Source organism: Candidatus Paceibacterota bacterium (genome assembly GCA_041660505.1).
Classification (GTDB): domain Bacteria; phylum Patescibacteriota; class Minisyncoccia; order Phycocordibacterales; family JACRKE01; genus JBAZWG01.
Window position 1 is genome coordinate 517,096 of record JBAZWG010000001.1, and the last position, 113,469, is coordinate 630,564.

Sequence of the window (113,469 nt, forward strand, 5' to 3'; positions counted from 1 at the left end):
AAACGCAACACTCACCGTGCGGGCGCATCAGGCTGGCAGTCATCAGCATAAGGGCTGGGAGGAATTTACCGACGCGGTTATGCGGACACTGTCACAAAAGCGCGAGCACCTCGTCTTTATATTATGGGGCAGATATGCAAGGGAAAAGGGAAGCGTCGTAGATGTTGCCAAACATCTGGTTATCGAGTCGGCACACCCATCGCCCTTCGCCGCGTACGCGGGATTCTTCGGCTCCAAGCCATTCAGTAAAACAAACGCCTATTTAGTAAGGCATGGACAACCGCCCATTGAGTGGTAAGATACTTATATGACATCTCTTGCACGATCAGACATATTCTTTATTATCACCGGTGTCGCTGTGGTAGCGCTATCACTGATTTTTCTGGTAATTCTGATTTACGTCGCATATATCATGAAAGAGCTTCATCATATTATGCGCGTTGTTCACCGCGAGAGCGAGCTTATTTCTGAAGATATTGCCGAACTACGCACCAAAGTCGCAACCCAAGGATTCAAGTGGTCGTCTATATTTATATTTCTACGCAAACTCTGGAGATTCAAGTCTTCGAAAAAGAAACGGGACGATTTCTAAAAACTAAGAACTATCAACTAAAAACTAACTAAAAAGTATGGCAAATACAAAAAGTAAAGTAGAAACCGGGGCGGTAGTGGCGACAGCGATTCTTGCCGCGGTGGCAGGGTCGTACTATCTCTACAGCAAGTTTGACAAGACGCAAAAGCGTAAAGTAAAGAGCTGGGCGCTTCGTCTTAAGGCTGATGTGTTGGATGAGCTCGAAAATCTACAGGAGATAAGCAAAGATGCGTACGAGCAGGTTGTCGATGTTGCCAGCGCAAAATACGCGAAGCTCAAGAATGTCGATACCGATGAACTGCACTTGCTTGCCAAAGATATGAAAAAACATTGGAGTGCCATACAAAAAACCGTTGCGTCACGGACCAAAAAAGCCTTCAAGAAATAGCCGAGACCCAAGTTGAACAATAACCCTGTTTGCAAAAGTGTCAAAAACGGCTAGAATGGGGGAATGGAAAATAAAGCGGAAAAGAAACAAGTTCTAGTCACCGGCTTGCGCCCATCGGCCAATTTGCATATTGGCAACTACCTTGGCGCTGTTAAGCCAATGATTGAAGCTATTGCGGCCAATCCAGGAGCCGAGGTTTTTATGTTTGTAGCCGATATCCACGGCCTGACCGATAGCTCGCCCGACACCATCAAACAATATCGCCACGAAGTGGTGAAGGATTATCTTGCCCTTGGTTTGAACCCCAAGCGCGTATCTCTATATATACAGTCTGCAATTGCCGGCGAACTTTCTTATCTTACGCTTTTGCTTGCACGATACACAACATTCAATGACCTGATGCGCGTGCCAACGCTTAAAGATAAATTGAAAGTCAATCAAGAGGCGGGGCAGGCGAATGCTTTACTCGGATTTTATCCGATTCTGATGGCGGCCGACGTGCTCATACACAAAGGGACACTCGTGCCGATTGGAGAGGACCAGATTTCTCACCTCGAGAAGATGCGCGAGTTCGGCGAGAAGTTTAATAACGAGTTCGGCAAGATATTTCCCATGCCGCAGCCGCACAGTATGAAGTTGTTGCGCATAATGGCATTGAAGGGTGACGGCAAGATGAGCAAGTCGCATCCCGAGGGCGCACTCTTCCTGACCGATAGTGCCGAAGAGATCAAGAAAAAGATTTCGCGCGCCGAGACGGCGACGGAGGGCGTAATGACCCCGAGCTTCGAGAGTTTGCTCACGGTGGCATGCGAATTCGGTGTCGAGACAGAGCAATTCGTTGCCGATCATTTGGCAGGTAAGCAGATTATGGGCGACTTTAAGAAAGCTTTGAGCGATGCGCTCGTCGAGTTTGTTACAGAATTCCAGACCAAGCGGGCGCGCATAACAAATGAACAAGTTGCACATATTGTCGAAGAAGGTGCGAAGGCCGCAAGGGCGAGCGCCGAGCGCACAATGCAAGAAGTATTACAAGTAATGAAATTTAATTAATTATTTTATGGAAGATAAGAACTATACGCTGTGGGGCGGAGTCACTCTGGGTGTTGTCGTAATCGTTCTCGGTATTATGTGGTTCGTCGGGAATACGCCGGCGCCCAAGCCGGGTGGGAATATTGTCGCACCACCGGTGACAGAAGCCGACTGGCAAGAGGGCGCCAGCACCTTACCCCTTACGCTCGTAGAATATAGTGACTTCCAATGTCCGGCTTGCGGAGCTTATTATCCGGTCGTTCAGAAGTTGAAGGCAGAGTACGCCACATCCACTCGCTTCGTTTATCGCCACTTTCCGTTGCCGCAACACTTGGATGCTAAGTACGGTGCTTACGCGGCCGAGGCGGCTGGTAAGCAAGGCAAATTCTTCGAGATGCATGATATGCTCTTCGAGAAGCAAACAGAATGGGGAATAGATACGAAGGTTTTGCTCGGCGACCCAGAAGAATTAACTCCAGCAATGGAAGCGGTCCTCATGCCGAAACTACTTTCATACGCGCAAAAGCTAGGACTGGACATTGATAAATTCAAAGCAGATATAGTCTCGAAAGAAATCAAAGACAAGATCGATACCGCAATCGCCGACGGCCGTACGCTCGACATTCCGGCGACTCCGACCTTCTTCCTGAACGGCAAACAACTAGAGCCTAACCCGAATGGTTTTGACGAGTTTAAAAAATTAATCGATGCCGCTCTCCCGAAATCATAAACTTATTATTGGACTCCTCTTGGGTCTGGCGATTGCCGGCTTCGTTGACGCAACCTATTTGACTATCGAGCATTACATGGGCGTGATACCGCCGTGCGTGCTGACGACCGGATGTGACACGGTGACGACCAGTTCCTACTCCACACTCTTCGGCATCTACGTCGCGCTCTATGGTGCGTTCTACTATCTGGCGCTCATGGTGTTTTGTATCCATATAATGAGCACAAGCAGACACCACCTCTTCAGGCATGTTGCCCAGCTGTCGTGGATCGGCCTCGCCGCGGCAATCTACTTCACCTCGCTCCAAGTGTTCGTCATCCGCGCCTACTGCATCTACTGTCTAACTTCGGCAACTATCTCGACTGCGCTATTCATCTTCGCCCACTACATGTGGCGCGAACATAATAGACACATAAAAAGTTTTTCATCTAATGCCTAAAAAATACATCGTCACTATCGACGGGGCGGCGGGGACGGGGAAGAGCACCTCGGCCGGGATGCTGGCTGAACGATTGGGTTGGCTCTATGTGAACTCCGGATATATTTATCGCGCCGCGACCCTGCTCGGCTTGCGGGCGAAGCTTTTCGATAGGGAGGATTTAAAAGACCACGAGATAGAATCGGAACTGGTAAAACTTATGCGTGATACGCAGTTCGATTTCAAAAGAGCCGACGGCGGTGCGGCGCATATGTATTTGAACGACGAGGATGTTACGCCGCTCCTGAAATCTCATGAAGTGGAGATACGAGTCTCGCCGGTCGCGCAATACATGAAGGTGCGCGAGGAGGCGGTGATAATCCAGCGCCGTGAAGCCGAGAAGAATTCATTGGTCGTCGAAGGGCGTGATACGGGGACAGTAGTGTTCCCAGACGCCGATGTTAAATTTTACCTGACCGCCTCGCTTGATGTGCAAGCAGACAGGCAGATGAAGGAGCGTAATGCGCGCGGAGAGCCGCAACTTACCATGGATGAGCTCAAGCGCCAGATTGCGGTCCGCGACGCACGGGACTTAGAGCGTCACTTGCGCAAGCCCGAAGGCGCCATTGAAGTTAATACCGATAAAATAAACGCCGAAGAGGTTGTCAATTTATTAGAGCGCCAAGTTCGAGCATCACTAAATTTATGAAAAAATTATTAGGTCTCATTATTCTTATTATTTTTGCCGCGCTTATTTGGTTTGGCAAGCAATCTTCGCAGCCGGATTATACTGTCGTTACGAGTAAGATAGGCGAAGAGAATGTCGCAGAGAAATATTCGCTAGATCTAGAGTACCCCTCGTTTCTTTCGGACAGCCAGAAATTTCAATTTATAAACGCCGACATCCACGAACTCATTGCGACGACCAGTTTACAATTTCACGAGAATGCTAAAGACTACGCGCAATACATCAAAGATAATAATCTCGAAGCGGAAGGATTAACTCAAGGGAGCTCTCTTGTTATTGGGTATGAGGTGGCTACCGGTACGACAGGAGTGTTACCGGTGAAGATAGTAATAGAAGAGTACAATGCCGGTGCGGCGCATCCGAACCATATCACGGTGACGCGTAATTATGACATATCAATGCAGAAGATCTTGAGTCTTGCGGATTTGTTCGCACAGAACGTGGACTATCTGGCCGTGATTGCGAAATATAGCAAGAGAGCCCTAGAGAAAAAATTCGAAGCGGACCAAGTACCGACAGATCCAGAATGGCTTGCAACTGGGACGGAGCCGAAGGCAGAGAACTATGAAGCCTGGCTCGCAGAAGCAGATGGCCTACACATAATCTTCAACGAATATCAGGTGGTCGCGTATGCCTACGGCGTACCAGAAATAGTTATCCCATGGAACGAACTTCAGAAGATCAAAAAATAAAGCAAGAGAAGACTTTTGTTTCGCGCGGTGGGCTCAAGCTTGAACATGCGCTCAATGAATTTAAGGTAGATGTGGCTGGCCTCACTGTTCTTGATGTCGGCTCGTCAACAGGAGGCTTCGTCGACTGCTTACTCCAACGCGGTGCGGCCAAGGTCTTTGCTGTCGATACCGCCTATGGCGAGTTCGCATGGACTCTGCGCAACGACCCGCGCGTGGTCGTGATGGAGCGGACGAATATTTTACATCTTAAAGAGCTTTCAAGTTCCACCAACCTCACCCCTGCACCCCTCTCCGAAGGAGAGGGGGAATTTGGATACCAAAAAACGGACCCGAAAACATGGCATTTATTACAAGAAGCCACATTGGAAATGCGAAAGAATCCCACTCAAGCGGAAAAAATTTTGTGGGAAGCATTAAGAGACCTTGCCCCCTCTCCCTCTGGGATGGCGGGGATAAGGTTTCGAAGGCAACATATCATCGGCCGATTTATTTCAGATTTCGTATGTTTACCAAAGAGACTCGTAGTTGAAGTAGACGGAGATATTCACGATTATCAAAAAGCCGCTGATGAAATTCGCACAGAATATCTTACGAATCTTGGCTATACTGTTATCAGATTTAACAATGATAGAGTCTTAAATGATCTACAAAATGTAATCAGAGAAATTGAATCTCGTATTCATCCCCCCTCTCCTTCGGAGAGGGGGACGGGGGGTGAGGTTGTCGACTTCATCACAATAGACGCGAGCTGGACCAAGCTTACGCTAATCTTACCGGTAGTGCAGAAGTTTTTGAAACCCAGTGGGAGAGTCATTGCGCTACTCAAGCCACATTATGAAGCTTCGCAATCGATCTTGCGTAAGGGCGTCTTGAAGGACGATAAAGTGGCAGAGATTGTGACGAAAGTGTCCGCCACTATCGAAGCTCAGGGCTGGAAAATAAACGGCCAAACAGAGTCACCGATACTCGGCGGAGGAGGTAATAGAGAGTTCTTGATACTACTTACTCTTAAACAGCCATAGAATAAAGAGTGTGAAAATTCCCGCAGACATTGCTAAAAAGTTTCTCGAGTGGATCAAAGTAAAGATTTTCACTGAAATTTCTGGTCGCCACTTGATTTTCAGTGAAGGTGAGATCTGGTGGACAAGTATCGGGCACAATATTGGTATGGAATCAAACGGTAAGAATGAAAACTTTGAACGCCCGGTGCTGATACTTCGTAAATTCGGCAAAGACTCATTCTGGGGAATTTCTGTTTCGAGTAATATTAGAATAGACCATTTCTACTATAGATTTAAGTTAAAAGGAGAAGAGTATTGTCTTAATCTCTCTCAACTTCGGCTATTAAGCTCAAAAAGATTACTGAGGCGCGTCGGTTATTTTAACGCGGAAGATTTTACTAAGGTCAGATCTCTCATTAAAGATTTGGTATAAAAAACGGAACCCCCTTGCGGGGGTTCCTCGGGTCTCCATGGCTGGAGCATAATGAGGATAGTATACCCCGCCACCCCAGCTTTTCCTACTTGACAGATAGCCGTAAAGTATGCTAAATTATATGGCAGTTTTGACAACTAAATACTTGCGAACATAAAGCTGGTTTCAGCCCCTAGAATATAGCCACTTGGACATTCCGTGTCCAAGTGAAGTGAAGGCTGTATTTTGAGGGCTGAATACCAGCATACTGGCAAACCTGAATCGCTGGCATACTGCTAGCGCGTGAGGTGAGCCATCCCGCCGAGGCGGGAGAAAGGAGCCAGAAATGGCTAAGAAATCAGAGTCCAAGGTCTGAGCGATCGTGTCGGCGATGGGGGTTCTCCTCACCGTACTCACCGCCATCGTCACCGGCCTCCGCAGGAGGAAAGTGACGGAGGCCATGGTCTACGAGCTCGGGACGCCGGAAGGTGTGCCAACGCTCGAGAGGATCATGGATGCCGTCGCGGGGATTTTGGTCCCCATGACAGAGGCAGCCAAAGTGGCCGTCGAAACCGTCCGCGACTTCATTTCCCTCCGGGCCACGGTCGAATGCGATTTCGACAAAGGCCTTAAGGCGGTCGTTGAACTGGTCAAGAAGGCATTGGGGCTGACCTACGTCAACCCCGACGTCTTCAAAATCGAGTGGTCATGGAAGGGGTTGCAAAACCTCGACATGGCCCTGTTCCATTTCAACAGGAACATGTCGACCGACGCCGCGGAGAAGGAGATGGACGATGCGGGCTATCGGCCCGCAAACATTGCGGAGTTGCTTTTCTTCGCACTGTTCCACCCCGAGCTCTTCTTGAGCTATCCGCTGGTTGCTCTAGGCTCGCAGTTCGGCGACTACTCGCCGTGCCTGTACGGTTGGTGCGGCGGCCACCGCAGCCTGAGCCTCCACCTTCGGGGCGGCGCTTGGTACGGCTTCTCTCGGTCCCTCGGTGTCCGCAAGTAACTTCGAAAACTGGTCACCGGAGACCCTGGGCATTTCCTTGCCCTTGGTCTCCTTGACCCCTGGACCCCGCGTTCTATCACAGAACGCGGGGTTTGCATTTATAAACCACTTTGATATGCTCAACCTCGGATAGTAGGCGAATCTGCTCGCGGTTACGACTTCGAGCGGCCGAACTCTGAAAATTAGATTGCCGGAGTTGTGTCGGTTGCGGCTTGCACAAGTGTGCGCTCTAATCTTTCTAAAAACTGAAGATACTTGGTGCGGTGTGCTACGGGATTATAGATCTCGAAGACGTTACAACCCCGAGAGTACTCGAGGGGCCGTGATCGGACGGCATATCGCGCAACGTGGCAGGCTCACAGTTCGACGACTACTCGCCGTACCTGAACGATTGGAACGACGACAACCGCAACCTGAACCTCAACCATCGGAGCAACGATTGGAACGACAACTATCGGTTCCTCGGTGTCCGCAAATCTCTTCACTTCTCATCCTCGCCTTGGCGGGGATTGAGTTTCTTTAAGCAAGTTATTCCGCCAGCCACCCAGCATTTTCCCTATTTCATCAAGCTGTGTCGATAGTGTAATGTACTTTTTGTTATCAAGTATTTTTGTCTCCCACAATATGCGCATCAGAAACTTCAAAAGATCAAAACGAGCAGAAGCTTTTTCAATATACAGAAGCTTTTTCGTCCTATCTTGGAAACTTGCAGTGAAGATCAAATCTATGCATTCTAGGAATACCACGTCAATTTTCCCTCCCAGAGAGTATTTTGACTTCTTGGGTAGGTGGTCTAGGTATTCTGTCCATAGTTTATACACAGTAACCAGCCTGTCGAGTATCGTCAGGCTGTTTCGGGGGGGGGGGTACTTTTAAAGTTTTGGTTTTCCATAATTTGAGAACCCTACCATATGAGGAAACAACTTACAACAAGTTATGAAGAAATCATCAGCGTCGAGAACTTACTGCTTGCATGGCAAGAATTCGTTTCTGATAAGAGGAGCAATCCTAACGTGCAACTATTCCAGCTCCGCCTGATGGATCATATAATGTTGCTCCACTGGGAGCCTGCGAATTTTACCCATGTGCATAGTGGCTATACGCTTTCGAAAATCTTTGAGCCGAAAGAGCGCGACATTCATAAAGCCGGCGTCCGTGATCGACTGCCCTGCCACGCGATTCATCGCAAGTTGTATCCATTCTTTGATACAACGTTTATTTCGCATTCGTACTCGTGCAGACTAAAAAAGGGCACACACCGGGCTTGTAACTGTTTCAGAAAATTTTATATAAAAGCGAGTAGGAGTAAAAGTCGCACCTGTTGGGTATTGAAATGCGATATACGCAAATTCTTCGCCAACATCGACCACCAAATCTTGTTCGATATTCTCGCTCAATATATTCCTGACGAAAATGTGGCATGGTTACTCGAGAAAGTAATTTCCAGCTTTGAGCCCGGCCTTCCACTCGGTAATCTCACTTCACAACTATTTGTAAACATATATATGAACGAGTTCGATCAGTATGTTAAACATAAACTCAAGGCAAAGTATTATATCAGATATGCAGATGATTTCGTATTTCTTTCAGAAGACAAAGCTTGGCTTGAGCAACTCGTTCCTGTAATTTCTGATTTTCTTAAAACTCGACTCAAACTTTCTTTACATCCCAAGAAGATTTCTATTAATACGCTCGCCTCCGGTGTCGATTTTCTTGGCTGGGTGCACTTTCCTAATTATCGCGTGCTACGGACAATGACCAAAAAGAGGATGTTCAGGAATATCAGGCGCAAATTGCGTAATCTGGCCACTCTACAATCGTATCTGGGGTTGCTGCAACATGGCAATACGCAGAAATTACGAAATATGCTATACTCTCACACATAGCAATTAGTTAATATAAATATTATGAGCAAAAAATGGTGGATTTTACTTGTCGTTGTTGTTGTGGCCCTCGGCTATTGGATGATGACTTATAACCGATTTATTAAGCTTGACCAGGGTATCCAGGGTCAATGGGCGCAGGTAGAGACGCAGTATCAGCGCCGCTTTGACCTCATTCCTAACCTTGTAAATTCTGTGAAGGGCGCAATGACCCAAGAGCAGGCGGTATTCGATGCGATTGCAGAGGCGCGCACGCAGTATGGTGGCGCAAGAACACTGGATGAAAAGGTGGCCGCGACAAACCAAGTCGAATCATCGTTGTCTCGTTTGCTTGCGGTGATAGAGAATTATCCGCAACTAAAGTCGATCGACACTGTTCAAACGCTCATGGCACAGCTTGAGGGCACAGAGAATCGCATCAGCGTGGAGCGCGGAAGATTCAATGATGCAATCAAATCTTACAACACCTCCGTCCAACTTTTCCCTTCAAGTATTATTGCTAGAATCTCCGGCTTCAGTGTTAAAGCCTTCTTCGAATCTGCACCGGGCGCCGAGAAAGCTCCGGAAGTGCAGCTCTAATTCTTGATGAAAAAATTAGCACTACTTTTTCTCCTGCTCGCACCGGCAGTTTCGTCGGCATATTATCAGCTTTCACGGCCCACTGGCTTTGTGAATGATACTGCGAATATGCTTGCGCCTGCAGATGCTACAACGCTTGAGGCGAAGATTTCGGCTTTCGAGAAAAAGTCAGGCAATGAAATTGCTATAGTCACGATACCTTCTCTCGATGGCGACACAGTCGAGAACTTTGCCGTTAAGCTTTTTGCAGATTGGGGGATAGGGAAGAAAGATAAAGATAACGGCGTCCTGCTCCTCGTTGCCCGTGATGACAGAAAGATGAAAATAGAAGTGGGCTATGGCCTCGAGGGTGCCTTAACCGATGCGCAGAGTTATTGGATTACTCGTGATATTCTGACGCCTGCGTTCAAGGCTGGCAATTACGCGCAGGGTATTAATGACGCGACCGACAAAATTATTTCAGCGACACAAGGCGAAGTTTTACCTACTGCTGAACCCACAACAAATGCTGGAGATATAGACTATTTTTGGGTATTTTTCATTGCTGTGATGTTGATTGAATGGCTCGGGGCTATTCTCGCGCGCTCCAAATCGTGGTGGGCGGGTGGAGTTATTGGAGGCGCTGTTGCTGGTTTGGCCGGTTTCTTTATGGCTTCGGCCGGGATATTTATTATCTCGGCAATTGTACTTATACCCGCAGGGCTTTTGTTCGATTACATCGTTTCGAAAAATTATACGAAAGGTAAGGCGAATGGCCACTTCCCATGGTGGATTGGCGGTGGGGGCAGCGGCTGGGGCGGAGGATCCGGAGGTGGAGGGGGATTTGGCGGCTTCGGCGGAGGATCGTCCGGCGGCGGTGGAAGCTCCGGAAGCTGGTGAACTGAACAAGTTATAAAGTTTGTAAAGTTCATAAAGTTTGAAAGTTGAAAGTTACAAAGTAGATCCAGAAGATGGAAAAGAAAATAAAGTCTCGATGCACTTGGCCGAAAGATGATGCGCAAATGATTAAGTATCATGATACGGAATGGGGAGTGCCACAGCATGATGATAAAATATTGTTCGAATACATCGTACTCGACACGTTCCAGGCCGGGCTGTCATGGCAAATAATTTTGCGAAAGCGCGCGGGATTTAAAAAGGCGTTCAAAACTTCGACGTTAAGAAAGTGGCGAAGATGACGAGCGCGGATGTAGCGAGGCTTATGAAAGACACTAGCATTATCCGTAATAGGTTAAAAATAGCTGGCACGATTAAAAATGCACAAGCCTTTCTGAATGTCCAAAAAGAGTTCGGCTCATTTGAAAAATATTTGTGGCAATGGGTAAGGAATAAGCCAATAATTCATTCACATAAACAATCAAGTGATATCGGGGCGACCTCTAAAGAATCAGATGCCTTGAGTAAAGACTTGAAAAAGCGCGGTATGACCTTCGTTGGCAGCACTATTATATATGCGTTCATGCAAGGCGCTGGCCTGGTTAATGATCATCTGATATCATGCTTTAGATACAGAGAAATTCAAAAACTAAAATGAAAATAACTAAGTTCGGGCATTCTTGTTTGCTTGTCGAGGAGGAGGGAGTTCGGCTTTTGTTCGACCCGGGGAATTATTCGACCATTCCGGAAAATCTGGCGAACATTGACGCGATAATAATTACGCACGAACATCAGGATCATTACACGCCGGAAATTCTTAAGAAAATTTTAGATACCAATAAAGACGCGCAAGTTATTACGAACTCCGGTGTCGGCGCGCAGTTAGACAAAGCCGGCATTGCCTACCAGATTATAGAAGATGGGCAGGGGATTAAGATCGGCACAGTGGAGATTGAGGGCACTGGCACGCAACACGCGCTTATCTATCCGACGCTTCCGCGCACGGCTAACACGGGTTATCTTGTCGCCGGCAAATTTTTTCATCCTGGTGATTCGTTCGAGACTATTCCTGCTCGGCAGGTCGAAATTCTCGCCTTGCCGGTTATTGCGCCATGGTGCAGGGTAGCCGAGGCTGTTGACTTCGCCAAGGCCATAAAACCCAAATACGCCTTCGCAATTCACGATGCGAACTTAAAATGGCCCGGTATGGCACATGGACTCTCACAGCAGATTCTCCCGAAAGAAGGTATTGATTTCCGGATTCTCGAAGACGGCAAAGAATACGAATTTTAAAAACTAATCTATGCGTATCTACATTTCACACGCGACCGACAAAAATTATGATTTTCGCGAATTTCTTTACGAACCTTTGCAGGCGTCGCCTTTGGCGAAAGAGCATATATTTATCTTCCCACATGAACGGGACTATGGCAGTGAGCCCCACAACATGAAAGACGAGATAATAAGATCAAGCTTCGTCTTGGCAGAAGTCTCGTATCCTTCAACGGGTTCAGGAATAGAGCTTGGCTGGGCGAGCGAACACGGCAAGCAAATATTCTGTTTGTATCAATACGGCCGTGACTATTCCCGCAGTTTACTCGTCCTGACCAAGCATATCGACCACTACTCCGGCGCGACTGAGTTGGTCCAGAAAATAACGGATTTTATCAAAGATAATCCGCAGTTGCGATAAGCGGTATTGACAACGAATAATGGTACGTTTATACTATGTTTATACATGAGTAATCAAGATTATGACTACGAAATTACGCGAATGGGGAAATAGTTATGCGTTGGGCTTGCCAAAAGCCGCTCTTGGAAAGTTGAACCTTAAGCCTGGCGACGAACTTACACTAGAGATTAGGAACGGAGCTTATGTATATAAACCAGTCAAAAAAGGTCCGAGAATTCCGACCCTCGACGAGATGATTGCCAGCATTCCAGAAGGTGGCATCAAAAACGAGTGGGAAGATGTTATTGACGTCGGACGTGAAATTGTCGAATGGAATGAAAAGATATTACCCAAAAAGAGGCGACGTCGTTTGGGTTAGTCTCGACCCTGCGCTCGGACATGAACAAAATGGGAGACGGCCCGTCGTTGTTTTGTCGCCAGAAGAGTACAACTGCCGCACGGGGATTTTTGTCTGTTGTCCAATATCAACCAAAGTTAAAGGATATCAGTTCGAAGTTGCAATATCATCAAATGGTATTGTTGGTGTAGTGCAAGCTGACCAAATCAGAACGCTTGACTGGATAACTCGCCAAATTAAATACCACGGTGTCATCAATTCAGAAACGCTTTTACAAGTTCAAGCGAGAATTGTCGCACTTATAACAAAGTAACTGCATGCGGGCGAAGAAAATTTCACTCACACACGCTAAACCGGAGAAGCTTTTTTACTTCGTCGCTAATGTGGTTATTTACAGGGCAAAAGATAGAAGATGTCTGATATTAAAGCGCGATGAACGGGAAAAGGTTCATCCGGGCAAGTGGGCGGTGCCGGGAGGGAAGCTGGAATGGAAGGATCTGCCAGTGAAGCATCCGACCCGTGTGAACGGCGACGTACTAGATTATGAAAACAAAGTCGAAGATTTGCTCGCGCGCGAAGCGCTCGAGGAGGCCAATGTAAAAATAAAAGGCCCGCTTAAATATATAAACAGCGTCGCGTTTATTAGGCCGGACGAGACACCGGTTATACTGGTGAAGTTTGCGGCGCAGTATTTAAGTGGTAATGTTGTACCAGAGAAAGGCGGCTTCACCGACCTCGCTTGGGTTAATGCGAAAGAGGTTAAAGAGTATCGTTGCATAAAGGGAGTTGACAAAGAAGTTAAACAAACAATAAAATTATTCAGCTAATTTAATTTTTTAAAATGATATTTATCATTGCCATCGCCACGTCTATCTTCACTCTCCTCGGCGGACTTTTTGCTTTGAAGTACAGCGACAAGTTGCATCTTATTCTCGGCTTCAGTGCCGGGGCGGTGCTCGGTGTGGCCTTCTTCGACCTTATGCCGGAGGCCATGGCGCTCATTGGAGGAACAGAAGATCATCTCACTGTAACGACTGTCTTGGCTTTCGGCTTCGGGCTATTTATGATACTGGACCGTACTATCTCCGGTTTGAGTCATAATGGTGAAGAAGCAGTCAATGAGACGCATCATCACGATGGCAAACTTGGCGCTTTAGCACTTATTACACACAGCTTTCTTGATGGGCTTGGTATCGGCCTGGCCTTTCAGGTCTCCGTTGCGGTCGGCGCCGTTGTTGCGGTGGCAGTACTCGTACACGACTTCTCCGATGGTATCAATACGGTTAATATGATACTCAAGGGCACAAGAGAAAAAGTTCGCGCTCTAAAGTGGCTTGCGGCCGATGCAGTAGCGCCCTTACTGGGCGTATTGGTAGGCTCGCAGTTTATACTTACTGACAACCAACTCGGCATGGTGCTCGCCTTGTTTGCTGGCTTCTTCTTCTATATAGGAGCCTCCGATTTGCTCCCCGAGAGCCACCATAGGCATCCCAAGCCTTGGACGACGATCTCGACCGTCCTCGGTATGCTCATTATCTATTTTGCTATCACCCTTGCAATGAAGGGGTAGGCGGGGTCTAATTAATAAAACCCTTCAGTTTTGGCCTGAAATAAGGTATAATCGCGCCAAATGCCCGAAATATCCCTAAAGGCCGAAGAACTGTTCCATATAGGCAGTTTGCCGATAACTAACACGTATCTGGTCTCATTTTTAGCTCTTTTTGGGTTGGTTGTCGTTGGCATGATACTGAACGAGAAGATTAAGCTTTCTGTCGGCTGGTTGCAAAATATCGTCGAGGTTGTTCTCGAAGCTTTGCTCGAACTCATGGAGTCGGTGCTTGGCTCGCGCGAAGCGGCAGAGAAATATTTGCCGCTTATTGCGACTATCTTTCTCTTTGTCATTACTTCGAACTGGCTCGGACTATTGCCAGGGATGGGCTCGATACTTTTTCATACAGAAGAAGGTATCGTCCCCCTCTTGCGTTCACCGGCAAGCGATTTGAACTTTACACTTGCGATCGCAATATCATCCGTTGTGGCGGCGAACCTGCTCGGTATGATTAAACTCGGATTCTTCGGGCATCTTGGTAAATTCTTCAACTTCAGCGACCCAATCAATTTCTTCGTCGGTATTCTCGAGCTGGTCTCAGAATTCGCAAAAGTTGTTTCGTTCTCATTCCGTCTCTTTGGCAATGTCTTCGCCGGGGAGGTGCTCCTTACCATCGTTGCTTTTCTTGTCGGCTATATTGTCCCATTGCCGTTCATGTTTCTTGAGATATTTGTCGGATTTATCCAGGCTTTCGTCTTCGCTATGCTTACCCTGGTCTTCCTCGGGTTGCATACCACCTCTCACGATGCTCACGCAGAAGCCGGAGCACACAGCCAAGGTTCAACCTTAAGCACCCAAAAGGTTGAACCTTAAGAATTCAATTGTCGAATTAATTAATAATTAGTAATTAGTAAAACAACATGGATATAGAATCAGTAAGACTTTGGGCGACTTGTGCGGCAATCGCCTTCGGTACAATCGTGCCGGCAATCGCAATCGGTATGATCGGATCTAAGGGTGCAGAGGCTATCGGGCGCAACCCGGAGGCGGCATCCAAGATCCAGACAGCAATGATTTTGGCTATTGCGTTCGCAGAAGCTATTGCAATTTACGCGCTCGTTGTTGCGTTGATTATCAAATTCGTTAAGTAAGGGCGCCAAGGAGAGACCTCCCTCTGGAGGACTCACCTTAGCGGCTAAATTATGGAAGATTTCGTCTTAAAATTCGGGGTGGATTGGAAGCTCTTGCTCTCGCAAGTGGTGAACTTCTTGATCCTGCTTGTGATACTCCGCTTGGTCGCGTACAAGCCGATAATCGAGATTCTGAAGAAGCGTAAGGCGCATATTGATGAAGGTCTCGCCAATGCCGATGCGGCCGATAAACGCTTGAGTGAGATAGAGATACTTAAGCGCGGCCAGATGGCTAAGGCCGAAGCCGAGGCGCAAGCTCTAATGAAGGCGACCGAGGATAGAGCTAAGGATCGCGAGGCAGAACTTATGACGGCAGCGAATAAGAAAGTCGAAACCGCTCTTGCTGAAGCAAAGAAGCTTATATTGGCCAAGCGAGCAGAGTCAGAAGCGGAGATCGGCAAAGAAGCGGTGGCAATGGTCAAAGAAGCCTTGCTCAAAACAGTCGCACTGGACCCAAGTGCCGTGCACGAGGCTCTGGTTAAAGAAGCACTGGCCAAGGTTTCAGAAGGCGAAACCTTCTAGATGCCCAAGGTTTCGCCTTCTGAAACTAAACATTATGAAATTCACCCCTCAACAATTCGCCAACGCATTCGTCGAAGCAATCCAAGAAGCTCGGCTTCTCAAAACAGAGCCCGGAAGCCGAGCTTCTGAAGCAGAAATCATTGCCCGAGCGGCAGATATTCTTAAGAAAGCGGGTAAAGAAAATAAACTTCCGCAAATCATTCTCGCTATCGAATCGGCTTGGGCCAAGAAGACCGGCGCCAGAAAGTTTACACTTCGTTCGACTTTACCGCTTAAAGATAATGCGATAAAAAGTTTGACCAAAGCGCTACAGCTCACAGACCGAGATTCTGTAGAGACGCATCTTGATCCGCACCTTGTCGCCGGCGTGATCGTTTCTGAAAATGAAAGTCGCGTCCTAGATTTATCGTTCCGTTCCCGCGTTAATAAATTATTCGCTACTGCATGAATTACTTTTTAAAATCCCTTAGCCCCATTCCGCCAACTTCTTGGAACTTGCAAACAGATGGCGGAACGGCACGCCCCCGCCTAGGATTTTAAAAAGTAATTCATTCCATATTATGTCATACGAAATCGTAGAAAAATTAAAGAAAGAGATTGCAGGGTTCAAGGCCGACCCCCGCTGGGAGGAGATTGGCGAGGTGATAGAGGTGGGGGATGGTATCGTGAAGATAAAAGGGCTGAAGAAGATCGGCAGTCAGGAGACGCTCGAGGTGACGACCGCAACCGGCGTCGTATCAGCCTTAGCACTTAACCTGGAAGAAGATTCTGTCGGCGCACTTGTTCTCGGTGATTACACAATGGTGAAGGTGGGCGACACTGTCCGCGGTACCGGGGCGACTATTCGTATCGGTGTTGGTGATGAACTCATCGGCCGAGTCGTAGACCCGCTTGGCAATGCCGTTGACGGCAAAGGCGCTTTATTTGCGAAAAAAGATTTTAACACTTACCCCTTGGAAGCGGCGGCACCATCGGTGCTTGATCGCGAAATGGTCAAGGTCCCGCTCCATACCGGCCTCAAATCTATCGACGCTATGATCCCGATCGGCCGCGGCCAGCGCGAGCTTATAATCGGTGATCGCGGTGTGGGTAAGACGGCGATTGCTTTAGACGCGATAATCAACCAGCAATTTGATACGGGTCGCAAACGACCAATTTGTATTTATGTCGCAATTGGCCAGAAAGAGGCAAAGGTGGCCAAGCTGATGGAAACTTTAAAGACTCAAGGTGCCGATAAGTACACTATAATAGTATCGGCACCGGCATCGAGCCCGGCCGCCCAGTGGTACTTGGCTCCTTATGCCGGCTGTGCTATCGGAGAATATTTCCGCGATCGAGGTGATGACGCGCTCGTTATTTACGACGACCTTTCGAAACATGCTTGGGCGTATCGCCAGGTATCACTCTTGCTTCGTCGTCCGCCCGGCCGCGAAGCTTACCCGGGTGATATTTTCTATTTGCATTCACGCCTGCTTGAGCGAGCCGCTAAACTCTCGAAAGAAAAAGGCGGAGGCTCGCTCACTGCACTGCCGATTGTGGAAACCCAGCTCGGCGACATTACCGCCTACGTGCCAACGAACATCATCTCCATCACCGATGGGCAGATATTCCTCGAGTCAGGCTTGTTCAACAAAGGCGAGCGCCCGGCTATTAACGTCGGCCTCTCGGTGTCACGCGTGGGTTCTGCCGCACAGACCAAAGCGATGAAGAAAGTTGCCGGCAAGCTCCGCCTCCAACTCGCCCAGTTCCGCGAGCTCCAAGCGTTCGTGCAGTTTGCATCCGACGTCGACGCCGCCACTAAAGCCCGCATCCAGCAAGGCCAGCTCATTACCGAAGTATTAAAGCAGGATGATCAGAATCCGCGCCCATTCGAGGAGCAGGTGGTAGTCTTTTATGCTGTCCTCGGCGGGCATTTTAACGATTACAAAGTCGAAGAAGTGCGCGATGTTGAGACAAGATACTTAACTTATCTAAAAGAGCTGCATGAGAAAGATATCTTAGAACCAATGCGCACAAGTGGCGAACTATCCGAATCTGTCGAAGCTAAGTTGAAGGAAGCCCTCGAACACTTTAAGCTGCAGGTGAAATAAAAAATATGTCAGACCCAGTAATTGACCCAGAACAGGAAAAACTCGATCGAGAGAAAGAAGTTGAAGCTCAAATCGAAAGTGAGCTAGATAAATATTATCCTAGCTGGCGGAGTAGTGAAGAAAGAAAGAATTTAGATATCACAAGCTTCATGAATAATTTCTGGGCATATTTTCCTGGAAAAGAAAAGCAAACTTATAAGTCTAGTCATCATGATCAGCTTAAAGACTGGGATATCCCTAATCGCCAGCCTATCGAAGGTATTAAAAACGAATCGAGACGGCAAGAGGAATTAACTTCACACTCTCAAAAGTGGCTCGATCAGACCTCACGACAATTTCAAGAGGAATTATTAAAATCAGCAGAAGAAGTCGGTATCTCGCAAGAAGAGATTGAGGGATTGATTGACGCGCATGTTATGTCTCTAACGAGCGAACTGGGCAAAGAGTCGGGATTTGGAAAGAAATTAGATCCTGCCACAGTCGTCAAATATTTTTTCCCAATTTACAAAAAGATGCGAGTAAAGGGCTACGTTCACGATTCAGAACTAAGAAGATAATTATATGGAATCCCTCCAAGCAACAAAGCGCAGAATAAAAGGCACGAATAACATTCGCCAGATAACGAAGGCGATGGAACTCGTGGCTGCTACTCGAATGAGAAAAAGTCAAGAAGTGGCTTTGAATTCTCGCCCATACAGCTTCACTGCGCTCGACTTGCTCGCAAACATTGTGAGTATGCCGAACGTAATTTTGCCGCCATTGCTCACACAACGAGAAGTAAAGCACACGCTTGTCGTCGTCGTCGCTTCTGACAAAGGCTTGGCCGGATCATTTAACAGCTCAGTATTCCGCGAGCTCGATAAGTTTCTGGAAGAGAAGGATCTCGCGCCGGCCTCATTCATTGCCGTCGGTATCAAATCGGCAAAATATCTTGAGCGCAAGGGTATCACGCCAATTCAGACTTTTATAAAAGTAGGGGATATGACAGAGTTGGATGAGGTTACACCGCTGGCTACTTTAGTGACTGACGGTTATTTAAGCGAGAAGTGGGACAAAGTCACGGTATTTTCTACACATTTTAGAACGGCACTGCGACAAGAAGTTTTACAACGTGATATTCTGCCGGTCGACACGACGACGTTAAAGAATACAGTTCGCGAAATTGTCCCAGAGCACGGGCGATTTGCAAATTTACGCAAAGAACTCGAATCTTTTATGTTGCCAGCCAAGGTCTCTCCTCAAGGAGCGGAGCGGGGAGAGGTGAGTCCTTGGCTGTCTACCGAATATATTATAGAACCCTCACCGACAGAATTACTTACCGCACTTGTTCCGCACCTAGTACTGATGCAATTTTACTTCCTCGTGCTCGAGGCCAACGCTTCCGAGCATGCCGCAAGGCGAATGGCGATGGAGTCCGCCTCGAGCAATGCCGAAGACTTGGTCAATTCATTAACCCAATCATTTAACAAATCCCGCCAAGCAGCAATTACCAGAGAAATTATCGAAGTAACATCTAACATTTAAACATATGAAAAACACAGGAACAGTTGCACAAGTGGTCGGGCCGGTCGTCGATGTTACTTTCGATGAGGGTGTATCTCTGCCGCCGATTTATGGCGAGATGCGAGTTAAATTGGGAGAAGGGGAGCTCACACTTGAAGTCATGAAGCACGTCGAGCCGGGCAAGGTGCGCGCCATCTCGATGCAATCGACCGATGGCCTCACGCGCGGGGCCGAGGTGACGGACATGGGCCACCAGATTGAGGTACCGGTCGGCGAGGGTGTGCTCGGCAATATCTTTAATGTCATTGGTACGCCGCTGACGAAGACAGACAATAAGTTCGAAAAGCGCTGGCCTATTCACCGCTCGGCTCCGCCACTGACAGAACAGTCGACCAAGACCGAGATTTTCGTTACAGGCATCAAGGCCATTGACCTCATCGCGCCGTTCGTGAAGGGTGGTAAAGTCGGACTCTTCGGCGGTGCGGGTGTGGGCAAGACGGTGCTCCTCCAAGAGCTGATGCGCAACGTGGCCGAAGTTCATGGCGGCTCGTCGGTTTTCGGCGGCGTCGGCGAACGCACACGTGAAGGTAACGACTTATATGTAGAGATGAAGGATTCCGGCGTTATCGGCAAGACGGCAATGGTCTTTGGCCAGATGAATGAGGTGCCGGGCGCTCGCGCGCGCGTAGCACTGACTGCCTTAACCATGGCGGAATACTTCCGCGACGAGCAGGGTAAGGACGTGCTCTTTTTCTTGGACAACATCTTCAGATTCTCACAAGCGGGCTCCGAAGTTTCGACTCTCCTAGGCCGTTTACCATCAGCTGTGGGTTATCAGCCGACATTGGCATCAGAAATGGCAGAGCTACAAGAGCGCATTACGACGACCAAGAAAGGTTCGATTACTTCAGTGCAGGCTATTTATGTGCCGGCAGACGACATCACCGATCCGGCACCGGCGACAGCCTTTGCTCACCTCGATTCTACAATAGTACTTTCTCGTGCGCTGACCGAAATCGGTATCTATCCGGCCATTGACCCATTAGCCTCGACTTCTACGGCGCTCGACCCCAAGATTGTCGGACGCGAACATTATGAAGTGGCTCGCGGTGTGCAGAAGATGCTCCAGCGTTACAATGAGCTCCAAGACATTATTGCTATTCTCGGTATCGAAGAACTCTCTGTCGAAGACCGCACCACCGTCGATCGCGCGCGCAAGGTCCAGCGCTTCCTCTCACAGCCGTTCTTCGTGGCCGAGACATTCACCGGTCGCTCTGGCAAGTTCGTGAAGCTCCCGGACACCGTGCGTTCATTCAAAGAAATCCTCGAAGGCAAGTACGACCACCTGCCGGAAGACGCCTTCTATATGAAGGGTTCGATAGAGGAGGTAGCGGACGCTGGTAGGAGTTAGGAGATAGGAGTTGGGAGTTAGAAATACAAAATATGAAACTCGGTATATATTCATTAAAAAAGATTTTGTTCCAAGGAGAGGCTAAAGAGCTGAATTGTAAAACTACGTCCGGCGAAATTACCGTGCTAGACCATCACCGCCCGCTCATCACTATGCTCGCCAAAGGCAAGCTGAAGGTGATTGATCATAAAGACAAACAACACGAATTCGAAGTAGTATCAGGCTTCCTCGAAGTCCAGCCTGGGAATTCCGCACGAGTGATTGTGGAAGAATAAAACAAAAAACACCACGCTCGGTGATGTTCTTTGTTGCTGACTGGGTGATGAAGCGCGGGCCCAGTCTCCCGTTAACGATTGAGGTGGTCAGCTCTTCCAGCGATAGATCTTCCTCTGGAAGCCTGGTGGTCCGACGACTTCGATCGCGTCTCCTGATGTGAGACGGTCTTCGGCGATCGGGCCCGAGTAATAGTGCTTCACATCGAACTTCTCCTTCTCCTCGAGCAACCTCTCCTTGTCGTTGGTTGTTACCACGGCGCTCGAGCGGCGAAAGGTTTCGATACGCTCCATCTCTGGCGGAATCGAGAGTTTTGTTATGTCATCACTCTCAATTTCCTGCGGCTTGCCGGGGAAGGCAGAATTCGTCATGCAGAACACGACGAACCACCGCTCGCGCCACGTTATACGTGGTTTCTTTGCTTGTACCACCTTAACCTCCTCATTATAGGCGCTTGTTCGAACGACGAGCGCGACAAAATCAATATGTATACTATGTTTTATTGAGAATAAGTCAACCGGTGTTTACAAATCGTTGCCGGTGTACGAGAGATTGAAGGACTTGTTGATGAGGGGGAAGTCGGGGACCATGTTGCCTCGGCCGGCGTAGCCTACGGCTGTCCAGTTCAAGAATGACGGGTCACGAACGTCGACACGGGTAATGTGGCCGGCGGAATCGGTGGCAACGAAGTGTACCAAGTCACCGCGCCAACCTTCTACAATGCTGACAACGTAAGAATTCGGCTTGAAAATAATTTCAGAAAGTTTCTTGTGGGGGAGAGCGGTGATGGTGCTGGAACTTCCAATAACTATCTTGGGCATTTTTTCTATGGCTTCGCGAATGATGGTGATGCTGTTGCGCACCTCCTGCACTCTTATCGAATAGCGCGCCAACACATCGCAGGTATTAGCCTTGGCCACAGTCATCTGTAGGTACGGGTAAGCCGCGTAGGGGAAGTCGCGGCGTGTGTCGCGGTCTATACCGCAAGCGCGCCCGGCGATACCGGTGACGCCATGATCTTTTGCAATTGTCCGGTCAAGAATGCCCGTACCTTCTAAACGGTTCAAGACCGAGCTACTGTTGCCGGCTACGCCTATGACTTCATTAAAGTCCTTTTCAAAACCAGTTAAGAATGTTTTGAGCTCGGCGAGCAATGAATCTGCAACGTCTTTTTGTATTCCTCCTATGGTATTTACACCGCGAAGGAATCTGCTACCAGAGAGCTTCTCGTTCCAGCGCATGATACTCTCGCGAAGTCTTGCGCCATGCATCCCGCCGAAGCTGAAGCCGGTGTCCATGAGGATCATCCCGATATCGCCAGAGTGGCAGGCAATACGCTCGAGCTCGCTAAAGATAGTGCGCAGGTAGCGCGTACGCTCCGAGACATGGGTATCGGAGAGCTTCTCCAGTGCGCGGATAAAGGCATGCGAATGACTGAATGAAGTATCGCCGGAAATCCTTTCTGATAATTTAATTTTCTCCGCGAGCGGCAAGGTTTCGAATAATTTCTCACTGCCTTTGTGCGAATAGCCGAGTCTGCCTTCGAGGTTCAAGATCTCTTCACCGGCGACATTGAAGCGGAAGTGCCCGGGCTCGATGATGCCGGCGTGGACCGGACCTACGGGAATTTCATAAATGCCTTCGCCTTGGATATGAGTGAATTCATAGTGCCCTGTCGTGCGGTCCGGTCGCGTTGTAACATTAAAATCTTTGCGTAACGGGTGGACGTTTGCCGGCCAATTCTCATGGAGAATCATCGGGCGCGGGTCAGGATGGCCGAGGGCCGTAATGCCGAAGAACGACATGATTTTGCGCTCATAAGCGTTTGCTTCATGAATGGTCGGCGTGAGAGAAGGGAATTCTTTATCGGTCAAAATATACGGCGCGATGAACTCATTCTCGCTGGGGACGCCGAAGATGTACATCACTTTTAACTTGCCGTGTTCTTTGCGCTCGTCAAGCGCGGTGATCAGTTTAAGCGGGAGATTGTGCTCATGATACAAATTGCCGGCTACTGCGATGATATCTGCCGGTGCGACTTCGAACGTGGTGAGATTGCCATATGTGTTCGTAACGAAGCCGGCGGCAAGATATTTTGTTTTGAGTTCTTCAGTCATAATAGTTTTATATAGATGTGTCGACGGCATTAAGTAAAAGTCTTAATGGCAAAGGCAAATACAAAGAAAGGATAATGAGAAGAACCAAGAGAACAAGCGGAGGAATCGTCGTCCAGAGACTGAATTCGCCCGTCGAAGTGCCCTCATCTGTCTTACTGAACGATAAGCTGACGATATGACGCAATAGCCCGACGAAGACCAGTGCGAGTGCGGCAAGTGCGATGGTGACGAGTACCGGATGAGCTGTGATACCGGAAGAGAGAATGTAAAATTCTGTTATAAAGATACCGAAAGGCGGTACGCCGGCAATAGCCAAGAAGCCGATGATTAGCATAACGCCCGTAATCGGAAGCGCGGTCAGAACACCCTTTACCTTTGCTATTTTCGTCGAGCTGTATTTAAGGAAGATATTGCCGGAGGTGAAGAAGAGCATGGATTTGGCAATCGAGTGGTAAACCATATGGAGAATGGCGGCCGGCGCGGCGATACCGCCGAAGCCGAGGCCGAGCGCCATTATGCCAGCGTGCTCGATAGACGAGTAGGCGAAGAGGCGCTTATAATTCTTCTGAACGAGCATGATGAAGGCCGCGATGATTATCGAGAATAGCCCGAAGAAAATAAGCAGATTTTGCGAGAATGCGACGCCGAGTGCTGTGTCGGTAACCACCTTAAACCTTATGATAGCGAGCAAGGCGACGTTCAAGAGCGAGCCGGAAAATAGCGCGGTGACTGGTGTTGGAGTCTTGGTGTAAGCATCCGGCTTCCAGGTGTGCATTGGGGCGAAGCCGACCTTGGTGCCGAAGCCAACAAGAATGAAGATGAAGGCGATCTTGGCGATGAGAGGCTCCAAGTTGCCGGCGTTCGCGAGGAGCGTTTGCCAATCGAGGAATCCTACGTTGCTCGTATGCGAGACGGCGGTCAAGAATAAAAGAGTGCCGAAGAAGGAGATGAGAAGGCCGACCGAGTTAATCAAGAGATACTTCCATGCGGCCTCGATAGTCGACTGTTTATTATAGAAGGAGACGAGGAAGGCGGTCGATAGTGTCGTCGCCTCGATTGCGATCCACATGAGTATCGGGCTTACTGTCGTGATGGCGAAGAACATGGCGAGCAAGAATAGATTGACGAGAATGTAATATTCCTGCACACGGGTCTTTATTATCCCTTTCTCCACCTCTGCGCGGATATAGCCGACGGAGTAGCAAGCGGCGGCGGCACCAATAAGAGCGACAGTAAAGAGAACAATGAGTCCGAGCGCATCGACAGAGAAGAAGGGAAGGTAACTGTATCTGCCCGCGGCCAATACTTCCTTTGCGATGAGTGCCCAAATGATAAAGCCAAGGACAGCGCTTGTGACGGTTATCGCCTCGAGCGCGCGCGGTTTATTGGTCGCACACGAGCTAAGTGCGGCGATGAGCGGGATCAGGATAAGTAAAATTAAAAGCATATTTGTTTTTTGTCGGGGAGGTTCAACCTTTTAGATGCTCAAGGTTGAACCTCCCCGACTTATTTTATTCTGTAAGATGAGTCATTTCGCTCACGTCGAGCGAACCGTATTCTCTGTAGATCATAGAGGCGAAGACGGTGGCGACGAGTATCCAAATAAGGAGGTCGAACATGATGCCGAGCTGGAGGCTCGGGCTCTGTTCCAACCCGGCAAAGAGTGCGAACGAGACTATGGCATTCTCGGCCGAAAGGATGCCAATCATCTGCGACAAAGCTCCTCTACGATTGACGATAAGCAAGAACGAACAGAATATTGCCGAGACTGCGATAATAAGCAAGGTGGTATCGACAGACGTGAACAAAGTAAGCGGCTGGCGCAAGAACGATTCGGTGAAGGCAACAAGCGCGGCAATACAAAAGAGAGTGAGGGGAGTATTGAGGTATGTTGTCGCAGAGAATACCAATTGATGGCGTTTAATTAGATTAAAGAAGAATGTCGGCGCAATGAAAAGTTTAATAACAATTGTTGATATCAAGGCAAGTGCCAAAAGAAGAGACAGCTCCGTGATAGATGACATTATAAGGAGGAACACCACTACTGCCGACTGCAAGACATAGAGCCAGACTACGGTCGAGTTCTTCTTCACCAAATGCATGAGGACTATAGAGACAAAGACTATCGCAATGGCGGTAAACACAAATTGGGGAGAGAGTAGATCCATGTTTAGATTATAAGCGCAATCGCGATGATGTTGATAATGAATGAGGTGAACAAGAGGTCAGGCAGGCGGAAGATACGGTACTTCGCCATTGTCGATTCGATAAAGGCGATACCGAAGCAGAAGGCGAGAACCTTAAGGATAAAGATTACTAGGGCCGGTATTACAGAAAAGAGCGAGAGCGATGCGCTGATGCCCATCGGGAAGAAGAGGTTGGCACCAAGCGCGATGAAGATCAGATATTTGCCCCAGGCCGCCCACTCGATCAAGGCCAGGCGCTTGCCGGAGTATTCCAGTATCATCGCCTCGTGGATCATAGTGAGTTCCAGGTGAGTCGCAGGATTGTCGAAGGGGAAGCGCTTGGTCTCGGCCAAGAGCGAAATAATAAAGCTCATGAAGGCGAGAAGGAGCGGGGTCGAATGTAAGAACGGCAGTGCCGCTATGCGCGCCGAGATGCCGAAAAGGTTGGAGGTGCCGGCGATGAGAGCGAGCGAAAGTAACGAGAGGATGAGCCCGCCCTCCGTGAGTGATGCCACCATCATCTCGCGAGAAGAGCCGAAGCCGCCGAAGCCGGCGCCCGTGTCGATACCGGCCAAGGCCAAGAAGAACGTTGCCAAGGCAAGCAGATAAATAATAAGCAAGAAGTCGCTCGTCAGTATATTGGGGAAGGCGCTTGAGACGAGCGGGATGCCGGCGCCGATAACTATCATTACCGCAAATATAATATAAGGCGCCACTAGGAATATCCACGAGGCATCGTGGCTCACAACTTCGTCTTTATGAAAGAGTTTCCACAGATCACGATAGGGCTGGAAGATAGAAGCACCTTCACGATTCTGGAAGAGGGCCTTAAATTTGCGAGTCATGCCGATGACGAACGGTGCCATGACCGGTATGAGCAGGAGTTGCAGTATCCAAAAAATCAAGATATTTATATTGAAAGATAAAGTCATGATATTTTAATGCGCAAGAATTACGAGCAGTGCTATTAGTGTTATCAGCATGTAAACAATATAGAGGTTGGTGTTGCCGGACTGAATGCGCTTGAACTGGTTGGAAAGTCTCGTGATAAAAGATTGAACTGGCGCGTAGAAGTTGTCGAGATAAATATCTTTGAGCTCGAGATGAACGACGCTTTTCTTCGGGAAGTAGCGGAGCTCCGCATCGTGATACTCGATGTGTGTCTGGCGTGTCGGGCGGAGCAGACCTTTAAAGATAACGATGAGCGAGCGTGAGAATCCGGTCGCGGTTATCTCCATGCGAGGCAAGAGTTCCGTCCCGCAGTCCCAAGTGCGATCGCGTCTTAACTTTCGATTTTTTGTTACTAACCCGACAATGATTCCGATGAGTGCGAGCGCAATTACCAGCCCGACGAAGAGAAGCCCTAGCGACATATTGGCAAAGTTATTGGAAAGATGAACGGCGCTCACGCTAGGCAGAACATTTAGTGTTTCTGCCGACATACCCATGTTCTGGAGCGCTTGTGCCAAGACAGTAAGGATACCGGTTACCTTGCCGGCAAATACACCGAAGATGAGCGTAAGGGTGGCGAGGAAATACATTCCGACAAGAAGCGGAGCGGAAGATTCATGAGCATGCTTGGCCTCATCACTGCGAGGGCGAGCGAGGAAGGTGATGCCGAAGGCTTTGACGAAGCAAGCGGCGGCGAGACCGGAGGTGAAGGCCAAAGCGCCGATAGCGAGCACGAATATCATTCCCATTGTCGAGCCGAGCGAAGACACTGCGCTGAACATCGCTTGGAAGGTGAGCCATTCGGAGGCGAAGCCGTTAAGAGGAGGCAAGGCGCTAATGGCCATTGCGCCAATGAGGAAGAGGAAGGCCGTCTGGGGCATATATCGGATGAGCCCGCCGTACTTCTCGATATTGCGCGTATGTGTTGCGTGGATGACTGAGCCGGCGCCGAGGAAGAGCAGGCCCTTGAACACCGCATGGTTCATAGTGTGGAAGAGGGCGGCGATGAGGCCGATAAGAGCCAGCGCCTTCATTCCGAAAGAGAGGAATACAAGCGAACTGCCGAGGCCGAGCATGATGATGCCGATGTTCTCGATAGAGTGATAGGCGAGCAAGCGCTTAAGATCATGTTCGGACAATGCATACAAAACGCCAAGCAAGGCCGAGATCGCACCGAGTATAAGAATCGTGACACCCCACCAGACTTGCGCCGGGCCGAGCAAGTCGAAGAAGATGCGGATGAACATATAGATACCGGTCTTAATCATGACGCCGGACATGAGGGCCGAGACGTGCGAGGGTGCGGCCGGGTGCGCTGAAGGGAGCCAGATATGGAAGGGGATGATACCGGCTTTGGTGCCGAAGCCGATGAGGGCGAGGACGAATATCATATTCTGGATCCAGAGCGGTGCCGTCATGAGCGAGAGTTTGATAGTTCCGAAATCCAACGAACCGGTTACCTTGAACATAAGGAGAAAGGCGAGCGTGATGAACGCGGTGCCCACGTGCGTCATGACGAAGTAGAGCGTACCGGCCTTGATGTTAGCCTGCTCATGGCGCTCGTAAATTACGAGGAAGTATGAGGCGACCGACATTACTTCCCAAGCGATAAGGAAGAAAAGAATGTTAGATGATGTAACAACTAAGAGCATTCCGAGTATAAAGCTATTGTAGAAAAAACCGAGCGTCCCCAGATTATATTTGCCGATATATTGCTTGGCATACCCATAGCCGTAGACAGATGCGGCGAGCGCAATGAGCGAAATGACGAAGACGAAAAACACCGATAAATGGTCGAGCGTAAAGGAGAATGTAAGTGCGGGAAAGGTTGAATATCCGGCGAACGAGAAGCCAATGCCTTGCATAAGTAATGAGAGCGAGAAGACAAGAGTCGATAGTGAGCCGACGATAGAAAATATCGATGACCAAGCATGTGCCGCCTCGTCGTCGTAGCGGAAGATAAGAGAGCCGATAGCGCCGATAGTAAAAAGGCCGAGAATAGTGGGGAAGAGTTGTTGGAGGTAAACGGCGGACATAATTATTTTGACTTAGAAGGTTCAACTTTAGGCACCTTAAAGGTTGAACCTTCTAAGTCGCCCAAAATTTGAAGCAGTGCCGTCATGATAGTCATGGGTGATGGCGGGTCGCCCGGGATTTCATAATCTACCGGTATGGCACCGCGCGCACCGTCGAGTACGGCGTAGGAGCCTTTGAATATTCCGCCATTAATAGCGTCATCGCCGACCGCGACAACAATCTTCGGAGTCGGTGTTGCTTCATAAGAATGCATAAGCCCGTCATACATATTGCGAGAGACCGGGCCTGTCACCATCAGCATATCGGCATGGCGCGGGGAGGCGACGAAGTGAATGCCGAAACGTTCAACGTCATAATAAGGATTGCCCAGAGCCACGAGCTCCTGCTCCTCTGCGTTGGTCCCGCCGGCGGTCACGACGCGGATGGCCAAGGAGCCATTAAAGATTTTTTTGACCTTAGCGCTTAGTTCCGCGCCGGCAGTGTGATATTCAGGAGGTAAGCCCATATCAACCGATTCTATCAGTCTGGGGGTTTTTATGATTTTGGAAATTAAATTAAGCATGACTACAACAAAGCGTTATCCTACCCCAAACCTATATTTTTTTCAATAGTCTGGTATAATCGTAAACGTGAAATATGCATGGTTAATTCTGGTTATAATTGTGGCGCTATTCGCTTTCGGCTTCTGGGTCGCGAGTAAAAGCGGCAGCCGCTTGGCGCCAGACCCGATAAATAACATTGCTGTTATCGGTTGACATTCTGGCCACATCGCGGTACTATACGGGTACTAAATGCCCCGCGGGGCTTTTTTAAAATAAACTATAATTTAGACTATATTTATGAGTAAAGCAGGAGATTATCTTAAGGACACAGCCGCCGAGATGAAGCATGTGAGCTGGCCGACCCAGTCGCAGTCGATTAACTACACGCTTCTCGTTATTGGCATTTCTGTTTTCGTCGCACTCTTCCTCTACGCTTTCGACGAGGTCTTCGTTGTGCTCTTACAGAAATTTATTTTGAAGATCTAAAACCATGGCCAAACAAGAATTACAAGTTGGTCGCAATTGGTACGCTATCCATACCTACTCCGGGTATGAGAATGCCGTCGTGCGCAACTTGAAACAACGCATTGAGTCGCTCGGAATGGAGAATTTGATTTTCAACGTATTGGTTCCTAAAGAAAAGAAAGTAAAAGTTCGTGGCGGCAAGCGCGTGGAGTATGAAGACAAGATTTATCCCGGATACGTTTTAGTAGACATGATCGTGACGGATGCGTCATGGTATGTAGTCCGCAATACGCCCCGCGTGACCGGCTTCGTCGGCTCGGGCGTCAATCCTATACCTTTGGACAAGAAAGAGGTTGATGAGCTCTTCCGCCGAATGGGCGAGACGTCTGTCAAACACTCCATCGAGCTCGATGTTGGTGAGACCGTGCGTATTAACGACGGACCGTTCAAAGACTTCGAAGGCAAGGTGAGCGAGAAGGATGAGGCCAGGGGCAAGGTCAAGGTGCTCGTCTCGATGTTTGGTCGCGAGACACCCGTGGAGTTAGATTTTCTCCAAGTAGCGAAGATTTAATTATTAACAGAATTTAAGAATTACAGAATTACAGAATAATAAAGCTTCTTTCTATAATTCCCAAATTCCTAAATTCTAAAATTCTGTTCAAATAACATGACAAAAGTAGTAAAAACAATTAAATTGCAAATCCCGGCCGGTAAGGCCACCCCGACGCCTCCGGTCGGTCCAGCGCTCGGCCAAGCCGGTGTTAACATCGGCGAGTTCATCACCAAGTTCAACGCCGCCACGGCCAAAATGGCGGGGGATATCATCCCTGTTATTATCTCGGTCAAGGATGACCGTTCCTTTAGTTTCGAGCTCAAGACTCCGCCGGCATCAAACCTCCTCCTCAAGGCCGCCGGTGCCGAGAAAGGCTCCGGTACGCCGAACACAAAGAAAGTCGGCAAGATAACGAAAGCCCAGCTCAAAGAAATTGCTGAGAAGAAGATGCCAGACTTGAATGCAAAAGACTTGGAAGGCGCCATGAACATCATTGCCGGCACCGCCCGCAACATGGGAATTGATATCGTATAAGGTTTCAAAGGTTCAACCTTATGCATCCAAAAGGTTGAACCTTAAAAAACAAAATTATGTTTCTTTCAGATCGAGATATTAAAGCCGCAGTGAAGTCTGGCGCTATTCGTATCGATGATTTCGATCCAGAGCGGCTCCAGCCGGTCTCCTACGATATTCTCCTTGGCAACAAGTTCATCACCACCGAGTCGCAGGACACACCTTTTATCGACCCGGTAAAAAAGATTTTCCCCAGTACGCGCGAGATTACGATTGAGGACAACGAGAGTTATGTGCTCCATCCTGGCGTGAGTATCCTCGGTACTTCATTCGATTACTTCGGCTCGAAGGAATATCTCATTCAGCTCTCGGGCAAGAGTTCGCTCGCGCGCATTGGGCTCATTGTCCACAACACCGCGGGCATCATCAACCCGGGCCATTTCTTGCATATTACGCTCGAGTTATGCAATTTGAATGTCGTGCCAATCGTTCTCCGCCCCAAGATGCATATCGCGCAGTTACTATTCTCGAAAATTTCCAATCCTGTCATTCATGACTACAGCAAGACCGGCCGATACTTCGAGAAGAATTGGCAAGGCATCACCCACGCCAAGAACCGGCGCGTGACCGATAAAAAAGTTAATAAAAAGAAGCATGTCAAATTTTCAGATGAAGGTTAAGAGGCTCAATCCTAAGGCGATACTGCCGGATTATAAGCACGATGGGGATGCCGGTCTCAATCTATATTCGATCGTTCGGGCCAAACTCGAGCCCGGTGCGCGCGCAACAGTCCCGACAGGTATCGCAACAGAAATACCGGCAGGACATGTGGGCCTGATTTGGGACAGAAGCGGTCTGTCGCACAAATCGGGGCTTAAGGTTATGGGCGGGGTGATTGATGCGGGATACCGCGGTGAAATCGGCGTAGGGCTGGTAAACACTTCTCATGAAGCTTATACAATCGAAGCGGGAGACAAGATAGCTCAGATGCTTATTCAAGAAGTCGAGCACGTTCTTATTTCAGAAGTCGCAGAACTTTCCGACACGTCTCGCGGTTCAGCCGGCTTCGGCAGTACGGGGCGCTGAAGAAATAGTCCAGTGCAATTCAATTATTCCAAAACTCTGCTATCGCGTGATTCTGGAATAGAAAAGATAATTCAAGTTTTTTATTTCAAACCGAATTTTTCTTTGAGCTTATTGTCTGGTTGAATGCGGGATTCGAGCAGATAGACATATTCAGAAATTTCGTGGTAGTTCAGAACGAAGTTCACCTCTTCTTCGCAGGGGTAGGGGAATACAAAAACGCTTTTCTGGAATTCTTTGAAACCGAGTTTTTTGAGTTTGGTACGCAAGGCATCTCGTGCCGGTTTGAGCGGCTCGGGAATGTCGAAGAGAACCATGCGCCATTTTTTGTCCCACTTCTTTTCTTGATTCAAGGTTAGCGCGTTGTACATTCGTTTCAGGCGATAACTGGCACCATCGCGCGTCATCGCCATTTTATATGAATCCTTACCCTTCACAACTTCGACGTAGCCGCGTAGTTTCAGTTTGTCTAATGTCGCAAACAGCACCTTGCGGTTCATTTCGAACCAAACTTTGTCACAATGCTCATGAATTGCGCGTCGCCGAGTTTTCCCGCGTGTGAAAATAAGAACAGTCTGCGAGGCCAGAAGATCAAGAATCTGCGTCGCGAGGATTTCTCGTTTTGTCATATCGTAATAATACACTATTCCAAAACTCCGCGATAGCGTGATTTTGGGATAATCGCGAAAAAGAAATTCTTATACTGCAATCGGGGCTTTGATCGGTGGGTGGGGGTCGTAGCCTATGACTTCGACATCTTCGAATTTGAAATCGAAGATGTCTTTGACGGCGGGATTAATTTTCATCGTCGGGAGCTTGCGCGGTTCGCGGGAGAGTTGTTCTTCTACTTGGGCAAAATGATTTTTATAAATATGGACATCGCCAAAGGTGTGGATGAACTCGCCCGGCTGCAGTCCGGCCACTTGCGCCATCATCATGGTAAAGAGGGAATAGGACGCGACATTAAAGGGTACACCCAGAAAGACGTCGGCCGAGCGCTGGTAGAGCTGGCAAGAGAGTTTGCCGTTAATGACCATAAAATGAAAGAGCGTGTGACAAGGTGGTGGGGCAGAGTGGTGCGCCTTGACTAAGCTCTCGATCTCGCCGATGTTCCAGCCGGAGACAATGAGTCGGCGCGAAGTCGGGTCGTTCTTTATCAAATCCAAAACAAGTTTGACTTGATTGATGCTCCTGCCGTCCTTCGTCTCCCAGTTGACCCACTGCTTACCGTAGATTGGGCCAAGCTCGCCGTATTTCTTGGCAAACTCGTCATCATTCACTATTTTCTCAACGAACTCCGCCATATGATTGGTCCAACTCTCTGAATAGCGCGGATATTTTTCTTCCAGATTATTTTTCTTCAAATAGTCGGCATAGGCCCATTCGTTCCAAATCTTCACGCCATTCTTTGCGAGATACTGAATATTAGTGTCTCCCCGCAAGAACCAGAGAAGTTCGTAAATTATCGATTTTAAATAAACTTTCTTGGTCGTGAGCAGAGGGAAGCCGTCGGCCAAATTCACTCTATATTGATAACCGAAGAGGCTGCGTGTGCCGACGCCGGTGCGATCCGCCTTATCGGTACCATCATCGCGAATCTTCTTGAGCAAGTCTAAATATTGCCGCATAAGATTTATTATTTTGATAAGTTAATAACTTCTTTATGTATCTCTTCGACGCTTCGCTCGCCATCTATGAGATATACATTTGGGTACCACTCCGGCATCTTGGCGTATATCTCGCCGGCTTTGCGTAATTTCTCGGTTTTCTCGAAGAGTTCCAGCTCGCGCCCATTTTTTGTAATACGTTGCAAACAGACTTCTGGTCGTGCGATAAAGATAAAAGTCAGATCAGGGATGGGGAATGGCTCGTTGATTTGTTTAAGCCATTCAACATCCAGATTAAGCGAACCGAAGGCGACGGTCGAAAATAAATAACGGTCAGAAACTACCGTTTTGCCGGCATCAAGCGCCGGAATAATAACTTGCTCTACGTGCCACTTGCGATCTTTAACAAAGAGTTCTTGTAATTCTTTCGGCGTTAGAGATTTCTTGTGTTTCAACACATCGTCAATCTCATCAGAAAAAGGACTTTCGCCACGCGATGTTGGCTCCTCTGTCTGCAGGACGTCGTGTCTGTGTTCGGTAAGATATTTAATAAAAAGTTCGATTTGGGCGCTCTTGCCGGAGCCGTCGAGACCCTCGAAGACGATAAATTTCCCTTTTCTTGCACTCATAATTTTGATTGTAACAGAAAGATGTGATATCGTCTAAGCATATGATAGTCTCGCTCATCGTTGCAATGGACAAGAACCGTGTTATCGGGCAGTCGGGGACTTTGCCCTGGAATATCCAGGCCGATATGAACTTCTTCAAGACTATCACGATGCATCACCCGGTCATCATGGGGAGGAAGACCCACGAGTCCATCGGCCGAGCCTTGCCTCATCGCTTGAATATTATCGTAACGCGCCAAGCGGGCTATCAGCCTAAAGGGAAAGCGGGGGATTCTGTGATTGTGCCGAATTTGGAAGCCGCCTTCGATTGGGCGCTCAAGGTAGAGAAGCAGGAGATATTCGTCATCGGCGGGGCAGAAATTTTCGAACAAGCAATGCCAGTCGCCGACAAAATTTATATCACAGAAATAGATTCAGAATTCAAAGGTGACACATTTTTTCCTGAGATTAGCTCGAAAGAATGGGAGCTAAAATCGTCATCAGCTCTAAATAACGAATCCACCGGCGGGCATACGCTCCACTTCAAGACTTACGAACGAAGAAAGTAAGTTAAAACAATCACAGACTGCCGGATGACAGTCTGTGATGATGCTGGGGGGGGCGAATCAGCTACATTACAGCCTGCGAAGGGCGCGGTTGAGGCTTTTCATTGCCTCGACGAGCTCTTTCGAGAGGCGGTACTCTTTTGCCGCCTGGTACTGCTTGATCGGGACATCCAGCGCCGTTGCGATGTCCTCGACCGTAGTCAAACCTTTCGCCTTGTGGGCGTACCGAGTTGCTTCGAAGGCGATGTCCTCGCCGGCGACGCGGAGTTTGACGAGCTCGTCCCGGGCTGCGAGCATCTGCTTGAAGGTGCCGAGGTCGTTGTTCTTTGTCCCCGGCCCAGCAGCGCCGCTTTCGCAGGAGTACACGAAGTCCTTGACGGACTCCTTGAGAATCTTTGTGTCGAACAATCCGGCCTCCTTAGACTAGAGCCCTGTCGAGGCACTTGATGGCCTCGACAAGCGCGTTCGTGACAGAGAAATTGCCCTTCTTCGAATATTGGACCATCACGACACCGACGGCCTCGGCGATCTCGTCGAGATTCTTCAAGGGCATCTTGATGCCCTTGGCCGTCTCGAACGGGATGTTCTCGCCGACGAATCGGATCTTGATGATCTCGATCCGGATCTCGGCGATCCTGCCATAGGTCAGTATGTTGCGACTCCTGTCGCCGGGGATGATGGCCCCATCGGCCACCGCCTCGGTGACCCATGCCGTCAGCTCCTTGAGTTTCCTCGTGTCCACTCCTCCTCCTTCAGGCAGAGACAATCCGCCCGCATCTGCTTAATCAAGATCAGCCTATAGGATTATAAGCTCCATGTCCATGGCCAACAGAACCCTTTTCGTGCTATAAATATGTTCTATGGAATCAACTAAATCTGACGTCGCCAAGCGCGAGGAAGAGATACTGCAGTTTTGGCAAGAGGATAAAACCTTTGAAAAGTCTTTAAAGAAGAAGTCGCCTAAGGGTAACTACGTTTTTTACGATGGCCCGCCTTTTGCCACCGGCACACCGCACTATGGGCATATTTTAGGAAGCACAGCTAAAGATGTTATCGGGCGGTATAAGACTATGCAAGGCTACCATGTGCCGAGGCGTTGGGGCTGGGATTGCCATGGTCTGCCTATTGAGAATATCGTCGAGAAAGATTTGAAGATTTCCGGCCGTAAGGCTATTGAAGAATACGGTATTGAGAAATTTACGGAGTATGCTCGCAGTAAAGTATTGACCTACGTGCACGAATGGAAGAAGACAATCGATCGTATCGGACGCTGGGTGGACTTCGACAATTCCTACAAGACGATGGATAACAGCTTTATCGAGTCTGTCTGGTGGGCCTTGGGCGAACTGAATAAAAAAGGTTTGATCTATGAAGGTGTTCGCGTCTTGGCGTACTGCCCGCGCTGTGAGACGCCGATTGCCAACTCCGAGATCGCAATGGACAATAGTTATAAAGACATCACTGATATCTCTGTCTACGCAAAGTTTGAACTAAAGGATGAGCCAAAAACATATTTCTTAGCGTGGACAACAACACCGTGGACGTTGCCGGGCAACATCGCACTCGCGGTCAATCCGGAGGTGGCTTATGTAAAAATTAAGCACGAGGGACAGTATTTGATACTCGCGAAGGAACGTCTGGTGAATACGATGAAAGATAAGCCCTATGAATTAATCGAAGAGTTTGAGGGCAAAACTTTTATAGGGAAAAAATATACGCCACTGTTCGATTATTATACACACACAAAAGGCATTGCCGATAATGAGAAGTCGTGGACGGTGCGCGGGGCGGAATTTGTGACCACGACCGATGGCACAGGAATAGTACATATCGCGCCAGCCTTCGGCGAGGACGATATGAATATGGCGAAGGCAGAAGGTTTGCCCTGGATCATCCATGTGACGCCGACCGGTAAATTTACCGACGAGGTCACTCATTTTGCGGGCCAGCAAGTAAAACCCAAAGAGAATCATCAAGCCGCCGATGTCGAGATAATTAAGTATCTTGCGCATAATCATCTGCTGTTTGAAAAAGAAAAAATCATTCACTCTTACCCGCATTGCTATCGCTGTGAGACGCCTCTTTACTATTACGCGTTGCCGTCGTGGTTCGTTAATATCCAGAAAGAAAAATCTCACATTCTGAGTCGTGCTGAAGAGATGGCCTGGATACCTGCGCACCTGAAAGAGGGGAGGTTCAAGGGTGGCGTCGAGAGTGCGCCAGATTGGACGATATCACGCAACCGTTACTGGGCATCGCCTTTGCCGATCTGGAAATCGAAGTCGGGAAAGGTTATGTTCGTAAACTCTCTCGAAGATTTAAAAAATAAGACAAAAAAGTCCGGGAATACGTACCACGTGATGCGCCACGGCGAGGCGGAAAATAATGTAAAAAAAATAGTCAGTTACGCTGACCAGAAAAATTCGCACCTCACGCCTAAGGGTAAAGAAGAGACTATGAGTACAGCAAAGACTGTTGCCGTAAATAAAATTACAAAAATCTTTTGTTCACCATTCACACGTACGCTCGAGACTGCTTACATCGTGGCAGACGAGCTAGGAATTTCGCGAGACAACATCGTCACCGATGTTCGTCTCTGGGAACTAAACGCAGGGACATTCGACGGTAAAAAATGGGCAGAGTGGGAAGTGTGGGCAAAATCACAGGAAAATTATTATAACGCAAGACCCGAAGGTGGCGAGAGCCATTTCGACGCTAAGAAACGTTTCGGAGATTTTATCTACGATATCGATAGCCAGTTTCATAATGAAAGTATTCTTGTTGTAACGCACGGCATTGGGCTCGAGGTACTACCGGCAGTCGTCGAATGCGCCGACGGTGTGCGGTCTAAGCAGATTTACGAAAACACAAGTGAAAAAACAGGGGCAATGATTGAATTAGAATTCACTCCGCTTCCGCACACTGCCAACTATGAGCTTGATTTTCACCGGCCTTATATTGATGCGATAAAATTGGTTGATGAAGCAGGGGAAGAGTACACAAGAATTACAGAAGTCATTGACTGTTGGTTCGAGTCCGGCTCGATGCCATTCGCGCAAGACCATTATCCATTCGAACGCAAGAATTGGCAGAAAGAGAATTTTCCCGCAGGGTTCGTGGCAGAATATATCGCCCAGACACGCACATGGTTCTATTATACGCACGCGCTTTCTACTATCTTCTTCGACCACGCACCATTCCAGAATGTCATCACGACCGGTAATATTTTGGCCGAGGATGGCCAGAAGATGAGTAAGTCGAAAGGGAACTTTCCTGATCCGGCTCTGCTCTTCGACAAATACAGTGTCGACGCATTGCGCCTCTACTTGATGTCCAGCACGCTCATGAAGGGCGAGGATATGAACTTCTTCGAAAAAGGCGTAGATGAAGTAAATAAAAAGGTGATAATGCGCCTCGGTAATGTGTTGTCTTTTTATAAACTGTATTCTGACTTTAGCTCTAACTCCCAACTCCTAACTCCCAACTCCTCCCATGTGTTAGATCAATGGATGTTTTCTAGACTTGGTCAGCTTGTGACAGAAGTTACCACGTATATGGAATTATACGAGCTTGATAAGGCGACGCGACCACTCTTCGACTTCGTTGATGATTTATCGACATGGTATCTGCGCCGTTCGCGCGACAGGTTTAAATCCGATGATGTTGAAGATAGGGAGGCCGCATTGCAAACTACTCGCTACGTATTAGAAACTACGGCAAAACTTGTCGCGCCACTTATGCCGTTCATCGCAGAATATATATATAAAGAGTTAGGGAACAGTGAGAGTGTGCACCTCGCCGATTGGCCAGGAATGGGAGATGGGAGTTTGGAGATAGGAGATAGGGTAATTCAAGATATGGTTCTGGTGCGGAAAGTAGCTTCACTTGGTCTCGAAGCGCGAGCAAAAGAAAAGATTGCGGTCCGTCAGCCATTAGCGAAGCTCGAGTTGAAAGATGCGACACTTGAGGGGAAGACGGAATTACTCGAACTGATTAAAGATGAAGTCAATGTAAAACAGATCTTGTTCAATAAAGAGCTGGAATCGGAAGTGAAGCTCGACACCGTGCTTACCGATGAGCTCAAACAGGAAGGCGAACTCCGCGAGCTGATGCGCGCTGTCCAAGATTTGCGAAAAACTAAAGGGCTTGAGCCGGGGCAAGTAATACGCCTGACTTTGTCAAAATCATATGAAACTCTCGCAAAAAAGTTCGAGACCGAACTCAAGAAAGGCGTTCGGGCAGAAAAGATAGTTGTGGCTGAAACGGCAGAAATGTCGCTCGAAGTAGTCTAGCCTATGTACCGCGTCTACACGACGAAGGCAATTGTGCTTGGCAGCAAGAACGCGGGGGAGGCGAATAAATATTACTTTCTGCTCACCCGCGAGCTCGGGCTCATCACTGCATTTGCGCAGGGAGTGCGAGAATTAAAGTCGAAATTGCGGCATGGGCTCGAGCAGTATTCTTACGTACAAGTCTCGCTTATTCGCGGTAAAGAAAAGTGGCGGCTTACCAATGTTGCGCACATGGTCGGCATAGAAGGTATAAAAAATTCTAAAGAAAAGGCTAAACTTGAGGCGAAGTTGTGCGCTCTGGTGCAACGCTTGGTGCACGGTGAGGAGGCAGACATTGAATTGTTCGACGAGCTTGTTGACTCACTCAAATTTTTAGCGCGATGCGATTCCGATTTGCACGATTATGAACTGCTCGCGGTGCTTCGTGTGCTCGACCGGCTTGGCTATATCGCACCGCGCGAGGCTTGGCTCGCGTATCTCGATAATGAATTGTGGAAAGGTGAGGCGCTACCCGATATCGCCAAAGAGCGTAAGTCCTTGCTTCAGACTATCAATGAGTCTTTGTACCATAGTCAACTTTAGTCCGGCGCGGTATAATGTATCTATATGACTCCGGATGAAGAAAAGAGCAAACTTGAGCAAGTCGAGCAGACGCTTAATAAAAAAGACGACCGTTACTTCTTTCGCCGGCGCAAAGGTTTGGCCGCAGTGAAGCCCGTGGCGCATGAAGACTGGCATGATGCATTACCCGAACAGGACATTCCTATGAAAAAACACACATTCGCAACACGCTTTTTTCTCGTTTCCCTTATCTTTTTTGCGAGTGCTATCGCGTTCGCATTTTATAAGATGCAAGGCGGTGGCAATCTGGTTTCTAATCAAAATATCGATATTACCGTAACCGGGCCTTTGAGTATAAAGGGCGGAGATGAAGTTCAGCTCCAGCTTCAAATCGTTAATAATAATAACGTACCGCTCGAAGTTTCTGAGCTCGTTATCGAATATCCTGCGGGTACGCGACTCTCTGATAACCAGACGAAGGAGACAACAAGAGTGACGAAAAACCTCGGCGACATCGCGCCGCACCAGGTCATTAACGACACTTTCCGCGCGATACTCTTCGGAGAAGAGAAAAGCGATAAAGAAATAAAGATACAGCTAGAGTATCATCTGCCTGGATCCGGAGCTGTTTATACAAGGGATGTGTCTTATCATATTGTCATCGATTCCGCGCCGGTCACTCTTCGCATCTCGAGTCCAGATGCGGTGAACTCTGGCGACGAAACGACACTTAACGTCACAATAGATTCCAATACCGGCAAGCTAATACCTAATCTCAAACTCAAGATGAATTATCCACCCGGCTTTATTTTTACCAAAGCAACACCCGCGCCAATTTCCGGAACGACGAACGTTTGGACGCTCGGTGATGTCTCGGCAAGCTCTTCGCGCGATATCGTCATAACTGGCACGATGACCGGGCAAGAGAACGACACCAAGGCATTCCAAGCTATTGCCGGCATCTCCACAGGAGCGAACATAAAGAACGTTGATCTCGTTTATAATTCTTTGTTCCAAAAGATCGCTATCAAGAAGCCATTCCTTGGGCTCGCTATCGCGCTCAATGATTCTGTCGAAGATCCTTCCGTCGTAGAGGGCGAGACGCCAATGCAAGCGACTTTTTCTTGGGCCAACAACACGGATATTACCTTGACAGATTGCGCGCTCACGGTGCAGACCGGCGGCGCCATCGATAGGCGCAGTGTCAGAGTAGATACTGCCGGCTCATACTTTTCTTCCAAAAATACTTTAGTCTGGACCGCGAACGGTTTGGATAAATTCCAAGTGGTCAACCCGGGAGATTCCGGCACGCAAAATGTTACATTCGCTTCGTCGCCACTTCTCACGGATGGAGTGCCACTTAGACTGCCGATGATAACCTTGCAAGGGACGTTCGTCTGTACGAAAGTCGGCGACAGCACAACGAAGGATTATCAACTTACAACGCAGGTCTTCCGAACAATAAAGATAAATTCGAACGCACAATTCAGTGCCTCGGCGCGTTATTACACCGGCCCGTTTACCAACACCGGCCCATTCCCGCCTAAAGGTGACAGTGATACCACCTTCACGATAATCTGGTCTCTTACCAATACGTCGAACGATATAGATAATGCGACGGTGACCGCCACGTTGCCTGCATACGCGAGCTGGGTTGATAAAACAGCGGGAGACGGAACGATGGCATACGATCAAGGCAGTAAGCAAGTGACATGGACGATCGGCACGCTTAAAGCGGGTGTCGGATACGAGAGCCCGGTAAAACAAACATCGTTCCAGGTGAGTGTAAAACCGTCCGTAAATGCCGCCGGCTCGTTCGTTGATATTATCGGGCCGTCGACATTCGCCGGCATCGATGATTTTACAAAAGCGGAAAGGAAGAGTATAAAGGAGACTATGACCTCGGAACTTAAGTTCGATCCGGGCTTACCCAGAGACATGAGTGGCAAGGTGCAATAGTCTAACAGAATTAAAGAATTTAGGAATTGACGATTATGACTGATACAAATATGGATGATATTATTTCGTTCGCGAAGCGCAAAGGTTTTGTCTATCCCGGCTCGGAAATTTACGGCGGAGCAGCCGGCTTGTATGACTTCGGGCCGTACGGCGTCGAACTTTTAAATAATCTAAAGGCGTCATGGTGGAAGGAGAATGTGCAAAAGAAAGAGAACTACTTCGGCCTCGACTCGGCGATGTTCAAAGACCCTCGTGTCTGGGAGGCGTCTGGCCACGTCGGCGGGTTTTCCGACCCTTTGACCGAATGCAAGAAGTGCAACACGCGTCTGCGCGTAGACAAAGAGCTTGCCAAAATCGGTGTGTCTGCCGATGAGAAAATGTCCGAGGCCGAATTGAACGCGCTTTTTGACGAACATAAGAAAAAAATCAAGTGTCCCAAGTGTGGCGGACAAGACTTCTCGCCAGTGCGCGCCTTCAATCTGCTCGTGAAGTCGAACTTGGGGGATTTTACCAATACCGGCGAGCATCCGGTGTATCTTCCAGGCGAAGCCTGCCAGGGTATTTATTTGAATTACAAAAATATTCTAGATACAGTGCGCGCCAAAGTACCCTTTGGCATCGCGCAAATCGGCAAAGCATTCCGCAACGAGATATCGCCGCGCAACTTCCTCTTCCGCACGCGCGAGTTCGAGCAGGCCGACACGCAGTATTTCATCCGACCAAACGAGAATAAGGCAGATTATGAAAGAATCAAACAAGAACGCTGGAGTTGGTACTTGAGTTTAGGTATTCCGGCAGAACAGCTGCGCTGGAAGCAGCACGAACGCCTGGTCTTCTATGCCAAAGATGCTTGGGATATTGAATACAACTTCCCATCATACGGCTTCGACGAAGTCGAGGGTATTCATGACCGTACCGATTATGACTTGACCCAGCATATGAAGTTCTCCGGCGTTGACCTCTCGTATCTCGATCCAGAAACGAACGAGAAATATATTCCGTGGATACTGGAGACGTCGATGGGGATGGGCCGGCTCTTTCTCGCTGTCCTTTCAGAAGCTTATACAGAAGATGAACTTGGGGGCGAGAAGCGCACATTGCTTAAACTCAAGCCGAGTTTGGCGCCTATTAAAGTTGCAGTCTTTCCTTTGCTTCGCAACAAGCCGGAACTGGTCGCCAAAGCGCGCGAAGTCTTTATGATGCTTAAGCAAGAATTCCGCACCGAGTGGGACGACAACGGCAATATCGGCAAGCGTTATCGCCGGCAAGATGAGATCGGCACGCCGTGGTGCGTCACAGTAGACTTCGATACGCTCGGCGAAACCCCCGAGAATAAAGACACCGTAACAGTTAGAGACCGCGACACGGGCAAACAAGAAAGAATGAAAATCAGCGAACTTGCGTCGCATATACAAAAGAGTATACTTTCGACATGAAAAAAACTTCAAAAAATAAACAGCCGGTTACGATCGACATATTCGAGAAAAGCATGGCGAGCATTGCTAAGTCGTTTGTGCGTGTGGACGAACGATTTGAAAAGCACGATCAGATGTTCGAGTCCATTCTCGGAGAAATCAAGAATTTGCATGAAGACAATAAATACATCAGAAACACTTTGAATGATCTTGTGCGACAGGGTGCAAAAGATGATCGCAAAATGGACGATATGCTTGTTCGAATCGAACGACTCGAGGCGAAAGTCTTGGTCTAAACGGAATGGAAACTAAGTCCTGCCAGAATTGCAAAGAAAATTTCGTCATCGAACCGGAAGATTTCGTTTTTTACGAAAAAATCAAAGTCCCCCCGCCGACTTTCTGTCCGGAGTGCCGTATGATCAGGCGATTCCTCTGGAGGAACGAGAGAACACTATATAAGCGTAAGTGTGATTTGTGTAGTAAAGACATAATTGCTATGTATTCGGCAGATTCCGATTTTACAGTGTATTGTTCCGACTGCTGGTACTCCGACCAATGGGACCCAATGGAATACGGCAGCGATTATGATTTTTCCGTGCCATTTTTTTCTCAATTCGGGCTGTTGGTAAAGAAAGTTCCTCGGATAGCACTTGAGGGATATCAAAATTTAAATTCTCCATTCACTAATTACACATGGTTTTCGAAAGATGTTTATTTGTCTGCTTCCACGTTGTATTCGGAGAATGTTTTTAACTCCCAGGCAACATCTAACGGAGCAGATATATTCGATTGTGATAATACTTCGAGATCTAATACTTGTCTTGATGTTGTGACGGCCGATAAATGTTCTCGCTGTTATTCTTGCATACAAGTTCAAGAAAGTCTGGATTCTCGTTTCCTTTACGATTGCAAAAATTGTACGAGTTGTATGTTAAGTCACAACCTGAGACACAAATCATACGTCCTAAGAAATAAACAGCTTACGAAAGAAGAGTATGAAAAAGAAAAGCCTGATATAGGGAGTTTTAAAATTCAGTGCGAATGCGAGGCAGAATTTGCCCACCTGCGAAGCGGAGCGGTAACCAGATTCGCCTCTGTGACAAAGTCAGAAAATACCACCGGCGACTACATTACTAATTCCAAGAATATTTATCGTTCATTCGGTGTTGATAACGCCGAGAATATACGCTATGGATCCCGTGCCACATATATTAAAGATAGTATGGATGTCCACGGCGTCGGAAGCAGCGATGGGGCAGTTGAGTTATTGTATGAATTCATTAACGGCGGATACAAAGATTCACGAATGTTTTTTTCAGCAAATTCGTATGAAGGAATGCTGAACGCGTACTACTGTGATTATTGCAGAGGGTCAGAAAACGTATTCGGTTGTGTCGGTTTAAAAAAGAAGCAATATTGCATTCTTAATAAACAGTATTTAAAAGAGGAATATTTAGAGTTGGTGTCGAAAATAATCGAACACATGAACAAGATGCCATACGTAGATGCTAGCGGCATCGAATATAAATACGGAGAATTTTTTCCATCGGAAATTGCACCATTTACCTATAACGAAAGTTTAGCACAAGAATATTTTCCGATAAGGCAAGATGTTGCCGAGACGGCTGGATATCGCTGGCGCAAACAAGAAGAAAAAAGTTATAGGATTACCATTTTGTCCAGTGCTCTGCCAGACCACATCAACGACACCCCTGATTCTATCTTAAAAGAGGTTATAGGATGTGAACATCGTGCAGAATGTTCTGAACAGTGTACTGGTGCGTATAAAATAACACCGGCAGAATTGAATTTTCATCGCGCCAACGGAGTTGCCCTGTCTCGTTTATGTATGAACTGTCGGCATTCCGCTCAATTTAAAAAGAGAACACCAATGCAGTTATGGCATAGACATTGTATGAAAAAGGGTTGCCCAAACGAATTCGAAACCTCCTACGCCCCAGATCGCCCCGAGATCATCTATTGCGAGTCTTGCTATCAGCAGGAAGTCGTGTAGTCTACGTTGTTGGTTGACGCCTTTCGTGATATGCTACGCACATGAGCGATATCGCATTATTACAGCAGAATAAAGATATTTTCGAGAAATACGGCACGGCCTATGCCGGGCTTTTTGGGTCGCGTGCGCGAGGGAATGCTCATGAAGACAGTGATTACGATATTGTCGTCAAACTAAAAAAACCGATCGGGCTTTTTACATTTACCGGCTTTCAGCTCGAATTGGAAGATCGTCTACAAAAGAAAGTTGATCTCATGACTGAGGCTTCGATAACTCCTAGGATTAAGTTACAAGCATTAAATGACCTCAAGATTTTCTATGGACAGCGAGAATAAGTTGTATCTCGGGCACATTCTTGATGCGATTACCAAGCTCGAGAAATATGCGGGATTGACTTCGCGGACTGATTTGGAGACAAACGATCTTGTGTATGACGCCATAGTTCGCGAAATAGAAATTTTAGGTGAGGCAACGAAACACCTGACGGACGACTTCCGTTGTCTGGAACAGGGAATTCCCTGGAATCTGATTATTGCAACCAGAAACAAGCTTATACACGAGTATTCCGAAGTTGATCTTGATTCTATCTGGAAAACTATCCAAGAAGATTTACCTAAGCTCAAAGCGGTGGTCAATAAGTATTTGAATTGATGGAAACCAGAACTTGCCAAAACTGTAAGCAAAATTTCGTCATCGAACCGGAAGATTTTGAGTTTTACGAAAAAATAAAAGTCCCTCCGCCGACCTTCTGTCCGGAATGCAGAAATATCCAGCGTCTTGCGACACGCAATATGAAGTCTTTGTATCGGCGCGCCTGCGACAAATGCGGAGAGAATGTTGTTTCTCGATTTTCTTCGTCCAACCGCGCAAGAATGTTTTGTCATAAATGCTGGTGGGCAGAAGACTGGGACGGCATTTCATTCGGTAAGGATTACGACTTTTCGCGCCCATTTTTCGAACAGTTCAATGAATTACTTTTTAACGTTCCTCATGTTTCTATTCTTAATTCAAACATGGTTGAGAGCGATTATTCCAACATGGAAACAGATTGCAAAAAATGCTATCTGACTTTCGGCGGCCACTATAACGAAAATTGCGCCTTTACTGTCTACAGTTTGTATGGGAAGGAAGTTTACGATTCGTACTGGTCCCTTCACTGTGAACAATGTTTAGGCAACACGAGTGTTAATCATTGTTACCGTACGTTTTTTTCGGAACAATGCGGAAATTGTATCGACACCTTTGTCTCACGCGACTGCCGCGGGTGCACAAATATCATAGGCTGTGCAGGTTTGCGCAATAAGCAATATTGCATTTACAACAGACAATTCAGCAAAGACGACTATCTGAAAGAAAAGTCCAGGCTCAATTTCGGATCCCATGCAGAGCTCGAGAGTATCATCAGTAAGTCGCATGAAGTTTGGCTGAAGACGCCTCATCAATATGCAGCAATGATTAAGACAGTAAACTGCTCCGGCAACGATATTTTTAACTCTAAAAATGTCATTAACGGATGGAACGTAGAAGAGAGCGAGAATTGCAAGAACGCATATATAGCAGCCTCGATAAAAGATTGCTATGACGAAACCTCCGTAGGCAATGACGAGCTTGGCTACATGAATGCGAACGGCGGGGGATTATATAACTGTAAAGCAACGCTATACTCCTTTTCCAGCGACCCGATGAATCGAAAAAGCGGATTTAATTGCGAATACTCCTATTCGCTTGTTAATTGCAATGACTGCTTCGGTTGTGCCGGTTTGCGCGGCAAGCGATACTGTATTCTTAATAAACAGTACACAGAGGCCGAATACAAAAATTTATTGCCGAAAGTAATCGAACATATGAGGAAGGCACCTTTTGTATCTTCTGCCAACCGATACATTTATTCGTATGGCGATTTTTTCCCGGCAGAGCACTCGCTTTTTGCATATAACGAATCAGCCGCCCAAGATTTTTACCCGACACAAGGCGATAAGGCGCTAATGGCCGGATTTAATTGGCGAGAAGAACCGCCGACAGAATACAAGTTTACCGACTATATAATTCCGGATGATATTAGGGATGTTAAAGACGATATTTTAAATGCCGTGTTAAAGTGCGAGAAAAGTGGCAAGGCATATCGAATCATAAAGCAAGAACTCGAATTTTACAGAAGCATTGGACTGCCAATACCACGAATCGCCCCGCTCGAAAGAATAAATCAAAGAATTAATAATTTACTGCCGTTCAAACTTTGGGAGAGAACCTGCGGTAAATGCTCCAAACCCATTCAGACACCGTACGCTCCCGACCGGCCGGAGATCGTCTATTGCGAGTCTTGCTACCAGCAGGAAGTAGTGTAATATAGGGGGTAATGCATGATACCAAATTCAGCATCACCAATGACAGCATTGTCAGAGTAATTTTCTGGGTAGTTTTGGCTGTTCTGATATTCCTTCTGCGCGACCTTATTATCGCCATTGTCGCTTCTGTTGTTATCGCTTCGGCTATCGAGCCGGCCATCCGCTGGCTGGGTAATTATCGCATGCCGCGGATACCTTCTGTCATTAGTATTTATCTCGGTACGGCAATATTATTGCTTTCTATTTTCTATTTCTTCGTTCCGCCACTATTCAACGACATGATGGTCGTAAGCCGTCAACTGCCACAGATGATCGCCAAGGCGGAGATATTCGCACCTATTACAGACAACTTCCCGCAGATTGTGGACGGGTTAAGACAGCAGTTCTCGCTGGTTGACGCATTCGTTCCTGGCGGAGCGGTCTCGACTGTCGGTGGCAACGTAGTGCACACGGCCGGTGTGCTCGTCGGCAGTCTCTTTATGCTTATCTTGATACTCGTACTCTCATTCTACCTGGCAGTGCAGGAGCATGGCATCGACAATTTCATCAGACTTGTCGCCTCCGATCAATACGAAGAATATTTGATAGATCTCTGGAAGCGTTCACGTAAGAAAATTGGCTACTGGATGCAGGGGCAAGTTCTCCTCGGTTTACTTATCGGAGTTTTCGTCTACCTCGGCCTCGCGGTCTTCGGTATTAAGTACGCTCTGCTCCTCGCGGTCTTGGCGGCAATATTCGAGATCATTCCGGTCTTCGGGCCGATACTCTCGGCCGTGCCGGGTGTGCTCCTGGGCTTCTCGCAAGGGTACGGCATGGGACTTTTTATCCTCGGCTTTTATATAATCATCCAACAGTTTGAGAATCATCTTATTTACCCATTAGTTGTACGAAAAATTGTCGGCATTCCGCCCATTCTGGTAATCTTGTCGTTAATCGTCGGCGGGCAACTCTTCGGCTTTCTCGGCATTCTTATCGCCGTGCCCATTGCGACGATACTCATGGAGGTGCTGGGCGATCACGAACGCCGCAAGCTCGCCGGTAGGCAAATAGCACAAAATAAACAGTAAACTAGCATGCAAAAAATATACATAACAACAACTCTACCGTATGTAAATGCATCGCCGCATATCGGCTTCGCGATGGAAATTATCCGTGCCGATATTCTTGCTCGTCATTATCGCAAGGCCGGATACGAAGTTTTTTTTAATTTCGGTACAGATGAACACGGAAAGAAAATATACGAGAAGGCCGTAGAGGCAGGGAAAGATCCGAAAGCATATTGTGATGAATTCGCCGCGAAATTCGACGCCCTTAAATCGGTCCTGAATGTGACTTATAATAATTTCATCCGGACGACCGATGAACACCACATAATGGCCGCCGGGGAATTTTGGAAGATTTGTCATGCCAAAGGCGATATCTACAAGAAAAAGTATCAAGTCAAATATTGCGTAGGGTGCGAGCTGGAGAAGCAAGATTCGGACTTGGTTAATGGGCAATGTCCGGAGCACCCGAACCGCAAACTGGAACTCTTGGACGAAGAAAACTACTTCTTTAGATTTTCCAAATACGAAAAGCAGCTGCTCGATTTATACGAGAAGAATCCAGAACTCGTCTCTCCTCCATGGAGGATGAACGAGATAAAGGCATTCGTCGAGAGAGGATTGCAAGACTTCTCAATTTCACGATTAAAGGCAAAGATGCCATGGGGGATAGATGTACCGGGCGACAATGACCATGTTATGTATGTCTGGTTCGACGCTCTGGTGAACTATATTTCAGCTATCGGCTGGCCTGATGATATGAATAGATTCGGTGCTTGGTGGCCGGCCGTTCAGGTCTGCGGGAAGGATAACTTGCGCCAGCAGACGGCGATGTGGCAGGCGATGCTTATGTCGGCCGGACTGCCTCACTCGAAGAAGATCTACGTTAACGGCTTTATAATCTCCGGCGGACAGAAGATGAGCAAGTCGCTTGGAAACGGTATCAACCCTATTGAAATAGTAGCCGAATATGGTACAGACGCCCTCCGCTTCTTTCTGGCCAGGGAAGTTACACCCTTCGAAGATTCCGATGTTACATCCGAGAGAATCAAAGAATCGTATAACGCATATCTTGCCAACGGTATTGGCAATCTGGCTTCCCGCATCCTAAAAATGAGTGAGAGCTATCTTGCCGGCGAAAAGATCGAGGTTATTATCTCAGATAATCCCGAGTTTGATAGTTTTATAGAAAACTATCAGTTCGATTCTGCTATGAAATTTGTTATGGACGAAGTAACCAAACTTAACGAAAAGATTCAGACGACACAACCTTTCTCTCTCTATAAGACCGATCCGGAAAAGGCGAAAGTCATTATTCGGGAACTTATGAAAGGACTCGCCGGAGTGGCCAGGCTCCTTGAGTCGGTGATGCCAGCAACTGCCGAGAAAATTTCAGAGTGCATCAAAGCCAACAAAAAACCGGAGACACCGTTATTCCTAAGAAAAGAGTAATGTCGCTCAAGCTCGTAGATATTCATACCCACCCGCAATTCGCGGCTTATACGGAAGACCGTGACGCTATTATGCAACGTGCCGAAGAGGCAGCGGTGGGGCAGATCGTTGTGGGGACGCAAAAGGACACTTCACAGGCCGCCATAGATCTTGCGCATAAATATCCGCATACTTGGGCAACGGTCGGTCTGCACCCGATACACACCACCAAGTCTTATCATGACGCATATGAACTAGAAAATTCCAACCTCACCCCTGCACCCCTCTCCGACGGAGAGGGGAAACTCTCGGAAAATTCCCCCTCCCTTTCGGGGAGGGGGTTAGGGGGTGAGGTGGTGAAGCCCTTCACTTCTCGCGGAGAGGTTTTCGATTATGACTATTACAGAAAATTGGCTACAGACGAGAAGGTGGTCGCTATTGGTGAATGCGGCTTGGATTATTTCAGACTCGATGAAGACACCAAACAGATACAGATGAATGTCTTCGATGCACAGATTGCGCTGGCGAACGAAGTGGAGAAGCCTATTATGCTTCATATTCGTGCGGGCAAGCATGCCGGCAGTGGCACGGCCTATCAAGACGCTTTCCATATGCTGCACTCAAAATCAAAAGTTTCGGCCAACGTGCATTTCTTTGCCGGCGATATCGAAACTGCTAAAAGATTTTTGTCTATAGGCTGCACGCTATCATTCACCGGCGTCATTACTTTTACCCACGACTATGACGAAGTGGTAAAGTATGTGCCGATAGAGTCTATGATGGTCGAAACCGACGCGCCTTACATTACGCCAGCGCCATATCGGGGCAAACGCAACGAATCTTCTTATGCCAGGCTTATCGCTGCCAGGGTTGCCCTCATAAAAGGTATAAGCATAGAACAGGCAGAAGCCAAGCTCCTAGATAACGCCATACGACAGTTCAGGTTGAAATTTTAGGGATACTCTGGTATTATAGCCGGATTATGGATAGCGACACTAATAAGAAAGTCAAATACGACCTCCTGTTCGTTTTAAGCCCCGTTTTGGCCGAAGACAAGGCCAACGAGGAAACAACGCGCATATCGAAGATAATCGAGAGCCATGGCGGTACTATTTTCGGCTCAGACGCGCCCAAGCTCCGACCGCTATCATACCCAGTCGCAAAGACATGGGAAGGCAAGAAGACGGTTTATGAGCAAGGTCTCTTCGGCTGGACAAAGTTCGAAATCGACTCGATAGAGATTCCGGCAATTCAAAAAGAATTCCAAGCAATTCAACACCTGTTGAGGTCGGCAATTACTTATGCTTATCTCGATGTTCGTCCTGTGCGTCGCATTCCGACCGAGGATAAGCCAGAAGAAGTTGTTGTTTCGAGTCTTCCGCCAGAACTCGTTTCGGTACCCACGGCAACACCCGTTGCTCGCGTTGAAGCCGAACCAATCAAAAAGCTTTCCGAGGCCGAAATAGATAAGCAAATAGAGAGTTTGCTCTCGTAAAAAAAATGTACCTAAACAAAGTATTACTTATCGGTAATCTGACACGCGACCCGGAGAAGCGAGCTTTGCCGAATGGTACGAACGTTACGTCATTCAGCCTCGCGACTAATCGTATTTATAAAGACAAGAACGGTGCCAAGCAAGAATCGGTAGAATACCACAATGTCGTTACCTTCAGTAAACTCGCGGAATTGTGCGCACAATACTTAAAGAGAGGCCAGTCGGCATATGTGGAAGGCAGACTGCAGACGAGAAGTTGGGACGATAAAGCAACCAATCAGAAGAAGTACCGAACGGAGATAGTTGCAGACACGGTCCAGTTCGGGCAAAAGGCCGGTGGGAGTCCATCTACTCCGATGCCCGGAGGGGCCGGAGTTCCGACTTCGCCACAGGCGAACGTCGGAAAAGAAGCACTCGACACGATAGAGTACCCCGAAGAAGAAAGTAACGTCGAAGATATCCCATTTTAACAGAATTAAAGAATTATAGAATTAAAGAATATGATCTCATCCGCCAAACAATGTTATTTCTGCAATAATAACTTCAAGACGATAGACTACAAAGAGACCGAGCTCTTGAAGCGCTTCTTGTCACCGCACGCCCGCATTATGTCTCGCCGCAAGACCAGTACCTGCGCCAAGCATCAGCGCAAGTTAGACTCGGCTATCAAGCGCGCCAGACACTTGTCGCTCTTGCCATTCATCTCGCGTTAGAGCCATATTTTCACTGGAGTTGATAACTCGGTGGATAAACAGTGTACAAACTGTGGATTAAGTATAGACTTTATAGCTGATAGTGTCTCCTGGCACTAGTTCATGGCTGGAAGGAGGTCCAGTATGAACGTCGAACAGAGGGTCGAGGCTCGAAGGAAACTGCTGGATGTTATCCACGAACGGGAGAAGCATCCCGAAGACTCCTCTCTCGAGGAGGCCCAGAATAAAGCGGAACGCGAATTCAAGATCGCGTACGCAAATCGCTAGCCAGGCAACGGCGCCCCGAGGAATTTTTCCCGGGGCGCAGGACTTTTTACTTGAAAAAGCTATTATTTACTCACTCGTTCGACGTATTCGCCGGTCTCGGTGTTGATGACAAGCGTATCGCCTTCGTTCACGAAGAGCGGGGCGTCGATGGAAGCGCCGGTCTCGATCTTCACTATTTTCATCCCGCCTTTAGCGGTGTCGCCCTTAATACCCGGGGCGGCCTCTGTCACTTTAACTTCAAGTTTGATGGGTAACTTCACGCCGATTATCTTTTCATCAAAGACAAGCGCATCAACCAGCATGTTGGTCTTGAGGAACTTGGCTGGCGTACCGAGGACATCGGCAGGGAGCTCAAAGCGCTTGCTGGGATCATTCGCCTCGCAGAACCAGAACTCGCCTTTGTTGGTAAAAAGATATTTGACCTGCTTGCGCGAGAGCTCGGCTTCTTCGGCTTTCTCGCTTACATGGAATGAATATTCAACAATGCGCCCGGAGATAAGGTTGCGGAGCTTGGTAGCATTGACCGGCTTGCGCTGTTGCTTACGGAAGACGTGAGATGTAAGCACCTCATAAGGTTCGCCTTCGTATATGATGACCTTCTTCTCCTTGATATCGCTGTATTCGAGCATTGACATAGGCAAGCATCATAGCATATATATAACTACTTGAGCAACCTTAAAATATGCTATGCTGTTATATATGGAGATGAAACCAGATGAAGAGATATTAGCCCTTTCGGTCGCCAACCCGCGGCTTTTTTCTATTATCTTCGACCGTCACGAAGAGAAGTTCCGCCGCAAGGTCAAGCGCATTTTGGGCGATAGGCCGGAGGTGGAAGATGTCTTACAAGAGACTTTTGTGAAGATTTACCTTAATGCCGGTAAGTTCAAGAAGATTCCCGGCGCCTCGTTTACGTCATGGGCATATAAAATCCTGATTAATGTCACCTTTACCCAGTACAAGAAGTTAGATAAGAGGAAGGGGGACGTAGATATTTTAAAAGATGAATTACGTGAGGTGCTTCCGGACAAGTCGATGCCGGACCTGGCCTCGAAGGAGCTCAAGGACTACGTCGAATCAATCGTGGCGACCCTGCCGGACAACCTTGGTCATGCGCTGACCGAGCACTTCATCAACGATAAACCGCAGGAGCAGATCGCGCGGGAGGAAGGTGTATCTGTCGGAGCGATCAAGACTCGCATTCACAGAGCCAAAGAAGCCTTCCGCGAACAAGCATCAAAAGTCTAACGACTTTTGAAAATTTAAAGATTTAAATAGTAAAAATTTAAAAATTATGAATAACGTACAACAATTAAAGAGGCGAGTCATGCGACGGGTGTATGCATTTTGGGTTTTGCGTACCGCATATCACTCCCTGTTGCTTAAAGGCGTTGCAATTTCGCTATTGTTTATTGAGTTAAGAGAATTGGTATCACTTAGAAACGTGATCACAAACACTCTACAGTCCGGAGGCATAGATCGCATGGTGTCTTATCTCGAATACTCTTTCGCTCACACTCAAGCGTCAGTACAAGTAACTCTAGCGCTTGTCGGTGTTCTGGCTGTTTGGTTCGTGGTTGACGCGATACGAAAAGATTTTGTCGTGCCGGTTCAGCAATTCGCGCTCCGCTAGACGCCCAGAGGTTCGACCTTAAGCACCAAAAAGGTCGAACCTCAAAGGTGATTATTCTTCGTCAGTCGGTTCCTTATCGTCATCAGCCGATTCTGACGCGGGGGATTTCATATCTAGGGCGCCTTTTTCTACGTTCTCTATAATCTTTTTCTTTAATTCGTCACGGACTTTGTGATTTTCTTTAAGGAATGTTCTGGTGGCGTCATAACCGCGGCCTAGCTTGAGATCGCCGTACGCATATGAGGAACCACTCTTCTGGATTAAGCCTTGCTTCTCGGCAAGGGCGATGATCTCGCCTTCGGGGGAAATACCTTCGTTGTAGATAATGTCGAACTCGGCGAATTTGAAGGGGGCGGCCACTTTGTTCTTGACCACCTTGGCGCGGGTGCGCGAGCCCACAACCTCTTCGCCTTTCTTGATCTGGGCAATGCGGCGAATGTCGATACGAACCGATGAATAGAACTTGAGCGCCTTACCGCCCGGGGTCGTCTCGGGGTTACCGAACATGACACCGATCTGCATTCTGATCTGATTTATAAATATGACGACAGTCTTGCTCTTGGCGACGATGGCAGTCATTTTGCGCAAAGCTTGCGACATTAGACGCGCCTGCTTGCCGACGTGGAAGGCGCCCATATCGCCCTCAATCTCGTCTTTTGGCGTAAGCGCCGCGACGGAGTCTATAACGAGCACATCAATCTGTCCGGAGCGAATGAGGCTGTCGGCAATCTCGAGCGCTTGCTCGCCGTTGTCCGGCTGGGAAATGAGGAGGTCGTTAATTTTCACACCAAGCTTCTTGGAGTATTCCGGGTCCATGGCGTGTTCGGCGTCGATGAAGGCACAGACCCCGCCTTTCTTCTGCGCTTCGGCAATCACGTGCAGAGACAGAGTAGTCTTGCCTGATGATTCTGGACCGTATATCTCGATGATACGACCACGGGGGAGTCCGCCGACTCCGAGTGCCAGGTCGAGGCCTAGTGAACCGGTCGGAACGGCGTCAACGTCCACATGTGGCTTCTCACCTAGACGCATAATAGAGCCCTCGCCGAACTTGGTCTGAATAGCTTTGATCGCATTCTCAACTCCCGCCGAAGGTCGTTCGGTTACTTTTTTTGCCATAGTGACATATTATTATAGTCTAATAACTGCGTATTGATGTCGGGAGTCCGGCAACCGGAGCATGCGGTGAATTCGCTTCTGCTACGAGTTCGAGCTTGCGCTCGATTTGTCGGCCAAATTTGTCCCGTGCTCGTACTTCTATCACATTATAGCCGGGAGACAAGAGGATATCTTTTTTAAAATGTCCGAGCGTATCAGTAAAGAGGTCTCCGCCATTAACTTGGATTGACGATACGTGGTCGGCCGTTCCTTTGATCGATATAAGACCAGCGTTTACGGTCGCTCCATTGGCCGGGTAATCTATTACAATTTGCGGACCTCGCGCAAAATCTTTCATCTCGAATGCAGTATAAGACAAAATCACAAACGCAAGCATTATGCCTATGTATCTCCCTATCTTTTTCTTTGTCTGATAATGCATGTCTTTAATAATCAGTATAACACAAGACCGATGTCTTTTAGCTACTCAAATTGTCCCCACCTGTGGATTGCCCGGGGCTGCTAATGAGCGCATCGGCAGAAGCAGTGTCTTTATCTAGACCGAAGCTTGAACCGCTTGCTCCATACACTTCGCGCGGCTTTGCGCCCTCGCCAGGGCCAACAACTCCTCTTTCTTCCAGCAGATCGATAAGACGAGCCGCTCTGGCATAGCCGACCTTAAGCTTGCGCTGGAGATAAGAAGTAGAAGCCTTGCCGGCTTGCATTACCGCCTCTCTTGCTGATTCATAAAGCTCATCGTCATCACCGGAGCTCTCGCTGTCGAAGCCGGCAACAGACTTCTCTGTGAACATGTCGCCTGAAGAGGTCGGTTCGCTCATGTGAATTTCGTTCGGGGCCATATCCTCATACTGATCTATCAAATACTTCACCACCTTCTTTGTCTCAGGCTCTGACACGAATGAACATTGGAGGCGGACCGGCTTGGACATGTCACCACCGAGATAGAGCATGTCACCGGCGCCGAGCAGTTTCTCTGCTCCAGGCATATCAATAATAGTGCGCGAGTCGATTTGTGAGGGTACCTGGAGGGCGACACGCGATGGTATGTTGGCTTTAATCAGACCAGTGATTACCTCTGTAGATGGTCGCTGGGTTGATAAGATCAAGTGGATGCCGACTGCACGTGACATCTGGGCCAGGCGGACGATGGCGGCCTCAAGCTCTCGAGGATAGGCGGTCATAATATCAGCAAGTTCATCTAGCACTATAACTATGTATGGCATCGGGTCGGGCAATTCAGCGTCTACTTTTTTGTTTTTCTCGAGTGCGGGTTCAAAAATATTCTTGTGGTACGACTGAATGTCGCGCGAACCGGTGCTCTCTAATATTTCATATCGGCGTTCCATTTCCTTCGCGGCCCAACGAAGAGACAAGATGCTTTTCTTCGCATCGGTGATAACCGGCGTCAAAAGATGCGGGATTTTGTTGTAAAGTGTGAGCTCGACGCGCTTTGGGTCTATCATGATAAAGCGCATCGCCTCGGGCGAATTGCGGTATAAGAGTGACAAGATGAGTGCGTGGATAGTCACAGACTTGCCGGAACCGGTCGCACCGGCAATAAGCATATGTGGAGACTTGGCAAGGTCGGTAAATAATGCAGCGCCCGACACGGTACGACCCATTGCCATAAGGAGCGGCTTGCTTGAGCCAGCGAATTGATCAGAGGCCAGCATTGATCCCAAGCGCACTGTTGTCTTGGTTGTGTTCGGTATCTCAATGCCAACGAGTGACTTGCCAGGTATCGGTGCTTCTATGCGAAGAGGGTGCGCCGCAAGCGCAAGCGACAAGTCATTCTGCAGGGCTACAATCTTCGAGAGTTTAACGCCTTCGGCCGGCTTAAGTGCATAGCGAGTAACCGATGGGCCGATTGATATCTCGTCCATCTCTACATTAATACCGAAGTTAAGCAAGGTGCGTTTGATAATATTGGAGTTCGCTTTGATGTCGCCTACGCCCGGTTTGCCGGTATCTTCTTCTAAAAGAGAGAGCGGGGGGGGCACGAATGCGCCACGGCTTCTGAAGGCCGTTGAGAATTCTTCCTCTGAAATTTCAGCTGTTTTAGCCGATGCTATAATTCTAGATTTCTTATTGGAATTATCTATTGGTGTCTCTGGTCTGGCTTCAGGCTTTGTCCCCTCGGGTTGTGCGGCGAGTTTGAGTTGTTCTGGCTTCTCGATATCCACGTCTTCGTCTTCAGACTCTGGTTCCTCACCCCATAAACGTCTCCCGAATAATTTACCATCAAGCGATATTTGCGTATCAAGAAGTATCAGGATTCCCACGACCGCCACAGCAGTCAATATAATCATACTGACGGTCGGGTCGAAAAGTTTATCCAGAACAACAGCCAAGCCCTGTCCTATTAAACCGCCGGAAAGATAGCCGTGCGTCGGCTGGCGAAAGCGCAAGTCCATGAGTCCGAGAGCCGCCAAGAAAAGTATTGCACTGCCGAACACAGAGGTCGTCACCATTTGCGGCCGCATCGCTTTACTGAAGAGATAGCCGAGCACAGCGAGCGCAAGCGGGAATAGCAGATACCCTGAACCAAATAGGAGATACAGATAATAGTACGCGCCCTTGAATACGATACCGCCGAAGCCGAACTTGGCAAGGAATAGGAGGAGTGCCAAAAGGATGCAAGCGACAGCAAGCACCCCGTGCTTGGTCTCGTGTTTCAAGCCCTCATTAACTTTAGAAAAGAAACCCGATGAGGTCTTCTCGTCAACGTTATCGCGCTCACTCTTCTTGATTTTTTTTCTTGCCATACAATATCTAGAAATATAGCTAAGTATAGCAGAAAAGCATTGTTACAGAAGGGGAATACCTGCCGGGTAACGTCAAGCTTGTATGTCGGACATGTCTTATATATACTGGCGTCACAACAGAAGAAGAATGTCCGACAAGAACTGTATAAAACACAATAAGACAAACAGAAACAGAAGAGATAAAAGACAGCAAAACATGACAGAAAACTCTATAAGACAGTATGGTGAAACACCAGAAAATAGTAAGTTTTTGTTATTAAAGACAGAGAAGCTATCGGTCGCCATTCACATAGTGACCGGGCATTTGTCGGGGCGAGAGCCTCTGCGAGAAGAACTTCGTCGCATGTCGCTTAGACTTGTAGAGGACGTACGTGAGTTGATATACGGAGAGCAAGAAAGTTTGCTGTCCGACACTTCGCATCTGGAGAAAGTTGCCGGCTCCATAGTCTCTAGTTTGTATGTCGCAAAAAGTGCAAAAATAATAGGCCAGGGTAATGTATCTGTGCTCGAGCGTGAATATTTGGAGCTCGGAAATTATTTTACAAAAAGCATGCCGGAACAAGAGATCCTGCCGACAAGGGAATTACCAGCCAAAAAGATTTCTATCGGACATGAAATAAGTAAAGGACATAAGTCGTCTGAACGCGTAAAAAGTTCACACAATCCTCCGGAAGGCCTTTCTCGTAAAGAATCAATACTCAATATAATAGAAGGTCGTAACTCCTATTCGCTTGGTGACATCGTCTCAAAAATTAAAGGGATAAGCGAGAAAACTATCCAACGCGACCTCCTTGGGCTGGTTAGTCGCAAGGTACTCAAAAAGATAGGGGAGCGGCGCTGGAGCCGATACATGCGAGCATAATAGACGAAACACAAGGCAGTCTTCTGTGAGCCCCAGAAGACTGCCTTGTGTTTGAGGCGAAGTTGACTTTTGAGCCCCAAAAAGCTATTATTGACGGACGCTCTTATAGGGGTAAAAAAGGCTTAAAACACCTTACTTATCCACATAATGGCTTTGCAGATTGATGAACGAACGGCTATACTTTCCGCTAGGCGGGTACTGTCCTGAGTCGTCTCTGTATTCAGGTATTCATTTCCTGAACTTTGAAAACAGAATAAATCAGTAACGATAGAAATGTTTTTGTGTTTTAAGTTTGTCTTAAACTCATTCCGACAATTACTAAAATCGGAATGTTTAAGAATTAAGTTTGGTATCAAAATGCGATGGATTACTTGGTGACTTGTCGAAGCCAGGTCCCTCGCATGCGGTTCTTCTCTAAGGTCTCGTAGCCCGAAAGAAGGATCATTTATTAGAAACAATATATATGAGTAGAAAGTTCAAAAACTCGAAAGTGACGAAAGTCATTTCAGGTTTGACGGGCTTGATGACTGCAGTGGTCATGGTTGGTGGGGCACTCGTAGTGCCTGCATCTGCCGCAACCGCAGCAGAACTTCAATCTCAAATCGACGCTCTTCTCTCGCAGGTTCAGACCCTACAAGGTCAGGCCGAAGGAGGAGGATCAGCATCGTCAGGTTACACCTTCAGCAAGAATCTCTTGCTCGGTAGCACAGGTGCTGACGTTAAGGCGCTTCAAGAGCTCTTGAACCAGGATTCAGATACACAAGTATCTGTAACTGGCGCAGGTTCTCCGGGTGCAGAGACTTCATACTTTGGTCCTGCAACGAAACGCGCAGTTATTAAATTCCAAGAGAAGTACGCAGATGAGATTCTTGCCCCGATCGGCTTGGCCCACGGGACAGGAACAGTCGGCCCAGCCACTCGCGCAAAATTGAATGAGTGGTCAGGTACGGTCTCTAGTACAGACACTACTACCAGTACATTCCCTGCCGGCTGTACATCAGCTAGTGGCTTCAGTCCGACAACCGGACAGTCATGTGCTTCTGGTACAACGACAACCACAACCACGACACTTCCGGCCGGCTGTACATCAGCTAGTGGCTTCAGTCCGACAACCGGACAGTCCTGTGCCGGCGGTACAACCACCACAACGACTACGACTGGTGCAGGAACCCTCACGGTTTCTTCTGCCACTCAGCCGATGAACTCGCTCGCACCGAAAGGTACGTCGCGTGTTCCGTTCACAACCTTCACACTCACCGCAGGTGCGTCTGATGTCTCTGTGACAGGTGTCACCGTCCAGCGCGCAGGTCTCGCACAAGATGCGGCCTTCGCCGGTGTCGTTCTCTTGAGCAGTGATGGTACACAGCTCGGTATTGCCAAGACTTTGAACTCGGACCACACCGCAACAGTGGGTGATCCGTTCACTGTCAAGGCCGGTACTTCAGCCACCTACACCATCGCCGGTAACATGGCAGCGGATGAGACTTCATACGCAGGCCAAGTTGCCCAGCTCAATGTTATGGGTATCCAGACTGCCGCCACGGTATCAGGAACCTTCCCGATCCTCGGCGCCCAGCAGACGATTAACAACACTTTGAGTGTTGGTACGGCAACTTTCGCCGCTTCTTCTTTTGACCCTAACACGGCTCAAAGCAAGCAGATCGGTGAGACGGCTTACAAGTTCTCTGGTCTACGCGTTACCGCGGGTTCAGCAGAACGCGTAATCCTCAAGTCTGTTCGCTGGTACCAGTCAGGCTCGGCCGCATCAGGCGACCTTGCTAATGTCATCACTAAAGTTGATGGCGACAGCACCCTATATCCGACGACTGTGTCGGCAGACGGTAAGTACTACACGACAATCTTCGGTACAAGCGGCCTCTTGATTGACAAGGGTCTCTCAAAGGATCTCTATGTAACTGGTGACCTCGTAGGTGCTGGTTCTTCAGGCCGAACTGTAGAATTCGATGTTTACAAGAACACCGATATCTACATGACGGGTGAGACCTACGGCTACGGTATCATCGGTACAGCTACGGCCAACTGTAACGCAGTTGCTTCAACAGCAACGACAGCTTCTGAATTCATCAACTCAAGCACTTCTTGTGCGTCATCCGGTACGATTGGTACGCCGTTCTATAGCGCTTCGGTCTTAACGATCAGCGCCGGTTCGGTAACCAGTCTCCAGAAGGCCACATCGGTTCCTTCGCAGAACATTGCAGTCAATGTTCCGAATCAGATCTTGGGTGGCTATATTGTAGACCTCAAGGGTGAGCCGGTAGCGGTTCAGTCACATGTCTTCACAATCGCTTCCTCAACAGCGGTTGCAGGAAATGGTGTGCTTACAAGTGTAACTCTCGTTGATGAGAACGGTGCAGTTGTCGCCGGTCCTGTCGATGGAGTTTCTGCTACAGGTAACACGCCGACCCAGACAGTGACCTTCACCGATACGGTAACGTACAAGATCGGAGCACACACTTATACCCTTAAGGGTAAGGTGCCTTCGACCGCAAGTACGGGTAACACCTATCAGGTTTCCTCGTTCACGCTCTCGAGTGCAACAGGCCAGACAACGGGTAACACAATTACCTTCCCGGCCGGTACTGCGCTCAATACGATGACGGTTAAGTCCGGTGCGCTCGCAGTTTCTGTCTCGTCACAGCCGGTAGCACAGAGCATTGTGTCCGGCGGTACGAACGTACTTCTCGCGAACTACCAGCTTGACGCATCGCAGTCCGGTGAAGATGTACGCTTCTCTTCGCTCACCGGTACGCTCACGAGCACCGGTACCGAATTCGCAACCACTTCGCTTACGAACTGTCAGATCTACAATGATGCTGGTGTTTCGATAACGACAGGTTCGAATGTTGTCAATCCAACTGCTACGACGATTGCCTGGACATTCGACAACTCTTACACCGTAACCAAGGGGACCACCAAGACTCTCTCGGCCAAGTGTAACTTGTCAACAGCAGCAGTTGCGGGCAACATCGTCAGTCTCGGCCTTGCGGCAAGTGCATTGGGAACGGCCACTGGCCAAACTTCCGGCAATACAGTCGGAACGACCTATAGCGCTTCTGTGGGTCCTGCGATGACGATTGCCGCAGGTTCGTTTGCAGTGTCTCAAGATTCTTCCGCTCCTTCATACACTGTTGTTGGGTCAAGTGCGAACGTGCCGGCAACCGGCATTGTTGCTAACGTGCTTCGCTTCCGCGCAACTAATGAAGGCGTCAACTTGACCAAGCTCGGTATTCAGTTGACAAATGCCACAGTGGCATCGTCTTCGTCATCCGACTTGTTGCAGTACACAGTATGGGATGGCAGTACTCTCTTAGGTACCCAGACCATTACTGGTTCTGCCTCATTCGCGACAACCACACTCACACTCATGAATCCCGCTGGAGTTCCGCTCCCGAAGGATATCGACAAGCTCATTACGATCAAGGCTGACCTCGCCCAGGTTGGTACCAACCAATCCGGTACACAAGGTCACTTAGTCAAGCTTGACTTCTTGAATGCGGAAGGTACTGGAGTTCAATCAGGCTCGACTCTCGAAGCTACAGGTTCGACCGCTGTAGGCGGTCTCCGTGTCTTCAAGTCATATCCGACAGTTGCTATTGACACTCTCTCTGTAACAGGAGGAGGAGTCGCTTCTGACGGTAACCTGATCCGCTTCAAGGTAACAGCATCACCTTCAGGCGATGTGGCTCTCACGAGCTTCAATGTCAAGTTTGCAACGACATCGGCAACGATCAGCAACTTGAATGCCTTTGCTTACACAGATGCAGCCTACTCACAAGGTGTGTCTGGAGTATCAAACGGCGGCCAGTTGAAGAGCACGAACGTCTCATTGGCTGCATGGGCTGATAGTACAACAGTCATTGGTATGACTGTCACCGACAGCGCTGGAGTAGCAAGTTCTGTATCAATCCCAGCAGGTCAGACGCGCTACTTCCAGGTACATGGTACGGTTACCCCGTCGACGACAACCTATTCGGTTGGTACGACGCTCTTGGGTGACAATGCCTATCCCGGATTAGCGACCACATTCATGGCGAATGCCGCGGTTGTTGAGGCTGGTGTAAGCGGTACTAATAACGACTTCGTATGGTCACCGAATGCGACCACGACTTCGATACGTACTGCAAATGACTGGACGAACGGTTACCAGATCCCTGGTTTGCCTACCTCCGGATTGTCCCAGAACCGCACGAACTAGTCTTAAATTCTTACCCCTTGCTTGTGACTTGGGATAAGACTTCAAATATCGATTCACAGGTCTAGAACCTAGTGATAGATACCAAAACCCCCTCCGACGGAATGTCGGAGGGGGTTTTGTGTTTGGCCCCACCCCTGCCCCTCCCCGAAGGAGAGGGGGAAACCGAAATCTGAATTTTCTTCCCTCTCCTTCGGGGAGGGAATGAGGGAGGGGCTAATCCCAAGAGTTAACAACACACTTATCCACACATTACAATTAGATATCTTGGCAAAACAAGAGTACAATGGAACTGCATTCGCGAATAAAAAGTTTCGCGGGCGTTATATTAGCAATTTAGTAATTAATTAGAAAATTATGTCTAGAATTTTCAAGAGAGGCGATGTGCTCAAGACCTCCCTTACGGTTCTTGGGTCCCTCTTGCTCACAGCAGGAGTTGTGGGTGCGGCAACGACTATCAGTACCAATATTAGTACTGGCGGTACGCTCACTGTTATAGGTGCGACGGCAGGTTACGGTGCGGCGACTTTTGGCGGTACTGGTACTACTACGATTAGTACAGCTGGCGCGCTAACAGCACCTTCAGCTATTATTATTGGTACCACTTCTGGCTATGGTGTCGCAGCATTCGGTGCTACGGGCACCACCACAATCGCCACAAATGGTAATGCATCAACGACTGCTACTGTTCTGGCAAAGGTATTACAAATTACCCCTGGCCAGAGTATTGATACGACCGCGGCCGGCTCTCTCTCGTTTGGCCCGACAAACATGACATCACTCTTGATTACACCAGCCACCACACACATTGGTGCTGTTAGCGGTTACGGAGCAGCCGCTTTCGGTGCAACTGGTACAACGACATTGGGTACTGATGGTACGGCGTCGACAACAGGCACAGTCAGTGTTCCTTCATTGGCTGTCACTGCAGGTGGCAGTATCGATGCCAAGGCCGCAGGCACATTGTTAATCGGTGGTACGAATGCAACTACAATTACAATTGGACAATCAGGACAGCGAGTCTCGTTGGCCGGTAATGCTACCACCACAGGAACTTTCGGTGTTACGGGCAATACGATTCTTTCTACTGCCTCAACGACAGGATTAGTACAAGTTGGCAGCTTGCAGGTTAACGGCGGTAGCCCGGGTACAACAATCAATGGCATCGTCTTTGGTACATGTGACATGGCTGCCGCAGCCGCCCCCGCAGCTACGTCATCAGCATCATTTACTTGTACTCAAACCGGAGCAACGACTGTCACTACCAGTCACCGTATATTTATCATGGCCACAAGTTCCATCCCGGTCAACTTCCGTATTGCCGCCGCCTCTTCGACTGGCGCTGGGACTATTGGTGTTGACGTGGTGAACAGCGGTATTATCGCAGGTACTACTTTCGGTCCGTACTCCTTTAACTTCATAGGTATTCGATAATCATTGGTACTCTATTAATTACTAACTAGTACCATAATGATTAAAAAATACATAGCAGCTACAGTCGGGTTGCTCTTGGCCATGCCGTTTACGGCCTTGGCAGCAGCAGATGACGTAACGCTCACGACTGACGTATCAATCGTCACTGGCGGAGTCACGTTCAACGTCAGTGGATCAAGCGCTACAATCTCAACGCTTTCGGTCAATGCCTCCAACTTCGCAGTAACTCTTGGTAACGGTTCATCAGTTACGGTAAAAACGGCAGATAGTTCTCAAATCGGTGACGATGCGCCAAGCGCCAATCTTTCGTCAAGCACTTGTGTCCCGGGCAATTCTACAAAGACATATACTGCGACAGGTGTTGTGACCGTCACCGTCTTTCCAACAAGTATCATTTGTAGTAGCGGTAGTGGCGGAAGCTCTACGCCAACCCCCACGCCAGTCGTTTCTTCCGGCGGCGGCTCGGTGTCTACAACCCCAGTAATTACGATACCCGCAGTTGTTCCGCCAGTGGTGGTTCCTCCGGTCGTTGTTCCGCCGGTAACACAGACTCCGAATGTTCCGGCAATCGTGAATGCTAATCCGTCAAAAGTGGCAGTAGCAGTATCGCCGGTATTCACCAGAGCTCTTGCTAAGAATCAGACACATGCTGATGCCAAACGCTTGCAACAGCTTCTCTCGCTTGACCTAGGTGTTGCGGTAAAGACTACAGGCAAGTTCGATACTGCGACACAGAACGCGCTTAAGAAGTTCCAGGTCAAGTATAAGATTGCGAAGTCTGGTCAAGTTGGCTATGGCACATTCGGGCCAGCCACTCGAGCCAAGATGGCAGAGCTCTTCGAGCTTCAGAAGTCTGTTGTTGCGGCCACATCTTCTACTTCAGCAAGCAGACTTGCGCTTATCAAGACCCTGCTTGATAAGATCAAAGAGCTCCAAGCACAGCTCAAGCTAATGCAGTAAACTAAGAAGAAATAACACAAAAACTCCCTTGCCATGTCAAATCTGGCGGGGAGTTTTTGTTTGTGCTAATATATTGCCATGACACAGAAAATAACATTTAGCATTGTCGCCGGTATTATAGTCGGACTCGCCAGTTCTTATATGATGTATGGTGGCAAGAAGCCCGCACAAACAAACACTGCGAGCACTGAACAAACGGCTACAACATCGACAGCGAAGAAAAAGAAAACAGTGACAGTCGGCGGAATAACCTTCGAGACCGACGCAGATAACCCAAGCACGATTACGCTCGAACAAGTGCCTGCTGGCCAATTGCCGAAACCTGTGCCCACGCTTAGCGATGCTGTTACTTTTTCGGCGACAGCGAATGTAAGCCCTGATGCGCAGAAGATAATCCGCACACAAATTACAGATCTCGTAAAAAAGTTGACCGCAAATCCAGGCGATTTTAACAGCTGGCTGTCAATTGGCCTCTACCGCAAGATGGCGGGGGATTACACCAAGGCACGCGATATGTGGGAGTATGCGAAGAAATTACAGCCAACGGATAAGCAGGCCTATAACAATTTAGGCGATCTCTATCAATATTATTTGAAAGATTCCGCGCAGGCGGAACTGAATTGGAAGAAGACTGTCGAGCTTGACCCGAAGTTCATTGCCGGATACCGCAGTCTTTATGACTTGTATACCCAGAATAAGCAGAACGACAAAGCCAAGGCGATCTTGGATGTCGGCTTGCAAAAAAATCCGCGCAGTATCGACTTGCTGGTGTTGACCGCCCAGTTTTATAAAAACATCGGACAGAAAGATGTCGCAAAGACATTTTATGAGAAAGCACTAGTAGAAGCAAAAGCCATTCCCGAGGATGCAAGCATGATACCGTCCATTCAGGCAGAGATAGACGCGCTATAAATTTATGCCGAAACACCTCACTCTGATCGGACTTCTCGGGGTGGTGCTCATGGGGAATATTGCGCAAGCTTCTGTAACTAATATCTCATTCAGTAATGAACAGCAGAATGTTGCTGTCGGTGTATCTTCGGATAAAATCACTATTCAAGCTAACGACAAACTCCCTGAAACCGGGGATCTGTATCTGACCACATCTTCATTTACCGGGCAATTTTCTTCTAATAGTACCGATTGGCAACTCATTGAGAAAGTAACGATGAGTAAGAATACTGCCAACAGAACAGTGTATTACAAAGATAGTACAGCCGGTAATTATACACTCACGGCGCGGTTAGTACTGCGTACAAGTGGCACTTCTTGGACAGCGACACAACCGATAACTGTGGGTAGTGTAGTCGAAACAGCGACGACGACCCAGGTCTCGGCTACGACTACTGAACAGACAGCTTCCACCACCACAGAAATAATAGAGTCACAGACAGCACTCTCCGCGATCTCCGCACACGACAGCGCTTTGCCGACGAGCGACGATATTAAAATAAAATTACAGCTTGTCGCTGATGCCGGGCGCGAGCGCATTGCTGTAACTCATGCGCCAATTACTTTTTCATCTTCAGCGGTTGATCAGGCTGGAAAGAAAGTTACTTCGCTTGATACCGTGTGGTCATTCGGTGATGGTACTACGGCGCATGGAGAAAATATTGAGCATGCTTACGGCTACCCCGGCGATTATGTGGTCATCATGAACACGCAGAAGTCGGACTTGGCGGCGGTTGATAGGACGTTGGTACACGTGGCGCCAGCGCAAATAATGATAACTCACGCACAAGCCGGTATTCAGAATGCCAACGTTGAGATCTTTAATCAAGGCAAGACAGAAGTTAATCTCGCGCGCTGGTCACTCGCGTCCGGTATGAATTCGTACGTTTTCCCTCGTGATACGATAATTCTGGCCGGCAAACATATCACACTGCCATATTCGGTTACGAAATTGACGATTGAAGATCACACGTCTGTTGTTTTGCTTACTCCGGGCCAAGAAACAATGCACACATTCATTAAAAAACCAGAACAATACTTGGCGGTGAATAGTAAGGTACCGGCCATAGCCACTTCTTCTGTAAACATAATTAATAAGCCGACTCTTGCTGACGTACGGCGAGCGCTCGTGGCACTAGAGAAGAAAATTGCACCAATGGATATTCGCCCCGTTGCAATTACGGTGCCGGTTAAGCGAGAAATTGTGACAGTAAAAGCGGTAGCCACCTCGTCTGTCCCCAAAATTATCACCGTGAAGAAACCCACAGGATTTTTTGCCAATATTATGTCATTATTTAACAAATAAACATGAAATTTTTAGACCACACCTTTTGGAAGTTCACTATTGCATTTATCGTTATCATTGTGGTAGTTTTGGGTATTACCAAGTACGTGACAGATTATGAGGACACTACTCAAACAGCGCCTTCCTACACCGCCAAGTGATTACTAAAAACTAATAACTACAAACTAAAAACTAAATATATGAGCGATTCGAATAAACTCGTTCTCACCGCTATCATAGGCATTTTCATCGGCTTGATATTCGGTCGTTTGCTCTGGTACAGCAAGACAGCGGAAATAAACAACGAGCCATCAAGTGAGGCAACAAGTACAAGCGAGGTCACAAAACAAGAAGCGTCTGTCAGCGAGTCAAACCCCGTCTCCACTCAAGGTCTGAATAGCGTCAGTGTAGAGAATCAGCCAGCGGGTAAAAGCGTACAGGTTACAATAACCGCCGACCAGACTGTTTGGGTAGAGGTACGTGATAACAACAACGGCGCCACGGGCAAGGTATTGGGCGCTAAACATTTCGCCGCCGGAAGCAGTTTGGCGGTTGTGCCGCTGCAACGCGCCACTGAGTCCGGCTCATCATATTTCGTTGCGTTAGTGCCGTACAGTTCAGATACCCTCGACTACTCTGCCTCCGCTATCATGAAAGATTCTTCGGATCAACCCATTTCTGCAAGCTTTACCGCGGAGTAGACTTCATAAAAAGTTCGTGCTATAGTAGCCGATGTAAGCCGTAGAAAGAAGGCATCCATAAGTCCTTCCGAGGCCCGCCTGCCAACGACTGGCACTGTCGGGCAGGTCGATTACAGCGGCTATTATTTTTTGGCCGTTTTTTATTACAAATATGGCAATCAACAAAGAAAAGAAGACAGAGATATTGGCGACCTTGGCAGAGATGCTTAAAGACGCCCAATCGCTCGTCTTCGTCAAATTCAAAGGCGTTAAGGTGAACGACCAGAACGCGATGCGCAAGTCGCTTCGCGAACAGGGCGTTGGCTATTACGTCGCGAAGAAGACTTTGGTCAAGCGCGCACTGCTTGATGCAAAGATAGAGGGCACCTTGCCTGAGCTCGAAGGCGAGATGGCAGTGGCCTATAGTACGGACGCAGTTGCTCCTGCAAAAGGCATCGCGGAGTTCGTCAAGAAGTTCAAGGATGTGCTTGGTGTGGCTGGCGGTATGTTGGAGGGCAGATATCTTGCCATCGCCGAAGTTGAGGCGCTCGCCAAGATTCCTTCGCGCGAACAGCTCCTCGGCAAATTGGTGAACGTCATGAACGCGCCGATTCAAGGCTTTGTCAGAACACTCAACGAAGTACCCGGATCATTTGTGCGTGTTCTTGATGGCGTGTCGAAAACTAAAAATTAAGCCGACGCTTCGGTCGGCTCTCCGTACCTCGCCAGAGGCGAGCGTCGGAGGAAATTAATCAATAAAATATTATGGAAGTTCCAGCAAAATTCGCTGACATCGTCAGCAAGATCGAAACGATGAGTGTGCTCGACCTCTCAGAGCTCGTGCACATCTTGGAAGAGAAGTTCGGTGTGACTGCCCAAGCCGCAATGATGGCCGCTCCGGCCGCAGCCGCAGCAGGTGCTCCGGCAGAAGAGAAGACTTCGTTCGACGTTGAGCTCACCTCGGCCGGCGAACAGAAAGTTGCCGTCATTAAGGCAGTTAAAGACATCCTCGGTCTTGGTTTAAAGGAAGCCAAGGACATGGTAGACGGTGCCCCGGTCATGCTCAAAGCGGGCATGAAGAAGGAGGAAGCCGAAGCCGCCAAGAAGGCGATCGAGACAGCGGGAGGTAAAGTTACTCTAAAGTAACACTCAAGTAAATTCAGCCCCACCCCTGACCCCTCCCCCAAGGAGAGGGGAAAGATAAAAGAGAAAATCCGCCTTCGGGCGGATTTTCTCTTTGAGCCAATAAGGTTTCTCCTCAGGCCAACCCAAGTCGCGCATAGAGCGACAGGACAGAGGTGAGACCTTGGTGGCTCGGTTAGGAATTTGCTACAATAACCCGTAATGATTACTTCAGATTTTGAGTTGGTAAAAGAAAAAGGTGAAGCTTTCTATAAGTCAGTTGGCGAAGTCTATTGTCCGTATCTCAAAGCAAAAGTTTCTTTCACAGCAGCAGGTCTTGAACATCTTAAATTTAAGCGTCACGAAAAGCCGCGTAATATCGAAGACCAATACATGAGATTTAAATTGCTCTCGCTTGCGCCAGAAATTCTCAAAGCATCGCATACACTACAGGGCATTCAGGAAACAAAAAAGTTTGAACGCGTTCGTATGCACGGGAGAACCGAAAGCATTTTAAAACTCGTAACTTACTATGAATTTATTGCAGTGGTCAAAAGAAATCGCGTTAGGGTTATTTTAAAACAAATAGAAAGCGGGCAGTATTTCTTTTGGAGCTTGATACCATTCTGGGGCATGAACGAAATCACAAAATCGAGGATTTTACATGATGGCGTTCCCGAAGAAGACTAAAAACAAAAAACACCACGTTTTAAGTGATGTGTTTTGTCGGCGCTTGGCTACAGCTTGAGAGCCGTGAGAGGGCGAACCCTCCAAACGCCGTACATACTATAACGCAGAGAGGCTGATTTTGATACTTGACTTAGTACAATTTATATTATATAGTTTTAGTGATCCTGTAATTATGATGGAAAGAGCGAAAGGAGTCAGGAATGAGCAGTCGAAAACTGAATTCCATTCTTCTCGTCCTGGAACGAGAGTCTGTGGCGGGAAACACCCGCAACGCCTTTACCGAAAGGTTGGAGGCGAGCGAGTTTTTGCCCCACGGGTTGCTGATGTTCATCAGCCCTGTTGTCGAAGAGGCGTGCAACAACCTCTCGGCAGAACTCGGTCGTCCGGATATCATCTCTCGCCTGAAGGCACTGCCCTCTGGCGAGGTGTCTATCGCGAAGGCCGCCGAGATGCTCGACGAGGATCTCGGCTCCGCGCGGGAATAGACCCCGATTTCATGCCGGGCCAATAGCATGAAGGAAGCCCCCGATGCGACACGTGTCGGGGGCTTTTGAATTTTCCCTGAAATCGTGTAGTATAACCAGCCTATGATAGAACTTTTGGGGACGCTATTGGGAGGCATAGACAAAGTCAAACTGATGCGGCTTTTCTTGGCTAATCCTGATTATATATTTACAGAAGGAGAAGTGGTGGCGCGTAGCCAGATCAAGATCAAGAACGCCAAGCGCGAGCTTAAGAATTTGCTCAAGATCGGCTTTATTAAAGATCGCAAGTTCTGGACAGGGGAGAAGGCAAACCGCAAGCGCGCGAATGGTCTCCAGCTCAACCCCGACTTCCAACTGTTACAGTCAGTCAAACACTTGTTATTCAATACCGAACCGTTCACGAAGAAACAGATAGTCGAACGATTCAAAGGCACTGGTCAACTCAAGCTTATTATCGTGTCAGGCGTCTTTATGAAGCTCGAAGAACGCCGAGCAGATTTACTTATTGTAGGCGATGCTCTGCGCAAAAAGGTAATCGAGAATGTTATCAGAACAATGGAGGCGGAGATAGGCCACGAGCTCACATATTCTATTTTTGAGACAGAAGAATATAAATATAGATTGGGAATGTACGATAAGCTCATCCGCGATATCCTCGACTATCCACATGATGTCGTGGTTGACAAGCTTGTAGTGTAGTATACTAGTGTCACTAGTAATTAACTATAATTATATATGTGGCAAGAATGGAGTGACACTTTGTATATGACGTTTACCGACATCGGTAACGGCGTCATACGTTTCGTTCCACGCGTGTTCGTTTCGATAATCGTGTTCATCGCCGGTTGGATAATCGGCAGCGTTTTGGGTAATTTGATTGAGCGCTTCTTTAAGTCAATCGATTTCGATAAGTTCTTGGAAGGGCTCGGTCTTAAGGATTTACTTGCCCATGCCGACATGAAGCTGAATAGCGGACGCTTCCTCGGTGAATGTGTGAAGTGGTTTGTTATCATCGTCTTCCTCGTTGCCGGCCTGAATATTTTGAGCCTTACACAGGTCAATGATTTCCTGGGTCAGGTGCTTGTTTATCTCCCTAATCTCATTGCCGCGGCGCTCATGTTGCTCTTCGGCGCAGTCATTGCGAACTTCCTCAAGAAGACCGTTGTGGCTTCAGCAAGGACGATGGGCCTCCCCTCATCCCACCTTGTCGGTGGCCTCACCAAATGGGCGGTATGGATCTTTACGATACTTGTGGCACTCTACCAGATCGGCGTCGCGTCAGCTTTGATCCACACCCTCTTCACGGGCATCATTGCAGCCTTCTCGCTCGCTATCGGCCTTGCCTTCGGTTTGGGAGGCAAAGACACAGCCGCGGACTATCTTAAAAAGCTCCGCCACGAGATCAACGAATAATAGAAACTATCTTCCAAAAAAGCCCTTAGAAATAAGGGCTTTTTTGTTGGGTATAAAATCCTTGACTTCGATAGCACTTTCCTGTAAGATGTACTCCATCCAGATATGCAAAAAATCCTCAACAAAAAACGCAGCGGTTAAGGAGATTCGCATCTGTGCGTACTCTTAAATCGCCACAAGCGATTTTTTTTGTCCCAGAGGGACAATCCGCCGGTGAGGCGGGTGAGAGATTCATCAGAACGACCCGTAACTTGAAAATTTAATTCCATCGCATCACTGGTGTTAACCAATTTTATTGGGGTCTACCATGATGAAGATGGGCAGGAAAAAGAAAGAAAAAAACAATTAAGCAAAGACGGTTTTCATATTTCCTAATAGGAAATATAAGAGCATATGGTGGATGCCTAGACTTTGAAAGGCGATGAAGGACGTAGCATGGCTGCGATAAGCTTCGGGGAGGTGCCTAGCAACCTTTGATCCGGAGATGTCCGAATGGGGAAACCTTCATGACGATGAGTCATGAGACTCGTACTAATTCTACGAGATCGCACACCCTGGGAAGTGAAACATCTCAGTACCAGGAGGAAAATAAACAAAATGTATTCGAATGTGGGATGTGGTGCGGTATAGTCCGCAGTACATCCTACATTCGTTGTATTCCCTAAGTAGCGGCGAGCGAAAAGGGAGAAGCCCAAACCGAATTTTTTCGCAAGAAAAACTTCGGTGTTATAAGGCAGTGATATAGAATTTATTCTAGTAGAGTTACAAAACAGCATAATAATCGAATCGACTGGAAAGTCGAGCCACAGAAGGTAATGGCCCTGTAGATGAAATTATGTTGTCTCTAATTACTGTTCTTGAGTACCCCGGGACATGATAAGCTTGGGGGAAGTCAGCGGCACTAACCGCTAAGGCTAAATACTTTCAAAGATCGATAGTGAACTAGTACCGTGAGGGAAAGGTGAAAAGTAGCCCGGTGAGGGCGTTGAAATAAACCTGAAACCATATGTTTACAAGGAGTCGGAGCGGATGGCGCAAGCCATGCCGCGACGGCGTGCCTATTGAAGAATGAGCCAACGAGTTTATATGTACTGCTAGGCTAATCGCGTTAACCCGCGAGGAGTCATAGGGAAACCAAGTGTTAATAGCGCGTCACCCTGTTTACAGGGGTGTAGTACATGTAAGACCCGAAGCCAGAGCGAGCTTACCATGAGCAGGGTGAACCATCGAGAAATCGATGGGGAGGCCCGAACCCGTATGTCGTACAATGCATTGGGATGACTTGTGGTAAGAAGTGAAAAGCTAATCGAGCCTGGTAATAGCTGGTTCTCTCCGAAATAGCTTTTGGGTTAGCGTCACGTGTTCCATGTGGGGGTAGAGCACTGGAAGGTCTCGACAGGTCGAAAGATCGCGAGACCTATCAAACTCCGAATACCACATGCTAAAAGCGTGGCAGTTAGACTGCGGGGGCTAAGCTCCGTTGGTCAAAAGGGGAACAGCCCAGATCTCAATCTAAGGTCCCTAAATCTACGTTAAGTGCATCACAAGGAGGTGAAGTTTCGTTGACAATGAGGAGGTTGGCTTAGAAGCAGCCACCCTTGAAAGAAAGCGTAATAGCTCACTCATCGAGAGACTTCGCGCCGAAGATAATCGGGGCTCAAACGTAGTACCGAAGGTGAGGACTTGAGGACTTCATTTTTGCAAATTCAGAAGGTTCAACCTTTTGAATGCCTAAGGTTGAACCTTGGGGCAAAAATGAAGTCCTTGAGTGGTAGGAGAGTTTTCGTGTCCGCAGTGAAGCCTAAGGGGTGACCCGTGGTGGAGCGACACGAAGTACGAATGTTGGCACAAGTAACCGCAATAGCGTTTAGAACACGCTACGCCGAAAGACTAAGGTTTCCTTCGCGATGTCAATCAGCGAAGGGTTAGTCGGTCCTAAGGGAATGACGAATGTCGGACCCGATGGAATACAGGTTAATATTCCTGTACTTTTTTGTAGTCTGATGAAATGACGAAGTGTAGTATGCATGGCGCATTATGGATTTGTGTTTGCGCATCCGCCTTGATTCCCAGGAAAATCCGGGAGTCTGTCTTTAATGACGACGGTGAAGGTGTGTGAAGATTCCGCGATTCGTCAAAGGAGATCATGCAAAGCGCGCTTCCAAGAAAAGTTTCTAAAGATAACTACAGAAAAACCGTACCGTAAACCGACACAGGTAGTCAGGTCGAGCAGACCAAGGCGAACGAGTGAGTGCATCCCAAGGAACTCGGCAAAAAAGCGGCCGTAACTTCGGAATAAGGCCTGCCCACGCAAGTGGGCTACAACAAAAGTTTCTCTGGCGACTGTTTATCAAAAACACAGCTCCCTGCGAACTCGTAAGAGGATGTATAGGGGGTGACGCCTGACCAATGCCAGAAGGTCAACCGGTGACCGTGTGCGCATCACACTGCGTGTGATGCAGTTTAAATATTTAAATATTTAAATTTGCATCGCGCTTGGCGCGATGCGTATGCTGTTCGTCGTAAGCCCTGGTGAATGTCGGCAATAACTATAATTGTCCTAAGGTTTTCGGATGGTCGCAAGACAATTCGAAAAGAATTGGGACAATTAGAGTACTGTGTAGATAAATTAGTCATAATAAGTCATTAATGCAAGTCAAAGACGATAGCGCTACCTTATCTAGCTATATGCTGTAGAGTCTGTACATTCATTTATACAGATGAGCAGCAGGGAAGTCGCCTCTACGGCGACCCCTCAGAGACTGAACGCTGGACATGAAATTCTCCTCACGGAGAAGATTATGAAGATATAGTCCGTACTCGTAAGCGATTACGAGAGTTTTGTAGAAATACAAAACCCATGTCGCAAGGCATTGGTAACATATAGAGCGCAATTCCTTGTCGGGTAAGTTCCGACGTGCACGAATGGCGTAACGACTGGAGAACTGTCTCGGGATGTTGCTCGGTGAAAATACAGTGCCGGTGAAGATGCCGGCTACCTGCAGATAGACGAAAAGACCCCAGGAGCTTTACTGTAGCTTGATATTGATTATACGTTTTGTCTGCGTAGCATAGATGGGAGGATTTGAGAGTATGATTTCGGTTGTGCTTGATCCGTCAGTGAAATACCATTCTTATGAAGTGTATAATCTAACCTGCAAGGATAAACCTTGCGGAGACAGTATCTGGTAGGCAGTTTTAGTGGGGCGCTATCCTCCTAAAGAGTAACGGAGGAGTTTATTAAGGTTGGCTAGCCGCGAATGGAAACCGTGGCGATAGTGTAATGGCACAAGCCAGCTTAACTGCAAGACGTACATGTCGAGCAGATGCGAAAGCAGAACATAGTGAACCGACCATGCGCATTAGAGGCGGTGGAAGATTATCGGACAAAAGCTACCCTGGGGATAACAGGCTGGTACTGCCCAAGCGTCCATAGCGACGGCAGTGTTCGGCACCTCGATGTCGGCTCATCTTATCCTGGGGCTGGAGAAGGTCCCAAGGGTATGGCTGTTCGCCATTTAAAAAGATACGCGAGCTGGGTTCAGACCGTATAGCACCTAAATTTAAATATTTAAATTTTGAAATATTTAAACAGTGGGTTTTATACCGTCTGAACCCTCGAGAATATGATATACAACAAACCACATCATACTGTTTACTTGAATCACGGCGGTCGTAGATAGAGATATCTATGATAGAGCTGACTTATATCGGTGGAGTCCCATGCGGATCACACCTAGGGAATTTCTAATATTTAAATATTTAAACATTTAAATTTTGGACGACCCGTAGAGACTAAACGTCAGCCATCTTCATTCATAATTTATTGTGAGAAAGATGAAGCTATAGTCCATGCCCGTAGCAATACGGTGAATACATGCGTGAGACAGGTTGGTCTCCTATCTACTGCAGGCGTTGAACATTGAGAAGATTTACTCCTAGTACGAGAGGACCGGAGTGAACTGACCGCTGGTCTACCTGTTGTCCTGCCAAGGGCACCGCAGGGTAGCTAAGTCGGGAAAGGATAATCTCTGAAAGCATCTAAGAGAGAAGCCAACTTCAAGATTAATGTTCGTTATGAGACTCGTGAGAGATGATCACGTTGATAGGTGTTCGGTGTAAGCATCGCAAGATGTTGAGCCAAGACATACTAATAAGTCCATTCCTATTAGGAAATATGGAAGTCGTCGAAACTTAAATTATTTTTTCTTTTAAAACCTGCAAATATAAAGTTGAATGTTTAGTTTTGGTGGTTTGTCGGAGGGGTCACACCTGTTCTCATTCCGAACACAGAAGTTAAGCCCTCTTGAAGCGATGGTACTCCTAACGGGGGAGAGTAGCTAGCCGCCAGAACTAATTATTTAACTTAAAATTTTCCTGACTTTATGTCGGGCTTTTGTGTTTTTATGATTTAGAGTTATACTACCTGCATATGTCTTGGTCGCTTAAACGACAACTAATCGTATTATTAATACTCTTTGTGTTCCTGGGAATGTTCGCCGGTTTGGCTTTGTTGCTTAACAAGCCAGCATTGTCGTGTTTCGACAACAAGCAGAATCAGGGCGAGGAGGGAGTAGACTGCGGCGGGCCGTGCAATAACTTTTGCCCTAATGCTGTAAACGATCCGATTGTCCGCTGGAGCCGCGTATTGCCGGTAAGAGCCCAGCAATTCGACGCAGTCGCGTATATAGAGAATCCTAACCCGACAGCGGGATTGTCTAAAGTAGACTACACCTTCCGGCTTTATGATGCCAAGAATAGCCCGATTGTCGAGCGTAAAGGGAGTACCTTTATAAACCCGGGTGAGAAATTTGCGCTCTACGAGCCAAACGTCGATGTTGGCAATGCTGTGCCCGTAAGAGCATTCCTTGAACTCAAGAAACCGAGCGAAGGTTACCCGTGGCGCAAGATTAGGGTCGCCTCGGATGCTCGTCCTAATCTTACTATCCGTTCGAAACAGTTCGACGATTCTACCGGCAATAGTGTTACTGCGTCTATGGCGAACGAGTCGCTTGCCGATGGCCATGCTATCAGGATAGTGGCAGTATTATACGACTCGAATGGTAATGTTACTGGCGCAAGTTCCACATTCGTCGATGTTATCAAGGGCGGGGCAGAGGTGCCAATCGTTTTCACTTGGCCGAATCGATTCACAGAGAATCCGGCTAACTTAGAGCTATACTTACATTACAATCAGGGGATTGTCTCGGGGAATTAAACATGCAAATAAAGGCTTTTTTGCGCGGAATTGACTGGGTATTATTCTTTGCAACATTGCCAATCGTCGGTGCGGGTATCCTGACAATGAACGCATTCACCGGCCAGAATTACTTTGCTATCCGGCAGATTATTTGGCTTCTCGCCTCCATTTTTGTTTTTTTTATTGCAACTAGGATAGACTGGCGTTTCGCCAAGCGGCCGCGAATACTTGTTGCTAGTTATCTTTTTCTAAATCTATTATTGTTGGGGCTCTTCGCCGCAGCAAAAATCAAAGGAGCCTCAAGTTGGTTTCATTTCGGTATTTTTGCCATAGAGCCGAGTGAATTCGTAAAGATCCTCCTTATCATAATTCTGGCGAAATACTTTCACCGCCGTCACATAGAAATAGCGAACTTTAAGCACATATTCATCTCCGGGCTCTATGCGGCTGTGCCACTCGTTCTCGTGCTCCTTCAGCCGGATTTCGGTTCCGCTATCATTATTCTGATAATCTGGTTCGGTATGACCATGGTCTCTGGTATATCGAAGAAGCATTTTTTTACTCTTATCGGCTCCGGAATCCTCGCTTTTTTACTTCTCTGGCTTTTCATTTTTAAACCATATCAGAAGAACAGAATTCTAAACTTCATCGACCCCCTTCGCGACGTGCGCGGATCCGGGTACAATGCATTCCAATCTCAAATTGCTGTTGGCTCGGGGCAAATACTGGGTAAAGGCGTTGGTTTCGGCACACAGTCCCGACTTAAATTCTTACCAGAATATCAGACAGATTTCATTTTTGCGGCTTTCGCAGAAGAATGGGGATTCATGGGCGTATCACTTCTTCTTATCTGCTACGGGATTATCGCCTGGCGTATTATTGCGAACGCTTTCGTTAGCGGAACCAATTTTGAGACGTTGTTCTGCGCCGGTTATGGTATTTTTATTATGGCTCATTTCGCAATAAATGCAGGAATGAACGTCGGCCTCTTGCCTGTCACCGGTATCACCTTGCCCTTTATGAGCTACGGCGGTACTCACCTGATAGTGGAGTATTTAGGTCTTGGTATGATAATGAGCATGCGTCGGTACGCCCGCGCCACTCACCGGGATAACATGAAGAATGAATTTTTGGGGATTTAACCCGCATTTGAGGTTCGACCTTTCAGATGTCCTATAAGGTCGAACCTCTGGCATGTGTTGCTATAAATTTTCAGTAGGTATAGAATTAAAGTAATGGAACGGCCCATAGTAAAAAGTCTATATAAAACAGAGGCTCTGTACGACATATCAAAGGATCTAGGCCAGGTCTTTTTCGCCTCAGCATTTCTTGGACCATTACTATCAAGCGAGGAAGGCGGGCTTACGGCGATTATGGGTCTTGTGTTTGCCATTTTGTCTTGGATATGTGCGGTGGTATTAGCAAAAAATTAGTATATGAACAACTAAATACAAATTATGACAGAATTCTACATCTTAGGAGGCATTGTGCTCATCGTTATTATTCTGTTGGGCATCCTCGCGAAGAAGAGTAATTAAATTTGCAATTTTCGTGGGGAGGGGTAGAATTAATTCATTGTAAAATAATTGCCTCTCTGGGCGCAAATTACTATGAAAAAGTATATCGCAGGTCTATTACTCACGGCTCTCGTTTTTGTGTCAGGAGCCATGCTCGCGCATGCAGCAACGTTGCTTGAGATGAAAACAAGCGTCGCTTCGATATTGGAGCAAGTTAACCTACTTCCCAGTACTACAATTGCACAACTGCAACTCAAGGTAAATTTGCTTCAAGGTGCCTTAAGTTTGCAAAAACAAATCAATGCTTTGATTACAAAAACCGCCAATTCTACTACGCCTTTCGTTCAGTTCATTTTGCCATCAAGCGGTCTATCGGGAACACATGTTACTTTCATAGGCACAGGTTTTAGTCTAAACGATCAGATACAAATACAGTCTCCTTCTTCTGGCCGCTGGATGGATTATGTAAGACCCGCTATCGAGTCTGGTATTACTATTCCGCTTGCTGACTATCCATATTTTCAGGTGTGTGATAGAACCGTTCCAACGTGCAACAGAATAATAGGTCCTGCGACACCCGGAAAGACTTTCCTTTTCCGCATTAAACGATCTTCGGACGGCGCAGTCAGTAATTCCGTTCTATTTGAAGTTACTTCAGCTATCAAAAACAGTACTTCGTATTAAGATTTGGAAATATTGCGAATCAATTTTCGTACACCGAGCGGGTTTTGGCTACCATTTTTTCTAGTGTAAATTCCTGCAGGTTGGGCGCGTCTAAGATTTCTGCGACTGCACCAACTCTGTTTGCTATAATCGGGAGGCCGGCCATTTTTGCTTCTAATAATACATACGGCAGACCCTCTTTTAATGAGGGAAGGGTAAATGTGTCGAAACCGGGCAATGCCTCGCTTGCCGGTACGAAGCCGAATAACTTCACGCGATCTTGCAGCATATATTCTGCAATCTTTTGTTCAAGATTATTGCGTTCTTCGCCTTCGCCGACTATCGCCACATACATATCTGGATTATTTCCGGCTTCTTTGACAAGAGAAATCTGATTTTTGTTTTTTGTCAGCTCGCCAATCGTGCCAGTAATTTTTACCCCCGCAGGGAAGGCTTTGCGTATTATTGCGCCCGTGCCGAATTTAATTGGTCCGATGCCGTTATAGACAAGTGAGACTTTATTTTTTGTAAATGGCCAGCGCCAGCAACTTCTCTCGTCTGCTTTGCCCACAACAATCGTATTGGTCGAGAAAAATACCGTCAGCCAACTGAAGAATTTAATAATGTGTTGCTGTGGCCACGGACGCGCTTCATTAAACGGCCAGCCGTGCGCGGTAAAAACTATTTTTGGCACTCCGGCAACTCGCGCGGCGAATGCTCCTAATCCGCCAATCTTTGAGCTATTAACATGCACGATATCCGGACGTTCTTGCCAGAATAATTTTATAAGTTGCCATAATACCGTAGCTTCTTCGGTAAAATGAATATCTCGTCCAAGCCGTTCGATTTTGTGTACCGTAACCCCTGCCTCACTTAACTTCTTAGACAGCTCGCCATCACCGCCGAGCGCCACGCTTACCTCATATTCGTTTCGTAAATTGCTGGTAGCCAGGTCATAAACGTACCTCTGGGCACCGCCCCAATTGGATTTGGTTATTAGGAATAGGAGTTTCTTTTTTCTGCTCATTGGAGTAGTATACACTATATGCAGGTATTCAACATTGGCAAGAAAATGGCCATCAAGCTGATGGCGGGGGACATCGTTTTGTTTTTCGTAGCCCTCGTTTTATCCCTCACTATCCGCAACGGCGAAGTGCCGATACTTTACACGCTTTTGCTCAATATCTACTTCTTTGTCCCCGTATTCGCCTTATGGATAGTCGGCTTCTTTATCTATAACCTCTACGGGAGGTCAACGGTTTCCGCCAAAAAGAACTTGCCCACGACCCTCTTTCAGGCGACGGCACTTAACACTCTTACCGCTGTTATCTTCTTTTACATCATTTCTGTTCAAGGTGTAACACCCAAGACGACTCTTATATTAATCTCAATCATTTCTTATCTCCTGGTGTATGCATGGAGAGTAATAATTTGGCCTCGCGTTTCTCATCGTCAGAATGAGGCAGTGCTTGTTGTGGGCAAGACGCCGGAACACGAAGAGATTTTTGATGAGTTGAATAATAATCCATCAATGCACGTTGTTGCCGCGCTCTATGAAGGAAAAAATTCTGAGGAGCTCAAAGCCGAGCTTAAGCGGGTCCACGCGAAGGTGGTGATAGTAGACATGCGAGGTTCGCACGCCGAGGCATTGTTCTCGTCATTTACTCCCGAAGAAATTCTTAAATTAAGATTCGTGAATCCTTCGTGGCTTTATGAAGAACTCTTCGGCCGGATACCTCTTTCGCACGTGACCAACACTTGGCTCTTTACCCACGTACGCTACGAGCAGAAGGTGTATGATGCGTTCAAGAGAATCATTGACGTTTTAATCTCTTTTGTTGTCGGGATCATGTCGCTCGTTTTTTACCCATTTATTATTCTGGCAATCAAACTCGAAGATGGCGGAAAGATTTTTATCAAACAAGTGCGTGTCGGACAGAGCGGCCGGTCTATTCAGATAATCAAATTTCGCAGTATGACAGGAAATGATCAGGGCAAATATGAAGGCGGGAAGAGCCAGCTGCACATAACGCGTGTCGGTTCATTTTTGCGCGCTTCGCGTCTCGACGAACTGCCCCAACTCTGGAATATTTTGATGGGCGATCTCTCTGTAATCGGTCCACGGCCGGAGCTGGTGCCTCTCGTCGAACAATACACCAAAGAGATACCGTTCTATCCAGTCCGCCACGTGATTGCCCCCGGTCTTGCTGGCTGGGCGCAGTTGCATCAGATCAACGCGGCGACAGATCCTCACCATGGTACTGCCGTTGAGGCAACCCGCGAGAAACTATCTTACGATCTATATTATCTAAAACATCGTTCACTCACGCTCGACCTTATGGTTATGCTGCGCACGGTGCAGATTCTCCTGTCTCGGCCGGGTTCATAATCGGAAAATAAAATGAGAATTCTAATTACCGGAGCGGCAGGATATATCGGAGGAATGTTGACGGATCAGTTCAAGGAAGGTCCTGATGTGCAGATTCTTGCACTGGATATAAAAGATCAACCAAAAGAAATAGATCATCCACGCATAACTTGGTGCATAGGTGACCTTAGGAAATCAGATTGGTTCAGTATTCTCGGGAGTGTGAAGCCGGATGTTATTGTGCATTGTGCGTGGGCGGCTTCGGGTAATGAAGAGATGGCGAATAATGTTTTTGACTACTGCGTTCGCCAAAAAATTCCGAAATTTATCTACCTAAGTGCTATCGACGGCTACGGCAATATCTCCGATAGATATTTTATCGAGAACGATCCGTTGCGTGCCACAGACGATAGATATGGGTTGGATGTTGTGGCGTCTGAACATGCGGTAAAGAAGCTCTATGGTGGGTCGGGTAAGCACACGCAGACTTTTATACTCCGCTTGCCGATAATATTCGGACCTCGTGGATGGCAACAAGAGCACTTTTTCGGCACACTCGGTTTATTCAAAAGCGGCGGCTTGCCTCTTGTGATGAGCGATCCGGACAGTATAATATTCCAAGCCGTGCATGAAGACGATCTTGTTGATATAATCGGACTTCTTGCTTTTAATAAGTTGAACGACAGGTACGAAGTCTTTAATATCACGCCGGAAGATACGGTGCCGGCAAGCGGTATCGCCGCCACGTTTGGCAAGAAAGTGGTTGCGGTCTCGAAGGCAGTCAGGAAACTCGTCCCCTTCAATAATTCATCGCGGCTCACTAGTTCGATACTTGCAGACGGCAGTAAATTCACAAAAAAGTTTAAATATAAATTTAATTACACATCATATGAGGCAATCACAACAGAGGAGGGGAAATATGGCACAGAACAGAATTAATGAATTTTAGAATTAACGAATAATCATGAAAGACAAAGAAATCAAAGACTTGATAAAAGCGGAAACAAAGAGGCAGAAGTCGGTAGTGAATCTAATCGCGTCAGAAAATTACGTTTCTAAAGATGTACTCGAAGCACTAGGCTCGGTGCTGACAAATAAATATGCCGAAGGATATTCTGGCGCGCGTTATTATGGCGGGAATATTATTTCGGATAAAGTCGAAGACTTGTGTAAAGCGCGAGCGCTCAAGACATTCGGACTTAAAGATACTGAATGGGCGGTCAATGTACAGGCGCTCTCCGGTTCGCCGGCGAACCTTGCAGTCTATCTGGCGCTAGTAGAGCCGGGCGCGAAAGTGATGGGTATGTCGCTCGCACACGGCGGACACTTAACTCACGGGCATAAGGTCTCAATGACGGGTAAGATTTGGCATCAGGTGCCCTACGGCGTGTCTAAAGAAACGGAACAGCTTGACTATGACGAGCTGATGGAGCTGGCTAAACGCGAACAGCCCAAGCTTATCATTGCCGGCTTCACGGCCTACCCGCGGGTCATAAACTTCAAGAAATTCCGCGAGATTGCCGACGCCTGTGGGGCGTATCTCATGGTAGACATGTCGCACTTCGCCGGTCTTGTGGCCGGCGGTGCTTATTCGTCACCGTTCGACTATGCAGACATTGTAACGACAACAACGCACAAGACATTGCGCGGTCCACGCTCGGCGCTTATCTTCAGTAAAATGGATGAGCGAGAATTATATAAAAAAATAGACAAAGCCGTTTTCCCCGGACTCCAAGGCGGGCCACATCTGAATCAGATTGCTGCGGTAGCAGTAACCCTTAAAGAGGCGCAGAGCAAAGAATTCAAAAAGTATGCCGCGCAGGTAATTAATAATACAAAAGTTCTTGCCAATGAACTCACCAAACTCGGCTGGCGAATAGTCTCTGGCGGTACAGACACGCACCTTGCGCTCGTTGATACGTGGCTCGGTGGTAAAGGTATTGGTGGCAAAGAGGCGAGCGAGAGATTAGAAAAAGCGGGGATTATCGTTAATAAAAATACCATCCCCTTTGACCCGCGTTCGCCGGTAGACCCATCGGGTATCCGAATAGGTATGGCGGCTGAGACGACCAGAGGAGCAAAAGAAAAAGATGCGAAGAAGATCGCGCAGAAGATTGATAAAGTCTTGCGCTCGTAAAAAGCGCAGATGTGTGGTATAATTTATAACCGATGCTAGAAGGGAGGTGATATGTGACCAAAGAGGTGGCCTACATCTTGACCCTCGAAATCGAGGGCGAGATTCAGACGGGTCGGGTAGAGATTGTGACGGCCGCACAAGCCTACCCCGAGCTCGCGCAGTCCGAAAAAGATTTTGCCGAGCTCTCCTAATCCCTCGCCTTGCGGTTCTCGTCTCGCCAGGTGGCAGACGGGACCGCTTTGTTTTTAGCCTAATTTTGTTACACTACCAATGTTGAACCTTGGGCATATAGAAGGTTAAACCTTCTAAAATATATGATTATATCCGGAGACCAAATAGCTGAAGAGATTAGATATGAGCTTACACAAGAGGTGAGCCGTATGAATGCGCCGCTTACGCTTGTAATTGTCCAAGTGGGTGAGCACCCGGCTTCTTCGCAATATGTTCGCAAGAAAATGGCCTTTGCCAATTCGCTCGGCATTAATGCGGAACCCAAGAAATTTGATGTAGGCATTACGGAAGAAGCGCTGAAAAAAGAACTTGCGCACATCGTGGCCGACATGAATCACGACCCGTATGCTTTTACCGGTATCATTGTGCAGTTGCCGTTACCGAAAGAACTTGATACAGAAAAGATCCTCGCAGAGATTCCAGCCGAGAATGATGTCGACTTGCTCTCGCAAGAAGCGATAGAAAAGTTTAACACCGGCACGTCACGAATATTGCCGCCAGTTGTTGGTGCTGTTGCCGAGATATTAAGGCGCGCGCATGTGTCAGTTGCCGGCAAGAAGGCGGTCGTCGTCGGCCGAGGCAAGCTTGTCGGTAAACCTGCGGCGGTTTGGTTGGAACACGAAGGTGCGCAAGTTGTAATTGCCAACAGATCGACAGAAGATTTGGCTAAGCTTACGCGAGAAGCCGATATTATTATCACCGGTGTCGGTTCGGCGAAATTGATTACGCCGGCAATGGTCAAGCAAGGCGTCATTCTCATTGATGCCGGCACAAGTGACTCGTCCCGAGCGCAGTCGAGGGAGTCGGAAGACCGCCCCTCGAGTTCCTCGGGGCAACGAGCGGAGCTCGTTGGCGATGCCGACCCGGCTTGTGCGCCCAAATGCTCAATATTTACCCCCGTCCCCGGCGGTGTCGGCCCAATGACTGTAGCTATGCTCTTCAAAAACCTGATAGAACTCGCCAAAGCCCAGAACTCTTTTTAAAAAATTGGAAGTTTCACTTCCAAAAAGTTATAATATGGAGCATGCACATAAATTTAGAGTTTGCCGAGGAAGAGTACTACCATGTTTACAATAGGGGCGTAGAAAAACGCAGTATTGTGGTCGATGAAAAAGATTCCGCCCGATTTATACAAAGTTTGATCCAGTTCAATTCGCTCAAGCCGATAGGGAGTATTTTCGAAAACACTTACGAATACAAGAAAATTGGAAGTGAAACATCCAAAGAACTAACAAAGAAGAATGAAGCCCTTGTAGAAATTATCGCATATTGCTTAAATCCCAATCATTTTCACATGATACTTTCACCAGTTGTTGAAGATGGTATTAGTAAGTTCATGCATCGTCTGGGAACCGGTTATACGAAATATTTTAATAAGAGGCACAAACGCTCCGGGTCGCTTTTTCAGGGATTGTTTAAAGCGAAACACCTGGAAGATAACGACTATTTACTCCATGTGAGCGCCTATGTAAACCTAAACGACCGCGTGCATAAAATTGGAAGTGAAACTTCCAAAGTTTCAAAATTGGTGCGGAAGAGTTACGGGGAGTATGAAGCGGGGAGTGGCGGATTCTGCCAGAAAGATGTTATACTTGATCAGTTTAAGAATAGAAAAGAGTATACGGATTTCTGTGAAGATTCACTCGAACTTATGCACGAGACAAAAGACGAGCAAAATGAACTAAAAGATCTTAATTTATTAGAATACTAATTTCTTGGACATGAGATGTCCAAAAGTTATGAGAGTAGTAAAAGAAACATCAACGACTATCCTTCTTAAGGATTACGAATTTATCCCGATGCTCATGGCTGTAATTATGTGTGCCTTGGCTATTTTTTTTGTCTGGTTTCTCTCTGTTCCCGGACAATTCAAGCGGCCAGAAATTTGGGCTTCTCTGTTGTTCGTGTCAGCGTATGCATTTGCATTAATATGGACAATAGAAATGTTAACTTTTGAATTCGATAAATCGCAGAACAAACTGATTATTATTAAGAAAAAAATTACAAAAAAAACGCAGAAATCGTATACAATCACTGATATAGAAAAAATCTGGACGAGCCAATACGAAGGACAACGCCGGAAAAAAGGCGACATGTGGAGTGTGTACCTGTTGTTAAAAAGTGGAAATAAAGTTCCTCTAACCCCTGGGTTGAGTACAAATAGGGTACATCCGTTGTATAATCCCAAAATTCCTAAATATGTAGGACGTTTAGCAAAGTGGCTGCAAGTTCCCCTTGAAGAGGGTAAGGAACTCGGCGTGAAAGAGGCGCTTAATAAAAGCTACGATAGCTCTAGTCACTCGGAAGAAGAAGCATAACTTTCCATTGCAAAAAGCGGGAAAATCTATATACTAGTGGCTTAATCTACTAGTAATAGCTTTATGGTAAAAACACGCATTTCGGCCCTTGTTATACTCATCGTGGCTGTCGCACTCGGTTATTTTGTTTACGATACAGAGCAGGTTACGATGAAGACGACTCCTACCGGCACCAGCACGCCGGCAGTCGTTACACCCGTCGAATCATCTTTTAAATTCAAGCTCGGGCTCGATCTCAAGGGCGGGACAGAACTTATTTACAAGGCAGATTTGAGCCGCCTCGTTACCCAGTCGCCGGATGACTCCATGACGGCTTTGCGCGGTGTTATCGAAAATCGCGTGAACGCACTCGGCGTATCCGAGCCGATTGTTCAAACAGAGACAAGCATCAGCGGTGATCGCAGGCTGATTGTTGCTTTGCCGGGCGTTACTGATATTAATCAGGCTATTGCTATTATCGGCCAGACGCCGGTTCTGGAATTTAAAACCGAGCGTCCGGCCGGTCCCGAGAAGGATGCTATCATCGCGGCGTATGTCAAAAAGGAGCAAGAAAAGGCAGAGGGCAAACCTATTACGCCAAACCCGCTCTTACAGCAAACTCCTAATTATGTAAACACCGCACTTACGGGGCAATATATCAAGAGCGCGTCACTCGACTTCGGCAATCAGACATCGATATCGCCGGCTGTTGCCGTCGAATTCACTGGCGAAGGATCAAAGATGTTTGCAAAAATGACGCAAGACAATGTTGGCAAACAGATCGGTATATTCCTTGATGGTCGGTCAATTACAGAGCCGGTCGTCCGCGAAGCTATCACTGATGGCAAAGCCCAGATTTCTGGCGGCTTCAGTATTAAAGAAGCGCAGACATTAGTTGGTCGTTTGAACTCCGGTGCTTTGCCGGTACCGATCGAGCTCGTCTCGACCCAGACCGTGGGTGCTTCGCTTGGGCAGGACGTGCTCAACAAGAATGTGAACGCCGGTATCATTGGCTTCATCGTTATCGCCATCTTCCTCATCCTCTGGTACCGCTTGCCTGGTATTCTTGCAGTCATCGCCCTCGCTATCTATGTAGTGCTGATGCTCTCATTATTTAAACTCATCGGTGTTGTCATGAGTGCCGCCGGTATTGCTGGATTTATCCTATCCATGGGTATGGCAATCGACGCCAACATTCTGATATTCGAACGTACGAAGGAAGAACTTAAAGCGGGCAAGACCATCGAGACCGCCGTGCGTGAAGGCTTCGCTCGTGCTTGGAACTCAATTCGTGACTCGAACGTCTCGAGTATGATTACCGCTATAATCTTGTTCTGGATGGGCACTTCGCTTGTCAAAGGCTTCGCTCTTACCTTCGGCGTCGGCGTCTTGGCCAGTATGTTCACCGCCATCACTGTTACTCGCATCTTCTTGATGACCCTCCGCTTCAAAGATTCTAAACTGTCTCGATTCTTGGTCAGCAATGGTTTTCATATATCTTAAATTCTTTAATTCTTTAATTCTGTCAAAATTATGTATATCGTAAAATATCGCAAATTCTTCCTCGGCCTTAGCTTGCTCTTTGTGGTGCTAAGCTTTGGCGCTATTGCCAAGTTTGGGCTCAAGCTTGGTATCGACTTCACGGGTGGCTCGGTGCTCCAAGTCGCTTATGATCAAGTACGCCCCGACATTGAGACGGTAAAGAAATCAGTTGAGGCGCTTAACCTTGGCGCAGCGACAGTTCAGGAAGCGGGAGATAAAGATGTGATAGTGCGAACAAGGTCTCTTGCCGAGCCGGAGCGACAGTCTCTCATAAAAGCTCTTTCTGATAATGGTACGATACAAATGACAGAGAAGAAGTTCGACTCTATCGGCCCAACCATTGGCGCAGAGTTGCGTACCAAGTCTTTATGGTCGGTCTTGCTCGTGATATTGCTAATCGTGCTCTATATCACCTTTGCTTTTCGCAAAGTTTCGTACCCTGTCTCATCGTGGAAGTACGGCTTGGCGGCGGTTGTCGCTCTCTTGCATGACGTTATTGTACCGACCGGGTTCTTCGTCGTCTTTAATCACTATGTGAGCGGTGAGATAGATGTGCTCTATGTGACTGCAATACTAACTATCGTCGGCTTCTCTGTGCACGACACCATCGTCGTCTTCGACCGTATCCGCGAAAACTTGCGCACGGGTAGCCCCAAGACAGAATTTACAGAGACTGTCGGCAAGAGTTTGAATCAAACATTCGGCCGCTCTATAAATACTTCGCTATCGGTCATATTGGTCTTATTGGTCCTTTTGTTCGCGGGTGGCGAGTCAACCAAGAACTTCGCTCTGCTCCTTACCGTCGGTATTTTCTTCGGCACCTACTCATCAATATTCCTCGCCTCGCCTTTGCTTATCTTGATCAAAGAAATGCAGGACAAAAAGCTGGCGAAAGGCAAGAAATAACGACGGCGAGGTGAGTCCTCCGGCAACCTGCCCGACATGCCAGGTCGTGTGGCAGGCGGGAGGCGGAGGTCTCACCTCAGACGACCAGCCCCTCCCTTTGTCCCTCCCCGAAGGAGAGGGAATGACTTCAGGCGTCAAGGTCTCTCCTCGAGGAGGAGCAAGGCGACGGGAAGAGGTGAGTCCTTGACGACATTAGACCTGTTAATAACTTATTGGAAAGTTAAGCCACAAGGCGCTATGCTAACCCCATAGCGCTTTTGCGCGTAACTAACATAATTTTATGGCAGGGAATTTAGAACAAGCACAACAAGAAACGCCGGTTAACGTAGTGGCTAACGGCGAAGTCCTTGCGAAGATGTCGGAAGAGGAAGTACCGGTAGAGAAAACACAGGCCGCGAATCTTAAAGAACAAATGAAAGCGCTTCGCGCTAAAAAAGAAAGAGAAGAAGCCGCCATGTTGGTTGCGGAGACTGAAAAGCAACAAGTCCCGGTGGAAAACACGCAAGCTGCTCGACTTGCCGAAATGGCTGAAGCGGCGGAAGAGGCCAAGGCGATTGAGGAAGGCGAAAAGAAACAAAGAGAACAAGCACTTGTTAAACAAGCCAAGGCACAGTTAATAAATCGCCAAACGGAGGCAGAAACCCAGCCTGGAATGGATGTCGTTCTTGATATGCAAAAGGTCAGAATAGAAGAGGCGATAAAAGATCTTGAAAATGAGAAACAGGATTACGAGAAGAAGAAAGCGGAAAATGCCCCGGGTTTCTGGCGTAAATGGTTCGGGTCAAAAGTACCAGTAGAAGATGATCACGACCTACACATAAGCAATCGCACCAATTTATTGGCCAAAAAACAAGAAGATTTGGCCGAAGTTAATCGCAAAATAGAACAGCTCAAAAAGAGCTCTTAGACGTAAATAAAAACGAACAGCCCCGGCCGTCCTCATCGCTTGTGCGTAGAGGAGGCCGGGGCTGTCGCCAAATCAGATGCGAGGTTACTTGGCAGGTTTACTGCCGATCACCCCTTTCTCCATCACCGTCAGGTGAGGGTGATGATAGAACCGGAACTGGAACACCCAGGCTGGCTCGGAGGGAAATCCATACCGGTACACCCCCACATAATCCTCGGGGGAATCCGAGGACCTCTCGGGCAGGTACCCCGAGAGGAGTGGCCTGAGGTACAGCAAGTTCTTTGTGTTCCTCTGTCGCTCCTCGAGCGTCTTCGCATTGACGCCGGCAAGGTCCTCGAGGATTTTGTTGATCCTCCTGATCCATGAGCCGTCGATTCGGTTCATGTCGTCGGAGGCTCTACTGAAGTACGATTCCACCTCCTTGTCGGTGAAGCCCGACCAGGTGGTCGGGACAGTCCCGGCCATGATCGCCTTGGCGATAGCCGTATCTAGCTCTCCGACGTGGACGAGCACGAGCCCGGCCTTGGCCGGGGTGGCGATGATGACGACGAGCAGGGTAACCAGGAGTGCAGTTCGGAACATGGGAACCTCCAATTGTTCTCGCATCTATGAACGGCTGGGGCAGTATGCCCACATACGGCCGTTATTTGGCAGAGAACAGTTCGGCTAGTATAATAACACACTAAAACCTATTATGTCAAGTGATATCGAGGGCCTACTTTGGGCATAATTTCATTGACTGGCAAGAGCCTTTCTGCTATTATAGACAGCCTTACGGGTCGCTAGATCTGTAAGGCTTGGACTTTGACAATTGAAGCAAACATATATACGTTTACGCAAGAAACCAAAGTCTTTACTAATAGCTAAAAAGTAAAGCCAAGAAGATATGAGAAATCATTTTCTCTTGTTCCGTAACTCACAAAGATCAAAAATAATTGAAAAATTAAATTATCTTTTATGAGAGTTTGATCCTAGCTCAGGATGAACGCTGGCGATGTGGATAAGGCATGCAAGTCGCGCGGACTTTATGTGAGATTATATCAAGTATAAAGTTAGCGGCAAACGAGGTAGTAACACGTGAGAATGCACCGAAGAGTCGGGTATAGCTCGTCGAAAGACGGGGTAATCCTCGATGGTCCCGCAAGGGTAAAGCCGCAAGGCGCTCTTTGAGCAGCTCGCGCAGTATCAGGTAGTTGGTAGGGTAATGGCCTACCAAGCCTATGACGCTTAGGGGACCTGAGAGGGTGACCCCCACCTATAGCACTGAGACACGGGCTATACACCTACGGGTGGCAGCAGCCGAGAATATTCGACAATGCACGAAAGTGTGATCGAGCGACATCGCGTGATGGATGAAGTCTTTCGGGATGTAAACATCTTTTATGAGGGAGAACGTGGCATTTATGCCACACGATAGTACCTTACGAATAAGGGGTTGCTAATTCTGTGCCAGCAGCAGCGGTAATACAGAAACCCCGAGCGTTATCCGGAATCATTGGGCGTAAAGGGTTTGTAGGCGGTGGTATTAGTCTTTTGTTAAAACTCCCGGCTTAACCGGGAAGCTGCGAAAGAAACGGTACCGCTAGAGGGTGCGAGAGGTCTGTGGAACTCATGGTGTAGGGGTGAAATCCGTTAATATCATGGGGAACACCGAAGGCGAAGGCAGCAGACTGGCGCATTTCTGACGCTCTAAAACGAAAGCGTGGGTAGCGAAAGGGATTAGATACCCCTGTAGTCCACGCCCTAAACGATGTTCATTAGCTATACGGAGTATCGACCCTCTGTGTGGCGAAGCTAACGCATTAAATGAACCGCCTGGGAACTACGGCCGCAAGGCTAAAACTCAAAGGAATAGACGGGGACTTGCACAAGCGGTGGATTATGTGGTTTAATTCGATTCTAAACGAAGAACCTCACCAAGGTTAGAAATGGAAGTGACGGCTAGGAGAAACCTTAGCCTTCTCACAAGGACACTTTCACAGGTGATGCATGGCTGTCGTCAGTTCGTGGTTTGAATTGTTCCCTTAAGTGGGGTAACGAACGCAACCCGTGTCGTGTGTTACAAGTGTCACACGAGACCGCCCAGCCCGAAGAGCACAATGTGCAATTTCGAATTTTGAATTTAGAGTTTCGAATAATTTAGTTAATTCTAAAATTTATTCAAAATTCGAAATTAAAAATTTGCGCTTTTGCGCGTTTCGGGCTGGGAGGAAGCGCGGATGACGCCAAGTCAGCATGTCCCTCTGATACCTTGGGCTACACACATAATACAATCGCCGATACAACGGGACGCAATACCGCAAGGTGGAGCAAATCCTTATAAGTCGGCGCCAGTTCGGATTGAGGTCTGCAACTCGACCTCATGAAGCCGGAATCGCTAGTAATCGCGGGTCAGACATACCGCGGTGAATACGTTCTCAAGTCTTGTACTCACAATAAAAGCGCGCAGCAGGTTATACAACTAAGTCGTTCAAATCGACTCTCCCGATTCGTCGTCGGGACGTAGCTAAAAGATAGTAGTCTTCCGTGAGGGATACTATGGAGGATCTGAAAGCAAATTACAGCCTCGTCAAGAAAAGCAGTGATCGAATCATGATTGGCAGTGAGCATGATGAAGATCAAGAAAAACTGCGACGTGGATGTAAGGAACAGTTATATAACTGACCTGTGGAGATCTTACGTTGTTATCTCGAAATGTTCGAGATATAATGATACTTACGCAGCGTAAGAAGTCAGCTAAGTCATAGTAACTCTGCATCAAAGTAAATTTGGGCAGATGAAGGGCTTACTCTAATGAAGTTAACACCAGATTATATCGTAGGATTAGTTGATGGTGAAGGAAGCTTTACGGTTTACGTAAGGGATCCTGAATCGTCAAAAATAGTGAAGAGACGCGTAAAGGTTGAACCTCGGTTTTACCTTAAGCTTGTGGAGAGAGACAAAGAAATCCTCTATACGCTTATGGAATACTTCGGTTGTGGTAATGTATATTACCAACCTGATAAACGCGCGAATCATCAAAACTGCTATCGGTACGAAGTGGCAAATAGGTTACAATTAGAACAGATCATTATACCGTTCTTTAAGATTCACCAACCAAAATTGGCATCAAAAAGAATAGATTTTGAAATATTCTGTGAACTATTGCAACTCATCAATAGTGGTTCTCATCTTACTGCATCTGGATGGCAACAAATATTCGATATAAAACAGCGAATGCATTAGAGCTCGCGTAGTGCGGGAAATCCGCCCGCTACGTGGGAACATCAACTCTACGTTCATAGAGGATACTTGCCCGTCAAGTCAGGGAAGCCGGGAGTACCTGAAGTGTCACATTTCGTGGCCCCAAGGTAAGCTTGGTAACAAAGATTAAGTCGTAACAAGGCACGGGTAGCGGAAGCTGCTCGTGGAATATTTAAAGAGAGTACCCTTCTCCCTTCGGGGAGGAGGTGATCAGGAAGACATTTTGTGCCTCAATTGAGCACGAAATGAAATCAGTGTTGGTCTCAGAGCTGTACAATTACGAGACCGCAAAAAATTACGGAACAAGAGAAAAGAATTTCTCTTTTGCGCAAACTATATATGAAAAAACTTAAGAGCCCTGTAATTAGGGCTGTTTGAGTTTTTCGTGATTTTATAGTATTATCATAGTTTGAGAGAATGCGCGTGTAGCTCAGTTGGTAGAGCATTCCGCTGATACCGGAAAGGTCCTTGGTTCGACCCCAAGCACGCGCACCGAATGTATTCTTCAGATTATTTCAAAGGCAAAAAGATCACCGTCATGGGTTTGGGCCTTTTGGGGCGGGGGATTGGTATTACCAAGTTCTTGGCGGAACATGGTGCTTTGCTCACGGTGACAGATTTAAAAACGAAAGAAGAACTTGCCCCGGCTTTGGAGAAACTTGCAGAGCTCAAAAATATCACCTACGTTCTGGGCGAACATCGGCTTGAAGATTTTAGTAAGGCTGATATGGTTATTCGCGCGCCGAACGCACCGCTCGATTCTATATATCTTGCCGAAGCCAGAAAAAATAATGTGCCAATAAAAATGGACGCTTCGCTCTTCGCCGAACTCGTGCCCGAAGACGTCACGCTCATTGGTGTGACCGGTACGCGTGGCAAGAGCACGGCCGTCCAGCTCGTTTACGAAATGCTCAAGTTAGCGGGAAAGTCAGTCTATCTCGGTGGCAACGTACGTGACACTGCAACATTGCCACTGCTTGATATTGTAAAGTCGGGCGACTATGTTGTACTCGAGCTCGATTCATGGCAGCTCCAAGGCTTCGATGAAGATAAGGTTAGCCCGACTATTGCAGTCTTTACATCATTCTTCCCCGATCATTTGAACTATTATGCCGGTGACATGCAGAGGTACTGGCATGATAAGGCGTCGATATTTCGCCATCAAAAGCCGGGCGATAAGCTTATTGTTAGCACGCAGATACAGACAGAAATGTGGAAGCACGGAGAGAGCAGAAAGCTCGACGCTATCGCCGATGTTGCCAATGTGTCGGACTGGAAAATTAGGATGCGTGGCGAGCATAATAAGTTGAACGTGACACTTGCCCGCGAGACAGCGAAGTTGCTCGGCGTTAACGATGATGTCATAAAAAAAGTTGCCGAAAGCTTCGGCGGATTACCAGGCCGGCAGGAGATCGTAGGAGAAGCGAATGAAGTCTTGTATGTGAATGACACGAACGGTACCTCGCCCGAGGCCGTCATGGCGGCGCTGGAATCGTTCTCTGATTACAAAGGCAAAATAATTTTACTCTGCGGGGGATTCGATAAAGGCTTAGACTATCGCGAGCTCGTCGCAAAATTTCCCGAGTATTTGAAAGCATTAATTCTGTTTAAGGGGACGGCGAGTGACAAAATCGAATGGGAGATAGGAGTTGGGAGTTGGGAGATAGGGAAATTCGTAAACATGAGCACAATGCACGAAGCGTTTGCAAAAGCGCAAGAACTGGCTAAGCCGGGAGATGTAGTACTATTATCGCCTGGCGCGGCATCGTTTGGCATCTTTAAAAATGAATATGACAGGGGCGATCAGTTTATTGCCGAGGTCAAGGCGGTAAAACCATAAAAGTGCTATAGTTATTAGCAATTAACAAATAATAATAAATTTATGACAGAAGGTATCCCAACGGAATCAGCACCAGCCGATTCTATCGAAGAAATATTGAAGAATGATGAATCGTACCAAAATTCTCTCAAGAGGCTGCAAGAAGTGGGCGTTAATATTACAGAGTTAGTTCAGACGCTTTGTTCATTGGATGCAAGGCAGTTAAGGGATTTGTCCGTATATCTTCCTAGTATGATTGAGACTATCGCCAGTGCAAAGAACGCACTTAGACAGAAAGAATTAGAAAAAGACCCTAACTACAAAAAACCCGTTTGGAGGTAATGTCTGACATATTACAAAAAGCGAAGCACATTCACTTCGTCGGCATCGGCGGGATTGGCATTTCTGCAATTGCTCGGATGATGCTTGCTGAAGGGCGGATGGTGACGGGGTCAGATACGCATGCTTCGCATGTCACTGATGAGCTTTCTAAATTAGGGGCGGTTATCACTTTTGACCAGAGTACACAGACTATTCCTGCCACGACTAATCTGGTTATTTATACCGCGGCGATACCTGTTGCTGACGTGTCATTTTTTGAGGCGATGAAGGCACTGCCTGTTCCTTCACTTTCTTACCCCGAGGCACTGCGCGAAGTAACCAAAGAGAAGTTTACTATCGCAGTGGCCGGCACTCATGGCAAGACGACGACGACTGCCATGATTGCAAAGGTTATGATGGATGCCGGGCTTGACCCCACTGTCATCGTCGGCTCTATACTCCTTGACCATAAAAGCAATTTTATCGCTGGTAAAAGCAAATATCTAGTAGTAGAAGCAGATGAATATCAGCGCGGATTCTTGAATCTCTCACCGCACATCTTGGTCATAACCAATATCGGTGTTGATCATTTGGATTATTATAAGGATTTAGCAGAAATTCAAGCAACGTTTGACGAATTGGTTGCGCGGGTCACACCGGGTGGTCACGTGATAAAACCGGCAGACTGGTCGCTTGTTAATCCGCCAAAACAATTATTGATTCCCGGTTTGCATAATAGGCAGAACGCGCAGGCCGCGCTTGCCGTTGCGGAGGTATTAGGAATATCGCGAGAAAAGGCTGAAGCATCGCTCGCAAACTTCCAAGGTACTTGGCGCAGATTTGAATATAAAGGCACGACCAAAGAAGGAGCATTGGTCTATGACGATTACGCACATAATCCAGACAAAGTCAGAGCGGCTCTGCAGGGTGCAAGAGAAAAGTTCCCGGATCGGAAAATCATTGCAGTATTCCAACCCCACTTGTATAGCCGAACCAAGTCGCTTCTCCCACAGTTCGCGGAAAGTTTTAACGATGCTGACGAAGTCTTTCTCGTTCCTATTTACGGCGCTCGCGAGTCTCTTGACCCGACGATTACGGCAGAGATGCTCGCAGAAGCATTGCGCATACATCACGAGCGCGTGTTCGTCTTCCCTGATTTCGAAGCGGTGGAAACATATCTCCACACCATACTTACTCCCGAGTGCGTCGTGATGATGATTGGTGCCGGAAGTATTACAGAGCTGGCGAGTAAACTTATTGCAGAAAAATAATATGGCTACATTATATATAGTCGCCACGCCGATAGGCAATCTCGAAGATATCACCCTTCGTGCTATCAGAATTCTAAAAGAAGTCGACACCATTGTCTGCGAAGATACGCGCGTGACGAAAAAGCTTTTAGAAAAATATCTGGACAACCCAAAAAGAGTTTTGTCGTTCCATGCCCATAGTGATGAAGGTAAGGTGACAGAGCTTATTACATTACTCACTGAAGGCAAGTCGGTAGCACTCGTAACAGACGCGGGGACGCCTGGCGTGTCAGACCCGGGTTCACGGCTCGTCTCGGCTGTACGCAAAGAGTTTGGTGATGAAGTGCGTACAGAACCAATTCCCGGCCCATCGGCAATCACCACGGCACTTTCTGTCGCCGGAATCGAGGCTTCGGCATTTACTTTCCTCGGATTCTTGCCACACAAGAAAGGAAGAGAGACGTTATTTAACGAAATAAAAAATAGTGAACGCACGATGATATTTTATGAGTCATCTCACAGGATATTGAAGACCATAGAACGACTCGCCGAACTCTTGAGCGAGACGCGAAAAGTGGTAATTGCCCGCGAACTGACGAAAAAATTCGAAGAAATCATCTCCGGTACGCCGGCAGAGGTGCTCGCGAAGATGAAAGAGACTCCGGACAGAGAAAGGGGCGAGTTTGTCGTATTGGTCGGTCCTCTGGTATAATGGCAGAATAATCACTTTGTATGCATAAACTGAACCACATTTGGCAAAATAGACTCGTGACCATCCTCGGCTTCATTGTCCTTGTATTGCCACTTACCGGCTTCCCGCACAGTTGGACAGATAACTTTTATTTTTTACTCGGCTTAGCTATCGTCATCATCTCATTCCAGCTCGGCAGATTCTTGGTCTATGGCGAAGAGCATGGCGAAAATAATGTTAAAGGGAAAAAATAAGATACTCGCACTCGCCTTAGCTGGGCTCTTTGCGGGCTTTGTTCTTATTGGGGGAGCTTCTCGCCTGCCTTTTATCAGCAAATATCTGCAAGCGAGCAGTGTTTACGTACGCGATACACCAGAGCCGATAGCAATAAAAGTTGCTTCTACAACGCAAGATCAAGCCAAGTTTGCCTTTATCGCGCCGGTAGTTGCATTACACGAGCCGCGGCCGGAAAAATTGAAGGCGATATATATATCAAGCTGGTCGGCCGGCTCGGCGACACAGATGAAGCGTCTCATCGGCCTTATAGATCGCACAGAAATAAATGCCGTCGTAATAGATATTAAAGATGCGACAGGCGAGATCGCCTTCCATGTGAACGATCCGGCGCTTAAGGCGATGGGCACGGAATCCAATCGCATCGGCAATATAGATAGTCTTATCAAAGAGCTTCATGCTAAAAATATTTACGTCATCGGCCGAGTCTCGACCTTCCAAGACCCGCTCTTCGCCAAGATCCATCCAGAACTTGCGGTCATTCGCAAAAGCGATGGCAAATTTTGGCGCGATAGGAAAGGTTTAAGCTGGCTTGACGCCGGCGCCAAGAAGACTTGGGACTATATTATTGCAATAGCGAAAGAATCTTACTCAAGAGGCTTTGACGAAATTAATTTCGATTACATCCGCTTCCCCTCGGATGGGAATATGAAAGATATCGCCTACAGATTTTATGACGAGGCCAAACTTACTAAACCGGCGCAAATGAAATTATTTTATGAATATCTGCACAATGCGATGCAAGATAGCCCCACCCCCAACCCCTCCCCGAAGGAGAGGGGAGGAATATTTTCAAGCGACCAAGGTCTCTCCTCAAGGAGCGAAGCGGGAAGAGGTGAGTCCTTGGTCTCCACCGCCATCCCGCACTCCGCCGACCTCTTCGGTATGACCACAACCGCCGACGATGATATGGGTATCGGCCAGATGCTGACTGACGCGCTCCCATACTTCGACTATATTTGCCCGATGATATATCCATCGCATTACGGCCCGGGCATCAACGGTTACAAAAAGCCGGCGCAATATCCGTACGAAATGGTGGCGTATGCCCTTGAAGGCGCTCTTGCTAAAGCCTCCTCGACCGACAAGTGGCAAGGTGAGTCCTTACCTAAAGGGGAAGGTCTCTCCTTGCCACCAAGCTATAAAAAAATCGTCCCATGGCTCCAAGACTTCGACATGGGCGCCACCTACGACGCAGGTATGGTAAGAGCCCAAATAAAAGCGACAGAAGACGCCGGCCTAACGAGCTGGTTACTGTGGGATCCTGCAAACAGATACACAGAGGGGGCTTTGCAGAAGGAATAGAAACGAAACAGCCAGCTCCCATGAAAAATCAGGAACTGGCTGTCCGGCTTGATAGGCAAAAAACTTGAGTCGACGGGAATCTGTCAGACCGTCGACGGATACTTCTGCTCCACGTCTCGATCGTGGAGTTGTTTGATGATTTCTTCGATCGCCCCATACTGCTCGGGTGAGACCGTCGAGACGTTCGGGGTTATGATCAGGGGCTCCTCGCACGTTTCGTGGTAGCCCCAATCTGGGTGTACCCCGAACTTCTGCTTCAACGACCGGAAGGCCGCCACCGTGAACTTCCCGATTATCCATCGGGCAATGTCCTCGATGTTCTGGTTCTTCCGAAAGCTGAACTGCGGGTACTGCGTCGTGAGCTCTAGGATGAAGTCGCCCGGCGTCCGTGTTCTCGTCTGCCCGAGCTGGCGAGCGCACGACCAGATCTTCGCAATCTTCAAGTTCTGGTCCCTTTTGCCGACCATTCGGCGAATGAGGACCAGATAGTAGATCCCGATCTGAACAACCCGATTGTACGTCGGGGTGCTGAACGACACACCCTTGTCTTCCGCCACCTGCTTCACCTCGCGGTGCAGGATCTTGTTCGTGTGGTAGACGTGCTTCCAGTAACGGAAGGTGTCCACCCCGAACATTGTCCTGGCCCGGCCTGCTGCGTGGATGATGCCGTTACAGCAGGAGAGGAATCCCTCCGGAGTGAAGAAGAGTGCGTGCTTCGTGAGAAGCGCGTGGTTCTGGTCGATATCCCTACAGTTCATGTAGTGGACGATGTCCCAGATCTTGAGCTTTTCCACGCCGTCCGCGTCGACGCCGAGCTCGGCCGCAACCACCCAGATGTTCGTCACCTGGGGGCCGCAGACTATGTCCTTGTCGGTGAGGGGCAGTTCGGCCCAGAGGATTCGCTCAACGAGCCTGATGGAAATGGCTTTCAGTTCCTCTTCCGACAGCCACTCTGGTGGCGGAATAACCCTGAGCACGATCAAGTAGACATAGATCTTCAAAAACAGCCTTGCGACTCCTCCTTTGTATCCAGTCTGCTTGACCTTGAAGCGGGCCGTTTCGTCCGATTCTCCCTTCTTGCGAGTGGGGAAGCGGATGTCGACCACCGCCGTTTCGATCGCCTCCCTCATCTCCTTGTTGGGGATCTGGGGGATGCTGTCGACGACCAGCTTGGTCGGTACCTCGCGGTACGTTCCAAACTTGATCTCCTCTTCTGGAACGACAACGACAGAGAGCCCCTTGACCTGCTCGATGACCTTCTTGGCGAAGGCCTCTTCAGGTTTGTCGGTGCTTTCCTCTTCTTCCTCCGAAGGCATCGCCGGCGTCTTCAGGCCGGAGTCGTGTGCCATTTCCCGAAGAAGGTTGAACGAGCAACTCATGATCCTTCGGATCTCTTCCTGGATCTCGGTGGGGAGATTGCAGGCCCGCATATCCCGGAGGACAATGCGGATGAGACAGAGAAAGCGTGCGAACAACCCGAAGGTGTTCCGCGCCTTCTTCATCCCGTCAACGATGATCTCCTTGTACTCGTCAAACTTGTGGACGAGCTTCCAGCGCGTTTCGTCTGGATAGATGTATCGTCGTTCCGAGTCCATTTCTACCTGATTAACCTCTGTTTCCGTGGTTCCCATGGTTCCCTCCTAGGTTCCCGGTTCCCGTTCCCGTATTCCTTTTTTGCCTATTTATTTGCCAAAGACCGATACACTGCCTATTTTTAGGCTAGGTTGACATGCTAGCATAAATTAGAGCTGTTTCCCAGAGAAATTATTTGCATAATCGTCAAATTAGTGCTATTATACAAAGTAATATTCGATTCCAGAAACGCTGTTTGAAAAAAGGAAGGTGATTAATGTCCGAAACCAGAGAAGAGTTGCAGGTGCGGCTCGGCATCAAGTTCAATAATCCAGAGTTGCTGGCCGAGGCCCTTCGGCACAAGTCAGTCTCGCCACTCGGCAAGAAAAACAAACCGCAACCGCCGTATGAACGACTCGAATTCTTCGGCGACGCTGTGATTGACTACGTCGTGAGCAAGCGCCTTTTCCGGCGAAGCCCGCCACTGTCTCAAGGGCGCATGACCCAGGCGTTCACGAGCCTCGCTTCGCGTATGGCGCTTGGTGAGCTGGCAGAGGAAATAGACCTCTTCCCTCACATCGAGTTCTGCCCTGGCTTTGGCGACAACATGTCTATCGAGTTGAGACATAATGTCGTCGGGGACGTCTATGAGGCTCTCGTCGGTGCCATCCACGAGGACCAGGGCTTCGAGACTGCTGAGAATTTCGTCGAACGCACGGCCATGGCGAAACTCGATGAACTGCTCGCCGGCAAGAACCTTCTCGACCACAAGAACCAGCTTTCTCGGTTCTTGCAGGGTCGTCATCACAAGAGAGTCTACCCAGAGTACCAGCTCATCGGGCGTAAGTCTGATGGCGTCTACGTCTCTCAAGTGAGTCACGACGGCAAGAACCTCGGCCAAGGCGAAGGCAAGACCCAGACCGCCTCAGAGCTCAATGCCGCCAAGGAGGCGCTCGAGATTCTCAAGAAGCGGTAGCGGATTCACATCCGCTCGGAAATCTACACGATTCGTTCGTGGGAAAACATCCGGGTGGGTGTTTTCTTTTTCCTATAAAAAAATTATTTGCTGTTAAGTTTTGCCTGTGTTATAATCATGAACTTCGCAAACGCGAGGTGCTCAAAGTACGGCACCCGCGTCCGCGGAGTGTTATGTTCTTTGAGCTGAATGGAAGGAGAATGCCATGTCTCTCACTCAACGGGAGTTCAGGAAGAACCTCGTCAAGGCCAAGAAGGCCAAGAGGATTCGGAAAATCAAGGAGAAGAGGCGCGCTTTGCGCGCTAAGAATGGCCAGCCGTCGCCGAATGGCGTGAAGCCTGCACGGGTGTCGCTCCCGCACATGAGCGACACCCTGCCTGTGCCGGCGGCCATGTTGGCTCAGCCGGCCCAGTCCGACCAGTGACCTTCCTAGTTCAGCAGTTCGCACCCCCGGGTGATTTTAATCTCGCGACTCACAGCGCGGGAGAGGGACACCGGGGGTGTTTCTTTTTTCTCCGGAATTTTCAAGATTAGTCTTTTTCCGAAATTTGTTTTCTTATTTTTAAAACCGTTAGCGCGTTACTTTTTTTGTGTTAGACTCCGCATGATACAGAGACCAACTACTGAAACAGACACGCGCCTTTGAACGGTGCATTTGACAAGGAGGAATGACAGCATGAGCAATGGAACGTTGGTTGATCCAGTGAGTCCAGAAGAGTACCACCGGGCGAGGCAGAAGTTGCAAGAATTCTTTACCAAGAAGGGTCTCACCTGGGCGGTCGCTCAGCAGAGGCTCTCAATTCTCTCGGCCTGCGAGAACCATCTCTCCATCGCGCTCCACGCATTTGCCGGCCAGACCTGGCCACTCCATCAGACGAACCAGATGGAGTTGGAAAAGATGCTCTTGGAGAACCAGGGGTCGACGGGCTATTTCTGCGACACGACCTCGTATCGCGAGGAACCGACCCCCAAGAAGGGCAGGCACAACCTGATCTTCCCTATGGTGGAGTTCGAGCTCCCAGGGAACTTCGAGGTGCTCCTGGCCTTCCTGCAGGATCTCGTCCAGCACCTCGGATTCGTCAAGGCGCCGGCCCCCGTCGTTGACTACCGCGACTACGCCAAGAAGTGCGGAGTCGAGGAGCTCGGCGATGAACACGAAACCCAACTCTTCCGCGAGCTCGGTCCGGTCGTGATGCTCGTCGACTTCCCGATGAGCACCTCGCCGTTCTGGAACATGCGGCTCGACGGCGGTCCCGGCGAAAAGATCGCACGAAAGTGCGACGTCATCGTCTGCGGACAGGAGACGATCGGTAGCGCCGAGCGCTCTTGCGATCCCGAGCAGATGCGGAAGTCCTTCCGTGCAGTCTCTGGTGGAGACTACGCGAGGACGCTCTTCGCACGCTTCTGCAGCGGGCGGGTCCTGGAGGAGTTGGAAGACTTCCTCTCGCTTCCGTTCTTCCCGCGCTGTGGCGGAGGAATCGGGATGACCCGGCTCATCCGGGCTACACGGATGGTCGGCCTCATTGACAAGTAGTACGGTCAACCTAGAACCGGCTCCCTTCGTTCGCGAAGGGAGCCGGTTTCGCGTCTGCCTAGCATTAGAAGGTTCAACCTTTTTGATGCTTAAGGTTGAACCTTCTTGTGCGTTATAAAACGAAAAGGGGATCGCGACCTTGCGGTTGCGACCCCCTTTTGAACCAGATGAAAGCAGGATTACTTCTTGCCCTTGCCGACGTCCATACTCACGGGGATGTCGGCTTCGCAGAACGAGCACTCCTCCGATGCCCATGAGTCGAGAGTGATGTTCACTAGCGACTCAAGCCTCGGCGCGCCAATATCGAAAGCGGTGACGCCTCCGCGATTGCAGATAGCGCCCACGCCCACGACCTCGCCGCCGATGGCGCGGACGACCTCGACGACCTTCTTCACCGAGCCGCCGGTCGTCAGGACATCCTCGACGACGAGCACTGTCTTGCCAGCCACGATCTTGTCGTAACCGCGCTTCACTACGAACCCGCCGTCGGCCGACTTCTCGGCGTAGACACTCATTGCGTCTGAGTGTACGAGCTCCGAGAGTTGATAGGCCACCCATTGGGAGAGGATGAGCCCGCCCATCGCGGGCCCGACGACCACCTGCGGTCGTTCTGCCAAGAAGCGGCCGGCCAGGTACAGGCAGAGCTCGCCCGTCAACCTAGGATGCACGTAAATCGCATCCTTGTTGATGTACCTGTTGCCGTGCCGGCCACTTGTGTAGACGAAGTGGCCCTCGAGTAAGGCACCCACTGCCTTGATCTTCTCCATGACACTGACTTCTTTCATGAGACCTCCTTGCGGGTCATGATCGGTATCGGTTGATTGCGTCATGCAGTCGCTGCGTCTCGCGTCGCGCCGCCTCTGCGAAGTTCTGTCCGCCACCGGCGAAGATGATGCTCCGTGAGGCGGCAATGATCATGCCTTGACCCCGCGAGTCTTTGCCAGCAGCGACGGTCGCTTCGAGATCTCCGCCTTGCGCGCCGATACCCGGGACGAGGATTGGCATGTCGCCGACAATCTTGCGCACGGCGCGCAGTTCGTCGGGATATGTTGCGCCGACGACCACGGCACAGTTGCCGTTCTCGTTCCATGCGCATGCAACGTTCAGGGCGACCACTCGGTAGAGCGGCACGCCGCCGACGAGCAGATTCTGGAATTCGCCGGCGCCGACATTTGACGACCTGCAGACGATTATACAACCCTTGTCCTTCTGGGCGAGGAATGGCTCGAGAGCCTCCTTGCCGAAGTAAGGGTTCAGGGTGACGGCGTCGGCGTGCAGGTATCCGAACGCTTGCTCGACGTAGCCGACATTGGTGTTGCCAATGTCGGCGTACTTGGCGTCCAAGATGATCGGCACCTCGGGGGCGATGGCATTCGCCTCCGAGACGGTGTGATAGAGCGCGAGGATGCCCTCGATGCCTTGTGCCACGTAGAAGGCCAAATTGACTTTGTACGCGCAGACGAGGTCGCTGGTGTGCTCGATGATGGCGCGGTTGAACGCGCGAATCCTATCGAGCTTCGACGGGTACTTGACCTCCGCCGGGATCTTGCCGAGCTCGCTGTCGAGTCCGACGCAGACGCTCTTGCCTTGCTCCCACCGAGCCTTGAGCATCTCCATGAAGTTTCTGGTCTTCAAATTCTGCCTCGCTTTCACTTGGTTCAATGAACAGTATGAGCCGGACTATCCGGCTCAAAATCTCCTTGACACTATCAAAAATATAGTTAGAAATCAAGCTCGAAAATTTGCGGGAAATTATTTTTAAAACAAAAACAGGATGCCGGCTACAGAGAGCTTGCATCCTGTTCGAGCGAACATTACCGGACGAGTCATTCGTCGGTGAGTTCGCTAAGGATCGATGAGAATATGGTCTCGCCCCGCTCCAGATAAGCGGTGGCGATTTGCACGGCCGAGGCACCGGCCAAGATGTACTCGCGCACGCCGGTGCTATGGATAATGCCGCCGACGCCTATGAGTTGCTGGGTGCTCGGCAGGAGCGCACGCAGTTGCCTGACCTGCCCCAGGCCGATAGGCTTTAGTGCCGGGCCGGCCATGCCCGCGAGTCCTCCGGCTGGAGTGATTCGTGGCGCTTCACCATTGAGGCCGAAGGCGTTGGGAAAGGTGTTGACGGTTGTGACCGCCTTCACCAACTTCGACTTGCCGATCACCTCCGCCACTTGCGCAAGTTGGAAAGGGTCGGAGTAAGGCGAAACCTTACACGCGATCTTCGCCTCGGCTCCGACCCACGTTTCTACCTGTCGCAAGATGTTCGCAACAAGCACGGGGTCGAAGCAGGCAATCCGCTTCTGCATCCCGCCCTGCCAGACGTTGGGACAGCCGAGGTTGAGCTCGACCATGTCGGCCCCGCCGGCGAAGGCGATCTTAGACATTATCGCGTACTCCTCGGCCGAGAAGCCGGCGATACTCACGAAGAGTGGCTTGCCATGCGCATGTGCCTCCGCCACCATCGCGGGCAGTTTGAGCCCATAGTACTCTATCCCTCTATTCGGCAAGCCGAGAGAGTTTAGCGAGTAATCTGACTCTACCCAGTACACGTTGCCACCGTTGCCTTGACGAGGCTCCATGGTGATAGAGCCGACCATGATGGCCGCGGTGGCAGAACGGGCGAGCTGGCTTACCTCCTCCAGCAGCCGGCAGGTACCCGCCGCGTTCATGAGCGGGTGCTCAAGCGGGATACCGGCGAGCGTAGTTTCAAAGTTCATGTGACCTCCTTAAGGTCTTTTTTTGTGCTCGTTATTCTCTTTATGCTGTATGTAAGTTAACAAATATGACCTGTTTTATCAACACAAAAAAACTTGCATAAAGACGCAATCTGTGCTATTATCCATACCAGCTTGCTACCGTCCCTGATTACTTCAGGGTATGTTGCGGGAGCAAATGAGACAGAACGCCCCAGAAAAATCTAGAGCGTTTTGTGTTTAGAGGAGGGACAATGTCCTCGGTCTTCCACCCTACGGATCTGCTCGTCTTTCCCGCGCATACCGAGCATGCGCGGCTGATTCTGCTCGCAGTTTGCGAGCATGAGGACGAGAAGATCCACTTCGAGGCGGCTCGGGCCGCAGACGTTCCCGTGCTTGTCGCGCTCTGCGACGTGTACGGGATTCCCCACACGGTCCAGCAGGAGGTGAGGTAAGATGGGACGACCCCCTTTCCGCACCACCGGCAGATACAGGTCACCGGCCGTTCAGCCGGAGAAGCCCATTGGCCGCTTCGGCAACGAGGATCCGCGGATTCTGCTGAACGAGCAGGAGCCGGCGGATCCCGAGGCCCAGCGCCGGGCCAACGTCCTCATGGGGCGCGACCCGGATGAGAAGGACCCTGGGCCGCCCCTCCTCTGACACTCCCGCAACACTCGGTAAAGATCGCCCCGGTTCGCGCGTACACCATACGCTGCGAGCCGGGGCTTTCGACTTTTTATACACTTTGCGCTAGATATCTTTTATAGTATAGTAAATAGAATATTTATCTGCCTCTACGGCAGACCGCCGATGAGGCGGTTAATAAGAATAATTTATGAATAATCGCAACATTGCAATTGTCATAGCCATCATCGTCATAATTATCCTCGGATACTTTATGTTTTCGAAGAAGGCAGTGACCGCACAGAACGGCTCGGTTGTTACAGTTAATTACGTCGGCTCGCTCCAGAACGGCACCAAGTTCGATGCCTCGGCAGATCACGGCGGTCCGCTCACACTTACACTCGGCCCTATTGGTCCGAACGGTGAAGGCTACGTCATCCCGGGTTGGGAAGAGGGACTTATCGGTATGACAGTCGGAGAGAAGAAGCACCTCGTTATTCCGCCGGAGAAAGCTTACGGCGACAAGCAGATGGGCCCTATCCCGCCGAACTCGACTCTTGTCTTCGATGTAGAAATGCTTGATATCCAGCCAGCCGGCCCGAAGCCAGTAGAGCCTCATTTCCCACCGGCACCGGCCTTGGCCCAGCCAGAAACACAGGGCACAACTACAACGCAGTAGCCCACTGGCAGAGGTTCGACCTTAGGCATTCAAAAGGTCGAACCTCAAGAATGCATGCCAATACTTGCGTTAAGCCGTATAATTTGATAGTATTTCATTCAAGCTCTTACGTAGAGCTTGAATGCTTTTATGGCAAAAACATCAGTAATCGCGCGTTCGAAAAAGACGCCTAAATTCTCGACCAGATTGGTCCGCCGCTGTTTCCGTTGCGGTCGCAAGCGCGGCTACATGCGCGACTTCGACGTTTGCCGAATTTGCTTCCGCGAGCTAGCGAATGAAGGCATGATCCCGGGCATCCGGAAGTCAAGCTGGTAAAATAATGACAAGAAGGTTCAACCTTTAAGATGCCCAAGGTTGAACCTTCTAGACAAAAATATTTCATGACCATCGACCCATTAGCAAACATGCTCATCCAGATCAAGAACGGTAGCGTCGCCAAAAAGGAGACGATTACCGTGCCTTTGTCTAACATGAAGTTTGCTGTCGCAGAAGTTCTTAAGCGCGCCGGATTCGTGAAGGACACAGCCAAGCGCGGCAAGAAAGAGAATCGCTCATTCGAGATTGACTTGGCTTACACAACAGAAGGCGAGCCGAAGGTCACGGGCGTGGAGCGCATCTCCAAACTTTCGCGCCGAGTCTATGCCGGCGCCGGCGAGATTCGCAACTTGCGCCGAGGTAAGCCTGGTATGATGATACTCTCGACACCGAATGGTATCCTGACAGCATCGGAGGCCAAGAAAGCGAATGTTGGCGGGGAAGTTTTGTTCGCCATTTGGTAATGGCTCACAGATTTAAACATTTCAAGATTTAAATATTTAAAAACTCATGTCACGCGTCGGCAAACAAATTATCGAAATACCCGCAAAAGTTGAGGTTACGCTCAGCACCGGTACGATGCGCATCAAAGGACCTTTGGGCGAACTCACCAGAGAATTCAAAGACGACATCGAGATTACAATTGCCGACAAGCAAATTACACTTAAGCCGAAAGTCGAAACGATTTTTACCCGCTCGCTCTGGGGCACATACGCCGCACACATCATCAACATGATCAAGGGCGTGACGGAAGGTTACATGAAGAAGATGACGATAGAGGGTGTCGGCTATAAAGTGGAGCTCAAAGGCACACAGCTCGTCTTCGCTCTCGGATTTTCTCACCCAGTACCGATGGATATCCCTAAGGGCATCAAAGCTGTTGTAGAGAAGAACGTTTTGACTATTTCCGGACCGGATAAAGATCTGGTCGGATTATTCTCCGCGCAGATTGTGGCGCACAAACCGCCGGAGCCGTACAAGGGTAAGGGTATAATTTACGCCGGTACTGTCGTCCGCAGGAAGCAGGGGAAGAGGTCTGTTGCTTAACGGCTTAGAAGGTTAAACCTTCTAGATGCCCAAGGTTTAACCTTCTAAGACAAGACAAAACATGAAAACAACAAATTCAAAAAAATTAAAACGAGACCGACGCCACACGAAGATCAGGACGCGCGTTTTTGGTACGTCTGCCAAGCCTCGCCTCGCAGTCTTCCGTTCCAACGCTTTCGTCTACGCACAGATTATCGATGATGAGGCGGGCAAGACACTTTTGGCCGCGAGCGACCTCAAAATGAAAGATGGGACCAAGCTTGCGCGCGCAGAAAAAGTGGGCGAGACGATAGCTGTGGCTGCCAAGGCGAAGAAAATCGGTACTGTTGTATTTGATCGCGGCGGATTCATCTACGCCGGACGCGTTAAGGCTGTTGCCGATGCCGCACGTAAAGGAGGATTGCAATTCTAAAGTTGAAAGTCAAAAGTATAAAGTTCATAAAGTAAAATGGAAGACACTACAAAAAAAACAGAATCAGCAGTTCCTACGCCGAAGCCAGCCGGTAGCCCGATTTACGTACCCAAGGAGCCTTCAAGAAGCTATCAAGGACAAGGCGGCCCGCGCAATTCGAGCGGTCCTCGCACGGGAGGTGCTCCGGGGGGAGGTCAAGGAGGCTTCGGCGGACAGCGCGGAGGTCCGCGCGGTCAAGGTGGCCGAGGCGGAGACAGGCGTGCACCGCGCACACCTTCGGAATACGATCAGAAAATTTTGAACATTCGCCGTGTGGCGCGTGTTGTGGCCGGTGGCCGTCGCTTCACTTTCTCTGTCGCTATGGTGCTCGGCAACCGCAAGGGTTCTGTCGGCGTCGGTGTCGGCAAGGCGGGAGATACGACCTTGGCTATCGACAAAGCTTCGCGTGTTGCCAAGAAGCACATGATCAAGCTCAACCTGACGAAGGACAAATCCATCGCTCACGAAATCACCGAGAAATACTCAAGCGCGACAGTAATGCTCCGCCCGGCCAAGGGTAAGGGGCTTGTTGCCGGCAGTGCTGTGCGCTCTGTGCTCGAGCTCGGCGGTGTAACAGACACGACAGCGAAGATTCTTTCACCGTCGAAGAACAAATTGAACATCGCGCAAGCGACGATAAAGGCACTGAACAAACTCAAATAATTTTAACGACTTAGAAGGTTAAACCTTCTAGATGCCCAAGGTTTAACCTTCTAAGACAAAAACATGCAATCCCACGAACTCAAGCGCAAACATCCGAATAAACGAACCAAGCTCGTTGGCCGTGGCAGTAAGCGCGGTAAGACGTCCGGTCGCGGTACCAAAGGCCAGAACGCCCGCGCCGGTCACAAAAAACGCCCCGAAATTCGCGAGCGTATCAAGAAGATTCCTAAACTCCGCGGTTATCGCTGGAACGGTGCTATTATGGACAAGGCGATTGTCATTAATGTCGGCGACCTGAACAAGTTCGAGGCCGGCGCCGAGGTTACCCCGCGCACGCTCGTGAAGAAGCATCTCATCAATATGCCGAAGGATGCGCGCATGATTGTGAAGATTCTTGGCGGAGGCGAAATCAAGCTTGCCTACAAAGTTTCTCACTGCTTCGTCTCGAAGAGTGCAAAAGAGAAGATTGAGAAAGCGGGAGGAACAGTGAAATAATGAACTCGGAAGCCTTGCTTCTGAGAACAAGACCCGGAAGCGAGGCTTCCAAGTACAAAAATGGACAAATTCATAGAAAAACTCAAAGTTGTTTTCGGAGATAAGAACCTGCGCAACCGGGTCTATTTCGTTCTCGGCGCGCTTATTATCTTCCGCTTCCTTTCATCTATTCCCATTGCGGGCGTTGATAAACTCAAGCTCGATCAATTGCTGACAGGCAATCAATTCCTCGGCTTCTTGAACATTTTCTCCGGCGGCGGGCTCTCGACCCTTTCTATTGTCATGCTCGGAGTCGGCCCCTATATCACCGGCTCTATTATAATGCAGCTCCTTACTATCATCTTCCCCAAGCTTAAGGAGATGTATCAAGAGGATGGCGAAGCTGGCAGAAAGAAGTTCGTTCAATATTCACGTCTCCTCACCGTGCCTCTGGCAATCTTCCAGGGCTTCGGACTTTTATTTTTACTTCGCCAATCAGGCGTCGTTGTGGCCGACACTGTCTTCGATCAGATGGTTAACATCATCGTCGTCACTGGCGGCTCTGTCCTCGTGATGTGGATAGGCGAGCTTATGACCGAATATGGCATAGGCAACGGTACGTCTATAATAATCTTCGCAGGTATCATTGCACAGATGCCGTCGACTATCGGCCAGATGTTCGCCTCGTTTACTGTGGCGCAGATCCCGACCTATCTCGTATTTCTCGTAGTCTCCATCATCATCATCGCCGGTGTAGTAATAATTACAGAAGCAGAGCGCCCAGTGCCAGTGACTTATGCCAAGCGTGTGCGCGGGGCCAAGATGTACGGCGGTGTTTCGACGTATCTGCCGATACGCTTGAATCAGGCAGGCGTCATGCCGATAATTTTCGCGCTCTCGCTCTTGCTTTTGCCCCAGATGATAGCGACATTCCTCCTCGGCCTGCATCAGTCAACTTTGCAGGCGATAGGAACATTCCTTCGCGACTTGGTGGCGAACCAGCTTTACTATGCGATCTTCTATTTCCTTCTCGTTTTTCTCTTCACTTACTTCTATACGGCCATCACCTTCGACCCAGACAATATCGCGACAAACTTACAGAAGAACGGCGCCTTCATCCCCGGTGTTCGCCCCGGCAAGCCGACGGCCGAGCACTTATCCCGTATTCTCGTGCGCGTGACCTTTGTCGGCGCATTATTCCTTGGTATAATCGCAGTGTTACCTCTGGGCATCAGATCTATTACCGGCATCACCGCGTTATCTATCGGCGGTACCTCGCTCCTCATCGTTGTGTCCGTGGTGCTTGATCTCATTAAGCAGATGAACGCGCAGATCTCGATGAGAGAGTACTAAAGAATCAAGCGAAAAGGTTCAACCTTAAGTATCAAAAAGGTTGAACCTTAGAATTCCGCTTGATACAATATTCACATGCAACTCAAAACCGTCATCTTCATGGGTCGCTCCGGTTCCGGTAAGGGGACGCAGGCGAAGTTGCTTGTCGATGAACTCGTCCTAAAAGGCGTGAACGTTAACGACATAATGAACGTCTCATCCGGGGAACTCTTCCGCGCTTTTGCTAAGGATGGCGGTTATACTCAAGACAAGATTCGCGCCGTAATGGCGGCGGGCAATCGCGTCCCGGACTTCCTCGCTGTGCGCCTCTGGGGTAATTGGCTGGTGCAGACATATCGCCCGAGTTTGAATATTATTTTGGACGGCACCCCGCGCTCGCACGCCGAGGCGCGCATGCTCGAGAACGCCCTCGTTTTTTATGAACGCAACCCGATAGAGATCGTCAATATCAAAGTGTCTAACGAGTGGTCTATAGAACGCTTATCGGCGCGCAAACGCTTGGACGATTCATCCCTTGATACCATCAAGCATCGCCTCGCTTTTTATGAAGACGATGTGCTCGAGGCGATAGATTATTATCGCGGATCGCCCAAAGTCCGCTTCTCTGAGATTAACGGCGAACAGACGATAGAAGAGGTGCATAAAGATGTCTCAAAGGCGGTATTTGGATAAGGCGCAACCCCTCCCTCGCCCTCCCCGAAGGAGAGGGAAAATTCATGTCGTATATCAAATCTTCACAAGAAATAGAGATTTTGCGAGAAGGCGGGCGGAGGCTCGCTCTTGTGCTTAAAGAGGTTGCAGCCGCAACGAAGGCCGGAGTGATGCCGAAAGAGCTTGATGCGCTTGCAGAGAAATTAATTCGTGCGGGCGGTGATGAGCCGGCATTTTTAAACTATCAGCCCGACATGGCGCGCATACCATTCCCTGCGACATTATGTGTATCGGTAAACGACGCCGTTGTGCACGGTATTCCGGGCGAGACTCCGCTCGTGAACGGCGACATCGTCGGTCTCGACCTCGGGCTCAAACACCGAGGGCTTTTTACCGATGCCGCGGTCACTGTCGCTATCGGTAAAATCAGTAAAGAAGCAAAAGAGCTTATGAAAATCACGCGTGAAGCATTAGAGCTCGGCATCAATGAAGCTAGAGCCGGCAATTACACTGGCGACATTGGCTACGTCATCGAACGTCATGTTGCACCGCATCACTATGGTATTGTGCGCGAACTATCGGGCCACGGTGTCGGCCATGAGATTCATGAAGAGCCGTACATTCCCAATTATGGCAAAAGGGGAGAAGGCATGAAATTAAAAGCGGGCATGGTCATTGCGATTGAGCCGATGATAAACCTTGGTAGTGGCGATATCCGACTTGCAAAAGACAAATTCACCTACGCGACCAAAGACGGTTCTCTCTCCGCCCACTTCGAGCACACGCTGGTCATCACCGACGGCGCACCCGAAGTTCTCACGCGTTAAAATTCCCGAGGCCTCGGGGAACTATAATGAACCGCCGCCGGAATCTGACGTTGGGTCGAAGTATTCGTATTCGGCTGTGGCGGTGCTGGTGCCGACTGCATTGGCCATATAGCCACGTACCCAATACTCCACATCTACCGGATGTGTGAAGTCTATATACTGCCAGTCATCGGCGGGGTCTCCCCATATTGGCTCGGTTGCAAGCGGGAGAAAGGTTGGTCCATTAGGCCCCTCTGTGCTGTATCTAAGTTCCGCATAAGTGAGAGGATTACTACCGATTTCTGGCGACGCGAAGAGTCTATCGCCACGATGCATAATCCCGGCATCGTCTTCGTAAGAGAAATAATAAATATCTGTAGGGGCGTTAGGGACTACACCGGGTATCATTGCGATCACATTGGACGCGGTACTCGTCCCGGCGTTGTTTATTGCGAAAACTTTGAACGAATATTGCGTGCCGTTCGCGAGTTCGGTTATGAGATAACCTGTTGTGGTGCCTGTGCCGTCAACAAGAATGTCATCATTGCTCGTGAACCCATCTGTGCTCTTGTGAATTTCGTAATCCGTTAATTCTCCGCCGTCATCCGCTGGTGCTGACCAAGCGAGCGAAGCGCTTGCGTTGCCCCGTGTGGCGGTTAAACTTTGCGGCGCGCTTGGTGCGACTATCGGGCTTACCGGTGTTGCTGTCACAATGTCTGACGCCGAGCTCGTGCCCGCGCGATTGATAGCAAAAATTTTGAAATAATAAGCCGTACTATTTGTGAGCCCGGCGACGAGCGTACTTGTGGCGATACTGACACCGTCATCAAGTGTTGTATCCGTTTCAGAAAAATTATCGGTGCTCTCGTGAATTTCGTAATCGGTAATCGGAGCATCGGTAACTTCAGTCGGAGAGAGCCATGAGAGTAATACAGTCGCATCACCGGCAACAGCGAGCGGCGAGAGCGGCGCGCTAGACGTTGCATATGTCGGATCCGGTTCGGGTTCGGGCTCTGATGGCGGAGGTTTAACCTCCGCAATAGGGACGCCGGTACCGCCACCGCCGAAACCGGGCGAGAGAATTTGAAATACGCTCGTTATCGAGGCTGTCGGTTTTGGCAATTCTGCTTTCGGCGCCTCTGTCTTCACGGCAGGAGGTGCCGGTTCCACCGGCTTTTTCGGCATCGCACGTAACTCTGCGTGCTGTTCGCGCAGACCGATCGCGCGGTCTTGCAGACTTTGTATCTGGCGCACGAGAGCGTCGGTTTCTGCTTGAGTCAGTGTGCGCGGCGGTTGCGGGGCGGGTGCTACTTGGACGATAGCTTTCGGCGTCAGACCCGTCACGAACATCGTTTCTTTATGCGGTATAGGAATAATGATAGGCGTCGGTTTGCCGAGTATCGCGATAGTGAAGGCGGAAGCAACTGTGTAGAGCGCCCCGCCAACCCCCTTTGCTATTGCCGATGTTGTGGTTATTACTGCATTCGCGCTGTCACCGACGGTCTTCATGCCTAAGTTGGCCAGAGGGTCCGCGACAACGAAAACGAGGCTCTGGACTTTATGCACGAGCGAGAGTTCCGGTGGGTCGATGCACTTTTTGTCTGGTGCTTGCACATCGTTCGGCTTTAATTTAT

General features: G+C 48.6%; 124 protein-coding genes, 1 tRNA gene, 3 rRNA genes and 2 pseudogenes (2 of these 130 cut by a window edge). 106 read left to right on the top strand and 24 right to left on the bottom strand.

The features are described 5' to 3' along the window. From WC764_02740 to WC764_02795, 12 genes and pseudogenes are all read left to right on the top strand, one after another. On the top strand, positions 1-298 hold the 3' portion of the coding sequence (locus tag WC764_02740) for a uracil-DNA glycosylase (protein MFA6006616.1). The gene continues 377 nt to the left of window position 1, outside the view; 298 of the gene's 675 nt are visible here — the last part of the coding sequence; its start codon lies off the left edge, out of view; the stop codon is at positions 296-298. Between the two features lie 9 nt (positions 299-307). After that, positions 308-592, top strand: coding sequence for a hypothetical protein (locus tag WC764_02745; GenBank protein MFA6006617.1), 285 nt, complete (start codon positions 308-310; stop codon positions 590-592). Positions 593-629: 37 nt separating this feature from the next. Then, entirely contained in the window at positions 630-980 is a 351-nt protein-coding gene (locus WC764_02750) for a hypothetical protein (GenBank protein ID MFA6006618.1), read from the top strand. A 63-nt stretch (positions 981-1,043) separates the two neighbouring features. Further along, on the top strand, positions 1,044-2,030 hold the full coding sequence (gene trpS / locus WC764_02755; GenBank protein MFA6006619.1) for a tryptophan--tRNA ligase: 987 nt from the start codon (positions 1,044-1,046) through the stop codon (positions 2,028-2,030). Between the two features lie 7 nt (positions 2,031-2,037). Next, positions 2,038-2,739 (top strand): thioredoxin domain-containing protein, encoded by a 702-nt coding sequence (locus WC764_02760; GenBank protein MFA6006620.1) that lies wholly within the window; start codon positions 2,038-2,040, stop codon positions 2,737-2,739. Beyond that, complete coding sequence (locus WC764_02765) at positions 2,717-3,178, top strand: vitamin K epoxide reductase family protein (protein ID MFA6006621.1); 462 nt, start codon at positions 2,717-2,719, stop codon at positions 3,176-3,178. The genes WC764_02760 and WC764_02765 overlap by 23 nt, the downstream gene beginning before the upstream one ends. Beyond that, a complete protein-coding gene (gene cmk, locus WC764_02770) occupies positions 3,171-3,866 on the top strand; it encodes a (d)CMP kinase (GenBank protein MFA6006622.1) in 696 nt (231 codons plus the stop codon). Before WC764_02765 ends, cmk begins: the two co-directional genes overlap by 8 nt. Then, entirely contained in the window at positions 3,863-4,597 is a 735-nt protein-coding gene (locus WC764_02775) for an RsiV family protein (GenBank protein MFA6006623.1), read from the top strand. The genes cmk and WC764_02775 overlap by 4 nt, the downstream gene beginning before the upstream one ends. A gap of 14 nt (positions 4,598-4,611) precedes the next feature. Further along, positions 4,612-4,845 (top strand): annotated as a pseudogene (locus WC764_02780) (SAM-dependent methyltransferase). Between the two features lie 120 nt (positions 4,846-4,965). After that, positions 4,966-5,619, top strand: coding sequence for a DUF559 domain-containing protein (locus WC764_02785; GenBank protein ID MFA6006624.1), 654 nt, complete (start codon positions 4,966-4,968; stop codon positions 5,617-5,619). Between the two features lie 10 nt (positions 5,620-5,629). After that, positions 5,630-6,031: a type II toxin-antitoxin system PemK/MazF family toxin gene (locus WC764_02790; GenBank protein ID MFA6006625.1), complete on the top strand. Its 402-nt coding sequence runs from the start codon at positions 5,630-5,632 to the stop codon at positions 6,029-6,031. A gap of 370 nt (positions 6,032-6,401) precedes the next feature. Then, positions 6,402-7,022: a hypothetical protein gene (locus WC764_02795; protein MFA6006626.1), complete on the top strand. Its 621-nt coding sequence runs from the start codon at positions 6,402-6,404 to the stop codon at positions 7,020-7,022. A gap of 488 nt (positions 7,023-7,510) precedes the next feature. On the opposite strand, the gene WC764_02800 is transcribed toward WC764_02795, so the two are convergent. Further along, positions 7,511-7,843 (bottom strand): four helix bundle protein, encoded by a 333-nt coding sequence (locus WC764_02800; GenBank protein ID MFA6006627.1) that lies wholly within the window; start codon positions 7,841-7,843, stop codon positions 7,511-7,513. A 90-nt stretch (positions 7,844-7,933) separates the two neighbouring features. Here WC764_02800 and WC764_02805 point away from each other — a divergent pair, with 90 nt between their 5' ends. From WC764_02805 to WC764_02895, 19 genes and pseudogenes are all read left to right on the top strand, one after another. Further along, positions 7,934-8,908: a reverse transcriptase/maturase family protein gene (locus WC764_02805; protein MFA6006628.1), complete on the top strand. Its 975-nt coding sequence runs from the start codon at positions 7,934-7,936 to the stop codon at positions 8,906-8,908. 21 nt (positions 8,909-8,929) lie between these two features. Next, the gene (locus WC764_02810) at positions 8,930-9,484 is read left to right on the top strand and encodes a LemA family protein (protein ID MFA6006629.1); all 555 of its coding nucleotides are present in this window, start codon (positions 8,930-8,932) and stop codon (positions 9,482-9,484) included. A gap of 6 nt (positions 9,485-9,490) precedes the next feature. Beyond that, a complete protein-coding gene (locus tag WC764_02815) occupies positions 9,491-10,363 on the top strand; it encodes a TPM domain-containing protein (GenBank protein MFA6006630.1) in 873 nt (290 codons plus the stop codon). A gap of 71 nt (positions 10,364-10,434) precedes the next feature. Beyond that, a pseudogene (locus WC764_02820) lies at positions 10,435-11,018 on the top strand (DNA-3-methyladenine glycosylase I). Continuing rightward, positions 11,015-11,653, top strand: coding sequence for an MBL fold metallo-hydrolase (locus WC764_02825; GenBank protein ID MFA6006631.1), 639 nt, complete (start codon positions 11,015-11,017; stop codon positions 11,651-11,653). Before WC764_02820 ends, WC764_02825 begins: the two are co-directional and overlap by 4 nt. Before the next feature lie 10 nt (positions 11,654-11,663). Beyond that, positions 11,664-12,053, top strand: coding sequence for a hypothetical protein (locus WC764_02830; GenBank protein ID MFA6006632.1), 390 nt, complete (start codon positions 11,664-11,666; stop codon positions 12,051-12,053). A gap of 61 nt (positions 12,054-12,114) precedes the next feature. Beyond that, entirely contained in the window at positions 12,115-12,411 is a 297-nt protein-coding gene (locus WC764_02835; GenBank protein MFA6006633.1) for an AbrB/MazE/SpoVT family DNA-binding domain-containing protein, read from the top strand. Continuing rightward, on the top strand, positions 12,368-12,703 hold the full coding sequence (gene mazF, locus WC764_02840; GenBank protein ID MFA6006634.1) for an endoribonuclease MazF: 336 nt from the start codon (positions 12,368-12,370) through the stop codon (positions 12,701-12,703). Before WC764_02835 ends, mazF begins: the two co-directional genes overlap by 44 nt. A gap of 4 nt (positions 12,704-12,707) precedes the next feature. Further along, positions 12,708-13,217 carry an NUDIX hydrolase gene (locus WC764_02845; protein ID MFA6006635.1) on the top strand — a complete coding sequence of 170 codons (510 nt, stop codon included), beginning with the start codon at positions 12,708-12,710 and terminating at the stop codon, positions 13,215-13,217. 14 nt (positions 13,218-13,231) lie between these two features. Next, positions 13,232-13,960: a ZIP family metal transporter gene (locus WC764_02850; protein MFA6006636.1), complete on the top strand. Its 729-nt coding sequence runs from the start codon at positions 13,232-13,234 to the stop codon at positions 13,958-13,960. Between the two features lie 60 nt (positions 13,961-14,020). Further along, the gene (gene atpB / locus WC764_02855; GenBank protein MFA6006637.1) at positions 14,021-14,812 is read left to right on the top strand and encodes a F0F1 ATP synthase subunit A; all 792 of its coding nucleotides are present in this window, start codon (positions 14,021-14,023) and stop codon (positions 14,810-14,812) included. A gap of 47 nt (positions 14,813-14,859) precedes the next feature. Then, on the top strand, positions 14,860-15,090 hold the full coding sequence (atpE, locus tag WC764_02860) for an ATP synthase F0 subunit C (GenBank protein MFA6006638.1): 231 nt from the start codon (positions 14,860-14,862) through the stop codon (positions 15,088-15,090). A 51-nt stretch (positions 15,091-15,141) separates the two neighbouring features. Continuing rightward, positions 15,142-15,651 (top strand): hypothetical protein, encoded by a 510-nt coding sequence (locus tag WC764_02865; protein MFA6006639.1) that lies wholly within the window; start codon positions 15,142-15,144, stop codon positions 15,649-15,651. Positions 15,652-15,685: 34 nt separating this feature from the next. Next, complete coding sequence (locus WC764_02870; protein MFA6006640.1) at positions 15,686-16,099, top strand: F0F1 ATP synthase subunit delta; 414 nt, start codon at positions 15,686-15,688, stop codon at positions 16,097-16,099. A gap of 112 nt (positions 16,100-16,211) precedes the next feature. Next, the gene (atpA, locus tag WC764_02875) at positions 16,212-17,741 is read left to right on the top strand and encodes a F0F1 ATP synthase subunit alpha (GenBank protein MFA6006641.1); all 1,530 of its coding nucleotides are present in this window, start codon (positions 16,212-16,214) and stop codon (positions 17,739-17,741) included. Positions 17,742-17,746: 5 nt separating this feature from the next. Continuing rightward, positions 17,747-18,298, top strand: a complete 552-nt coding sequence (locus WC764_02880; protein ID MFA6006642.1) for a hypothetical protein — start codon at positions 17,747-17,749, stop codon at positions 18,296-18,298. Positions 18,299-18,302: 4 nt separating this feature from the next. Next, positions 18,303-19,265 carry an ATP synthase F1 subunit gamma gene (atpG, locus tag WC764_02885; GenBank protein ID MFA6006643.1) on the top strand — a complete coding sequence of 321 codons (963 nt, stop codon included), beginning with the start codon at positions 18,303-18,305 and terminating at the stop codon, positions 19,263-19,265. A gap of 4 nt (positions 19,266-19,269) precedes the next feature. Continuing rightward, positions 19,270-20,655, top strand: a complete 1,386-nt coding sequence (atpD, locus tag WC764_02890; GenBank protein ID MFA6006644.1) for a F0F1 ATP synthase subunit beta — start codon at positions 19,270-19,272, stop codon at positions 20,653-20,655. Positions 20,656-20,687: 32 nt separating this feature from the next. Continuing rightward, the gene (locus WC764_02895) at positions 20,688-20,930 is read left to right on the top strand and encodes a F0F1 ATP synthase subunit epsilon (GenBank protein MFA6006645.1); all 243 of its coding nucleotides are present in this window, start codon (positions 20,688-20,690) and stop codon (positions 20,928-20,930) included. 87 nt (positions 20,931-21,017) lie between these two features. On the opposite strand, the gene WC764_02900 is transcribed toward WC764_02895, so the two are convergent. The 7 genes from WC764_02900 to WC764_02930 form a co-directional block, all read right to left on the bottom strand. Beyond that, positions 21,018-21,359 (bottom strand): hypothetical protein, encoded by a 342-nt coding sequence (locus WC764_02900; GenBank protein ID MFA6006646.1) that lies wholly within the window; start codon positions 21,357-21,359, stop codon positions 21,018-21,020. 93 nt (positions 21,360-21,452) lie between these two features. After that, complete coding sequence (locus WC764_02905) at positions 21,453-23,045, bottom strand: NADH-quinone oxidoreductase subunit C (protein MFA6006647.1); 1,593 nt, start codon at positions 23,043-23,045, stop codon at positions 21,453-21,455. A 7-nt stretch (positions 23,046-23,052) separates the two neighbouring features. Next, the gene (locus WC764_02910) at positions 23,053-24,492 is read right to left on the bottom strand and encodes a proton-conducting transporter membrane subunit (protein MFA6006648.1); all 1,440 of its coding nucleotides are present in this window, start codon (positions 24,490-24,492) and stop codon (positions 23,053-23,055) included. A gap of 64 nt (positions 24,493-24,556) precedes the next feature. Beyond that, positions 24,557-25,213: a hypothetical protein gene (locus tag WC764_02915; GenBank protein MFA6006649.1), complete on the bottom strand. Its 657-nt coding sequence runs from the start codon at positions 25,211-25,213 to the stop codon at positions 24,557-24,559. Between the two features lie 2 nt (positions 25,214-25,215). Then, complete coding sequence (locus WC764_02920; protein MFA6006650.1) at positions 25,216-26,163, bottom strand: NADH-quinone oxidoreductase subunit H; 948 nt, start codon at positions 26,161-26,163, stop codon at positions 25,216-25,218. A gap of 6 nt (positions 26,164-26,169) precedes the next feature. Beyond that, on the bottom strand, positions 26,170-28,218 hold the full coding sequence (gene hyfB, locus WC764_02925; protein MFA6006651.1) for a hydrogenase 4 subunit B: 2,049 nt from the start codon (positions 28,216-28,218) through the stop codon (positions 26,170-26,172). A 2-nt stretch (positions 28,219-28,220) separates the two neighbouring features. Further along, positions 28,221-28,724 (bottom strand): formate hydrogenlyase, encoded by a 504-nt coding sequence (locus WC764_02930; protein MFA6006652.1) that lies wholly within the window; start codon positions 28,722-28,724, stop codon positions 28,221-28,223. Positions 28,725-28,848: 124 nt separating this feature from the next. On the opposite strand from WC764_02930, the gene WC764_02935 reads away from it, so the two are divergent. The 6 genes from WC764_02935 to dut all read left to right on the top strand — a co-directional run bounded on the left by WC764_02935 (position 28,849) and on the right by dut (position 31,378). After that, positions 28,849-28,974: a hypothetical protein gene (locus WC764_02935; protein ID MFA6006653.1), complete on the top strand. Its 126-nt coding sequence runs from the start codon at positions 28,849-28,851 to the stop codon at positions 28,972-28,974. A gap of 84 nt (positions 28,975-29,058) precedes the next feature. Then, a complete protein-coding gene (secE, locus tag WC764_02940) occupies positions 29,059-29,247 on the top strand; it encodes a preprotein translocase subunit SecE (GenBank protein ID MFA6006654.1) in 189 nt (62 codons plus the stop codon). Between the two features lie 4 nt (positions 29,248-29,251). Continuing rightward, positions 29,252-29,797 (top strand): transcription termination/antitermination protein NusG, encoded by a 546-nt coding sequence (gene nusG / locus WC764_02945; protein MFA6006655.1) that lies wholly within the window; start codon positions 29,252-29,254, stop codon positions 29,795-29,797. Between the two features lie 96 nt (positions 29,798-29,893). Continuing rightward, positions 29,894-30,313, top strand: coding sequence for a 50S ribosomal protein L11 (rplK, locus tag WC764_02950; GenBank protein MFA6006656.1), 420 nt, complete (start codon positions 29,894-29,896; stop codon positions 30,311-30,313). 56 nt (positions 30,314-30,369) lie between these two features. Further along, positions 30,370-30,972, top strand: a complete 603-nt coding sequence (gene dcd, locus WC764_02955; GenBank protein ID MFA6006657.1) for a dCTP deaminase — start codon at positions 30,370-30,372, stop codon at positions 30,970-30,972. Next, complete coding sequence (dut, locus tag WC764_02960; protein MFA6006658.1) at positions 30,947-31,378, top strand: dUTP diphosphatase; 432 nt, start codon at positions 30,947-30,949, stop codon at positions 31,376-31,378. Before dcd ends, dut begins: the two co-directional genes overlap by 26 nt. Positions 31,379-31,458: 80 nt before the next feature. On the opposite strand, the gene WC764_02965 is transcribed toward dut, so the two are convergent. From WC764_02965 to tmk, 3 genes are all read right to left on the bottom strand, one after another. Next, complete coding sequence (locus tag WC764_02965; protein MFA6006659.1) at positions 31,459-32,004, bottom strand: hypothetical protein; 546 nt, start codon at positions 32,002-32,004, stop codon at positions 31,459-31,461. A gap of 69 nt (positions 32,005-32,073) precedes the next feature. After that, positions 32,074-33,003 (bottom strand): thymidylate synthase, encoded by a 930-nt coding sequence (thyA, locus tag WC764_02970; GenBank protein ID MFA6006660.1) that lies wholly within the window; start codon positions 33,001-33,003, stop codon positions 32,074-32,076. An 8-nt stretch (positions 33,004-33,011) separates the two neighbouring features. Further along, positions 33,012-33,611 carry a dTMP kinase gene (gene tmk, locus WC764_02975; protein ID MFA6006661.1) on the bottom strand — a complete coding sequence of 200 codons (600 nt, stop codon included), beginning with the start codon at positions 33,609-33,611 and terminating at the stop codon, positions 33,012-33,014. 41 nt (positions 33,612-33,652) lie between these two features. Between tmk and WC764_02980 the strand changes: the two genes are divergently transcribed. After that, positions 33,653-34,159 (top strand): dihydrofolate reductase, encoded by a 507-nt coding sequence (locus WC764_02980; GenBank protein ID MFA6006662.1) that lies wholly within the window; start codon positions 33,653-33,655, stop codon positions 34,157-34,159. 66 nt (positions 34,160-34,225) lie between these two features. Here the strand turns inward: WC764_02980 and WC764_02985 are convergent, their stop codons facing one another. Together WC764_02985 and WC764_02990 are read right to left on the bottom strand one after the other, a co-directional pair. Then, positions 34,226-34,564, bottom strand: coding sequence for a hypothetical protein (locus tag WC764_02985; protein MFA6006663.1), 339 nt, complete (start codon positions 34,562-34,564; stop codon positions 34,226-34,228). Between the two features lie 10 nt (positions 34,565-34,574). Continuing rightward, entirely contained in the window at positions 34,575-34,898 is a 324-nt protein-coding gene (locus WC764_02990; protein MFA6006664.1) for a hypothetical protein, read from the bottom strand. 118 nt (positions 34,899-35,016) lie between these two features. Between WC764_02990 and WC764_02995 the strand changes: the two genes are divergently transcribed. From WC764_02995 to WC764_03070, 16 genes are all read left to right on the top strand, one after another. After that, the gene (locus tag WC764_02995) at positions 35,017-38,448 is read left to right on the top strand and encodes a class I tRNA ligase family protein (GenBank protein MFA6006665.1); all 3,432 of its coding nucleotides are present in this window, start codon (positions 35,017-35,019) and stop codon (positions 38,446-38,448) included. A 3-nt stretch (positions 38,449-38,451) separates the two neighbouring features. After that, positions 38,452-39,030, top strand: coding sequence for a DNA repair protein RecO (gene recO / locus WC764_03000; protein MFA6006666.1), 579 nt, complete (start codon positions 38,452-38,454; stop codon positions 39,028-39,030). A 24-nt stretch (positions 39,031-39,054) separates the two neighbouring features. Beyond that, the gene (locus WC764_03005) at positions 39,055-40,968 is read left to right on the top strand and encodes a hypothetical protein (protein MFA6006667.1); all 1,914 of its coding nucleotides are present in this window, start codon (positions 39,055-39,057) and stop codon (positions 40,966-40,968) included. A gap of 35 nt (positions 40,969-41,003) precedes the next feature. After that, positions 41,004-42,404, top strand: a complete 1,401-nt coding sequence (locus WC764_03010) for a glycine--tRNA ligase (protein ID MFA6006668.1) — start codon at positions 41,004-41,006, stop codon at positions 42,402-42,404. Continuing rightward, positions 42,401-42,679 carry a hypothetical protein gene (locus tag WC764_03015; protein ID MFA6006669.1) on the top strand — a complete coding sequence of 93 codons (279 nt, stop codon included), beginning with the start codon at positions 42,401-42,403 and terminating at the stop codon, positions 42,677-42,679. Before WC764_03010 ends, WC764_03015 begins: the two co-directional genes overlap by 4 nt. 632 nt (positions 42,680-43,311) lie before the next feature. Then, positions 43,312-44,397 (top strand): hypothetical protein, encoded by a 1,086-nt coding sequence (locus tag WC764_03020; GenBank protein MFA6006670.1) that lies wholly within the window; start codon positions 43,312-43,314, stop codon positions 44,395-44,397. A gap of 41 nt (positions 44,398-44,438) precedes the next feature. Then, on the top strand, positions 44,439-44,732 hold the full coding sequence (locus tag WC764_03025; GenBank protein MFA6006671.1) for a nucleotidyltransferase family protein: 294 nt from the start codon (positions 44,439-44,441) through the stop codon (positions 44,730-44,732). After that, a complete protein-coding gene (locus tag WC764_03030; GenBank protein MFA6006672.1) occupies positions 44,716-45,048 on the top strand; it encodes a DUF86 domain-containing protein in 333 nt (110 codons plus the stop codon). The genes WC764_03025 and WC764_03030 overlap by 17 nt, the downstream gene beginning before the upstream one ends. After that, positions 45,048-46,742, top strand: a complete 1,695-nt coding sequence (locus WC764_03035; protein MFA6006673.1) for a hypothetical protein — start codon at positions 45,048-45,050, stop codon at positions 46,740-46,742. The genes WC764_03030 and WC764_03035 overlap by 1 nt, the downstream gene beginning before the upstream one ends. An 11-nt stretch (positions 46,743-46,753) precedes the next feature. Continuing rightward, complete coding sequence (locus WC764_03040; protein MFA6006674.1) at positions 46,754-47,809, top strand: AI-2E family transporter; 1,056 nt, start codon at positions 46,754-46,756, stop codon at positions 47,807-47,809. A gap of 6 nt (positions 47,810-47,815) precedes the next feature. Further along, a complete protein-coding gene (gene metG, locus WC764_03045; GenBank protein ID MFA6006675.1) occupies positions 47,816-49,237 on the top strand; it encodes a methionine--tRNA ligase in 1,422 nt (473 codons plus the stop codon). Continuing rightward, entirely contained in the window at positions 49,237-50,172 is a 936-nt protein-coding gene (locus WC764_03050) for a TatD family hydrolase (GenBank protein ID MFA6006676.1), read from the top strand. The genes metG and WC764_03050 overlap by 1 nt, the downstream gene beginning before the upstream one ends. 26 nt (positions 50,173-50,198) lie before the next feature. Further along, the gene (locus WC764_03055) at positions 50,199-50,711 is read left to right on the top strand and encodes a 30S ribosomal protein S6 (protein ID MFA6006677.1); all 513 of its coding nucleotides are present in this window, start codon (positions 50,199-50,201) and stop codon (positions 50,709-50,711) included. A gap of 5 nt (positions 50,712-50,716) precedes the next feature. Beyond that, positions 50,717-51,181 (top strand): single-stranded DNA-binding protein, encoded by a 465-nt coding sequence (gene ssb, locus WC764_03060; GenBank protein ID MFA6006678.1) that lies wholly within the window; start codon positions 50,717-50,719, stop codon positions 51,179-51,181. Between the two features lie 30 nt (positions 51,182-51,211). Beyond that, on the top strand, positions 51,212-51,424 hold the full coding sequence (gene rpsR, locus WC764_03065) for a 30S ribosomal protein S18 (protein MFA6006679.1): 213 nt from the start codon (positions 51,212-51,214) through the stop codon (positions 51,422-51,424). A gap of 123 nt (positions 51,425-51,547) precedes the next feature. Then, positions 51,548-51,691, top strand: coding sequence for a hypothetical protein (locus tag WC764_03070; protein MFA6006680.1), 144 nt, complete (start codon positions 51,548-51,550; stop codon positions 51,689-51,691). 62 nt (positions 51,692-51,753) lie between these two features. On the opposite strand, the gene WC764_03075 is transcribed toward WC764_03070, so the two are convergent. Beyond that, positions 51,754-52,326 (bottom strand): elongation factor P, encoded by a 573-nt coding sequence (locus WC764_03075; GenBank protein ID MFA6006681.1) that lies wholly within the window; start codon positions 52,324-52,326, stop codon positions 51,754-51,756. A 64-nt stretch (positions 52,327-52,390) separates the two neighbouring features. Here WC764_03075 and WC764_03080 point away from each other — a divergent pair, with 64 nt between their 5' ends. Together WC764_03080 and WC764_03085 are read left to right on the top strand one after the other, a co-directional pair. Continuing rightward, on the top strand, positions 52,391-52,939 hold the full coding sequence (locus tag WC764_03080; GenBank protein MFA6006682.1) for an RNA polymerase sigma factor: 549 nt from the start codon (positions 52,391-52,393) through the stop codon (positions 52,937-52,939). Positions 52,940-52,985: 46 nt separating this feature from the next. After that, positions 52,986-53,324 (top strand): hypothetical protein, encoded by a 339-nt coding sequence (locus WC764_03085; protein MFA6006683.1) that lies wholly within the window; start codon positions 52,986-52,988, stop codon positions 53,322-53,324. Positions 53,325-53,375: 51 nt separating this feature from the next. On the opposite strand, the gene recA is transcribed toward WC764_03085, so the two are convergent. Genes recA through WC764_03100 form a run of 3 tightly spaced genes read right to left on the bottom strand, consistent with a single transcriptional unit; the run spans position 53,376 to position 57,208 of the window. Continuing rightward, positions 53,376-54,443 carry a recombinase RecA gene (gene recA, locus WC764_03090; protein MFA6006684.1) on the bottom strand — a complete coding sequence of 356 codons (1,068 nt, stop codon included), beginning with the start codon at positions 54,441-54,443 and terminating at the stop codon, positions 53,376-53,378. Between the two features lie 19 nt (positions 54,444-54,462). Then, positions 54,463-54,864, bottom strand: coding sequence for a hypothetical protein (locus WC764_03095; protein MFA6006685.1), 402 nt, complete (start codon positions 54,862-54,864; stop codon positions 54,463-54,465). A 37-nt stretch (positions 54,865-54,901) separates the two neighbouring features. Further along, positions 54,902-57,208 (bottom strand): DNA translocase FtsK 4TM domain-containing protein, encoded by a 2,307-nt coding sequence (locus WC764_03100; protein MFA6006686.1) that lies wholly within the window; start codon positions 57,206-57,208, stop codon positions 54,902-54,904. Positions 57,209-57,404: 196 nt separating this feature from the next. On the opposite strand from WC764_03100, the gene WC764_03105 reads away from it, so the two are divergent. The 19 genes from WC764_03105 (at position 57,405) to WC764_03195 (ending at position 78,704) form a co-directional block, all read left to right on the top strand. Beyond that, positions 57,405-58,070 (top strand): hypothetical protein, encoded by a 666-nt coding sequence (locus tag WC764_03105; protein ID MFA6006687.1) that lies wholly within the window; start codon positions 57,405-57,407, stop codon positions 58,068-58,070. Positions 58,071-58,533: 463 nt separating this feature from the next. Next, the gene (locus WC764_03110; protein ID MFA6006688.1) at positions 58,534-62,286 is read left to right on the top strand and encodes a peptidoglycan-binding domain-containing protein; all 3,753 of its coding nucleotides are present in this window, start codon (positions 58,534-58,536) and stop codon (positions 62,284-62,286) included. A 354-nt stretch (positions 62,287-62,640) separates the two neighbouring features. Further along, positions 62,641-63,717, top strand: a complete 1,077-nt coding sequence (locus WC764_03115) for a hypothetical protein (GenBank protein ID MFA6006689.1) — start codon at positions 62,641-62,643, stop codon at positions 63,715-63,717. Between the two features lie 36 nt (positions 63,718-63,753). After that, positions 63,754-64,677 carry a peptidoglycan-binding domain-containing protein gene (locus WC764_03120; protein ID MFA6006690.1) on the top strand — a complete coding sequence of 308 codons (924 nt, stop codon included), beginning with the start codon at positions 63,754-63,756 and terminating at the stop codon, positions 64,675-64,677. Between the two features lie 78 nt (positions 64,678-64,755). Beyond that, entirely contained in the window at positions 64,756-65,589 is an 834-nt protein-coding gene (locus WC764_03125) for a hypothetical protein (protein ID MFA6006691.1), read from the top strand. 4 nt (positions 65,590-65,593) lie between these two features. Next, the gene (locus WC764_03130; GenBank protein ID MFA6006692.1) at positions 65,594-66,934 is read left to right on the top strand and encodes a PKD domain-containing protein; all 1,341 of its coding nucleotides are present in this window, start codon (positions 65,594-65,596) and stop codon (positions 66,932-66,934) included. 2 nt (positions 66,935-66,936) lie between these two features. After that, on the top strand, positions 66,937-67,074 hold the full coding sequence (locus tag WC764_03135; GenBank protein MFA6006693.1) for a hypothetical protein: 138 nt from the start codon (positions 66,937-66,939) through the stop codon (positions 67,072-67,074). A 39-nt stretch (positions 67,075-67,113) separates the two neighbouring features. Then, positions 67,114-67,614, top strand: a complete 501-nt coding sequence (locus tag WC764_03140) for a hypothetical protein (protein ID MFA6006694.1) — start codon at positions 67,114-67,116, stop codon at positions 67,612-67,614. Between the two features lie 151 nt (positions 67,615-67,765). Next, entirely contained in the window at positions 67,766-68,287 is a 522-nt protein-coding gene (gene rplJ, locus WC764_03145) for a 50S ribosomal protein L10 (GenBank protein MFA6006695.1), read from the top strand. 71 nt (positions 68,288-68,358) lie between these two features. Continuing rightward, positions 68,359-68,739: a 50S ribosomal protein L7/L12 gene (gene rplL / locus WC764_03150; protein MFA6006696.1), complete on the top strand. Its 381-nt coding sequence runs from the start codon at positions 68,359-68,361 to the stop codon at positions 68,737-68,739. 198 nt (positions 68,740-68,937) lie between these two features. Beyond that, positions 68,938-69,405: a hypothetical protein gene (locus tag WC764_03155; protein MFA6006697.1), complete on the top strand. Its 468-nt coding sequence runs from the start codon at positions 68,938-68,940 to the stop codon at positions 69,403-69,405. Positions 69,406-69,605: 200 nt separating this feature from the next. Continuing rightward, positions 69,606-69,890: a hypothetical protein gene (locus WC764_03160; GenBank protein ID MFA6006698.1), complete on the top strand. Its 285-nt coding sequence runs from the start codon at positions 69,606-69,608 to the stop codon at positions 69,888-69,890. Between the two features lie 102 nt (positions 69,891-69,992). Next, a complete protein-coding gene (locus WC764_03165; protein MFA6006699.1) occupies positions 69,993-70,589 on the top strand; it encodes a hypothetical protein in 597 nt (198 codons plus the stop codon). 36 nt (positions 70,590-70,625) lie between these two features. Continuing rightward, the gene (locus WC764_03170; GenBank protein MFA6006700.1) at positions 70,626-71,303 is read left to right on the top strand and encodes a hypothetical protein; all 678 of its coding nucleotides are present in this window, start codon (positions 70,626-70,628) and stop codon (positions 71,301-71,303) included. Between the two features lie 370 nt (positions 71,304-71,673). After that, positions 71,674-75,478: ribosomal RNA gene (locus WC764_03175) — 23S ribosomal RNA — on the top strand. A gap of 70 nt (positions 75,479-75,548) precedes the next feature. Beyond that, positions 75,549-75,656 (top strand): 5S ribosomal RNA (gene rrf / locus WC764_03180). A 79-nt stretch (positions 75,657-75,735) separates the two neighbouring features. Further along, positions 75,736-76,521: a hypothetical protein gene (locus WC764_03185; protein MFA6006701.1), complete on the top strand. Its 786-nt coding sequence runs from the start codon at positions 75,736-75,738 to the stop codon at positions 76,519-76,521. 2 nt (positions 76,522-76,523) lie between these two features. Then, entirely contained in the window at positions 76,524-77,645 is a 1,122-nt protein-coding gene (gene rodA / locus WC764_03190; GenBank protein MFA6006702.1) for a rod shape-determining protein RodA, read from the top strand. 468 nt (positions 77,646-78,113) lie between these two features. After that, complete coding sequence (locus tag WC764_03195) at positions 78,114-78,704, top strand: hypothetical protein (GenBank protein ID MFA6006703.1); 591 nt, start codon at positions 78,114-78,116, stop codon at positions 78,702-78,704. 19 nt (positions 78,705-78,723) lie between these two features. Here the strand turns inward: WC764_03195 and WC764_03200 are convergent, their stop codons facing one another. Next, positions 78,724-79,710 carry a glycosyltransferase gene (locus WC764_03200; protein ID MFA6006704.1) on the bottom strand — a complete coding sequence of 329 codons (987 nt, stop codon included), beginning with the start codon at positions 79,708-79,710 and terminating at the stop codon, positions 78,724-78,726. A gap of 18 nt (positions 79,711-79,728) precedes the next feature. On the opposite strand from WC764_03200, the gene WC764_03205 reads away from it, so the two are divergent. The 10 genes from WC764_03205 to WC764_03250 all read left to right on the top strand — a co-directional run bounded on the left by WC764_03205 (position 79,729) and on the right by WC764_03250 (position 89,071). Next, positions 79,729-81,072: a sugar transferase gene (locus tag WC764_03205; GenBank protein MFA6006705.1), complete on the top strand. Its 1,344-nt coding sequence runs from the start codon at positions 79,729-79,731 to the stop codon at positions 81,070-81,072. Positions 81,073-81,084: 12 nt separating this feature from the next. Then, positions 81,085-81,990 (top strand): NAD-dependent epimerase/dehydratase family protein, encoded by a 906-nt coding sequence (locus WC764_03210; GenBank protein ID MFA6006706.1) that lies wholly within the window; start codon positions 81,085-81,087, stop codon positions 81,988-81,990. Between the two features lie 25 nt (positions 81,991-82,015). Further along, positions 82,016-83,188, top strand: a complete 1,173-nt coding sequence (gene glyA, locus WC764_03215) for a serine hydroxymethyltransferase (GenBank protein MFA6006707.1) — start codon at positions 82,016-82,018, stop codon at positions 83,186-83,188. Positions 83,189-83,241: 53 nt separating this feature from the next. Beyond that, positions 83,242-83,379, top strand: a complete 138-nt coding sequence (locus tag WC764_03220) for a hypothetical protein (protein ID MFA6006708.1) — start codon at positions 83,242-83,244, stop codon at positions 83,377-83,379. A gap of 123 nt (positions 83,380-83,502) precedes the next feature. Further along, entirely contained in the window at positions 83,503-84,402 is a 900-nt protein-coding gene (locus tag WC764_03225; protein MFA6006709.1) for a bifunctional 5,10-methylenetetrahydrofolate dehydrogenase/5,10-methenyltetrahydrofolate cyclohydrolase, read from the top strand. 41 nt (positions 84,403-84,443) lie between these two features. Next, positions 84,444-85,130 (top strand): transposase, encoded by a 687-nt coding sequence (locus WC764_03230; protein ID MFA6006710.1) that lies wholly within the window; start codon positions 84,444-84,446, stop codon positions 85,128-85,130. 28 nt (positions 85,131-85,158) lie between these two features. After that, the gene (locus WC764_03235; protein MFA6006711.1) at positions 85,159-85,737 is read left to right on the top strand and encodes a hypothetical protein; all 579 of its coding nucleotides are present in this window, start codon (positions 85,159-85,161) and stop codon (positions 85,735-85,737) included. A 63-nt stretch (positions 85,738-85,800) separates the two neighbouring features. Further along, positions 85,801-87,219: a protein translocase subunit SecD gene (gene secD, locus WC764_03240; GenBank protein ID MFA6006712.1), complete on the top strand. Its 1,419-nt coding sequence runs from the start codon at positions 85,801-85,803 to the stop codon at positions 87,217-87,219. 30 nt (positions 87,220-87,249) lie between these two features. Continuing rightward, the gene (secF, locus tag WC764_03245) at positions 87,250-88,164 is read left to right on the top strand and encodes a protein translocase subunit SecF (GenBank protein MFA6006713.1); all 915 of its coding nucleotides are present in this window, start codon (positions 87,250-87,252) and stop codon (positions 88,162-88,164) included. Between the two features lie 280 nt (positions 88,165-88,444). Next, on the top strand, positions 88,445-89,071 hold the full coding sequence (locus tag WC764_03250; protein ID MFA6006714.1) for a hypothetical protein: 627 nt from the start codon (positions 88,445-88,447) through the stop codon (positions 89,069-89,071). Between the two features lie 84 nt (positions 89,072-89,155). Here WC764_03250 and WC764_03255 read toward each other — a convergent pair whose 3' ends face one another. After that, the gene (locus WC764_03255) at positions 89,156-89,653 is read right to left on the bottom strand and encodes a hypothetical protein (protein MFA6006715.1); all 498 of its coding nucleotides are present in this window, start codon (positions 89,651-89,653) and stop codon (positions 89,156-89,158) included. Positions 89,654-90,024: 371 nt separating this feature from the next. Between WC764_03255 and WC764_03260 the strand changes: the two genes are divergently transcribed. From WC764_03260 to WC764_03300, 9 genes are all read left to right on the top strand, one after another. Then, positions 90,025-91,543 (top strand): 16S ribosomal RNA (locus WC764_03260). Positions 91,544-91,864: 321 nt separating this feature from the next. Further along, positions 91,865-92,296, top strand: coding sequence for an LAGLIDADG family homing endonuclease (locus WC764_03265; GenBank protein ID MFA6006716.1), 432 nt, complete (start codon positions 91,865-91,867; stop codon positions 92,294-92,296). A 437-nt stretch (positions 92,297-92,733) separates the two neighbouring features. After that, positions 92,734-92,806: transfer RNA gene (locus WC764_03270), tRNA-Ile, on the top strand. 4 nt (positions 92,807-92,810) lie between these two features. Further along, positions 92,811-94,154 carry a UDP-N-acetylmuramoyl-L-alanine--D-glutamate ligase gene (gene murD / locus WC764_03275; GenBank protein MFA6006717.1) on the top strand — a complete coding sequence of 448 codons (1,344 nt, stop codon included), beginning with the start codon at positions 92,811-92,813 and terminating at the stop codon, positions 94,152-94,154. Positions 94,155-94,196: 42 nt separating this feature from the next. Continuing rightward, positions 94,197-94,475, top strand: coding sequence for a hypothetical protein (locus WC764_03280; protein MFA6006718.1), 279 nt, complete (start codon positions 94,197-94,199; stop codon positions 94,473-94,475). Further along, positions 94,475-95,725, top strand: coding sequence for a cyanophycin synthetase (locus tag WC764_03285; GenBank protein MFA6006719.1), 1,251 nt, complete (start codon positions 94,475-94,477; stop codon positions 95,723-95,725). Before WC764_03280 ends, WC764_03285 begins: the two co-directional genes overlap by 1 nt. Position 95,726: 1 nt before the next feature. Continuing rightward, positions 95,727-96,416 carry a 16S rRNA (cytidine(1402)-2'-O)-methyltransferase gene (gene rsmI / locus WC764_03290; protein ID MFA6006720.1) on the top strand — a complete coding sequence of 230 codons (690 nt, stop codon included), beginning with the start codon at positions 95,727-95,729 and terminating at the stop codon, positions 96,414-96,416. A 20-nt stretch (positions 96,417-96,436) separates the two neighbouring features. Then, positions 96,437-96,649, top strand: coding sequence for a hypothetical protein (locus WC764_03295; GenBank protein MFA6006721.1), 213 nt, complete (start codon positions 96,437-96,439; stop codon positions 96,647-96,649). Further along, the gene (locus WC764_03300) at positions 96,630-97,994 is read left to right on the top strand and encodes a putative glycoside hydrolase (GenBank protein ID MFA6006722.1); all 1,365 of its coding nucleotides are present in this window, start codon (positions 96,630-96,632) and stop codon (positions 97,992-97,994) included. Before WC764_03295 ends, WC764_03300 begins: the two co-directional genes overlap by 20 nt. Before the next feature lie 83 nt (positions 97,995-98,077). Here the strand turns inward: WC764_03300 and WC764_03305 are convergent, their stop codons facing one another. Continuing rightward, a complete protein-coding gene (locus WC764_03305) occupies positions 98,078-99,625 on the bottom strand; it encodes a hypothetical protein (protein MFA6006723.1) in 1,548 nt (515 codons plus the stop codon). Positions 99,626-99,843: 218 nt separating this feature from the next. Here WC764_03305 and WC764_03310 point away from each other — a divergent pair, with 218 nt between their 5' ends. Both WC764_03310 and WC764_03315 read left to right on the top strand, forming a co-directional pair. Then, positions 99,844-100,542 carry a ribonuclease III domain-containing protein gene (locus tag WC764_03310; GenBank protein ID MFA6006724.1) on the top strand — a complete coding sequence of 233 codons (699 nt, stop codon included), beginning with the start codon at positions 99,844-99,846 and terminating at the stop codon, positions 100,540-100,542. A gap of 676 nt (positions 100,543-101,218) precedes the next feature. Then, positions 101,219-102,076, top strand: coding sequence for an amino acid--tRNA ligase-related protein (locus WC764_03315; GenBank protein MFA6006725.1), 858 nt, complete (start codon positions 101,219-101,221; stop codon positions 102,074-102,076). Between the two features lie 179 nt (positions 102,077-102,255). Here the strand turns inward: WC764_03315 and WC764_03320 are convergent, their stop codons facing one another. The 3 genes from WC764_03320 to WC764_03330 form a co-directional block, all read right to left on the bottom strand. Continuing rightward, positions 102,256-102,906: a phosphoribosyltransferase family protein gene (locus WC764_03320; protein ID MFA6006726.1), complete on the bottom strand. Its 651-nt coding sequence runs from the start codon at positions 102,904-102,906 to the stop codon at positions 102,256-102,258. Continuing rightward, positions 102,878-103,729 carry an orotidine-5'-phosphate decarboxylase gene (gene pyrF, locus WC764_03325; GenBank protein ID MFA6006727.1) on the bottom strand — a complete coding sequence of 284 codons (852 nt, stop codon included), beginning with the start codon at positions 103,727-103,729 and terminating at the stop codon, positions 102,878-102,880. Before pyrF ends, WC764_03320 begins: the two co-directional genes overlap by 29 nt. 173 nt (positions 103,730-103,902) lie before the next feature. Further along, positions 103,903-104,796, bottom strand: coding sequence for a dihydroorotate dehydrogenase (locus WC764_03330; GenBank protein ID MFA6006728.1), 894 nt, complete (start codon positions 104,794-104,796; stop codon positions 103,903-103,905). An 811-nt stretch (positions 104,797-105,607) separates the two neighbouring features. Here WC764_03330 and WC764_03335 point away from each other — a divergent pair. From WC764_03335 to map, 10 genes are all read left to right on the top strand, one after another. Continuing rightward, entirely contained in the window at positions 105,608-106,075 is a 468-nt protein-coding gene (locus WC764_03335) for an FKBP-type peptidyl-prolyl cis-trans isomerase (protein MFA6006729.1), read from the top strand. A 129-nt stretch (positions 106,076-106,204) separates the two neighbouring features. Then, entirely contained in the window at positions 106,205-106,390 is a 186-nt protein-coding gene (locus tag WC764_03340) for a type Z 30S ribosomal protein S14 (protein MFA6006730.1), read from the top strand. A 65-nt stretch (positions 106,391-106,455) separates the two neighbouring features. Further along, positions 106,456-106,854, top strand: coding sequence for a 30S ribosomal protein S8 (gene rpsH, locus WC764_03345; GenBank protein MFA6006731.1), 399 nt, complete (start codon positions 106,456-106,458; stop codon positions 106,852-106,854). Between the two features lie 46 nt (positions 106,855-106,900). Continuing rightward, complete coding sequence (gene rplF / locus WC764_03350) at positions 106,901-107,437, top strand: 50S ribosomal protein L6 (GenBank protein MFA6006732.1); 537 nt, start codon at positions 106,901-106,903, stop codon at positions 107,435-107,437. A gap of 61 nt (positions 107,438-107,498) precedes the next feature. Beyond that, the gene (gene rplR / locus WC764_03355) at positions 107,499-107,849 is read left to right on the top strand and encodes a 50S ribosomal protein L18 (GenBank protein MFA6006733.1); all 351 of its coding nucleotides are present in this window, start codon (positions 107,499-107,501) and stop codon (positions 107,847-107,849) included. 36 nt (positions 107,850-107,885) lie between these two features. Beyond that, complete coding sequence (locus WC764_03360; GenBank protein MFA6006734.1) at positions 107,886-108,551, top strand: 30S ribosomal protein S5; 666 nt, start codon at positions 107,886-107,888, stop codon at positions 108,549-108,551. Between the two features lie 63 nt (positions 108,552-108,614). Further along, on the top strand, positions 108,615-109,046 hold the full coding sequence (locus WC764_03365; GenBank protein MFA6006735.1) for an uL15 family ribosomal protein: 432 nt from the start codon (positions 108,615-108,617) through the stop codon (positions 109,044-109,046). Positions 109,047-109,106: 60 nt separating this feature from the next. After that, positions 109,107-110,378, top strand: coding sequence for a preprotein translocase subunit SecY (secY, locus tag WC764_03370; protein MFA6006736.1), 1,272 nt, complete (start codon positions 109,107-109,109; stop codon positions 110,376-110,378). A 75-nt stretch (positions 110,379-110,453) separates the two neighbouring features. After that, positions 110,454-111,050, top strand: coding sequence for a nucleoside monophosphate kinase (locus tag WC764_03375; protein MFA6006737.1), 597 nt, complete (start codon positions 110,454-110,456; stop codon positions 111,048-111,050). Positions 111,051-111,094: 44 nt separating this feature from the next. Further along, a complete protein-coding gene (gene map / locus WC764_03380) occupies positions 111,095-111,856 on the top strand; it encodes a type I methionyl aminopeptidase (GenBank protein MFA6006738.1) in 762 nt (253 codons plus the stop codon). Positions 111,857-111,877: 21 nt separating this feature from the next. Here map and WC764_03385 read toward each other — a convergent pair whose 3' ends face one another. After that, positions 111,878-113,469 carry the 3' portion of a fibronectin type III domain-containing protein gene (locus WC764_03385; GenBank protein MFA6006739.1) on the bottom strand. 715 nt of this gene lie beyond the right edge of the window, so the window shows 1,592 of its 2,307 coding nt (coding positions 716-2,307); its start codon lies off the right edge, out of view — the gene reads right to left on this strand; the stop codon is at positions 111,878-111,880.

Excerpts from the sequence above, each read along its gene's own strand:
- rplR (MFA6006733.1), top strand. The coding sequence starts at position 107,499 with ATGAAAACAACAAATTCAAAAAAATTAAAACGAGACCGACGCCACACG.
- rplJ (MFA6006695.1), top strand. The coding sequence starts at position 67,766 with ATGGCAATCAACAAAGAAAAGAAGACAGAGATATTGGCGACCTTGGCA.
- recA (MFA6006684.1), bottom strand. The coding sequence starts at position 54,443 with ATGGCAAAAAAAGTAACCGAACGACCTTCGGCGGGAGTTGAGAATGCG.
- WC764_03040 (MFA6006674.1), top strand. The coding sequence starts at position 46,754 with ATGCATGATACCAAATTCAGCATCACCAATGACAGCATTGTCAGAGTA.
- atpB (MFA6006637.1), top strand. The coding sequence starts at position 14,021 with ATGCCCGAAATATCCCTAAAGGCCGAAGAACTGTTCCATATAGGCAGT.
- WC764_03010 (MFA6006668.1), top strand. The coding sequence starts at position 41,004 with ATGACTGATACAAATATGGATGATATTATTTCGTTCGCGAAGCGCAAA.
- WC764_02870 (MFA6006640.1), top strand. The coding sequence starts at position 15,686 with ATGAAATTCACCCCTCAACAATTCGCCAACGCATTCGTCGAAGCAATC.
- WC764_03075 (MFA6006681.1), bottom strand. The coding sequence starts at position 52,326 with ATGTCAATGCTCGAATACAGCGATATCAAGGAGAAGAAGGTCATCATA.
- WC764_03205 (MFA6006705.1), top strand. The coding sequence starts at position 79,729 with ATGCAGGTATTCAACATTGGCAAGAAAATGGCCATCAAGCTGATGGCG.
- WC764_03035 (MFA6006673.1), top strand. The coding sequence starts at position 45,048 with ATGGAAACCAGAACTTGCCAAAACTGTAAGCAAAATTTCGTCATCGAA.
- secE (MFA6006654.1), top strand. The coding sequence starts at position 29,059 with ATGAGTAAAGCAGGAGATTATCTTAAGGACACAGCCGCCGAGATGAAG.
- WC764_03330 (MFA6006728.1), bottom strand. The coding sequence starts at position 104,796 with ATGAACTTTGAAACTACGCTCGCCGGTATCCCGCTTGAGCACCCGCTC.
- WC764_03005 (MFA6006667.1), top strand. The coding sequence starts at position 39,055 with ATGACTCCGGATGAAGAAAAGAGCAAACTTGAGCAAGTCGAGCAGACG.
- WC764_03170 (MFA6006700.1), top strand. The coding sequence starts at position 70,626 with ATGTGGCAAGAATGGAGTGACACTTTGTATATGACGTTTACCGACATC.
- WC764_03250 (MFA6006714.1), top strand. The coding sequence starts at position 88,445 with ATGGCAGGGAATTTAGAACAAGCACAACAAGAAACGCCGGTTAACGTA.
- WC764_02785 (MFA6006624.1), top strand. The coding sequence starts at position 4,966 with ATGCGAAAGAATCCCACTCAAGCGGAAAAAATTTTGTGGGAAGCATTA.
- murD (MFA6006717.1), top strand. The coding sequence starts at position 92,811 with ATGTATTCTTCAGATTATTTCAAAGGCAAAAAGATCACCGTCATGGGT.
- nusG (MFA6006655.1), top strand. The coding sequence starts at position 29,252 with ATGGCCAAACAAGAATTACAAGTTGGTCGCAATTGGTACGCTATCCAT.
- WC764_02830 (MFA6006632.1), top strand. The coding sequence starts at position 11,664 with ATGCGTATCTACATTTCACACGCGACCGACAAAAATTATGATTTTCGC.
- thyA (MFA6006660.1), bottom strand. The coding sequence starts at position 33,003 with ATGCGGCAATATTTAGACTTGCTCAAGAAGATTCGCGATGATGGTACC.
- glyA (MFA6006707.1), top strand. The coding sequence starts at position 82,016 with ATGAAAGACAAAGAAATCAAAGACTTGATAAAAGCGGAAACAAAGAGG.
- WC764_02880 (MFA6006642.1), top strand. The coding sequence starts at position 17,747 with ATGTCAGACCCAGTAATTGACCCAGAACAGGAAAAACTCGATCGAGAG.
- rsmI (MFA6006720.1), top strand. The coding sequence starts at position 95,727 with ATGGCTACATTATATATAGTCGCCACGCCGATAGGCAATCTCGAAGAT.
- WC764_03340 (MFA6006730.1), top strand. The coding sequence starts at position 106,205 with ATGGCAAAAACATCAGTAATCGCGCGTTCGAAAAAGACGCCTAAATTC.
- secF (MFA6006713.1), top strand. The coding sequence starts at position 87,250 with ATGTATATCGTAAAATATCGCAAATTCTTCCTCGGCCTTAGCTTGCTC.
- WC764_03100 (MFA6006686.1), bottom strand. The coding sequence starts at position 57,208 with ATGGCAAGAAAAAAAATCAAGAAGAGTGAGCGCGATAACGTTGACGAG.
- WC764_03335 (MFA6006729.1), top strand. The coding sequence starts at position 105,608 with ATGAATAATCGCAACATTGCAATTGTCATAGCCATCATCGTCATAATT.
- hyfB (MFA6006651.1), bottom strand. The coding sequence starts at position 28,218 with ATGTCCGCCGTTTACCTCCAACAACTCTTCCCCACTATTCTCGGCCTT.
- WC764_03300 (MFA6006722.1), top strand. The coding sequence starts at position 96,630 with ATGTTAAAGGGAAAAAATAAGATACTCGCACTCGCCTTAGCTGGGCTC.
- WC764_03320 (MFA6006726.1), bottom strand. The coding sequence starts at position 102,906 with ATGACGCAATCAACCGATACCGATCATGACCCGCAAGGAGGTCTCATG.
- WC764_03155 (MFA6006697.1), top strand. The coding sequence starts at position 68,938 with ATGATTACTTCAGATTTTGAGTTGGTAAAAGAAAAAGGTGAAGCTTTC.
- secY (MFA6006736.1), top strand. The coding sequence starts at position 109,107 with ATGGACAAATTCATAGAAAAACTCAAAGTTGTTTTCGGAGATAAGAAC.
- WC764_02915 (MFA6006649.1), bottom strand. The coding sequence starts at position 25,213 with ATGGATCTACTCTCTCCCCAATTTGTGTTTACCGCCATTGCGATAGTC.
- WC764_03160 (MFA6006698.1), top strand. The coding sequence starts at position 69,606 with ATGAGCAGTCGAAAACTGAATTCCATTCTTCTCGTCCTGGAACGAGAG.
- ssb (MFA6006678.1), top strand. The coding sequence starts at position 50,717 with ATGTACCTAAACAAAGTATTACTTATCGGTAATCTGACACGCGACCCG.
- secD (MFA6006712.1), top strand. The coding sequence starts at position 85,801 with ATGGTAAAAACACGCATTTCGGCCCTTGTTATACTCATCGTGGCTGTC.
- WC764_02805 (MFA6006628.1), top strand. The coding sequence starts at position 7,934 with ATGAGGAAACAACTTACAACAAGTTATGAAGAAATCATCAGCGTCGAG.
- rpsH (MFA6006731.1), top strand. The coding sequence starts at position 106,456 with ATGACCATCGACCCATTAGCAAACATGCTCATCCAGATCAAGAACGGT.
- WC764_02765 (MFA6006621.1), top strand. The coding sequence starts at position 2,717 with ATGCCGCTCTCCCGAAATCATAAACTTATTATTGGACTCCTCTTGGGT.
- WC764_02850 (MFA6006636.1), top strand. The coding sequence starts at position 13,232 with ATGATATTTATCATTGCCATCGCCACGTCTATCTTCACTCTCCTCGGC.
- rpsR (MFA6006679.1), top strand. The coding sequence starts at position 51,212 with ATGATCTCATCCGCCAAACAATGTTATTTCTGCAATAATAACTTCAAG.
- WC764_02745 (MFA6006617.1), top strand. The coding sequence starts at position 308 with ATGACATCTCTTGCACGATCAGACATATTCTTTATTATCACCGGTGTC.
- WC764_03195 (MFA6006703.1), top strand. The coding sequence starts at position 78,114 with ATGAAAAAGTATATCGCAGGTCTATTACTCACGGCTCTCGTTTTTGTG.
- tmk (MFA6006661.1), bottom strand. The coding sequence starts at position 33,611 with ATGAGTGCAAGAAAAGGGAAATTTATCGTCTTCGAGGGTCTCGACGGC.
- WC764_03030 (MFA6006672.1), top strand. The coding sequence starts at position 44,716 with ATGGACAGCGAGAATAAGTTGTATCTCGGGCACATTCTTGATGCGATT.
- WC764_03310 (MFA6006724.1), top strand. The coding sequence starts at position 99,844 with ATGTCCGAAACCAGAGAAGAGTTGCAGGTGCGGCTCGGCATCAAGTTC.
- WC764_03110 (MFA6006688.1), top strand. The coding sequence starts at position 58,534 with ATGAGTAGAAAGTTCAAAAACTCGAAAGTGACGAAAGTCATTTCAGGT.
- rplF (MFA6006732.1), top strand. The coding sequence starts at position 106,901 with ATGTCACGCGTCGGCAAACAAATTATCGAAATACCCGCAAAAGTTGAG.
- atpA (MFA6006641.1), top strand. The coding sequence starts at position 16,212 with ATGTCATACGAAATCGTAGAAAAATTAAAGAAAGAGATTGCAGGGTTC.
- map (MFA6006738.1), top strand. The coding sequence starts at position 111,095 with ATGTCGTATATCAAATCTTCACAAGAAATAGAGATTTTGCGAGAAGGC.
- WC764_02760 (MFA6006620.1), top strand. The coding sequence starts at position 2,038 with ATGGAAGATAAGAACTATACGCTGTGGGGCGGAGTCACTCTGGGTGTT.
- WC764_03375 (MFA6006737.1), top strand. The coding sequence starts at position 110,454 with ATGCAACTCAAAACCGTCATCTTCATGGGTCGCTCCGGTTCCGGTAAG.
- WC764_03165 (MFA6006699.1), top strand. The coding sequence starts at position 69,993 with ATGATAGAACTTTTGGGGACGCTATTGGGAGGCATAGACAAAGTCAAA.
- rplL (MFA6006696.1), top strand. The coding sequence starts at position 68,359 with ATGGAAGTTCCAGCAAAATTCGCTGACATCGTCAGCAAGATCGAAACG.
- WC764_03305 (MFA6006723.1), bottom strand. The coding sequence starts at position 99,625 with ATGGGAACCACGGAAACAGAGGTTAATCAGGTAGAAATGGACTCGGAA.
- WC764_02815 (MFA6006630.1), top strand. The coding sequence starts at position 9,491 with ATGAAAAAATTAGCACTACTTTTTCTCCTGCTCGCACCGGCAGTTTCG.
- WC764_03225 (MFA6006709.1), top strand. The coding sequence starts at position 83,503 with ATGATTATATCCGGAGACCAAATAGCTGAAGAGATTAGATATGAGCTT.
- WC764_03115 (MFA6006689.1), top strand. The coding sequence starts at position 62,641 with ATGTCTAGAATTTTCAAGAGAGGCGATGTGCTCAAGACCTCCCTTACG.
- WC764_03230 (MFA6006710.1), top strand. The coding sequence starts at position 84,444 with ATGCACATAAATTTAGAGTTTGCCGAGGAAGAGTACTACCATGTTTAC.
- WC764_03235 (MFA6006711.1), top strand. The coding sequence starts at position 85,159 with ATGAGAGTAGTAAAAGAAACATCAACGACTATCCTTCTTAAGGATTAC.
- WC764_03210 (MFA6006706.1), top strand. The coding sequence starts at position 81,085 with ATGAGAATTCTAATTACCGGAGCGGCAGGATATATCGGAGGAATGTTG.
- WC764_03185 (MFA6006701.1), top strand. The coding sequence starts at position 75,736 with ATGTCTTGGTCGCTTAAACGACAACTAATCGTATTATTAATACTCTTT.
- WC764_03135 (MFA6006693.1), top strand. The coding sequence starts at position 66,937 with ATGAAATTTTTAGACCACACCTTTTGGAAGTTCACTATTGCATTTATC.
- WC764_02920 (MFA6006650.1), bottom strand. The coding sequence starts at position 26,163 with ATGACTTTATCTTTCAATATAAATATCTTGATTTTTTGGATACTGCAA.
- WC764_02910 (MFA6006648.1), bottom strand. The coding sequence starts at position 24,492 with ATGCTTTTAATTTTACTTATCCTGATCCCGCTCATCGCCGCACTTAGC.
- rodA (MFA6006702.1), top strand. The coding sequence starts at position 76,524 with ATGCAAATAAAGGCTTTTTTGCGCGGAATTGACTGGGTATTATTCTTT.
- WC764_03200 (MFA6006704.1), bottom strand. The coding sequence starts at position 79,710 with ATGAGCAGAAAAAAGAAACTCCTATTCCTAATAACCAAATCCAATTGG.
- cmk (MFA6006622.1), top strand. The coding sequence starts at position 3,171 with ATGCCTAAAAAATACATCGTCACTATCGACGGGGCGGCGGGGACGGGG.
- dcd (MFA6006657.1), top strand. The coding sequence starts at position 30,370 with ATGTTTCTTTCAGATCGAGATATTAAAGCCGCAGTGAAGTCTGGCGCT.
- WC764_02980 (MFA6006662.1), top strand. The coding sequence starts at position 33,653 with ATGATAGTCTCGCTCATCGTTGCAATGGACAAGAACCGTGTTATCGGG.
- WC764_02965 (MFA6006659.1), bottom strand. The coding sequence starts at position 32,004 with ATGACAAAACGAGAAATCCTCGCGACGCAGATTCTTGATCTTCTGGCC.
- WC764_02930 (MFA6006652.1), bottom strand. The coding sequence starts at position 28,724 with ATGGGCTTACCTCCTGAATATCACACTGCCGGCGCGGAACTAAGCGCT.
- rplK (MFA6006656.1), top strand. The coding sequence starts at position 29,894 with ATGACAAAAGTAGTAAAAACAATTAAATTGCAAATCCCGGCCGGTAAG.
- WC764_03025 (MFA6006671.1), top strand. The coding sequence starts at position 44,439 with ATGAGCGATATCGCATTATTACAGCAGAATAAAGATATTTTCGAGAAA.
- WC764_03265 (MFA6006716.1), top strand. The coding sequence starts at position 91,865 with ATGAAGTTAACACCAGATTATATCGTAGGATTAGTTGATGGTGAAGGA.
- WC764_03130 (MFA6006692.1), top strand. The coding sequence starts at position 65,594 with ATGCCGAAACACCTCACTCTGATCGGACTTCTCGGGGTGGTGCTCATG.
- trpS (MFA6006619.1), top strand. The coding sequence starts at position 1,044 with ATGGAAAATAAAGCGGAAAAGAAACAAGTTCTAGTCACCGGCTTGCGC.
- WC764_03280 (MFA6006718.1), top strand. The coding sequence starts at position 94,197 with ATGACAGAAGGTATCCCAACGGAATCAGCACCAGCCGATTCTATCGAA.
- WC764_03085 (MFA6006683.1), top strand. The coding sequence starts at position 52,986 with ATGAATAACGTACAACAATTAAAGAGGCGAGTCATGCGACGGGTGTAT.
- WC764_03365 (MFA6006735.1), top strand. The coding sequence starts at position 108,615 with ATGCAATCCCACGAACTCAAGCGCAAACATCCGAATAAACGAACCAAG.
- WC764_02750 (MFA6006618.1), top strand. The coding sequence starts at position 630 with ATGGCAAATACAAAAAGTAAAGTAGAAACCGGGGCGGTAGTGGCGACA.
- WC764_02795 (MFA6006626.1), top strand. The coding sequence starts at position 6,402 with ATGGGGGTTCTCCTCACCGTACTCACCGCCATCGTCACCGGCCTCCGC.
- WC764_03315 (MFA6006725.1), top strand. The coding sequence starts at position 101,219 with ATGAGCAATGGAACGTTGGTTGATCCAGTGAGTCCAGAAGAGTACCAC.
- WC764_02835 (MFA6006633.1), top strand. The coding sequence starts at position 12,115 with ATGACTACGAAATTACGCGAATGGGGAAATAGTTATGCGTTGGGCTTG.
- WC764_03055 (MFA6006677.1), top strand. The coding sequence starts at position 50,199 with ATGGATAGCGACACTAATAAGAAAGTCAAATACGACCTCCTGTTCGTT.
- WC764_03125 (MFA6006691.1), top strand. The coding sequence starts at position 64,756 with ATGACACAGAAAATAACATTTAGCATTGTCGCCGGTATTATAGTCGGA.
- atpD (MFA6006644.1), top strand. The coding sequence starts at position 19,270 with ATGAAAAACACAGGAACAGTTGCACAAGTGGTCGGGCCGGTCGTCGAT.
- WC764_03255 (MFA6006715.1), bottom strand. The coding sequence starts at position 89,653 with ATGTTCCGAACTGCACTCCTGGTTACCCTGCTCGTCGTCATCATCGCC.
- WC764_03070 (MFA6006680.1), top strand. The coding sequence starts at position 51,548 with ATGAACGTCGAACAGAGGGTCGAGGCTCGAAGGAAACTGCTGGATGTT.
- atpE (MFA6006638.1), top strand. The coding sequence starts at position 14,860 with ATGGATATAGAATCAGTAAGACTTTGGGCGACTTGTGCGGCAATCGCC.
- WC764_02810 (MFA6006629.1), top strand. The coding sequence starts at position 8,930 with ATGAGCAAAAAATGGTGGATTTTACTTGTCGTTGTTGTTGTGGCCCTC.
- WC764_03120 (MFA6006690.1), top strand. The coding sequence starts at position 63,754 with ATGATTAAAAAATACATAGCAGCTACAGTCGGGTTGCTCTTGGCCATG.
- WC764_03360 (MFA6006734.1), top strand. The coding sequence starts at position 107,886 with ATGGAAGACACTACAAAAAAAACAGAATCAGCAGTTCCTACGCCGAAG.
- WC764_02905 (MFA6006647.1), bottom strand. The coding sequence starts at position 23,045 with ATGACTGAAGAACTCAAAACAAAATATCTTGCCGCCGGCTTCGTTACG.
- WC764_02865 (MFA6006639.1), top strand. The coding sequence starts at position 15,142 with ATGGAAGATTTCGTCTTAAAATTCGGGGTGGATTGGAAGCTCTTGCTC.
- WC764_03295 (MFA6006721.1), top strand. The coding sequence starts at position 96,437 with ATGCATAAACTGAACCACATTTGGCAAAATAGACTCGTGACCATCCTC.
- WC764_02825 (MFA6006631.1), top strand. The coding sequence starts at position 11,015 with ATGAAAATAACTAAGTTCGGGCATTCTTGTTTGCTTGTCGAGGAGGAG.
- WC764_03140 (MFA6006694.1), top strand. The coding sequence starts at position 67,114 with ATGAGCGATTCGAATAAACTCGTTCTCACCGCTATCATAGGCATTTTC.
- WC764_02845 (MFA6006635.1), top strand. The coding sequence starts at position 12,708 with ATGCGGGCGAAGAAAATTTCACTCACACACGCTAAACCGGAGAAGCTT.
- mazF (MFA6006634.1), top strand. The coding sequence starts at position 12,368 with ATGAAAAGATATTACCCAAAAAGAGGCGACGTCGTTTGGGTTAGTCTC.
- WC764_02775 (MFA6006623.1), top strand. The coding sequence starts at position 3,863 with ATGAAAAAATTATTAGGTCTCATTATTCTTATTATTTTTGCCGCGCTT.
- WC764_03095 (MFA6006685.1), bottom strand. The coding sequence starts at position 54,864 with ATGCATTATCAGACAAAGAAAAAGATAGGGAGATACATAGGCATAATG.
- WC764_03285 (MFA6006719.1), top strand. The coding sequence starts at position 94,475 with ATGTCTGACATATTACAAAAAGCGAAGCACATTCACTTCGTCGGCATC.
- WC764_02995 (MFA6006665.1), top strand. The coding sequence starts at position 35,017 with ATGGAATCAACTAAATCTGACGTCGCCAAGCGCGAGGAAGAGATACTG.
- WC764_03105 (MFA6006687.1), top strand. The coding sequence starts at position 57,405 with ATGACAGAAAACTCTATAAGACAGTATGGTGAAACACCAGAAAATAGT.
- WC764_03080 (MFA6006682.1), top strand. The coding sequence starts at position 52,391 with ATGGAGATGAAACCAGATGAAGAGATATTAGCCCTTTCGGTCGCCAAC.
- WC764_03050 (MFA6006676.1), top strand. The coding sequence starts at position 49,237 with ATGTCGCTCAAGCTCGTAGATATTCATACCCACCCGCAATTCGCGGCT.
- metG (MFA6006675.1), top strand. The coding sequence starts at position 47,816 with ATGCAAAAAATATACATAACAACAACTCTACCGTATGTAAATGCATCG.
- dut (MFA6006658.1), top strand. The coding sequence starts at position 30,947 with ATGTCAAATTTTCAGATGAAGGTTAAGAGGCTCAATCCTAAGGCGATA.
- atpG (MFA6006643.1), top strand. The coding sequence starts at position 18,303 with ATGGAATCCCTCCAAGCAACAAAGCGCAGAATAAAAGGCACGAATAAC.
- recO (MFA6006666.1), top strand. The coding sequence starts at position 38,452 with ATGTACCGCGTCTACACGACGAAGGCAATTGTGCTTGGCAGCAAGAAC.
- WC764_03020 (MFA6006670.1), top strand. The coding sequence starts at position 43,312 with ATGTTAAGTCACAACCTGAGACACAAATCATACGTCCTAAGAAATAAA.
- WC764_03015 (MFA6006669.1), top strand. The coding sequence starts at position 42,401 with ATGAAAAAAACTTCAAAAAATAAACAGCCGGTTACGATCGACATATTC.
- WC764_02895 (MFA6006645.1), top strand. The coding sequence starts at position 20,688 with ATGAAACTCGGTATATATTCATTAAAAAAGATTTTGTTCCAAGGAGAG.